This is a genomic window from Pseudomonas sp. NY15372, assembly GCF_048068215.1.
Lineage (GTDB): Bacteria > Pseudomonadota > Gammaproteobacteria > Pseudomonadales > Pseudomonadaceae > Aquipseudomonas > Aquipseudomonas guariconensis_A.
The window spans coordinates 1-114943 of record NZ_JBLUPY010000012.1; the positions used below are offsets into that span (position 1 = coordinate 1).

Annotated in this window: 100 protein-coding genes, 2 tRNA genes, 1 other RNA gene and 3 pseudogenes (1 of these 106 cut by a window edge); 61 read left to right on the top strand and 45 right to left on the bottom strand. The window is 61.5% G+C overall.

Annotated features, from left to right (window positions below; genetic code table 11):
- Positions 1-176: 176 nt before the first annotated feature.
- Positions 177-980 carry a DUF6515 family protein gene (locus tag ACNFG0_RS11470; protein ID WP_416764869.1) on the top strand — a complete coding sequence of 268 codons (804 nt, stop codon included), beginning with the start codon at positions 177-179 and terminating at the stop codon, positions 978-980.
- A gap of 8 nt (positions 981-988) precedes the next feature.
- On the opposite strand, the gene ACNFG0_RS11475 is transcribed toward ACNFG0_RS11470, so the two are convergent.
- Positions 989-1858, bottom strand: coding sequence for a cation diffusion facilitator family transporter (locus ACNFG0_RS11475; RefSeq protein ID WP_196166809.1), 870 nt, complete (start codon positions 1856-1858; stop codon positions 989-991).
- A 22-nt stretch (positions 1859-1880) separates the two neighbouring features.
- Positions 1881-2300 (bottom strand): polyribonucleotide nucleotidyltransferase, encoded by a 420-nt coding sequence (locus tag ACNFG0_RS11480; protein ID WP_196145607.1) that lies wholly within the window; start codon positions 2298-2300, stop codon positions 1881-1883.
- A 117-nt stretch (positions 2301-2417) separates the two neighbouring features.
- Between ACNFG0_RS11480 and ACNFG0_RS11485 the strand changes: the two are divergent.
- The 9 genes and pseudogenes from ACNFG0_RS11485 to hrpB form a co-directional block, all read left to right on the top strand.
- A pseudogene (locus ACNFG0_RS11485) lies at positions 2418-2810 on the top strand (DEAD/DEAH box helicase); the annotation flags it as partial.
- Positions 2811-3167: 357 nt separating this feature from the next.
- Positions 3168-4847, top strand: coding sequence for a hypothetical protein (locus ACNFG0_RS11490; protein WP_416764871.1), 1680 nt, complete (start codon positions 3168-3170; stop codon positions 4845-4847).
- Between the two features lie 175 nt (positions 4848-5022).
- The gene (locus tag ACNFG0_RS11495) at positions 5023-6894 is read left to right on the top strand and encodes a P-loop NTPase fold protein (protein ID WP_416764872.1); all 1872 of its coding nucleotides are present in this window, start codon (positions 5023-5025) and stop codon (positions 6892-6894) included.
- Entirely contained in the window at positions 6875-7792 is a 918-nt protein-coding gene (gene qatB / locus ACNFG0_RS11500) for a Qat anti-phage system associated protein QatB (protein WP_416764873.1), read from the top strand. The genes ACNFG0_RS11495 and qatB overlap by 20 nt, the downstream gene beginning before the upstream one ends.
- The gene (qatC, locus tag ACNFG0_RS11505) at positions 7789-9057 is read left to right on the top strand and encodes a Qat anti-phage system QueC-like protein QatC (protein WP_416764875.1); all 1269 of its coding nucleotides are present in this window, start codon (positions 7789-7791) and stop codon (positions 9055-9057) included. The genes qatB and qatC overlap by 4 nt, the downstream gene beginning before the upstream one ends.
- Positions 9058-9636: 579 nt before the next feature.
- Positions 9637-9891 carry a hypothetical protein gene (locus tag ACNFG0_RS11510; RefSeq protein WP_416467980.1) on the top strand — a complete coding sequence of 85 codons (255 nt, stop codon included), beginning with the start codon at positions 9637-9639 and terminating at the stop codon, positions 9889-9891.
- A 310-nt stretch (positions 9892-10201) separates the two neighbouring features.
- Entirely contained in the window at positions 10202-10489 is a 288-nt protein-coding gene (locus ACNFG0_RS11515; protein ID WP_416764878.1) for a hypothetical protein, read from the top strand.
- Between the two features lie 51 nt (positions 10490-10540).
- A complete protein-coding gene (locus tag ACNFG0_RS11520; protein WP_416764880.1) occupies positions 10541-10963 on the top strand; it encodes a hypothetical protein in 423 nt (140 codons plus the stop codon).
- Positions 10964-11061: 98 nt separating this feature from the next.
- On the top strand, positions 11062-13596 hold the full coding sequence (hrpB, locus tag ACNFG0_RS11525) for an ATP-dependent helicase HrpB (protein WP_416764882.1): 2535 nt from the start codon (positions 11062-11064) through the stop codon (positions 13594-13596).
- A 12-nt stretch (positions 13597-13608) separates the two neighbouring features.
- On the opposite strand, the gene ACNFG0_RS11530 is transcribed toward hrpB, so the two are convergent.
- Together ACNFG0_RS11530 and ACNFG0_RS11535 are read right to left on the bottom strand one after the other, a co-directional pair.
- Positions 13609-14112, bottom strand: coding sequence for a hypothetical protein (locus ACNFG0_RS11530; protein WP_416764884.1), 504 nt, complete (start codon positions 14110-14112; stop codon positions 13609-13611).
- 107 nt (positions 14113-14219) lie between these two features.
- Positions 14220-14876: a YciC family protein gene (locus ACNFG0_RS11535; protein WP_416764885.1), complete on the bottom strand. Its 657-nt coding sequence runs from the start codon at positions 14874-14876 to the stop codon at positions 14220-14222.
- 154 nt (positions 14877-15030) lie between these two features.
- Between ACNFG0_RS11535 and ACNFG0_RS11540 the strand changes: the two genes are divergently transcribed.
- Positions 15031-15765, top strand: coding sequence for a DUF2076 domain-containing protein (locus tag ACNFG0_RS11540; RefSeq protein WP_196145611.1), 735 nt, complete (start codon positions 15031-15033; stop codon positions 15763-15765).
- 72 nt (positions 15766-15837) lie between these two features.
- Positions 15838-16317 (top strand): NYN domain-containing protein, encoded by a 480-nt coding sequence (locus ACNFG0_RS11545; protein WP_196155464.1) that lies wholly within the window; start codon positions 15838-15840, stop codon positions 16315-16317.
- Between the two features lie 112 nt (positions 16318-16429).
- On the opposite strand, the gene ACNFG0_RS11550 is transcribed toward ACNFG0_RS11545, so the two are convergent.
- Entirely contained in the window at positions 16430-16888 is a 459-nt protein-coding gene (locus ACNFG0_RS11550; protein ID WP_196145613.1) for an Lrp/AsnC family transcriptional regulator, read from the bottom strand.
- A 154-nt stretch (positions 16889-17042) separates the two neighbouring features.
- On the opposite strand from ACNFG0_RS11550, the gene yedA reads away from it, so the two are divergent.
- Complete coding sequence (gene yedA / locus ACNFG0_RS11555) at positions 17043-17963, top strand: drug/metabolite exporter YedA (RefSeq protein ID WP_416764887.1); 921 nt, start codon at positions 17043-17045, stop codon at positions 17961-17963.
- Positions 17964-18099: 136 nt separating this feature from the next.
- Positions 18100-19431: a DEAD/DEAH box helicase gene (locus tag ACNFG0_RS11560; RefSeq protein ID WP_416764889.1), complete on the top strand. Its 1332-nt coding sequence runs from the start codon at positions 18100-18102 to the stop codon at positions 19429-19431.
- 100 nt (positions 19432-19531) lie between these two features.
- On the opposite strand, the gene ACNFG0_RS11565 is transcribed toward ACNFG0_RS11560, so the two are convergent.
- The 3 genes from ACNFG0_RS11565 to ACNFG0_RS11575 all read right to left on the bottom strand — a co-directional run bounded on the left by ACNFG0_RS11565 (position 19532) and on the right by ACNFG0_RS11575 (position 22780).
- On the bottom strand, positions 19532-20773 hold the full coding sequence (locus tag ACNFG0_RS11565) for a TIGR03862 family flavoprotein (RefSeq protein ID WP_416764891.1): 1242 nt from the start codon (positions 20771-20773) through the stop codon (positions 19532-19534).
- Between the two features lie 149 nt (positions 20774-20922).
- Positions 20923-21837, bottom strand: a complete 915-nt coding sequence (locus ACNFG0_RS11570) for a histone deacetylase (protein WP_196145617.1) — start codon at positions 21835-21837, stop codon at positions 20923-20925.
- Positions 21838-22090: 253 nt separating this feature from the next.
- Positions 22091-22780, bottom strand: coding sequence for a histidine phosphatase family protein (locus ACNFG0_RS11575; RefSeq protein ID WP_416764892.1), 690 nt, complete (start codon positions 22778-22780; stop codon positions 22091-22093).
- A 323-nt stretch (positions 22781-23103) separates the two neighbouring features.
- On the opposite strand from ACNFG0_RS11575, the gene ACNFG0_RS11580 reads away from it, so the two are divergent.
- The 7 genes from ACNFG0_RS11580 to ACNFG0_RS11610 all read left to right on the top strand — a co-directional run bounded on the left by ACNFG0_RS11580 (position 23104) and on the right by ACNFG0_RS11610 (position 29869).
- Positions 23104-23673, top strand: a complete 570-nt coding sequence (locus ACNFG0_RS11580) for a GNAT family N-acetyltransferase (protein WP_416764894.1) — start codon at positions 23104-23106, stop codon at positions 23671-23673.
- A 92-nt stretch (positions 23674-23765) separates the two neighbouring features.
- Positions 23766-24635, top strand: coding sequence for an acyl-CoA thioesterase II (tesB, locus tag ACNFG0_RS11585; protein ID WP_196145620.1), 870 nt, complete (start codon positions 23766-23768; stop codon positions 24633-24635).
- Positions 24632-25222 carry an HAD family hydrolase gene (locus tag ACNFG0_RS11590; protein WP_416764896.1) on the top strand — a complete coding sequence of 197 codons (591 nt, stop codon included), beginning with the start codon at positions 24632-24634 and terminating at the stop codon, positions 25220-25222. Before tesB ends, ACNFG0_RS11590 begins: the two co-directional genes overlap by 4 nt.
- A 76-nt stretch (positions 25223-25298) precedes the next feature.
- On the top strand, positions 25299-26309 hold the full coding sequence (locus ACNFG0_RS11595; RefSeq protein ID WP_196155459.1) for a zinc-dependent alcohol dehydrogenase family protein: 1011 nt from the start codon (positions 25299-25301) through the stop codon (positions 26307-26309).
- Positions 26310-26701: 392 nt separating this feature from the next.
- Complete coding sequence (gabP, locus tag ACNFG0_RS11600; RefSeq protein WP_416764899.1) at positions 26702-28096, top strand: GABA permease; 1395 nt, start codon at positions 26702-26704, stop codon at positions 28094-28096.
- 265 nt (positions 28097-28361) lie between these two features.
- Positions 28362-28805, top strand: coding sequence for a GFA family protein (locus ACNFG0_RS11605; protein WP_416764901.1), 444 nt, complete (start codon positions 28362-28364; stop codon positions 28803-28805).
- A 134-nt stretch (positions 28806-28939) separates the two neighbouring features.
- Positions 28940-29869, top strand: a complete 930-nt coding sequence (locus tag ACNFG0_RS11610; protein ID WP_416764903.1) for a malate dehydrogenase — start codon at positions 28940-28942, stop codon at positions 29867-29869.
- 60 nt (positions 29870-29929) lie between these two features.
- On the opposite strand, the pseudogene ACNFG0_RS11615 reads toward ACNFG0_RS11610, so the two are convergent.
- The 5 genes and pseudogenes from ACNFG0_RS11615 to ACNFG0_RS11635 all read right to left on the bottom strand — a co-directional run.
- Positions 29930-30150: pseudogene (locus tag ACNFG0_RS11615) on the bottom strand (arsenic resistance protein); the annotation flags it as partial.
- Between the two features lie 327 nt (positions 30151-30477).
- On the bottom strand, positions 30478-31620 hold the full coding sequence (locus tag ACNFG0_RS11620; protein ID WP_416764905.1) for a macro domain-containing protein: 1143 nt from the start codon (positions 31618-31620) through the stop codon (positions 30478-30480).
- Between the two features lie 5 nt (positions 31621-31625).
- On the bottom strand, positions 31626-32225 hold the full coding sequence (locus tag ACNFG0_RS11625; RefSeq protein WP_416764907.1) for a DUF4433 domain-containing protein: 600 nt from the start codon (positions 32223-32225) through the stop codon (positions 31626-31628).
- A gap of 41 nt (positions 32226-32266) precedes the next feature.
- Positions 32267-33463 carry a tyrosine-type recombinase/integrase gene (locus ACNFG0_RS11630; RefSeq protein WP_416764909.1) on the bottom strand — a complete coding sequence of 399 codons (1197 nt, stop codon included), beginning with the start codon at positions 33461-33463 and terminating at the stop codon, positions 32267-32269.
- 479 nt (positions 33464-33942) lie between these two features.
- Positions 33943-34308 (bottom strand): hypothetical protein, encoded by a 366-nt coding sequence (locus ACNFG0_RS11635; RefSeq protein ID WP_416764911.1) that lies wholly within the window; start codon positions 34306-34308, stop codon positions 33943-33945.
- A 142-nt stretch (positions 34309-34450) separates the two neighbouring features.
- Between ACNFG0_RS11635 and ACNFG0_RS11640 the strand changes: the two genes are divergently transcribed.
- Both ACNFG0_RS11640 and ACNFG0_RS11645 read left to right on the top strand, forming a co-directional pair.
- A complete protein-coding gene (locus tag ACNFG0_RS11640; protein ID WP_416764913.1) occupies positions 34451-35287 on the top strand; it encodes a hypothetical protein in 837 nt (278 codons plus the stop codon).
- Positions 35288-35453: 166 nt separating this feature from the next.
- Positions 35454-36068 carry a recombinase family protein gene (locus ACNFG0_RS11645; protein WP_060480019.1) on the top strand — a complete coding sequence of 205 codons (615 nt, stop codon included), beginning with the start codon at positions 35454-35456 and terminating at the stop codon, positions 36066-36068.
- On the opposite strand, the gene ACNFG0_RS11650 is transcribed toward ACNFG0_RS11645, so the two are convergent.
- The 4 genes and pseudogenes from ACNFG0_RS11650 to ACNFG0_RS11665 form a co-directional block, all read right to left on the bottom strand.
- Positions 36065-36928 carry a hypothetical protein gene (locus tag ACNFG0_RS11650; protein WP_416764974.1) on the bottom strand — a complete coding sequence of 288 codons (864 nt, stop codon included), beginning with the start codon at positions 36926-36928 and terminating at the stop codon, positions 36065-36067. The two genes, ACNFG0_RS11645 and ACNFG0_RS11650, sit on opposite strands and share 4 nt — an antisense overlap.
- A gap of 183 nt (positions 36929-37111) precedes the next feature.
- Positions 37112-37180 (bottom strand): annotated as a pseudogene (locus ACNFG0_RS11655) (SEC-C metal-binding domain-containing protein); the annotation flags it as partial.
- Positions 37181-37651: 471 nt separating this feature from the next.
- A complete protein-coding gene (locus tag ACNFG0_RS11660; protein WP_416764915.1) occupies positions 37652-37996 on the bottom strand; it encodes a hypothetical protein in 345 nt (114 codons plus the stop codon).
- A gap of 201 nt (positions 37997-38197) precedes the next feature.
- Entirely contained in the window at positions 38198-38374 is a 177-nt protein-coding gene (locus ACNFG0_RS11665) for a hypothetical protein (RefSeq protein ID WP_416764917.1), read from the bottom strand.
- A gap of 879 nt (positions 38375-39253) precedes the next feature.
- Here ACNFG0_RS11665 and ACNFG0_RS11670 point away from each other — a divergent pair.
- Both ACNFG0_RS11670 and ACNFG0_RS11675 read left to right on the top strand, forming a co-directional pair.
- The gene (locus ACNFG0_RS11670) at positions 39254-43378 is read left to right on the top strand and encodes an AAA domain-containing protein (protein ID WP_416764919.1); all 4125 of its coding nucleotides are present in this window, start codon (positions 39254-39256) and stop codon (positions 43376-43378) included.
- Positions 43371-44618 (top strand): DNA cytosine methyltransferase, encoded by a 1248-nt coding sequence (locus ACNFG0_RS11675; RefSeq protein ID WP_081016697.1) that lies wholly within the window; start codon positions 43371-43373, stop codon positions 44616-44618. The genes ACNFG0_RS11670 and ACNFG0_RS11675 overlap by 8 nt, the downstream gene beginning before the upstream one ends.
- A 242-nt stretch (positions 44619-44860) precedes the next feature.
- On the opposite strand, the gene ACNFG0_RS11680 is transcribed toward ACNFG0_RS11675, so the two are convergent.
- The 7 genes from ACNFG0_RS11680 to ACNFG0_RS11710 all read right to left on the bottom strand — a co-directional run bounded on the left by ACNFG0_RS11680 (position 44861) and on the right by ACNFG0_RS11710 (position 53621).
- The gene (locus tag ACNFG0_RS11680) at positions 44861-46366 is read right to left on the bottom strand and encodes a YfjI family protein (RefSeq protein WP_416764921.1); all 1506 of its coding nucleotides are present in this window, start codon (positions 46364-46366) and stop codon (positions 44861-44863) included.
- A complete protein-coding gene (locus ACNFG0_RS11685) occupies positions 46363-46611 on the bottom strand; it encodes a helix-turn-helix transcriptional regulator (protein WP_416764923.1) in 249 nt (82 codons plus the stop codon). The genes ACNFG0_RS11680 and ACNFG0_RS11685 overlap by 4 nt, the downstream gene beginning before the upstream one ends.
- Positions 46612-46855: 244 nt before the next feature.
- Positions 46856-47247, bottom strand: a transfer-messenger RNA (tmRNA) gene (ssrA, locus tag ACNFG0_RS11690).
- Positions 47248-47335: 88 nt separating this feature from the next.
- The gene (locus ACNFG0_RS11695) at positions 47336-47635 is read right to left on the bottom strand and encodes a hypothetical protein (protein ID WP_196145643.1); all 300 of its coding nucleotides are present in this window, start codon (positions 47633-47635) and stop codon (positions 47336-47338) included.
- 223 nt (positions 47636-47858) lie between these two features.
- The gene (locus tag ACNFG0_RS11700; RefSeq protein ID WP_416764925.1) at positions 47859-50669 is read right to left on the bottom strand and encodes an FAD-binding and (Fe-S)-binding domain-containing protein; all 2811 of its coding nucleotides are present in this window, start codon (positions 50667-50669) and stop codon (positions 47859-47861) included.
- Positions 50670-50743: 74 nt separating this feature from the next.
- Entirely contained in the window at positions 50744-51889 is a 1146-nt protein-coding gene (gene lldD / locus ACNFG0_RS11705) for an FMN-dependent L-lactate dehydrogenase LldD (RefSeq protein WP_196145645.1), read from the bottom strand.
- A 61-nt stretch (positions 51890-51950) separates the two neighbouring features.
- Entirely contained in the window at positions 51951-53621 is a 1671-nt protein-coding gene (locus ACNFG0_RS11710; protein ID WP_196155452.1) for a lactate permease LctP family transporter, read from the bottom strand.
- Positions 53622-53874: 253 nt separating this feature from the next.
- On the opposite strand from ACNFG0_RS11710, the gene ACNFG0_RS11715 reads away from it, so the two are divergent.
- Complete coding sequence (locus ACNFG0_RS11715; RefSeq protein WP_196145647.1) at positions 53875-54642, top strand: FCD domain-containing protein; 768 nt, start codon at positions 53875-53877, stop codon at positions 54640-54642.
- Positions 54643-54769: 127 nt separating this feature from the next.
- Here the strand turns inward: ACNFG0_RS11715 and smpB are convergent, their stop codons facing one another.
- The gene (smpB, locus tag ACNFG0_RS11720; protein WP_196145648.1) at positions 54770-55252 is read right to left on the bottom strand and encodes an SsrA-binding protein SmpB; all 483 of its coding nucleotides are present in this window, start codon (positions 55250-55252) and stop codon (positions 54770-54772) included.
- A 163-nt stretch (positions 55253-55415) separates the two neighbouring features.
- Between smpB and ACNFG0_RS11725 the strand changes: the two genes are divergently transcribed.
- Together ACNFG0_RS11725 and ACNFG0_RS11730 are read left to right on the top strand one after the other, a co-directional pair.
- Entirely contained in the window at positions 55416-55850 is a 435-nt protein-coding gene (locus ACNFG0_RS11725; RefSeq protein WP_084855495.1) for a type II toxin-antitoxin system RatA family toxin, read from the top strand.
- The gene (locus ACNFG0_RS11730) at positions 55843-56151 is read left to right on the top strand and encodes an RnfH family protein (RefSeq protein WP_416764929.1); all 309 of its coding nucleotides are present in this window, start codon (positions 55843-55845) and stop codon (positions 56149-56151) included. Before ACNFG0_RS11725 ends, ACNFG0_RS11730 begins: the two co-directional genes overlap by 8 nt.
- 208 nt (positions 56152-56359) lie before the next feature.
- On the opposite strand, the gene ACNFG0_RS11735 is transcribed toward ACNFG0_RS11730, so the two are convergent.
- On the bottom strand, positions 56360-56890 hold the full coding sequence (locus ACNFG0_RS11735; protein ID WP_416764931.1) for an outer membrane protein assembly factor BamE: 531 nt from the start codon (positions 56888-56890) through the stop codon (positions 56360-56362).
- Positions 56891-56987: 97 nt separating this feature from the next.
- On the opposite strand from ACNFG0_RS11735, the gene fur reads away from it, so the two are divergent.
- On the top strand, positions 56988-57392 hold the full coding sequence (fur, locus tag ACNFG0_RS11740) for a ferric iron uptake transcriptional regulator (protein WP_084855492.1): 405 nt from the start codon (positions 56988-56990) through the stop codon (positions 57390-57392).
- 161 nt (positions 57393-57553) lie between these two features.
- Here the strand turns inward: fur and recN are convergent, their stop codons facing one another.
- Positions 57554-59227, bottom strand: coding sequence for a DNA repair protein RecN (gene recN, locus ACNFG0_RS11745; RefSeq protein WP_196145651.1), 1674 nt, complete (start codon positions 59225-59227; stop codon positions 57554-57556).
- Between the two features lie 191 nt (positions 59228-59418).
- Between recN and grpE the strand changes: the two genes are divergently transcribed.
- From grpE to ACNFG0_RS11785, 8 genes are all read left to right on the top strand, one after another.
- Complete coding sequence (gene grpE, locus ACNFG0_RS11750; protein ID WP_084855490.1) at positions 59419-59973, top strand: nucleotide exchange factor GrpE; 555 nt, start codon at positions 59419-59421, stop codon at positions 59971-59973.
- A 101-nt stretch (positions 59974-60074) separates the two neighbouring features.
- Complete coding sequence (dnaK, locus tag ACNFG0_RS11755; RefSeq protein ID WP_196145652.1) at positions 60075-62000, top strand: molecular chaperone DnaK; 1926 nt, start codon at positions 60075-60077, stop codon at positions 61998-62000.
- 190 nt (positions 62001-62190) lie between these two features.
- On the top strand, positions 62191-63315 hold the full coding sequence (gene dnaJ, locus ACNFG0_RS11760) for a molecular chaperone DnaJ (protein WP_196145653.1): 1125 nt from the start codon (positions 62191-62193) through the stop codon (positions 63313-63315).
- Between the two features lie 13 nt (positions 63316-63328).
- Entirely contained in the window at positions 63329-64135 is an 807-nt protein-coding gene (dapB, locus tag ACNFG0_RS11765; RefSeq protein ID WP_196145654.1) for a 4-hydroxy-tetrahydrodipicolinate reductase, read from the top strand.
- A gap of 275 nt (positions 64136-64410) precedes the next feature.
- Positions 64411-65547 carry a glutamine-hydrolyzing carbamoyl-phosphate synthase small subunit gene (gene carA, locus ACNFG0_RS11770; RefSeq protein ID WP_196145655.1) on the top strand — a complete coding sequence of 379 codons (1137 nt, stop codon included), beginning with the start codon at positions 64411-64413 and terminating at the stop codon, positions 65545-65547.
- Between the two features lie 107 nt (positions 65548-65654).
- Positions 65655-68876: a carbamoyl-phosphate synthase large subunit gene (gene carB, locus ACNFG0_RS11775; RefSeq protein ID WP_196145656.1), complete on the top strand. Its 3222-nt coding sequence runs from the start codon at positions 65655-65657 to the stop codon at positions 68874-68876.
- A complete protein-coding gene (greA, locus tag ACNFG0_RS11780; protein WP_003258067.1) occupies positions 68873-69355 on the top strand; it encodes a transcription elongation factor GreA in 483 nt (160 codons plus the stop codon). The genes carB and greA overlap by 4 nt, the downstream gene beginning before the upstream one ends.
- The gene (locus ACNFG0_RS11785) at positions 69333-69773 is read left to right on the top strand and encodes an MFS transporter (protein ID WP_196145657.1); all 441 of its coding nucleotides are present in this window, start codon (positions 69333-69335) and stop codon (positions 69771-69773) included. The genes greA and ACNFG0_RS11785 overlap by 23 nt, the downstream gene beginning before the upstream one ends.
- A 141-nt stretch (positions 69774-69914) precedes the next feature.
- Here ACNFG0_RS11785 and yhbY read toward each other — a convergent pair whose 3' ends face one another.
- Positions 69915-70223 carry a ribosome assembly RNA-binding protein YhbY gene (yhbY, locus tag ACNFG0_RS11790; protein WP_084855483.1) on the bottom strand — a complete coding sequence of 103 codons (309 nt, stop codon included), beginning with the start codon at positions 70221-70223 and terminating at the stop codon, positions 69915-69917.
- Positions 70224-70325: 102 nt separating this feature from the next.
- On the opposite strand from yhbY, the gene rlmE reads away from it, so the two are divergent.
- The 16 genes from rlmE (at position 70326) to ACNFG0_RS11870 (ending at position 86291) form a co-directional block, all read left to right on the top strand.
- A complete protein-coding gene (gene rlmE / locus ACNFG0_RS11795) occupies positions 70326-70952 on the top strand; it encodes a 23S rRNA (uridine(2552)-2'-O)-methyltransferase RlmE (protein ID WP_084855482.1) in 627 nt (208 codons plus the stop codon).
- A gap of 203 nt (positions 70953-71155) precedes the next feature.
- Positions 71156-73063 carry an ATP-dependent zinc metalloprotease FtsH gene (gene ftsH, locus ACNFG0_RS11800; RefSeq protein ID WP_196145658.1) on the top strand — a complete coding sequence of 636 codons (1908 nt, stop codon included), beginning with the start codon at positions 71156-71158 and terminating at the stop codon, positions 73061-73063.
- Positions 73064-73071: 8 nt separating this feature from the next.
- On the top strand, positions 73072-73923 hold the full coding sequence (gene folP / locus ACNFG0_RS11805) for a dihydropteroate synthase (RefSeq protein WP_416764937.1): 852 nt from the start codon (positions 73072-73074) through the stop codon (positions 73921-73923).
- A gap of 16 nt (positions 73924-73939) precedes the next feature.
- On the top strand, positions 73940-75280 hold the full coding sequence (gene glmM / locus ACNFG0_RS11810) for a phosphoglucosamine mutase (RefSeq protein ID WP_196145660.1): 1341 nt from the start codon (positions 73940-73942) through the stop codon (positions 75278-75280).
- 66 nt (positions 75281-75346) lie between these two features.
- Positions 75347-76102 carry a triose-phosphate isomerase gene (tpiA, locus tag ACNFG0_RS11815; RefSeq protein WP_416764940.1) on the top strand — a complete coding sequence of 252 codons (756 nt, stop codon included), beginning with the start codon at positions 75347-75349 and terminating at the stop codon, positions 76100-76102.
- A 4-nt stretch (positions 76103-76106) separates the two neighbouring features.
- The gene (gene secG, locus ACNFG0_RS11820) at positions 76107-76499 is read left to right on the top strand and encodes a preprotein translocase subunit SecG (protein WP_196145662.1); all 393 of its coding nucleotides are present in this window, start codon (positions 76107-76109) and stop codon (positions 76497-76499) included.
- 21 nt (positions 76500-76520) lie between these two features.
- Positions 76521-76606, top strand: a tRNA-Leu gene (locus ACNFG0_RS11825).
- A gap of 98 nt (positions 76607-76704) precedes the next feature.
- A tRNA-Met gene (locus ACNFG0_RS11830) sits at positions 76705-76781 on the top strand.
- A gap of 130 nt (positions 76782-76911) precedes the next feature.
- Positions 76912-77370, top strand: a complete 459-nt coding sequence (rimP, locus tag ACNFG0_RS11835) for a ribosome maturation factor RimP (RefSeq protein ID WP_043210161.1) — start codon at positions 76912-76914, stop codon at positions 77368-77370.
- Positions 77371-77429: 59 nt separating this feature from the next.
- Positions 77430-78911, top strand: a complete 1482-nt coding sequence (gene nusA / locus ACNFG0_RS11840; RefSeq protein ID WP_196145663.1) for a transcription termination factor NusA — start codon at positions 77430-77432, stop codon at positions 78909-78911.
- Positions 78912-78938: 27 nt separating this feature from the next.
- Positions 78939-81476, top strand: coding sequence for a translation initiation factor IF-2 (gene infB, locus ACNFG0_RS11845; protein WP_196155446.1), 2538 nt, complete (start codon positions 78939-78941; stop codon positions 81474-81476).
- Positions 81477-81591: 115 nt separating this feature from the next.
- Entirely contained in the window at positions 81592-81990 is a 399-nt protein-coding gene (gene rbfA / locus ACNFG0_RS11850; protein ID WP_196145665.1) for a 30S ribosome-binding factor RbfA, read from the top strand.
- A 3-nt stretch (positions 81991-81993) separates the two neighbouring features.
- Positions 81994-82911: a tRNA pseudouridine(55) synthase TruB gene (gene truB, locus ACNFG0_RS11855; protein ID WP_196145666.1), complete on the top strand. Its 918-nt coding sequence runs from the start codon at positions 81994-81996 to the stop codon at positions 82909-82911.
- Positions 82912-83059: 148 nt separating this feature from the next.
- Positions 83060-83329 (top strand): 30S ribosomal protein S15, encoded by a 270-nt coding sequence (rpsO, locus tag ACNFG0_RS11860; protein ID WP_011532144.1) that lies wholly within the window; start codon positions 83060-83062, stop codon positions 83327-83329.
- A gap of 250 nt (positions 83330-83579) precedes the next feature.
- Entirely contained in the window at positions 83580-85685 is a 2106-nt protein-coding gene (gene pnp, locus ACNFG0_RS11865; protein WP_084855473.1) for a polyribonucleotide nucleotidyltransferase, read from the top strand.
- 255 nt (positions 85686-85940) lie between these two features.
- On the top strand, positions 85941-86291 hold the full coding sequence (locus ACNFG0_RS11870) for a BON domain-containing protein (protein WP_196145668.1): 351 nt from the start codon (positions 85941-85943) through the stop codon (positions 86289-86291).
- Positions 86292-86395: 104 nt separating this feature from the next.
- On the opposite strand, the gene ACNFG0_RS11875 is transcribed toward ACNFG0_RS11870, so the two are convergent.
- Positions 86396-86710 (bottom strand): putative quinol monooxygenase, encoded by a 315-nt coding sequence (locus ACNFG0_RS11875; protein WP_196145669.1) that lies wholly within the window; start codon positions 86708-86710, stop codon positions 86396-86398.
- Positions 86711-86770: 60 nt separating this feature from the next.
- Here ACNFG0_RS11875 and ACNFG0_RS11880 point away from each other — a divergent pair, with 60 nt between their 5' ends.
- A complete protein-coding gene (locus ACNFG0_RS11880) occupies positions 86771-87184 on the top strand; it encodes a VOC family protein (RefSeq protein WP_416764945.1) in 414 nt (137 codons plus the stop codon).
- A 129-nt stretch (positions 87185-87313) separates the two neighbouring features.
- Here the strand turns inward: ACNFG0_RS11880 and ACNFG0_RS11885 are convergent, their stop codons facing one another.
- The 13 genes from ACNFG0_RS11885 to dksA all read right to left on the bottom strand — a co-directional run bounded on the left by ACNFG0_RS11885 (position 87314) and on the right by dksA (position 106072).
- Positions 87314-90250: a DUF748 domain-containing protein gene (locus ACNFG0_RS11885; RefSeq protein WP_196155444.1), complete on the bottom strand. Its 2937-nt coding sequence runs from the start codon at positions 90248-90250 to the stop codon at positions 87314-87316.
- Between the two features lie 79 nt (positions 90251-90329).
- Positions 90330-91199, bottom strand: a complete 870-nt coding sequence (locus ACNFG0_RS11890) for an oxygenase MpaB family protein (RefSeq protein ID WP_416764947.1) — start codon at positions 91197-91199, stop codon at positions 90330-90332.
- Positions 91200-91229: 30 nt separating this feature from the next.
- Complete coding sequence (gene acs / locus ACNFG0_RS11895) at positions 91230-93164, bottom strand: acetate--CoA ligase (RefSeq protein ID WP_416764948.1); 1935 nt, start codon at positions 93162-93164, stop codon at positions 91230-91232.
- Positions 93165-93393: 229 nt separating this feature from the next.
- Positions 93394-95058, bottom strand: a complete 1665-nt coding sequence (gene pgi, locus ACNFG0_RS11900) for a glucose-6-phosphate isomerase (RefSeq protein ID WP_416764949.1) — start codon at positions 95056-95058, stop codon at positions 93394-93396.
- A gap of 161 nt (positions 95059-95219) precedes the next feature.
- Complete coding sequence (gene panC, locus ACNFG0_RS11905; RefSeq protein ID WP_196146773.1) at positions 95220-96083, bottom strand: pantoate--beta-alanine ligase; 864 nt, start codon at positions 96081-96083, stop codon at positions 95220-95222.
- Positions 96080-96880: a 3-methyl-2-oxobutanoate hydroxymethyltransferase gene (gene panB / locus ACNFG0_RS11910; protein ID WP_416764952.1), complete on the bottom strand. Its 801-nt coding sequence runs from the start codon at positions 96878-96880 to the stop codon at positions 96080-96082. The genes panC and panB overlap by 4 nt, the downstream gene beginning before the upstream one ends.
- 251 nt (positions 96881-97131) lie before the next feature.
- The gene (folK, locus tag ACNFG0_RS11915; protein WP_196146771.1) at positions 97132-97611 is read right to left on the bottom strand and encodes a 2-amino-4-hydroxy-6-hydroxymethyldihydropteridine diphosphokinase; all 480 of its coding nucleotides are present in this window, start codon (positions 97609-97611) and stop codon (positions 97132-97134) included.
- Between the two features lie 2 nt (positions 97612-97613).
- Entirely contained in the window at positions 97614-99002 is a 1389-nt protein-coding gene (locus ACNFG0_RS11920; RefSeq protein ID WP_196146770.1) for a polynucleotide adenylyltransferase PcnB, read from the bottom strand.
- Between the two features lie 821 nt (positions 99003-99823).
- Positions 99824-101281 carry a sigma-54-dependent transcriptional regulator gene (locus ACNFG0_RS11925; protein ID WP_416764955.1) on the bottom strand — a complete coding sequence of 486 codons (1458 nt, stop codon included), beginning with the start codon at positions 101279-101281 and terminating at the stop codon, positions 99824-99826.
- A gap of 4 nt (positions 101282-101285) precedes the next feature.
- A complete protein-coding gene (locus ACNFG0_RS11930; RefSeq protein WP_196146768.1) occupies positions 101286-104261 on the bottom strand; it encodes a sensor histidine kinase in 2976 nt (991 codons plus the stop codon).
- A complete protein-coding gene (locus ACNFG0_RS11935) occupies positions 104245-104421 on the bottom strand; it encodes a hypothetical protein (protein ID WP_003250005.1) in 177 nt (58 codons plus the stop codon). The genes ACNFG0_RS11930 and ACNFG0_RS11935 overlap by 17 nt, the downstream gene beginning before the upstream one ends.
- Before the next feature lie 258 nt (positions 104422-104679).
- Entirely contained in the window at positions 104680-105567 is an 888-nt protein-coding gene (gene gluQRS / locus ACNFG0_RS11940) for a tRNA glutamyl-Q(34) synthetase GluQRS (protein WP_416764957.1), read from the bottom strand.
- A 61-nt stretch (positions 105568-105628) separates the two neighbouring features.
- Entirely contained in the window at positions 105629-106072 is a 444-nt protein-coding gene (gene dksA / locus ACNFG0_RS11945; protein WP_137162443.1) for an RNA polymerase-binding protein DksA, read from the bottom strand.
- 211 nt (positions 106073-106283) lie between these two features.
- On the opposite strand from dksA, the gene ACNFG0_RS11950 reads away from it, so the two are divergent.
- Together ACNFG0_RS11950 and sfsA are read left to right on the top strand one after the other, a co-directional pair.
- Positions 106284-107456, top strand: coding sequence for a pyridoxal phosphate-dependent aminotransferase (locus ACNFG0_RS11950; RefSeq protein WP_416764959.1), 1173 nt, complete (start codon positions 106284-106286; stop codon positions 107454-107456).
- Positions 107456-108169, top strand: coding sequence for a DNA/RNA nuclease SfsA (gene sfsA, locus ACNFG0_RS11955; protein ID WP_416764961.1), 714 nt, complete (start codon positions 107456-107458; stop codon positions 108167-108169). Before ACNFG0_RS11950 ends, sfsA begins: the two co-directional genes overlap by 1 nt.
- On the opposite strand, the gene ACNFG0_RS11960 is transcribed toward sfsA, so the two are convergent.
- Positions 108159-108476, bottom strand: coding sequence for a Rieske (2Fe-2S) protein (locus tag ACNFG0_RS11960; protein ID WP_416764963.1), 318 nt, complete (start codon positions 108474-108476; stop codon positions 108159-108161). The genes sfsA and ACNFG0_RS11960 overlap by 11 nt on opposite strands.
- Positions 108477-108627: 151 nt before the next feature.
- Here ACNFG0_RS11960 and ACNFG0_RS11965 point away from each other — a divergent pair, with 151 nt between their 5' ends.
- The 4 genes from ACNFG0_RS11965 (at position 108628) to ACNFG0_RS11980 (ending at position 112286) form a co-directional block, all read left to right on the top strand.
- Complete coding sequence (locus ACNFG0_RS11965) at positions 108628-109497, top strand: heme/hemin ABC transporter substrate-binding protein (protein ID WP_416764964.1); 870 nt, start codon at positions 108628-108630, stop codon at positions 109495-109497.
- Between the two features lie 50 nt (positions 109498-109547).
- Entirely contained in the window at positions 109548-110531 is a 984-nt protein-coding gene (locus tag ACNFG0_RS11970) for a FecCD family ABC transporter permease (protein WP_416764973.1), read from the top strand.
- Positions 110531-111298 carry a heme ABC transporter ATP-binding protein gene (locus ACNFG0_RS11975; protein WP_416764966.1) on the top strand — a complete coding sequence of 256 codons (768 nt, stop codon included), beginning with the start codon at positions 110531-110533 and terminating at the stop codon, positions 111296-111298. The genes ACNFG0_RS11970 and ACNFG0_RS11975 overlap by 1 nt, the downstream gene beginning before the upstream one ends.
- A gap of 109 nt (positions 111299-111407) precedes the next feature.
- Positions 111408-112286 carry a ChaN family lipoprotein gene (locus tag ACNFG0_RS11980; protein WP_416764967.1) on the top strand — a complete coding sequence of 293 codons (879 nt, stop codon included), beginning with the start codon at positions 111408-111410 and terminating at the stop codon, positions 112284-112286.
- 246 nt (positions 112287-112532) lie between these two features.
- On the opposite strand, the gene ACNFG0_RS11985 is transcribed toward ACNFG0_RS11980, so the two are convergent.
- Both ACNFG0_RS11985 and ACNFG0_RS11990 read right to left on the bottom strand, forming a co-directional pair.
- Positions 112533-112811 carry a TfoX/Sxy family protein gene (locus ACNFG0_RS11985; protein ID WP_196146760.1) on the bottom strand — a complete coding sequence of 93 codons (279 nt, stop codon included), beginning with the start codon at positions 112809-112811 and terminating at the stop codon, positions 112533-112535.
- A gap of 205 nt (positions 112812-113016) precedes the next feature.
- Positions 113017-114579: an AAA family ATPase gene (locus ACNFG0_RS11990; protein ID WP_416764968.1), complete on the bottom strand. Its 1563-nt coding sequence runs from the start codon at positions 114577-114579 to the stop codon at positions 113017-113019.
- A gap of 153 nt (positions 114580-114732) precedes the next feature.
- On the opposite strand from ACNFG0_RS11990, the gene mrcB reads away from it, so the two are divergent.
- A protein-coding gene (gene mrcB / locus ACNFG0_RS11995) for a penicillin-binding protein 1B (RefSeq protein WP_196146758.1) crosses the window boundary here: on the top strand, positions 114733-114943 show its beginning. The gene runs 2108 nt beyond the window's last position; the window shows 211 of its 2319 coding nt (coding positions 1-211); its start codon is at positions 114733-114735; the stop codon falls past the right edge of the window.

Here is a 114943-nt window from a genome sequence, read left to right on the forward strand (position 1 = left end):
CGATACGATCAACAGGCTTAGCCGCATAACCTGAACCGCCGTGTACGGAACCGTACGCACGGTGGTGTGAGAGGACGACGGGTGAGAGCCCGTCTCCTACTCGATCCTGGATTTCATCCGCCCACCTGCGGGCGCGGTAGACTGCTGGCAGATCCAGCGGTTTTCGAGAGGGCATCATGACGTCGCGCATCTGGCAATTGGCCGGTATTGGTTTACTGGGGCTGGGTATCAGCCTGGGCGTATTGGCCCAGGAGCCTGGCCCGCAGGATCCCAATGGCGGCGCCATGGGCACCTCGCCACTCAATTCGCGGGACGAAGTGCGCCAGACTCAGCCGCCCCGCCAGGGCTATTACCAGGATATTCCTCGTCGCGGTGGGCATTGGGATGCAGGCGGGCACGGGCAGCGCCCGGGTGGCAATTGGGCCGGGCGCCCCGATGGCCATGGCGATGGCTGGGGCCCGGGGCCGCAGTATCGTCCGGGGCACAGGGTCGATCGTTTTCCGGACCGCTACTGGAAGGTGCCTTACCAGGGGCAGGACTATTTCTATTCCGGCGGCTATTGGTACAGGCCCAACGGTGGTGGCTATATCGTGGTGACGCCGCCATACGGCGTCCGGGTGAGCTCCCTGCCCACCTACGCCAGGGAAGTCTGGATCGGAGATTCACTGTTCTTCCTGGTGGCCGACAGCTATTACCAATACCTGGGCGGCGACCAGGGCTATGTGGTGGTCAACCCACCCAACATCCTGCCGCCACCGGGGCCGGCATTGGGCACTGGCTACGATGTGGTCGCCCACCCGCTGTCCGGTCAGACACCCGCACAACAGGACCGGGACCGCTACCAGTGTCACCGCTGGGCCGTGCAGCAATCGGGGTTCGACCCGGCTTCGGCGTCTTCCGCCCCGCCGGTCCATGTCGCGGATGCGTATCACCGAGCCCTGGGGGCGTGCCTGAGCGATCGGGGCTATAGCGTGAACTGAGGCGTTGGCTACACCGGATCGGCATGCACCATCACGTCCGCCTGTGGATAACGCTGGCGGATCGCCTCGGAGGCTTGTACGCACAGCGCATGGGCGTCATGCAGGGCCAGTTCGCCTGGCAGTTCCAGGTGCAACTGGACGAACCAGCGATTGCCCGAGATCCGCGTACGCAAGTCATGTGCCCCTTTCACCCCGGGAATGGCACACACCAGCTCGAGCATGCGCTCGCCGATGTCGGCAGGCAGTTCCTTGTCCATCAGGATCGCCGTGCTCTCGCGCGCGATCTGCAGCGCGCTCCACAAGATGTAGACGGCGATGCCCAGGCCGAACAGAGCATCGAGCTGTGGCCAGCCGAAGCGAGCGAGCAACAGGGCCAGCAGGATGCTGCCGTTGAGCAGCAGGTCGGAGCGATAGTGCAGCGAGTCGGCGCGCACCGCGGTGGAGCCGGTGGCGCGGATCACCTTGCGCTGGAACGCCAGCAGAGCCAGGGTTAGCACCAGCGACAGCACCATCACAACGATACCGGCGGCGGTGTCGCCCAACGGCTGTGGCGATTGCAGCCGCTCGACCGCCTGTACCCCGATCAATACCGCACTGACACCGATGAACAGCGCCTGGGCCATGCCGGCCAGAGCTTCGGCCTTGCCGTGGCCGAAGCGATGGTCGTCGTCAGCCGGGCGCAAGGCGTAATGCACCGCGAGTAGGTTGAGAAAGGAGGCGACCGCATCGAGCGCCGAGTCGGTCAGGCCGGCCAGCAAGCTGACCGAGCCGCTCAACCACCAGGCCACGGCCTTGCTCAGCACGAGCAGGCTGGCCACGGCCAGGGAGGCGCGCGTGGCCAGCCGCAGCAGGCGTTGGTGTTCGGCGCTGGAGGTCATGCCGGGCAGGTGTTCCCGTCTATCAGGCGGCCGGGGCCAGGCCGTAGGCGGCCAACTGCTCGACGCTGCCACGGTGCTGGATCAGCCGTGGGTCGTTCAGCGGCAGGCGCTGGCCCAGTTCGCTTTCGAGGATAGCCTGCAGCTTGGCGTTGTCGACCTGACCGTCGGCCTTGATGGCGGGTTTGAGCTTGGCCGGGTCGACATGGGCTGTGGTGCCGCCAGGGTAGTAGATGGCACCGGTGGCGAAGTCGACACCAAAGGCGATCAGGCCCGGGATGACATAGAACAGGATACCGATGGCGTCCAGGGCAGCGACCACCGGGTCGATCTTGCCTTCGATCTGGCCGCGGCGGTCTGGGTAGAAGATGGTGCCGCAGGCGGTGAGCTGGGCCAGCAAAGTGGCGATGAGGGCGCCACCGATGATGCGGGAGTGGATGCGCATGTGAATCTCCGAAACGGTAACCCGAAGGAGCAGGCCAAACGCCAGCTCCTGTTGTTCAGACCATGATAAGCCAGGCGTGGTTCGCCGTTATACTCGGACCACAGTTCGAGGACCACCATGATTTCATTACCAATCGATGCCGTATTGCCCGCCTTGCGCCAGGCCCTGACCGAGCGCGACGAGGCCGTGCTCGAGGCGCCGCCCGGCGCCGGCAAGACCACCCGCGTACCTCTGGCCCTGCTCGATGAGCCATGGTTGGCCGGGCAGACCATCCTGATGCTCGAGCCCCGCCGCCTGGCCGCCCGCGCAGCCGCCGAGCGCCTGGCCAGCGAGCTGGGTGAAAAGGTCGGCGAAACCGTGGGCTATCGCATCCGCCTGGACAGCAAAGTCGGCCCCAATACACGTATCGAAGTGGTCACCGAAGGCATCCTCACCCGCCGCTTGCAGGCCGACCCTGCGCTGGAGGGGGTAGGGCTGGTGATCTTCGATGAATTCCACGTTTTGTCACTTTCACTGAAAAAACCTACTTTCTTGTCAAAACGCAGGGCATTCCTCTCTTTCCACTGATCCACATCCAGGTCATCTCCCTAGCCCTTCCTTCCTGCATTTCCATCCCAAAGCAACCTCGGTGCGATCCCAAATCTCACCCTCGGTAGGTGCCACGATCGCAAACCCAGCCCACCAGCCCACGTCGACCAAGGTCACCCTTCAGACCATCCAACCCATCCCACCTCAGTCCCATCCAGACCACCCACTCGACCCTCACCTAAACCGCCCCGTCCAATCCGGCCAGCGCGTCGCCCTCATCGCAATCATCTCTATTTCCTAGCATCATCAGCACATCCAAATTCATCACCGGGGCAGTGCATGAGCGGGTCAAAAGCTAAGCCAAAAACTAGCGCTGAGAAGAACACCGAAGCCAAACCAAAGCGTGACGACTTCGTAGGATTAACACCGCAGAAGATTCGCGACAGTGCTGGAAATGTGTGTTCATACCCTGGCTGTCACGTACACACTCATGGTGCGAAATCAGATGGAGGAGGCACAGTAAGCGTTGGTGTTGCATGCCACATCAAAGCCGCTGCGCCAGGTGGCCCGAGGTACGACGAACAGCAAACCTCAGAACAGCGAAAGCACTTCGATAACGGCATCTGGATGTGCCAGACACATTCAAGGTTGATCGATGCAGACGACTCTGCCTTTAGTGTCGAAACCCTCCTTCAGTGGAAGCGCGATGCGGAAGCTAGATCCAACTCGTTACTGAATCAGAAAAGCTTCACCGAAAAGGAAGTGAAGGTAGCTGCAGAGCAAGGCTCAGTAGATCTGCTCCATCGCTTCGTGAATCGAGCTAACGACCCGCTTGAGACACCTGTAGCGGAAATAGTGAAGGGCTACGAATCTAACCTGGAAAACCTCGATTCGCGCTTCACTGTTGAAGTGAACAAAAGCGGAAATCACTACACGCATGTGATTCAGGCGGCTCAGGACAAGGTCAGCATCGACTTGGTTTTGCAGAACCTCGATAAGCTGGATGACTTCTGGGCGGCGCAAAAAGCGTTTGTTGAAGAAGGCAGGGAGCTCAGGATCCCCGGCAAGCATTTTGAGCTCAAGGGTTCCAAACTCTTTGACGCTATTCAGCAGAAAGCCAATGGTGGTGGCCAAGGGGTGCTGGTTATCGGCGGGGTCAAGAAGCCGATCGTAGCCAATCTCTACATCCGCACGGATAACGGGAGCGAAGTGTTCCTTGAGTCATTCACCTGCTACTACACCTCCGGCACTTTACGAACAGTCTTCGAGGGCTCGGCCTTCGAGGGCTTCATCGCGGTCAAAGCCCATTGCTCGCATGAGGGCCAGGATTATCAGTTTGATCTGTCATTCAACGTTGAGCCCTGGAAGGGGAAAAACATACTACTCGAGCTGCCTCGGTTTTCTCGACTGTTGAAAGCAGCCCAATTGATGGACAAGGGGAGGCTGGTTTTTGAGCTGGAGGTTGGCAGCAATGCTGCAGCGTTTGACTCAAAATCGAGCACGGTCTCCGATGAGTTCCACGCCCAGTTGCAGTGGGTGATTCTCTATTTAGACGTTGCACGCAAGATCGCTGAGCAGTGTGGTAGGCCTGTGTTGCTGAATGAGCTCGACTTCGACTATGAGCTTTATAAAGAGCTGAAGAAGTACGTGAAGCTTTTAGCTGGCCCCGTCCATACGCAGCAGACCTCTGGTTTTGTTTGCTCAGGTGTACTGAATGAGTACGAGCCTGGTGCAATGGAGCGCGCTCAGTCCAGAGGCTGTTCTTCTCAGATCAAGCTGGCGCAAGAAGACTCGTTGGTGTTCGGGCTGTTTGGGACGGTCATACGGGCGCCAAGGAGGGAATATATTTATACGGGCGTTGAAGCACTCTACTTCAGCGACATCGAAGAACGCGGTGAGCCAAGGGTTGAGATTCGCGCGACTTCAGAGACGAGTGTTGTGGTTCAACTGCAGCCTGGCGAAGCGTGGACTGTTTTGGACGACTGGGATGGATCAAAGCTACCGGCAGTAACTGACTGATCTCACCAGAGTCCCTTCAGCCTGGCTGACCCTTTAGGCGAGCGGGGCACATGCAAGCTCGCGACAGACGATCACCTCCCATGTAAGTCGTGCCGGTTGTAGTGGCCAGTTGCCAAGCGCGACGGCTACTATTGGCCGGAGTTGCTTCACACCAAGACTTCCAGGGAGGGTTGCCATGTGGGTTGATAACGAGACGGATACTGACTTCCTCAATTTCTCAGGGGTAGCAGACACTGTTGCTGAGATTATCTACTCAGCCAACGGCCGTCCGATTTCCATCGGCGTCTCTGGAGCCTGGGGCGCCGGCAAGTCGTCGATGATCAAGCTGATCCAGGCCTCTTTGAAAAACCCGCCCGAGCCGGGTAAAAAGCCGGCCAAAGACTTCGTGTTCGTTGAGTTCAATGCCTGGCTGTATCAAGGTTACGACGATGCACGCGCAGCGCTGATGGACGTGATCGCATCGCAGCTGGAAGCTGAGGCGAAGGCCCGTAGAAAAGGTTTAGAAAAAGTTGCTGATCTCGCCGCGCGTGTGAATTGGCTGCGTGTCGCCAAGCTTGCCGGTAATGGCATCGTATCCCTCGCAACAGGCATTCCAGCGCCTGGCTTGATAAACGATGTAGTAGGACTGTACGACCGAGTCCGTTCTGGTGGGGTCGATCAAGACGCGATTGAGGCGGTACACGAGGCCGCCGAAGAGGCGAAAGGTGAGGCGGAAAAGTTGTTCCGTAGCGCACCTCCCAGGAAATCCCCACCGAAAGAGATCCAAGCCCTCAGGGATAACTTTGAAGACATCCTCGACGAGCTGGGCGTCACGCTGGTGGTGCTTATCGACGACCTTGATCGTTGCCTTCCCGAGACCACGATCTCTACTCTCGAAGCTATCCGTCTCTTCCTGTTCCTGCGCAACACAGCGTTCGTGATTGCTGCCGATAACGAGATGATCAAGCACGCGGTGCGCAAGCACTTCAGCGGCGTACCGGATGATTTCCTGGTCACCAGCTACTTCGACAAGCTGATTCAGGTGCCCATTCGTGTTCCTCCACTGGGTACCCAGGAGGTGAGGGCGTACATGATGATGCTGTTCCTTGAGAACAGCGCGTTGCCGAAAGAGGTGCTAGAGGATATCCGGCTAAAAGTACGCGGCCAGCTCCGTACGACCTGGCAAGGCAGTCGCGTGGATCGAGCCTTCATGCAGGGCTTGTACAAAGAATACCCCTCCGAACTGATTGGCAAGTTCGACACTGCCGAGCGCTTGGCAGCAGTCATGACTTCTGCCTCAGGTATTCAAGGCAACCCGCGACTCATTAAGCGTTTCCTCAACGCGCTGGCCATCCGCATGAGCATCTCTCGTGCCCAAGGCGTAGGTGTTGATGAAGCGGTGCTTGTGAAGCTGATGCTGTTTGAGCGCAGCGGTAACCCGAAGGCCTACGAAGAACTGATGAAGGCAGTGGCTACCGACAAACACGGGAAGCCGGCCATGCTTCGAGACTGGGAAAACGATATAGACAAAGGCAAGACTCTAGCTCTATCCCAGCCTTGGGATCAGCCCTTTGTGAAAGAGTGGTTGGCTCTGCCTCCCGCGTTGGCAGACAAAGATCTTCGTGGTGCGATCTACGTGAGCCGCGAGCATGCGCCGATCATTACAGATGAGGATCGACTGTCCTCAGAAGCTGCAGAGCTGTTGACGGCCCTGCTGGAGATGCCTGAGATGGCGCCTCAACTGAAGGAGCGTTTGGGAGCCCTTGCACCTGTTGAGATCAACGTTGTTATGGATCGCTTGCTGGACAAGGCGGGTGGAGAACAGGAATGGGGCGTGCCAGACATTCTTGAAGCGATGCTGGTTGTTGCAAGGCTGGATGCGCAACAAGGGCTTAGGCTGGCTGCATTTTTGAAGGAGCGTCCACCAGCGCAGATTCAGGCCGGTATTGTGCCTAAATTGAGCGATGAAGCATGGGCGAAATCGGTCTGCGATTTCTGGCAGAACGCCGACGTCGGCATGCCGGTAAAAACTGCGATAAGGAAGTTGAATGGGAACGTCACAAAATAACGACGGGCCTGGGAAGGGCACGCCATACGTACCACCTTGGACGCCGCCATTGCCTCCGGTGCCGCCTCAACCGCCTACTCCTCCTGAGCCGTTAGATCCGACCGATCCGGAGTGTGGCCCTCCAGATGAAGGGCTTCCTGATCCAGATCAGGAGGCAGCTGACGATGGTGATGAGGGGACTGATGATCCAAGGCAGGTGCCGCAAGCACCGCAGCCAATAGCGCCACCTGGGCGTTTTGGTGGTGCACGCCGTGGTCTAGGTGAATATGCGAGCAACGGTGATCGGCGCAGTCTGCGCAAAAGCCTTCGCGACTATGTACGTCAGGGCTACGGTGGGTCTAAAACAACCACTGCGCGATTCGGCGGCACTGCTTCGGTCGCCGGCGCTCTGGGTGCTGCACTCGAATCCGTTGCTGATGCTGCCAACCAGGCCGCACCAGGTGTGCTCGATCCCGCTATGTGGCAAGGGCGTTCACCTTCTGAGGTGATGGATGCGCTAGTTGAGGCGGTGCGTCCAGTAGACGGTACTCAAGATGCAGAAGCTGAGCGAGCATCCATTCGCGGCTCCCTTTCTGACGTTCTCGTGCGCTATCCAGATGCTGACCTGCTCAACCTTTCGACGGAGCAGCGAGCATTTGTGATCGAGCGTTATACAGCGATGGATGTGTTCCATCGATATGAGCTCGACCTCGGTAAAACCATTCAAGAGAAGGCTAAGTCGGCAACCGTAGCTGTACGCCGCTTGAAGGAAATCAAGGACTACATCAAAGAGTGTGTCTCTGCGTCGTTCCGTAAGATTGCGGCAACTGGGGCGCGGCTTACAACGGGCCGGATATCGCAGGTGGTCAGCCAGGCATTGCAGGACACCTTTGAAGTGTTTGAGGGGTACGTAGAATGAAGTTCGTATGCGGCCCAGCCGACTTCAGGGTGCCGGGTGTCGATGATGCGATGCAGGTAGTGATCTACGGTAAGGCAGAGAAAGGGCAGGTGAGTGTCGGAGGGTATGCTCGCGAGCTTCTTGAGAAAGCCCACTTGGAGATCGATCCCCGAGCTTGGGATTTCCTGAGCATTGCGCTTGCGGTAGTCGCAGCAGACTTCACTGCTCTCCGTGCAAAAAGCGCTGATGCTTGGACGCGTGTGATTGATCTAGAGATTGCCGTTCAAGATCCGGTGTTCTGGAACACTCAAGCTCGAGCACTTGAAGGAGCTTTGCGCTTTCTCACCACGGATCGTTGGACGCTCACATTCCATGCGGGTGGATTCGGGCCACCTGCGCAACTGCAGGCTCTGCATCCTAGCGAAGACTCTGTCGTGCTTCTGTCGGGTGGCTTGGACAGCTTGATCGGTGCTATCGATTTGGTGGAGCAAGGTGTGAAGCCCTATGCGGTGAGTCAGATCGTCAGGGGTGATGGAGAAAAGCAGGATCGCTTCGCCAAGAGTTTGGGCTTGGAGCGACTTGGCCTTAACCATGTCACGAAATCACCCGGCCAGCAGGAGCCTTCGCAGCGTGCTCGTTCGATAATCTTCTTGGCGTTTGGCCTGGCGGTGGGGACGTCGCTTGACCGTTATCACCGGGGCCAGACTGTGCCGCTCTACATCTGTGAGAACGGCTTCATTGCAATCAACCCGCCATTGACGATGTCCAGGCTCGGTAGCCTGAGCACGCGTACAGCTCATCCTGAATACCTTGGGCGGCTTCAACAGATCCTCGATGCTGCTGGCATCAATGTGCAGATTCGCAATCCGTATGCCCTGATGACCAAGGGTGAAATGCTCGCTGCATGCCGAAACCAAGAGCTGCTCAAAGAGCATGCTGTGGCTTCAACAAGTTGCGGACGATTCCAGCGTTTCGGGTACAAGCACTGCGGTCGGTGTGTGCCTTGCCAAGTGCGGCGTGCCTCTTTCAAACGATGGTCTGCGATACGCGATGACACCCGGTACGTCTACGACAACCTGAGCCTGGATGATCTGCAGCACGGGAAGTTTGAGGACGTACGGTCTGTTGGCATGGCGTTAGCCAATGTTGCCCACGAGGGATTTGAGCACTGGCTGGGACATAGCCTGTTCTCGCCCTTTATCCAAGATCGAGCTGGTTACAGTGCAATGCTTGCCAGAGGATTGGACGAGCTTGGCCGGCTGCACCAAGCCTACAAGCTCAGCTAAATGTCTCATCGCTAAGCCCAGCAAAAAGCAATGCCAGTCGACGCCTCGCGGATGGGGTGTCGACTTGCCCGAGTGGGGGTGCCCACTAGAAATGCGCATGCTGCATCGGCGCAAATTCCTGCCGGATTGCGTCGTTCAGTACTGGGGAACAGGGCACGTTGATAAAGAAAAAAGTTATTTGTAACAAGATAAATCAAGATTGAAGCGCTGGAACCCTTGTTCCATGCGGGCTGTGCATGCGTACAGTACCCGGATGGGATCCAAGACACAGTTTGCGCACAAGTTATCCACACCCCATCAACTTGCGCGTCTCGAAATAGCCCCTTATCTTGTAGCTAAGTCGTAACGAGCCCACTATATCTTGGGTTTCGGCGGCTGAAGCGGAATCGAAAAAGCTAGCAGGCACATGCGCAACGTTTGCAGACACAACGCATGAACCTGCCACCCGATACCGCTCATGAAAGCGGTGGGATGCGCATTTAGAGATAACCAGGGGAGGGTGTCAACGCTCTACCAGAGGTTTCTGCTCAACGTGCTCCCGCCTGAATCTCGATTCAAGACTGTGGAGTACTCCCTGCTATGTCTAAAAACACGAAAGAAACGTCCCCGAAGGTTGCCACCCTGGCCTCTGAAACCCTGCGTGACTCGAACGCCTCTGCTATCCAGAAGCAGTTGGCAGCTTCTGCCATGTCCCAATCGTCATCTGGTAAGCAGACCAGTGCTGAGATGGAAGCGGTTGCTGGTCGCGTGCTGGAAAGCGACAAGTACAACGCGACCACTAAAACGTTGGCAGCCTCGGTGCTCGCTCAGTCCAACAAAGAGCGGGGTAACTGACCATGGCTCGTTATTACGTGAACAAAAGCGCGCAAGCTAACGGTGATCATGAAGTGCACACCGGTAGCTGCACCTTCCTCCCTTCGATCTACAACCGCCAAGATTTGGGCGAGCACACCTCGTGCTTGACTGCTGTTCGTCAGGCCCGGGTGACGTACCCGCAGTCCAATGGCTGCCGGTTCTGCTCCTCGCTCTGCCATACCAGCTAACCATTGGAGAGGGTCGACGCTCCTTGTTTTGGAGTGTCGACCTCTGGAATTTATGCAGCGGTTTGCTGCGCGTAGAAATCTCGAAGCCTAGGAGGCAGGACATGGCAGTAACGGTGAAGCATTCGGATCTGCAGCAGCAGAAGTACAAATACACCTGGAAGCGCGATAAAGGGGATGGGACGTACGCCGGCCCACTTGACCGAGCTAAGGTCGACAAGGACGAGGGCTATGAGGTCGCTGACTTCATCGAGAAGTTGATGAATGACCATGGCAAGTCCGGATCGGCGAATATCCGTGCCGCAGAGGAAGCTCTTAAGGCACCTCAACTCAGCACCATGACTTCTCGAGCGGATCTCTATAAGGCGGTCAAGGCTGATCTGCGCTGGTAGGTCTGCTAGCCAGTACCTTTCACGATAGTCATGAGATCTATGGGGAAGCGCATGTTGGATGCACCGTTTTTCGATCCGCGTATGCCTTGGTGGTTTGACCAGGTCGCGAAGGATTACAGCCAGAAGCTGGCCACGCTTGGAAAATGGCTTTTTGTAGGGAGTGGCGGGCTGTTTTTTGTTCCGCTAACTCAGTGGTTCGCTCTGGGGTTGGCCGGGGTGCTGCTTGTGACTGCGGTCATCCTGGGGCGTGCTTACAATAAGCATGTTGATGAATTCATCGAGCACACTTCGCTCGCAAACCTCATCAAAATTTTCGCTCCCACGTGGCGATTCGTGCTCATGACGAGCATTCTCCTCGGGGTTGGCTGTGGGCTGACTGAGTGGAGCTTCTTCGCCGAGTACAAGCAGATCATTATTGGTCTGTTCGTTTCGGGCGGGATTTTGGATCTGGCTAAAGGTCTCTTCAGCAACTGAAGAATGGCGGGTAGCGGCCCGGTTTGGCCAGCTATCCGCTACACAGATCCGTCACCTGACGAACCTTTGTATACTGCGCGTCTGTCGCAGGAGTACACATGAGTTCGTTGCCAATCAATGCCGCGCTGCCGGCCCTTCTTGAAGCCCTCCAAGAGCGAGATGAAGTGGTGCTTCAAGCACCGCCCGGCGCCGGTAAGACGACTCGCATCCCACTCGCCCTGCTCGATGAGCCCTGGCTGCAGGGCCAAACGATCATCATGCTCGAACCACGTCGTCTTGCTGCGCGCGCAGCTGCGGAGCGAATGGCCAGCGAGCTCGGTGAGAAGGTTGGCGAGACCGTGGGCTATCGCATCCGCCTGGACAGCAAGGTCGGGCCGAAGACGCGGGTCGAGGTAGTGACAGAAGGAATACTGACCCGCCGGCTGCAAAGCGATCCTTCGCTTGAAGGCGTCGGTTTAGTGATCTTCGATGAATTCCACCTGAGAAACTTGGATGCCGATCTCGCCCTGGCACTGACGTTGAATGGTCGGGAGCTTTTCCGTGACGACGCGCCCCTCAAGGTGCTGTTGATGTCGGCGACGCTCGAAGGGGAAAGGTTGTCCCGCCTGCTGGATGACGCACCGATCGTGACGAGCGAAGGACGCATGTTCCCGGTCTCTACTATCTGGAGCAAGCCGCAGCAGCCGGGTGAGTTTATCGAACCGCGCGTCATCACAGCGTGTCTTGAGGCGCTTGCCGATCAGACTGGAAGCGTGCTGGCATTCCTTCCAGGCCAAGCAGAGATTCGTCGGGTTGCGACGGGCTTGGAGGAAGCTCTTAGCAACTCTCCATCGCTGCAGCGTGACGTACTTCTTTGCCCGCTGCACGGCGAGCTCGATCTGAATCAGCAACGCGCTGCAATCGATCCGGCGCCGGTAGGAAAGCGGAAGGTTGTGCTGGCCACTAACATCGCCGAGACGAGTGTCACCATCGACGGTGTGCGGGTCGTAATCGATGCGGGGCTTGAGCGGGTTCCTCGTTTCGACCCTCGCAGCGGTATGACCCGCTTGGACACTCAACGGATATCCAAAGCCAGTGCCACCCAACGCGCCGGGCGTGCAGGACGACTCGAGCCAGGCGTCTGCTATCGGTTATGGTCTGAAGCGCAGCACGATCAAGTAGCCGCCTTCAGCGCCCCAGAAATTCAGCAAGCGGATCTCACAGGCCTTGCGCTGCAGCTCGCTAGGTGGGGTGTCCAGCCGGGTGACCTGAAGTGGCTTGATGCTCCGCCCACAGCTGCTTACTCCCAAGCCAACGACTTACTTCGGCGCCTTGGCGCATTACAACCTGATGGGCAACTGACAAAGCACGGCCAAGCCATGGCAGAGCTGCCAAGTCATCCACGAATTGCTCACCTCCTGCTGAGAGGTCACGAGCTGGGTCTGGCAGAGATGGCCTGCTACATCGCCGCCTTGCTCGGCGAGCGCGATATTCAGCGCGGTGGTGGTGCAGACCTTCATAGTCGCTTGGCCATTCTCTCTGGTGAGCAGAAGGCTCAACGAGGAGAGCAGAGCGGTGCTCAGCGCGCTAAGCAACTCGCCAAACAATATCGATCGTTTTTGCGCGGCACCGCATCGCAACCAGTCTCCGATCCCGACCACCCGAGGTGGACGGGCTGCTTGCTTGCCTTGGCGTATCCGGATCGTGTTGCACAACAGCGTCGCGAGGGCGGGGCCGAATATCGCCTGGCCAATGGCCGCGCCGCTTTGTTCGCCGAGGTCGATGGCTTGATGAAATGCCCTTGGCTGGTGATCGCTGACCTGGGCAGTCGCCAGGGCCAGCGGGAAGAGCGGATCTACCTGGCCGCTGAGCTCGACCCGACGCTGTTCGAGAATGTGCTCGCCGAGCAGCTCGAGCGGGTCGATATCCTCGAGTGGGATGAGCGTGAACAGGTCCTGCGTGCCGAGCGTCAAGCCAAGGTAGGTGAACTGGTGCTCAGCCGCGAGGCGCTGCCTGGCCTGGACGACGACGCTCGAGCCAAGGCATTGCTCGAACTGGTCCGGCGCAAGGGGCTCAACCTGCTGACCTGGACCCCGGAGCTGCGCCAGTGGCAGGCGCGGGTGGCGCTGCTGCGGCAGCTGGATATGGAAAAAGATGGCCACAGCGAATGGCCGGACCTGTCCGACGAGGCGCTGCTCGCGCGCCTGGAAGACTGGCTGCAGCCATTCTTGGGCAAGGTCTCGCGCCTGAGCCACTTCGCCCAGCTGGACCTGGCATCGATGTTGCGCAACCTGCTGCCCTGGCCATTGCCGCAGCGCTTGGATGAATGGGCGCCGGCGCACTTGGCCGTGCCCTCTGGCTCGAACATCCGCCTGGATTACAGCGAAACCCCGCCGATCCTCGCCGTGCGCCTGCAAGAGCTGTTCGGCCTGGCCGATACACCGCGCATCGCCCAGGGCCGCCAGCAGGTCAAGCTGCACCTGCTGTCGCCGGCACGGCGACCGGTACAGGTCACCCAGGACCTGGCCAACTTCTGGCGCACCACCTATACGGAAGTCAAGAAGGACCTCAAGGGGCGTTATCCCAAGCACTACTGGCCGGATGACCCGCTGGTGGCCGAAGCCACCGCACGGGCCAAGCCCAGGGGCACGTGAATCGGGGCCAAGTCAGCCCACGCGCTCGATCAGGAATTCGTGCGTCACGCCTTCTTCGACATTCAGGTAGTAATAGGTACCACGGTCGCGATGGGGTGTGTCCGCGATGGCCTTGACTTGATGCCCTCGGTGATCACGCCAGCGACAATGCAGGCCCTGTTCGGTCCAGCTCAGAGGCTCCAGCTTCCAGAAATCGGTGACATCGGCGACTTTGTAAAGCCCCAGGTAGCCGTTGCGGCTGGTGCCCAGCTTCTGGCTCGCTCGCCAACCCGTGCCGGTAATGACGAAGTGGTAGCGGCCTTCGGCATGGGAGTGGAAGGCGAAGTGGAACACCGGAGATTCCTTGGCTCCGCCTGCTTGTAGCCAGTCATCTTCAGGGGTCAGGCCCCAGTGGAACTTGTCATCGCTGCGGCTGAGCCGTAACGGGACGGACCGCCCATCGACCAGCATGTAGATTCGTCCCTGGAAGGCTTCGAGTGTCTCGCTGATCACCAGAGGGTCGTTGACGTCTGTCATGGAAATCTCCTTGTCCATTCAAGGGCAGCAGGGTGCTGCCCGCCGGTCGAGTCTGCGAGCTGGTACCGGTGAATGGAGGCGGGAAACAGTACGTCGGGCGGCAGGACTCACGCGCCGGCTTCGCCCTCCAGCAGCATGAACAGGCGGTACAGCACCACGCTGCTGAACAGCTGCAGGAAGCCGCTGAGGCTGTCCAGCGCCAGTTGCACGCCCGGCTGCGGCTCGGGGAAGGCCATCAACAGCAGGCCGTCGAGCAGCCACAGTGGGGCCAGTACGGCGAGCATGCAGATCAGGATGCGCATGAAGTGTCCGGTGGTCATCCGGGCGCTTTCGCGCATGGCCTGCACCACCGGCAGGCCGCGCAGCACCAGCAGGTACTCGGCGAACACCAGGTTGATCATGATCCACACGCCCGGGAAGATGAACAGCGCCAGGCCCGCCATGATCAGCAGCGAACTGATGAGGATCAGTAAAGCCAGCGCAGGCCACAACTGCACGGCGCGGGCGAACAGGTTGCGCTTGGCGATGGCCTGGCCATTGCTGCGTGTGTCCATGTAGAGGATCAGGGCGGCGCTGTACAGCGGGTAGAACAACAGGCTGACCAACATGCCGTAGGCCGGGGAGGCCTCGTCGCCCAGCTGACGGTACAGCAATTGGGTGCACAGGGCCTCGGCCGCCACCAAGGGCAGGCAGAGCTGGAGAATATTCACCAGGTGGCGGCGGAAAAAGTACAGGGAGTCGCGCAGGACGCTCAGCGGATTCATCGGGTCTATATCGCATGGCAGAAAAAGCAGGGCGTAACTTTAGCCCAGTCCGCTGCTCGCTGAAAAAAGTTTCACCCTTTGGCTGATTGAATCCGTCGCCCGCGAGCCCCATCTTTGACGCTATCCGATGTTCGCCCTGTGCACGAGGTAGCCCATGAACACTGAAGAGCAAACCCTGATCGACGGCCTGTTCGGCCGCATCAAGCAAGCCGAGGATGCAGGCCAGGCCCGCGACGCCCAGGCGCAGTCGCGCATCGAGGAACACCTGCGTCAGCAGCCTGCGGCGCCGTATTACATGGCCCAGGCGATCCTGGTTCAGGAGGCCGCGATCAAGCGTCTGGACGAGCAGAACAAGCAGCTCGAGGCCGAGCTCAAGCAGGCCCGGGCGCAAGCCGAGGCGAGCCGCAGCGGCAGTGGTGGCGGAGGGTTCCTGTCGGGGCTGTTCGGCGGCGGTGCGCGCGAGGCGGCGCCAGCTCCCCAACCCCAGCGCCCCGTCGCGCCTGCGGCCTCCGGTGGCGGTTGGCGTGAGCCGTCGGCCCCAGGTTTCGGCCAGCGCCAGCAGCCTGCGTTCAATGCCGCCCCGGCGCGCAGTGGCGCCAGCAGTTTCCTGGGCGGCGCCATGCAGACCGCTGCGGGTGTGGCCGGTGGTGTGCTGCTGGCGCAAGGCATCAGCAGCCTGTTCAACCATGGTTCCCAACCTGAGGAAGTGGTCGAGGTGATCAAGGAAGAACCGGCGCCGGCCAGCGACAACGGCGGCTGGAACGACCAGGGCAGCCAACCCCAGGTGGCCGACAACGGTGACTACGGCTACGACCAGGGCGGTTTCGCCGACAGCGACTACGGCAGCGATGGCGGCGGCTTCTTCTCCGACGACGACACCTTCGTCTGATGCCTCTGGCATACTGGCACGCATTGGGGGCTGCGGCCGTGCGGCCCCTTTCACGCAGCCAGAGAGGTCAGGGTGAAGAAGATCGCGTTGTTCGCCGATGTGCAGAACCTCTACTACACCGTACGCCAGGTGCATGGCTGCCACTTCGACTACGCCGCGCTCTGGGCCGATGTAAGCCGCCAGGGGCAGATCGTCGAGGCGGTGGCCTATGCCATCGACCGCGGTGACAGCAAGCAGCAACAGTTCCAGCAGATCTTGCGCAACCTGGGCTTCGAGGTGCGGCTCAAGCCGTTCATCCAGCGCAGCGACGGTTCGGCAAAAGGGGACTGGGACGTGGGCATCACCCTCGATGTGATCGATGCCGCCAGCCGGGTCGACCAGGTGGTGCTGGCCTCCGGCGATGGTGATTTCGATTTGCTGCTAGAGCGGGCACGCGAGCGTCACGGTGTCGAGGCAGTGGTGTATGGGGTGCCTGGGCTTACCGCGTTGTCATTGATCCGGGCGGCCAGCCGGTATGTGCCGATCGAGGGGCAGCTGTTGCTGCGCCATTGAGCCCATCCTCAGGGATAAAATCGCGGGACATGCCCGCTCCACAAGGTTCATGTTCACCAGACCGAGTGGAAGTGACCTTGTCCCGCGATTGGGCCGACATGGGCTATTAACATCAGGCCTTCCTGCTATTGCCCTCCAACTGCCCAAGCGGCACCCGTCGCTCCACGGCGCTGGAAAGAATGATCGAGGTCTTGCTGAAACCCAGCTGCGACACCTGGTTGATCAAAGCTTCCAGTTCACTCATCGACCCCACGGCCGCCTGCATGATCACGCAAGGGTCGCCCGTCACCCGATGGCATTCGGTGAGCTGCGGGATCCGCGACAGGGCGTCGTAGGCCTGCTGGTTGCCGTGGCTGGCCAGGCGCAGTTCGATCACGCATTGGATCGGCAGGCCGATCTTCTCCAGGTCGACCTTGGCGGTGTAGCCGGTGATCACGCCGCTGGCCTCCAGTTTGGCGACCCGCTCGGCCACTGCCGGGGCGGACAGATTCACCTGGCGAGCCAGTTGCGCGTAGGTGGCCCGCCCGTTTTCCAGCAGGGCGGCGAGTAGCATGCGGTCGTACTTGTCCATGGCGATTCCAGTCGACTTTGCAATCGATGGTAAAGGCATCGCATAACCATGCTTTGCAAAGTGTTACGGTCATTTAAAGTTGTTTTGTAACTTAAGTTTACGTGATGCGCTTTCTAAACTAAGTCACCCGTAAACGGATTTCGAGTGTTTTCCCATGTCTGCCTCCCGTCCTGTCCCGTTGTTGCTCATCGGCGCCTTCCTGGCCCTCTACCTGGTCTGGGGGTCCACCTACCTATTCATTCGTATCGGGGTCGAGTCCTGGCCGCCGATGCTCATGGCCGGGGTGCGTTTCGTCATTGCCGGCAGCCTGTTGTATGGCTTCCTGCGCTGGCGTGGCGTCCCCGCGCCGACCTGGCCCCAGTGGCGCGCGGCGGGCGCGATCGGCTTCTTGCTGCTCAGCTGCGGCAATGGTGGCGTGACCCTGGCCGAGCATGCCGGGGTGGCGTCGGGCGTTGCGGCGCTGGCGGTGGCGACGGTGCCGCTGTTCACCCTGGTGTTCGGCTTGCTGTTCGGGCACCGCAATTCGCGCTTGGAGTGGGCGGGCATCGTCCTTGGCCTGGTGGGTATCGGCATGCTCAACCTGGGCTCCAACCTGCAGGCCAGCCCCATGGGCGCGGCGCTGATCCTGTTCGCCGCAGCGGCCTGGGCCTTTGGCTCGGTGTGGAGCAAGAGCCTGCCGTTGCCCCAGGGGGCCATGGCCAGTGCTGCCGAGATGCTGGTCGGTGGGGCCGCGCTGCTGATCGGCAGTGCGGTCAGCGGTGAGCGCCTGGTGCAGATGCCTACCGCAGCGGGTTGGGGGGCGCTGGCGTACCTGGTGTTCTTCGGTTCGATCCTGGCGTTCAGCGCCTACATGTACCTGCTCAAGCATGTGCGCCCGGCGGCGGCCACCAGCTATGCGTACGTCAACCCGGCGGTGGCGGTGCTGTTGGGCATCGTTTTCGCAGGTGAGCAGATCGGTGTGGAGGAGTGCGTGGCGATGGCGGTGATCATCGGGGCGGTGGTGTTGATCGGCCTGCCGCAATGGCGCAAGGCACCTGAGCAGCCGGTGCCACTCAAGGGCGAGATGTGTAAGTAGGTTGGGTTTGCCGGGGCCGCTGTGCGGCCCCTTTCGCGGCACCAAGGCCGCTCCTACAGACAGGCCGACGTTGGCCCCAGGCAAGGCACCGGTTGCGGTAAACTGCCGCCTTCGCTGAACCCCTGACGGTATCTCCATGAATTTCGCCAAACTCGGCCTGATCGAACCCTTGTTGCGCACCCTGCAGCAGTTGGACTACACCACTCCCACCCCGGTCCAGGCCCAGGCCATTCCTGCCGTGCTGGCCGGCCGCGACCTGATGGCCGCCGCCCAGACCGGCACCGGCAAGACTGCCGGTTTCGCCTTGCCGGTTCTGCAGCGCTTGGCCCTGGAAGGGGAAAAGGTGCAGAGCAATTCCATTCGTGCCCTGGTGCTGGTGCCGACCCGCGAACTGGCCGAGCAGGTTCATGCCAACGTTCGCGAGTACGCCGAAAACCTGCCGGTGAGCACTTACGCGGTGTATGGCGGAGTCAGCATCAACCCCCAGATGATGCGCCTGCGTCGGGGCGTCGACCTGCTGGTGGCCACCCCCGGCCGCCTGCTCGACCTGTTCCGCCAGAACGCGGTCAAGTTCGGCCAGGTGCAGGTGCTGGTGCTCGACGAGGCCGACCGCATGCTCGACCTGGGCTTTGCCGAAGAGCTGCAGGCGGTGTATGCCGCCTTGCCGCGCAAACGCCAGACGCTGCTGTTCTCCGCGACCTTCTCCGACCAGATCCGTATGCTTGCGGGCCTGGCCTTGAACGATCCGCTGAGCATCGAGGTCAGCCCACGCAACACCACCGCCAGCACCGTGAAGCAGTGGTTGGTACCGGTGGACAAGAAGCGCAAGGCCGACCTGTTCTGCCATTTGCTGCGTAAGCAGCGCTGGAAGCAGGTGTTGGTGTTCGCCAAGACACGCAATGGCGTCGACCAGCTGGTGGAGCGGCTACTGGGCGAAGGCGTGAATGCCGATGGCATCCATGGCGACCGCCCGCAGGCCACCCGCCAGCGCGCCCTGGACAGCTTCAAGGCGCGTGAGATCCAAGTGCTGGTGGCCACCGATGTCGCCGCCCGGGGCCTGGATATCGACGACTTGCCGTTGGTGGTCAACCTCGACCTGCCGATCGTGGCCGAAGACTACGTGCACCGTATCGGCCGCACCGGCCGGGCGGGCAACAAGGGCGAGGCGATCTCGCTGGTGTGTGCCGATGAAGTGCAGCTGCTGGCGGCCATCGAGACGCTGATTCGCCAGACGCTGGCGCGCCATGAAGAGCCGGACTTCATTCCAGATCACCGGGTGCCGTTGACCGATGCCAACGGGCAGGTGCTGAAGAAGCCGAAAAAGCCCAAGAAGCCGAAGGAGACCAGCGCCAAGCGTGGGTTGGGGCGTTGGATGGACAGTGCCGAGGCGAGTTTTGCGGAGCCTGCGGTCAAACCGGTGCGCAAGGTGCCGAGTTTCAACAGCGGGCCGCGTAAGCGTAAGCCTTGAGCGCTTGGGGCCGCTGTGCGGCCCAATCGCGGGGCTAGCCCGCTCCCACACGGTCTTTGTGGGGCTTGTCCCGCGATTGGGCTGCGAAGCAGCCCCATTATCAGCGACGCCGCTCCAGCCACTGCACGGCCGCCTTGCCCGCTCGCAGCCCACTGGCAAAGCAGGCGGTCAGCAGGTAACCCCCGGTCGGCGCCTCCCAATCGAGCATTTCCCCCGCGCAAAATACGCCAGGCATTTGCTTGAGCATCAAGCCTTCGTCCACCCCTTCGAAACGCACGCCACCGGCGCTGCTGATCGCCTCGTCCAATGGCCGCGTGCGCACCAGTTCGATCGGCAGGGCCTTGATCGCCTTGGCCAGCGAAGCGGGGTCAGCGAAGGTCGCCGGGTCGGTCAGTTCACGCAGCAATGCCGCCTTGACCCCGTCGATCCCCAACTGGCTTTGCAAGTGTTTAGCCATGGAGCGGGACCCTCGCGGCTTGGCCAGGGCCTGAACGACTTTATCCACAGGCCGGTCCGGTAGCAGGTCAAGCAGTAAGGTGGCCCGGCCATCGCGGTGGATGGCCTCGCGCACCGCTGCAGACCACGCATAGACCAGGCTGCCTTCCACGCCTTGGGCGGTGAGGATGAATTCACCTTTGCGCGGTGTACTGCCCGGCACGCTCAGGGCGATGTTCTTCAGGGGCGCGCCCGCGAACTTCGCTTTGAGCAGCTCGCTCCATCCTTCCACTTCGAAGCCACAGTTGCTCGGTCGCAGCGGCGAGATATCCACACCCCGTTCGGCCAACAATGACTGCCAGCTGCCATCGGAACCCAGGCGCGCCCAACTGCCGCCCCCGAGCGCCAGGACGACGGCATCGGCGTGCAGATGCAGTTCGCCCTGTGGATAAGCGATTCGCAAGGCGCCGTCGTCGTTCCAGCCCAGCCAGCGGTGGCGGGTGTGGATAACCACACCGCTGTCGCGCAGGCGCTTGAGCCAGGCGCGCAGTAGCGGCGCGGCCTTCATGTCGCGGGGGAACACCCGACCGGACGTGCCGACGAAGGTCTCGATGCCCAGGCCGTGGATCCATTGGCGCAAGGCCTCGGCGTCCAGGTCGCGAAGCAGGGCGTCGATTTCGTCGTGACGTTCGGCGTAGCGCGCAACGAAGGCTGCGTAAGGTTCGGAATGGGTGATGTTCATGCCGCCCACGCCGGCCAGCAGGAACTTGCGGCCCACCGACGGCATGGCGTCGAACACCTGCACGGCCATGCCGGCGCCTGCCAGTGCCTCGGCAGCCATCAGGCCGGCGGGGCCGCCACCGATGACGGCGACAAGGGGAGGGGAGGCGGGGCGTTGGCTGGGCATGGAGGTTTTCAGGCTGTGGAAAAGAGCCGGCATTCTACCCCAGGCAGGCCTGGGGAAACACTGTGCAAAAAATAACCAGCGCTTTGTACATCAGGCGGTTAGGGGCCTGCAGCGGCTTTCTCGCAGGTTATCCACAGGCGGTTCCACAGTCATTGTGAACAACCGAGCACCCGCGCCGCGCTGTGATGAAGAATACCGTGGCGTTTGGCCAAGGCCTGGCGGTCCTTGCTGTAGCCACCGCCAATCACCCCGGCTACGGGAATGTCGCGTCCAAGGCAATGGCGCATGACATGTTCGTCACGGGCGGCCAGGCCCGCATCGGTCAGTTGCAGGTAGCCCAGGGCGTCGTCTTTGTGCACGTCCACGCCGGCGTCGTACAGCACCAGGTCCGGCTGATACAGCGGCAGCAGGTAGTTCAGGGCATCGTCCACCACCTTCAGGTAGGCATTGTCGCCCATGCCACGGGGCAAGGGGATGTCCCAATCGCTCTGGGCCTTGCGCGCGGGGAAGTTCTGCTCGCAATGCAGCGACACGGTGATGGCCTCTGGCGTGTCGTGGAGAATACGTGCGGTGCCGTCGCCCTGGTGGACATCGCAGTCGAAGATCAGCACCCGGTGCACGCGACCGGCTTCCAGCAGGTAGCGGCTGATCACCGCCAGGTCGTTGAAGATGCAGAACCCGGCCGGGTGGTCGTAATGAGCATGATGGGTGCCGCCGGCCAGGTGACAGGCGATGCCCTGTTCAAGGGCCATTTCGGCGGTCAGCAGCGAGCCGCCCACGGCGCGCACGGTACGCCGCGCCAAGGCCTCGCTCCAGGGCAGGCCGAGGCGGCGCTGGTCTTCACGGGACAGCTCGCCCTGCATGTAGCGTTCGATGTAGCCGCGGTCATGGGCCAGGGCGAGGATGTCGTTGGGGCAGATCTGCGGACGCAGCAGCTCGGTGTCCATGGCCAGGCCGCTGTCGACCAGGTGATCGCGTAGCAGGCGGAACTTGTCCATGGGGAAGCGGTGCTCGGGGGGGAATTCCGGGCTGTAGTCGTCGTGGTAGATCAGCGGCAACGGCATGGTGGTATCGCATCTAGGGGCAGGCGCTGATCTTGCCAGCAGTAGCCCGGGGATACCACCGAGGCGCGAGCAGGCCGGGCCCGATATCACCGTTGCCTGGCAAGGGCTTAGCCCTTGATCGCGGGACAAGCCCGCTCCAAGATCCCGCAAAATCAAATAGTTATGTGTGGCCGCGCAAAGAGCCAGTGACAAGCGCTGACCTCTGTGGGAGCGGGCTTGTCCCGCGATCGAGAACGAAGCCCTTGCGAAGGGGTTATCGACCGATTGTGGCCAACACGCGCTGCCAGTCAGGCTCGTTCAGGCGGCCGAGGATGCGTGCCTTGCCGTTACTGGCCACCGAGACGAACAACGCACTGGCATAGCCGCTTTCCCGCTCGCCGCCGGGTACGTTCAGCGAGCGTTGGAAATGGTCGATGCAACCGTTGTGGGTGACCAGCACCAGGTTATGACCCGGGCGTTTGCGGGCTATGGCCTCTTCGGCAAAGCGGCTGTCGCAGCGCTCCAGCCAGCTCGCGTTGGGCACGGGCTGGCCCAGAATGAAATGGGCCGTCTGCCGGGTGCGCAGCTTGGGGCTGCTGTACAGGTCGGCTGTGTCCAGGCTCAGTTCGTGCAAACCTTGGCCGACCCGGGTTGCAGCCTGGCTGCCGGAGACGGTGATTCCGCTTGGGTCGTCCAGGCAGGGGCCTGGGGCGCTGTCGCAGCGTTCGGCATGGCGGATCATGACGATGACCGCGCCCTCTGCCCAATCCTGCAGCAGGCCGCTGTCGCTCAGCTGTTGTTCAGTGGCAAGGTCCACGATGTGCGTCCTCGTCGATAGCCAAGTGGTCAGCGCGGCCAGCACCAGGAGCAGGCCGACGACTGCGATCTGGGCCTTGTATGAATGGCGACGTCGCTTGGGGGGTAGGTGAACAGCGGGGTTTTCCAGGGTATTGCTCGACTGCATGCTTCACTCCGGTGACCGATGACGCGGGCAGGCCGCGATCTATACGGGCATTGTGCGAAGTGCGCTGTCGGGGGCGGGTGAAGTGGGCGTGAAAAATACATTCACGCCTTGGGGGCTAGGCTCTGTCTGAAAAGTCTTGAGACGCCGGTCAGGCAAGGCGAAAACAGCCGAGGAAGCGGAGTTTACGGGTTGTAAATGGGCATTCCGAGGCTGTTTTCAACGCAGCATGACCAAGTATCAAGGCTTTTCAGACAGAGCCTAGGTGAAGGCCAGGCCTGCGCCTACGCTATAGAGTGCATGACTTTGAATGCGGAGCGGCCCTGATGACCTCCATCCTCGAACTGGAGAGCGCGCGCCTGATCCTGCGCCAGTGGCAGGACGACGACCTGCGCGAGTTCGCTGCGCTGTGCGCCGACCCCCAGGTGATGCGCTACTTCCCCGCGCCGATGACGCGCCTGGAGGCGGCAGCGCTGATCGGGCGCATTCGGGGGCATTTCAATGAGTACGGCTTCGGGCTGTGGGCGCTGGAGCGCAAGGACAGTGGTGCGTTCATCGGCATGACCGGCCTGCTCAATGTGAATTTCGAGGCCCCGTTCGCCCCGGCCGTGGAGATCGGTTGGCGGCTGGCCCGGCGGCACTGGGGGCTTGGCTTTGCCAGCGAGGCGGCCTGGACCTGCCTGCGTTGTGCTTTCGCCCAATTGCGCCTGGACGAAGTGGTGTCGTTCACGACCGAGAGCAACCTGCCGTCGCAGAAGGTCATGCAGGCCATCGGCATGGTCCAGGACCCCGTCGGCAGTTTCGAACACCCCCGCCTGGCTGCCGGCCACCCCTTGCGCCCCCATGTGCTGTACCGCATCGACCGGGCACGTTGGCAAGAAACCCTGCGTAGCTGAATGGCAGCTTATGCAGGGCGTCAATGACAAACCCTGTATCATTTGCTTCATAACTGCGCCGTAGAGCCGTGATGCCTTGCTAGGAGAACCCCATGAGCCATGTATTGGACGACCTGGTCGACCTGTTGAGCCTTGAATCCATCGAAGAGAACCTGTTCCGCGGGCGCAGCCAGGACCTGGGTTTCCGCCAGCTGTACGGTGGCCAGGTGCTGGGCCAGTCGCTGTCGGCCGCGAGCCAGACGGTCGAGGAAGCCCGCCATGTGCACTCGCTGCACGGCTACTTCCTGCGCCCAGGCGATGCCAGCATGCCGGTGGTGTACTCGGTGGACCGCGTGCGTGACGGCGGCAGCTTCAGCACCCGGCGGGTAACGGCGATCCAGAAGGGCCATGCCATCTTCACCTGCAGCGCGTCGTTCCAGTACGACGAGGGCGGCTTCGAGCACCAGGTGCAGATGCCTGACGTGGTCGGCCCGGAAAACCTGCCCACCGAGGTCGAGCTGGCCAGCGCCATGGCCGACCGGTTGCCCGAGCGCATTCGTGACAAGGTGCTGTGTGCCAAGCCGATCGAGATCCGCCCGGTCACCGAGCGTGACCCGTTCAACCCCAAGGCGGGTGAGCCGATCAAGTACGCCTGGTTCCGCGCAGACGGCAAGCTGCCGGACATGCCGGCCCTGCACAAATACCTGCTGGCCTACGCCTCGGACTTCGGTCTGCTGACCACCTCGCTGCTGCCCCATGGCAAGTCGGTGTGGCAGAAGGACATGCAGATCGCCAGCCTCGATCACGCCTTGTGGTTCCACCGCGACCTGCGCGCCGATGATTGGCTGCTCTACGCCACCGACAGCCCGTGGGCCGGCAACGCACGCGGGTTCAACCGCGGCAGCATCTTCAACCGCGCCGGCCAGTTGGTGGCATCGTCGTGCCAGGAAGGCCTGATCCGCCACCGCGAGGACTGGGCGTGAGCCTTGGTGCCATTCGCCATTGGGTGTTCGACATGGACGGCACCCTGACGGTGGCCGTGCATGATTTCGCCGCCATCCGCGAGGCGTTGGGCATCCCGCCGGAGCACGACATCCTCACCCACCTGGCGGCTTTGCCGGTGGAGGAGGCGACCACCAAGCACGCCTGGCTGCTGGAGCATGAACGGGACCTGGCGATTGCCTCGCGCCCGGCGGCCGGTGCCGTCGAGCTGGTGCGTGAACTGGCCGGGCGCGGCTGCCAGTTGGGCATTCTCACGCGTAACGCTCGAGAGCTGGCACATGTGACGCTGGAGGCGATCGGCCTGGCGGACTGTTTCCCGGTCGAGCATATCCTTGGCCGTGACGAAGCCGCGCCCAAGCCCAACCCCGACGGCTTGCTGAAGATCGCCCGTGCCTGGGACGTGGCGCCGAGCGAGCTGGTGATGGTCGGCGACTACCGTTTCGACCTGGACTGCGGGCGTGCCGCCGGTGCACGCACGGTATTGGTCAACCTGCCGGACAACCCCTGGCCGGAGCTTGTGGACTGGCACGCGGCGGACTGTCATGCGCTGCGAGGGTTGTTGGGCTGACCGGCTTCATCGCCGGGCAAGCGCGCCCCTACAATAAGCTGCACTGCAATTTTCGACTTACCAAGGAGACCCAGCCATGAGCAGCAAAGCGATCTACGTCCTACCCGGCGGCGGTTACGACAAGGTCCAGGTCGGCACTTGCGAGGCGCCTGCGCCCCAGGCTGGCGAGATCACCGTGCGCCTACACGCAAGCTCCCTCAACTACCATGACTTCGCCGTGGTCAGCGGCATGTGGGGCCCGAGCGAACGGCGCATTCCCATGGCCGACGGTGCGGGCGAGGTGGTTGCCGTGGGCCTGGGTGTAAGCGAGTTCAAGGTCGGGGATTCGGTGGTGAGCACGTTCTTCCCTGGCTGGCTCGACGGCCAGGCGAACGTGGAGGGTTTCGCCACCGTGCCAGGTGATGGCATCGACGGCTATGCCCGCGAGCAGGTAACCGCCCGCGCCACCGCCTTCACCCTGGCGCCCCAGGGCTACAGCCATGCCGAGGCGGCGACCCTCACCACCGCCGGCCTGACCGCCTGGCGCGCGCTGATGAGCGATGACCATCTCAAGCCAGGCGATACGGTACTGGTGCAGGGCACCGGTGGGGTATCGATCTTCGCCCTGCAGTTCGCCAAGCTGGCCGGCGCCACGGTGATCGCCACCTCTTCCAGCGATGCCAAGCTCGAGCGCCTCAAGGCCCTGGGCGCCGATCACCTGATCAACTACCGCAGCACCCCCGCGTGGGGCGAAAAGGTGCGTGAGCTTACGGGTAACCGTGGCGTGGACCATGTGATCGAGGTGGGCGGCCCGGCCACCCTGGAGCAGTCGATGATCGCTGCGCGCATTGGCGGGCATGTCTCGCTGATCGGCATCCTCACCGGCGTTGCCGGGCAACTGCCGCTGGTTCAGGCGCTGGTCCGGCAGATTCGCCTGCAAGGCGTGCTGGTGGGCAGCCGTGCCCAGCAGCAGGCGATGATCCGCGCGATCGATGCCAATGGCCTGCGGCCGGTGGTCGACAAGCACTTCGAGCTCGAGCAGATCGTCGAGGCCTTCCGCTACCAGGAAAGCAATCGCCATTTCGGCAAGATCTGCCTGACTTATTGATCCAGCCAGTGGGGCTGCCGGGAAGCCCATCGCCGCTTCCACAGGTACAGTGCTGTTTTCAGCATCAACGCGTTGCTTGTGGGCCGGCTTGCCGGCGATGGGGCATGCAGCGGCCCCGCGTCATTTTGCTGGAACGCTCGTCCCAGAGCGTCTGTCGATGGCAATTTGACAATATGACGTGCTTGGCAAAGCAGTGTCGTGATCGAACAGTTGCGCGGCGTTTTCGAGTATTTTGCCCTCGCCCACCCCGGCTTAAAGTGGACCCCGGTTTTTTTTATCGGTGCATCGCCCTGAGCGTGAGTGGTGTATCTGGTTACCGTTCTTTCAAAGGAGAAGCTTTTCGCCTACGTCTGCCCGTCCTTCCTTGTGTCAGCAAAAAGAGAACAAGATCAATGAACACCGTGGGATCTGATGGCAACCTTGCACAAGGTTTCAAGCCACGTCATGTAACGATGCTGTCCATTGCGGGCATCATCGGTGCCGGACTTTTCGTAGGTTCCGGGCACGCCATCGCGGCGGCCGGGCCAGCTACCATTCTTTCTTATTTCGTGGCCGGGACCCTGGTGGTTCTGGTCATGCGCATGCTCGGTGAGATGGCCGTCGCCCATCCAGACACCGGCTCCTTCTCTACCTACGCTGAACAAGCCATCGGCCGCTGGGCCGGCTACACCATCGGATGGTTGTACTGGTGGTTCTGGGTATTGGTGATCCCTATCGAAGCATTGGCCGCAGGCCACGTGCTGAACGCCTGGTTCCCCCAGGTGGACAGCTGGATCTTCGCCTTGTTGTCGGTCGTGCTGCTCGCGGGTACCAACCTGTTCAGTGTGGCCAAGTACGGCGAATTCGAATTCTGGTTCGCGATTCTCAAGGTCACGGCGATCCTTGGCTTCATCGGCCTGGGCTTCGCGGCCCTCATGGGCTGGCTGCCAAACCGCGAGGTCAGCGGCCTGAGCACCTTGATGGCCGAGCATGGCGGCTTCACGCCCAAGGGTTGGTCCGCAGTGGTCGGCGCCTTCATCACCGTGATGTTCAGCTTCATCGGCACCGAGGCGGTGACCATCGCTGCAGCCGAGTCCAGCGACCCATCGCGCAACATCGCCAAGGCTACCCGCTCGGTGATCTGGCGTATCAGCACGTTCTATATCCTGTCGATCTTCGTGATCATCTCCATCGTGCCGTGGAACGACCCGCAACTGGCAGTCGTGGGTTCCTACCAGCGCGCCCTGGAAATCATGAACATCCCCAATGCCGCATTCATGGTCGACCTGGTGGTACTGGTGGCAGTGACCAGCTGCATGAACTCGTCGATCTACATCGCCTCGCGGATGATGTACTCCCTGGCCAAGCGCGGCGACGCCCCGGCCGTCCTGAACCACACCAACAAAGCCGGCGTACCCTACGCAGCCGTGTTCGGCAGCACCCTGATCGGAGCGGGCATCGCCATCCTCAACTACTTCGCGCCCAAGGGCGTGTTCGAGTTCCTGCTGGCAAGTTCTGGCGCCATTGCTTTGCTGGTGTACATGGCCATCGCCATTTCCCAGCTGCGCATGCGCCGCCGCCTGGAGCGCGAAAGCACTGAGCTGAAGTTCCGCATGTGGTTGTTCCCGTACCTGACCTGGGCGGTGATCATCTTCATCGCTGGCGCCTTGGGCGTGATGATGTTCACCGAGGAGCATCGCGCGGAAGTGACTTCGACCCTGGGCTTGGCGTTGGTGATTTCCTTCTTGGGGATCATCACCAGCCGTGGGCAGGCGCGGGCGGCAGCGGTGGCTCGTTCGGTGGGCTGACGGTCGGTCGAGCTTGTTTAAGGGAAAAGGCATCTGGCGACAGATGCCTTTTTTCGTTGTGGGCGAGGTGTTTTGGTATGAGGGCGGTAGAGCTCTTGCCACGATGTCTGGGAGGCCGGGATGTTCGGCTGCCAGGCTGCGCGACGGCATGCCACCTCCTCGCGAAAGGGGTGAGTGTATGCTTTGAGGGAGATCACACAGCCCTGAGGAATTGCACCTGTGGCAAGCCCACGCTTCGCCTTCAGGAACCGACTAGAGGCCCGTCATGACCGATGCCAGCAACGATGACCGTCCACTCTACCAAGCGGCCTGCCATTGCGGGACTGTCCGCTTTACTGTGCGCCTGACCGATGGTTTACGTACCGCGCGCAGATGTAATTGCTCGCTCTGTCGTATGCGGGGTGCCGTAGCGGTATCGGCCAACCTGAACGACCTCACAGTGACCCAGGGGAAAGAGGCACTCACCCTCTATCAGTTCAATACACGCGAAGCAAAACATTACTTCTGCTCCAAGTGCGGCATCTACACGTTCCACCAACGCCGTTCTGCGCCGGACCAATACGGCGTCAACGTGGCGTGTATCGAGGGAATGAGCCCGTTCGACTTCCCGGAAGTGCCTGTCAATGAGGGCCGGAATCATCCCAAAGACCGCGTAGAAGGCGGCTCAGGCATTGCCGGGTGGCTGCGTTATGCGCGACATGTTGAGTGACTTCATGGCCCCAAAAGGTCACTCATAACAGGCCTGCGACGGCGCAAGTTTTCGGATGTGTTTTCGTCCCAGCGGACGATACTTCTCTATACGCAGGCGTGTTCCTGGTGGCGCACGCCGCTAGGAGGTGTCTGATGAACAAACTGACAATCGTGGGTGCCGGACTGGTCGGCGAGGCGGCAGCGCAAATCATCGCTCGGGATGAGTTATGCCGTGAGCTGGTGTTGATGGACGTTCAGGGTGAGCTGGCGCAGGGGAAGGCGCTCGATGTGTGGCAGGCTGCCGTAGAGTCCGGGTCTGATACCCGTGTCTACGGCGGGGCCAAAGCCGGGATGCTGGAGGGCTCCGAGCTGGTGGTCATCACTGCAGGCGTTCCGCGCAAGCCAGGCCAGTCGCGTCAGGATGTGCTGAGTACCAACTTGCCCATCCTCGACAGCATCATGGCCGATATCAAACAGCATGCACCTACGGCAACGGTGCTGGTGGTGTCCAACCCAGTCGACGTGCTCACTTACCGGGCCTGGAGTATCAGCGGCCTGGGGCGCGACAAGGTGTTCGGGCAGGCCGGCGTGTTGGACACTGCCCGCATGAAGTGCTTCATCGCCGAGCAAACAGGGTTTTCGGCCCGGGACATCACGGCGCTGGTGCTGGGCGGGCATGGTGACAGCATGGTGCCGCTGATGCGCTACTGCCAGATCGGCTCGGTGCCGTTGTCGCACTTCTTGAGCAATGAGCAGATCGAGCAAATTGTCGAGCGTACACGCAAAGGTGGGGGTGAGATCCTCGGCCTGAAGAAACTCGGCAGCGCCTGCGATGCGCCGGGTGTGGCCATTGCCCAGATGGTCGATGCGATCGCCAATCGACGAAACCGCATTTTGCCCGCGGTGGCCATTTTGCAGGGCGAGTACGGGCGTCACGACATCGCCATGGGCGTGCCTTGTGTACTGGCAGAGCAGGGACTGGCGCGGGTGATCGAGTTGCCGCTGGATGTGCAGGAGCAGGTGATGTTTGACCACTCTGCAGATCAGGTGGCGCGGGATATTGCTGAGATGAAAGCGTTGTGAGCAGGGTAGGGGTTGGTGCTGATGAACAAGATCCGGGCAGGAATAGGCACGGGGAGCGAGTCAATGTATCAGCCGGGGTGCTGTTCGAATGTAGATTAGTTCGGGCAATGACTGGGTAATGGGCTGCTGCCGCTGTCAGCCTGCGGATGTTTTCAGGTAAGGCCAGCGGTAGCGGCAATACCACCAGTGAGTTGCGCGTGGAGGCGCTGAAGATTTACCGCGTGTGGCTCGCTGGGCTGTAGGTGCCGCGGGCGCGCCGAGAGCAAACCGAGCAGCGGCGCCGCGGGTCGAATCCAGCTGACTGCCGTGCCCGCGCTCATGCAGCTTCTGGGCGTTGCTCAGGGTACGCTCGTTGGAAGGGGGTGGTTTTATGCTAGGCACCTGATGATGCCCCACGGGAATAAATCGTCAGTGGCATACCGGTAAAAAATGCTAGTTCTGGGTATCGCAAAGCCCCAAAAAAGAGACGTCCGTGGACGTTTAAATGGGCCGGGGGGATTTGAACCCCCGTCTATCCCTTTGTGCATGCGGCTTTCAGGTGAAATGCTGGCATTAAGCTGTCATTAGGCATCCTGTTGTGTCTCGCCGGGTACCCATGAAGCTATATATCAGCAGGACATGGCTTCATACTCTTCGCTCAAAGGCAGGCATTCGCTCACACTGACGCGTATCCAGCCTAAGAGGGCCAAGTTACGAATTGCCGAAGCAATCGCTTCACGCTTGGCTTCATTGTCCCAAGTTTTTTTCCAGGCCAGCACAAAATCAAACACTTCGCGCTCAGGCACCGTCGTGAGATTCTGAGCTTCTTTCAATTTCCTCACAGCATAAAACACCGTAGCAACCTCTTCGGCCTGTTCTGTGTTCTTGATTCGGCTGAACAAGTCTACAGTCTTGGATATTTTACTGTTATTCGAGGTCAAGACGTCTTTGAATTTTTCACGCGCGTTAGAGTATTCAGGCCCCGTCTTCAACGCGTTCATTCTGCCAAGCTGCGCTTCGATGATGAGGTTCGCGTTTGCCAAGGTTCCAAGGAGTCTTTGTACTTGCTCGGAAAATGGTCCGTAGCTGGCTTTTTTGAACTCGAGTTCTGTGTCAACTCCGAGCGCTGTCACTGCGTGACATATTTTTTGAAAAATAGTACGTCCGACTTTGGCAGCGTAAGGTTGCGATTCAAGCTGATAAAGAACCTCCAAAAGCACAATCCAGTTGGGATTAAGTTTTTGATTTTTCGTTCCTTTGTGTTCGCTTTCCCCGAAGAGTCGCGGCTGTTGAGGGCTAAGGAAAGCAGCAGTGAGCTGACTAGCTGGCGTCCCGAAAGGAGCGAATATTTCAACTGGTATGTCTATTTTAGATAGCGATTTATACATTATTGGCCCCACTAGCTCCCACTCCAGTCCGCCATTTCCACAGCCAAGTGGTGGGAATGCGACTGACGTGATGTTCCATGCTTTATAGTGTTCGAGAAAAATGTCTAGTCCTTTCTCGATGTCGGATAATCTTGACGCCGATCTCCAATGCCCCTTTGTAGGGAAGTTGACAATCGATGTTCCGAGAATGTCGGTATATATATACGGGACACCGGGCTCAACTAGCTTTTGGGCGCATCGTTTCTCATAGTCTAGCATGAGGCCAGGCCAGCGCTTTTTGAACTCTAGCGCAACACCTTTGCCCATCACGCCGACACAGTTCACAGTGTTCACCAGCGTCTGCGCTTCACTCTGAAACATGTCACCTATAAGAACTCTAATCACGCTGTTCACCTGAAGAAAAGATGAGGGTTCGACGTCACGGGTACCTGCCAGTTCAATCCCGCTAACACACGCTCAACCTTCTGCTTAGTTTGGGTATCGCATGCGTAAAAGCCAGTTATGTAGCCTGGTGCCACGGCGTCAGGGATAAGGGCCTCAGCGCATTTGACTGCCTTTTTTCGGTAACCGGTAGCCAGGTCTTCATCGTGCCACCAGTCGGCAAAAACATAATCGAAATGGATTTTGCCCATTCCGTCTGGGTAAGAGTGAAAGCGTACCCAGTCGGAGGCCGCATTCTGATCACTGACGACAGCGTTCGGGCGCTTCAGCACATCCAGACTGATACGAATCACACACAGATCCTGATGAACGTCCTTCCTTCGGTACATCATCGGGTTTCGCGCGTTAAAGTATAGGTTGGCGTACTGATGCAAGCGCAGTCCGTTAGGAACAGTTTTACCTACCCTGCGGTCTTGAATCTCCTGTAGGGCAACCGATTTGTGAGGAATTTTTTCTGCCCGGTCATGACACAGAATTCCATGCTGCATAACAGACGGAAGATTCTCGATCGGCATAATGCAATGTAGCTCTACTACGCGATGGCTCATGGGCGTCCCTTCCATACGTCAGGCTGCGCACTATACCTCAGCTATGGCATTTCGCCTCTAGCCGTTGGGAAGATTCCCGTCTCAAGCGTACCTCGTTCCGAGAATTTTTGAACTGCTTTATCACCCGCTGAGTCTGTCGTTGAGGGCATCCATCTGCCATACACGCGAGCAATCATCGTCCAGTCGGTATGTCCCATCTGTTTTGCCACCCACATCGGATGCTCGCCAGCTGACAGCATCATCGACGCATAGGTGTGCCGCGTTTGGTAGGGGCGGCGATACCGAACCCCGGCCTGTTTCATTGCTGGGTGCCACATTGATTTTCGGATTGGCTGATCACCAGCCCAGCGTTCTAGCGTCCGTGGGTTCTGAAACACCTCTTTATCGGCCAAGAAGGTATGTTCCTTCTGAGCTTTGAGCGCTTCCAATGCAGGTCGTAGCAGTTTGATCGAACGCCGGCCCGCAGCAGTCTTCGTCACCTCAGCTTCGCCACCGGCAGCCTGGGTCATTGCTCGGTTGATTATGACCTCCCCGCGCTCCCAATCCACATCACGCCACTCCAGGGCCACCAGCTCGCTCGTCCGCAGCCCCGTCCATAAAGCGAACTGCACCATGTTCTTGGCTTGGCCATTGAGTGCACCCAAAATCGCCAGCTGCTCTTCTGGAGTGAACGGGTCCACATCATCTTCCCTGGGCGGTGCCGCCTTGCGGGCGTAGGTCCAGCCGGCAAGAGGGTTGTTATCCAACAGCTCCTCGTCGACGGCATCATTTAGCGCGGATCGCAGACAGCTTTGGATGTTGCTCAAGGTCTTGTTGCTTACCTGCAAGCCGTCCAGCCAGTCTCGGATTGCCTTGCGCTTGAAGTCAACGATGAGGTGGTGGCCCAGGGCAGGGATCAGCCGAAGCTCAACGATTTTCCGGTACCCCTCGAAGGTGCTGCTAGAAATGTGCTTCTTCTTGGCCTCCAGCCACCTGGTCAAGAACCCGCCTACGGTTTCCTGGCTGGTCTCGGGTGCAAACTTGGCAGCGCGGAGGGAGCCTGGAAAGGTGACAGCGTAGTCAAACGTGCCATTGGCAATCGCGTGCTCAACCGCTGCCTTGTGCTGCTGGGCCTTCTTCAGGTTAGTGGCGGTGGGCTTGAGTGGGATGCGCTCACGACACCGAATGCCCCGGTACATGAACGTGATTTCGATACTCGAGTCGGAGACTGCCCGAACTCCCCGCCCATCTCTACCCATGTTTCATATCCCTCCACATCAATTAGTACTCGGCCATCTGGTGCCTTGATCCATATTTCTCCGAGCCGCCAAATTCCGTCGCGAAGCTTCGAGCGGATAGCGTCTTCGGAGTAGCCAGACTCGCTGGCGAATTTCCTGACGGTCACGTAGCGCATGTGTCGTTACTCCTGACTGATCAGGGTTTTCGATTGCGCGCACGGGGGCGTGACTGCTCGTCGACTCCGGCTTGCTGGAAAAGCGTTGTCTTTCGATTTCTCGGTGATTTCCTGCTTGTGCAGGCAGCGGTTAACTTCGTTTTTGGTCATTTCCCGAGTCCCTTTCAACTACACGGATAGCCTACGTGCGGCTGTCCAGCGTGTGTTTCGCTTTCACGCAACAAAAGCGACGGAAATCAAAAGGCGGAAAATTCCCTGCCAGGGCGATGAGCCCAGCCCCAACGTGATGTGAGTCCGGTGGTCCTGTAAAACTCAAGGGCCACCTCAGGTCTGCTGCAGTTTTTTCTGCTCGTATGCGATGCGGTTCATTACGCAAACTGGAATTGCAAATCCTTGGATATTTGTTTTTAGGGTTTCGCAACCGTCTTCGACGATTACGCAGGGCACACCCCGACGGAAACGCATTCCCCTTCCGGTGTAATTGCGCAGGATGATTTCCCAGGACTCGTCGTCGTAATAGAAGCCCGTGATCTCAGCCCAGCTGGCCGCAACGCCGCTTCCAACAATGCCTGCTGGGGTGAGGCGGAAAATTTCTACTTGGATTTCCTGTGTCACAGGTACGGCGTGAATCCGGCCATTCGGTGCTACTGGTGGGAAAGTCTGTCCATTGCCTAAGTGACGAAATTCCATGGTGGTGCTCCGCATGCATGAGGTTGCATGACACCGTATGCCAGGCTCTGGAAATCCCAAGCTTACGGAGCTCAAAGGTTTATGCCATTGGGTTTCCTGGACGCGATCGTAAGCTGCGGCAATCAAAACAGGGAGTGGCGCCATGGGTAACAAATCAACAACGATCCGAATCGGTTTGCTGGCAGCGACAATAGCTCTTCTGGTTGGGTGCTCTGGCACCCAGGGGGCTAGGACTGTGCAGCTTCCTGAGCCGAAGGATGTGCCGAGGGAAAAATGGTCGGATGCTATGCATGTTCTGACCGCCATGGGGATTTCCGGGCAGCGTGACGTTCCAATCGAGCTGGCAGGGGCAGTTGATGGAGCTAGCCCTGTTGGCGGCTCTGGGGCAGTGATTGGGGATGCTGGATTAAGCGGGTTTAGCTCTGCGTCTCCACCTAAAGGCCTGAGTGGCGGCGCAGCAGCGGGAATTGGTTTGGGTTTGATGCTATTGGGTGGGTCGAGCGATCCGGCGCGCACAACGCAGATTATCGCGTGGGTGCCCGCTGACCAGGCAAGTTCGCCGGACGTTGCATCTTCTCTTGCATTGCGTAAGGTCGAAGACGCTCGTAAGAAGGTTTTTGCCAATGGCCTATCGAAGCTGTCAATGCAGACAGGTAAATATCCTGATGGCCATGCCCGCAGCTATGCATCCCTGATAGATAGCTACGCGGAGCGGCCGATTCCATACAGTGATGGGGTTGCTAAATCGCCGAGCTTTCTAAGATCGCCACTCAGCTACGGGCCGATCTTCATCCGTGACAACCAGTTCACGCTTGATGCCTACAAGAACGACATGACAATGTCGGAAGCCATGCTGCTTGCATCGCAACACCTCCCTGAATGGATTTACATCTACCACCCTGGCCTGCGGCTGAGGAAAAACTCGATCCCTGCGGCAATCTTCAATCAGGGCAGAGCGCTCTACTTCGTAGGGAAGTAATTCTGCTGAGCTGTATCGCCGTGGGGGGTCGCAAGCCTGCGGCGATTTTTTGGGTATGCCTAGGCTGATACGGGAAATTTTCGGCTTTGTCAGCCTTTTATATTGAAAAGTAACACCTAAAGTGCAACAGCTTTAGAACAACACCCTAACTGATACAGGTTGTACTATGTTCATTCGTGCTTATCTCCGTGCATCTACCGACAAGCAAGACGCTGGCCGCGCGCGGGTCTCCCTGGAGAAGTTCGCCAGCGACCACAACAAGGTGATCGCCTGCGAGTACCTGGAGAACGCCAGCGGTGCAGCCGCGGATCGGCCTGAATTACTCCGCCTGCTCAAGGATGCTCGCACGGGTGACGTGCTGCTGGTCGAATCCATCGACCGCCTATCCCGGCTCCCCGCCGATGACTGGGCCAAGCTCAGGGGGGCGATCGACTCCAAGGGCTTGCGCATCGTCGCCCTGGATCTGCCCACCAGTCATCAAGGTATGCGCGATACGCAGGGCGACGAGTTCACCCACCGGATGCTGGCCGCCATCAACTCGATGCTAGTAGAGATGATGGCGGCGATCGCCCGGAAGGACTACGAGCAGCGCCGCGAGCGCCAGGCCCAGGGTATCCAGAAGGCAAAACTGGCCGGCAAATATCAGGGCCGCCCAATCGACGAGAATCTACACAATCGCATAAAAGAGCTCCTGGCTGCGGGCCTGGGTATTCGAGCCACCGCGAGGCACGCCAATTGCTCGTCTACCACAGTACTGCGCATCCGAGATTCCAACCTCTAGAAGCCGACTCGATAGCGCCTGGATATGATCCACGGTGCTATTTTGAAAGGCGACTTGCTAGGTGGCACGAGCCCGAATGCGACACCTATTTCACCGATCATTCGTTGGATCAAGGCATCTTGATTCGACTGCCCTAATCCATCCCACCAAGACGGAGAGGCAAAAACATTTTCAAAATGGTCAAAGAAATACGCTACAAGCGTGGAGGACAGATCATCGTCATTGATTTGCTCCAAGCTTTTGATCAGAGCCGTGCAACACCTGTCGTCCTCAGCCATCCATGAAAAAACTATCTGCCCCTTTTCTCCGCCAAAGAAAGAGGTCACGCTCATTAGTTCTGGGACCAGCGCTAGATCAGCCATATCCTGCAGCTGCCTCCCCCAAAAATCGACATTAGGCGCATAGGTACCACTACACATTACTGGTGGTGCACCTTCTAGCTCGATGATGTAGGAGCGCACCGATGAGTAGTCTCCACTCGTCAAACATCTGTCAAAGCGCGCTTTATGAATCTTTATGTCACGCAACGCAGCATCAATTCCTGCGCCGTGGAGGTGGGCGAACGCCTGGATTTCAATCTGTCGATCTGGCGAACGCCCCCTATCTAGGTCCTTGTAAAGCTTGGCCTGCTCCGACGCCGCACGTTTAGTGTAAATCTCTCGTGCATAAGCACGGTACGCCAGGAGGAAGCACTGCTCCTGGCTCCCTACGAATGCATCCTTCTCAATTGGCGCAAAAAGCCCATCATCATGCGTGGAGCAGAAACCGCTGAATGTAGAAGCTCGTCGCACACCCACCCTTTCAGGTTTTAAAACACCATTGTGCTTGATCAGCCCCTCTAGAGACGGCATGAAAGACATAACGTGTCCATCATCTGCGATCTGGTTCAAGCTTCCCGAGCGGGGCACAGTATGCGCAGCAATGATTGACCCCGAGCATTGCGAATGGAAAGAGTCGGGGGCTGAACACAGCTTCTTCGAGAAATGTTTCCTATGGGCAGCGCTAAGATCCCAAGGTTTATGTGGCTGAGCCGACTCGCGACCAAGGTGACATTTCTTAAATTTTTTGCCCGAGCCACACCAGCATTCGTCGTTTCTCCCTAGCTTGTTCATATCCCTTCCCCTGCCGTGCCAGCGAAATTGAGCGCATAAAATAACCCACCGCTTCTTCGCACGTGAGGCCTATGAACCTGCAATCATTTTTTGCACCCACCTGACATCCATGGAAGGCAGCGTGAATCGTTAGCAATGGCTGCAGGCCTTTTAAAAATATGGCGTCCCAGACAGGAATTGAACCTGAAACCTTCACCCTTGGAGGGGCAAACCTTCGGTGCTTAAAAGGGCAGCCTGGAAGGGGGGCTGCGTCAGCGCGTTGGTGAACTGCTCGGAGAGGCATGGGGATTCGGGCTACCGCTCGCCATATAGGGGCCAGTAACACCATAGTACTTATAATCCGTGAGCAAATGACCCAGTAACGACGCAGTTTTACATGCTGTCGGGCAGTAGCGACGTTCGTGCGAATTCTACCCCGGCGGTATTCTCAGCTTAGGTAGCATTCCGGTCGCCTGTGGAGAACTGGCTCGTTTAACGGCCCAGGCGACGGCGCAAGGCTCGAATCATCATGGGGCGCATGAAAACGGTTGCGACTGACACCGCAAGCGCTATACCGCCCGCCAGTTCGCCGAAACGGACGAAGGCAACGATGTTTACTAGGGCGAGAACCATGATGCCGTAGAACTCTACGTTGGCCCTTCCCGCGGCCAAAGCCTGGCGCTCAGTAAGCATCCACTTTGGCGAAAGGCAGAAGGGGCATACAGATGACTCAGGATCACCACCCCCTAGGGGAACTCCACTCACGTAAAGCGGAGCGCTGGTGATCACTTTCGGAACCATCATCCTCTTACAGCACTGGCATTCTACTTTGCTCACGATGTCATCCTCCTTGACCTGGGCGCATCCTTCGTGACCTGATGGCACCCTTGATTCAATTAATCAGCAGTCGAGTTCGGGCGTGTTTCGCTATGTTTGCTGTTGACGTGCTGCTTGTCCAAGTAAGCGGCGATCCTGTAACCAATCGCGGCTGTTACCCCCAAGGCGCAGAGCACGCCGAACACTGAATAGATTAGTAGCTCAAACCGGTCCATGTTCTTCTCCCGTGCTGATGGGCATGCGCTCACTGTGGATGTTGAGACCGTCATGCAGCACGACTGCTTTCCCCTGGGTGGGATATACCACCGTGGAGTACAGCGGTTTTGGCGGCTGGACGATTGAGGACATCAGGTTGGCAATGGTGGCGAGCAGATCCATGGTAGTGCTCCTCGATATAGGTGAGCACAGTCTCCGCTCGATCTCGCAAAACCCAAATCTCTGACCAGGCGCTTTTGGGTAGCCCTGACATCCGCTTCGCGACACATCATAAAAACCGGGCTCACCTCACATCTATTGCTTATGGGAGTCTGACGCTTCACCTCCCATAGAGAAACTTACCGATTTGCTGGATAGGGTTTCGTGAAGGGGTGTCGTGGCTGCAGCCCGCATGGTTGCTGGGTTTATGGCTTTTAACGGGTGTCGCCCCGGCAATTGGCGTTGCGAAGGGGTGTCGCTAAGAGGTGTCGTGAAGGGGTGTTGTGGCCGCAAGCCGCATGAATACTGGGTTTGAGCGTTTTCATGGGCTTTAGCCGGGCAATTGGCGTTGCGAAGAGGTGTCGTGAAGGGGTGTTGTGGCTGCAAGCCTCATGAATACTGGGCTTCAGCGTTTTTACGAGGTTTTTCCAGACAATTAGCGTTGTGAAGGGGTGATCCCAGTATGATGTCGTCCCTGAGGGGTTAATCTGTTCGCGGGGAAGACCCAGTGGTAGCGACAAACCAGCGTCAGACGACGATCTGGCATCAAATATATAAATGCTAGGCTCCGGCTGCGACGAGAAACGGACGGCAGATGACGGTGTGTTTTCCTGAGCGCAGGGCCAGTACGGTGAACGGGCAGCAAATGACGACGGTGACGTGCTCAGGATAGTCAGATAGTGATCGGTAGACCGAGCCGGTCGAGAATGGCCGCCGAAGGTGGCTGCTTGCGGCCAAAAGTAGCCATTAAAAAGTGTCTTGGAAAGCTGGGGCGATTCAAGCTTGTGTCCAGAAGGGGCAATACGCAAATCTGCCCAAGGAAATTTTAATAAGGATAACGACATGCCAGATGCCGACCACGTATCCCTAAAGGTCACGGATATCGGGGAGTATATTCGACACCATTCTTGTGCTCGTCGCCTGAAACTCGGAAAGGATGAGCAACAGTTGCGGCGCGATCTGCCCTTCTATAACCGTCTATTTAACCCACTCGATCCAGTCTTGCGTACTGCGGGCGCCGATCGTGAGGACGAAGTTGATGATGGCTTGGTCGGTGAGGGTTTTGTTGACCTGACTCGGTTTCGCGCCCGGCGAGATGCTGGAGAAGACACCAAAACGACTTGGCAGGCGTTTACAGAGATGCTACGAGCGCTGGAGCCGGGGGAGCTGGTGTTTGGACGCGAGCTGGATGTACACGGAATCGTGGGCACCTTCGCGGTACTCGGTCGGATCGATTTCGTAATCGTTGAATGGGACAACCTAGTCCCGCGGATTCGCCTGGTTGAATGTAAAGCGTCGCGGAAGGACAGGACGTACCAGCGAATTCAGGCGGCCGTATACAGATTGCTGGTCCGAAAGCTCGTAGAGGAACATGGGCTTGAGATCGCCGGGGCTGGTGTCGACGCAAACTCGATCGAAGCCGTTGTCGCAAGAATTGACGAAGGCACTGAAGAGGTTCAGGCAGTCCGCGGGTTGCCTGCGCTTGATTTGGAAGTCGAAACCTCCGATGTCATCCGGCTCCTCGAAGAGGGAGGGCAGATGGATGCCGTTCTTTCTAAGGATTTACAGGATCTGCCATATTCGATTGAGTCCAAGTGCGATCACTGCAAGTTCAATGTAGTCTGCCTACCCGAAGCTGGCCGCTCGCGCGCTATGCAGCTGGTCGCAATCGACTCATCTGCAGCTCGGGTCCTCCAGAGCAATGGTATCGAGAATATCGATCATCTAGCGGAGCTGGATCTTGACTCGCAAGCAGCGCATGGATGCCGAACTTCTCCAGGGTTCTCAGGCAATCTGTCCATGCTTAAGGCACTCGCGCGAACTCGCAGGACAACTCTGCCGAACGGAGAGCATGATCCAGAAGACTACCCCGTTGCCCGACTTCCGTGGCGCGTTCAGAGCCAACTGCCGCCATTCGAGGCGCAAGGACGTCCGGTAGTTCGTATCTATCTTGGCGTTCATTATGACTACGTTGAGAACCGGATCGGTTCTTTAGCTGCTCACATCACAACGAGCCGGTGGCAGCTTCATACACCGTTCCGCAACGAGAATGGGCGTTGGGCTCCGGAAGCAACGATAGTCGAACGGCTCAAGACGGGTGCTGTTGGAGAAGATGGAAGGCCCATCTACCAGCAAAGAGACCTTGCTGAGTTCCGAGATGTCATTAGAACACGCGCTGCCCCCTGGTCTAGCAACCATGACGTAGCTACAGGACAAGAAGCAGAGCTACTACAAGGCTTCTTTGATGAAATGATCAACGCGATTACGGACATTGCTCCGGAAAGGCAAGCTTCCATCCATTTCTACGTGTGGTCTCGGGCCGAGATGTCGCAGCTGATTGAGGCGTGCCTCCGGTCAGACACGCGACTCCTGCGGAGTCTTCAGGAGCTGATGGGGTGCAGAGAACCTCTTGATCAGTTGATCTTCTCTTGTGTTGGCGAAGAGGCTGACAAACAGCTCGCATTGGGTTGGACTGGTCGTGGCCTGTCGGTCCTGACTTCATTGAGATGGTACGGCGAGAGGTTTCATTGGACTCGGACAATAAATCGTGCTCCCGTGAAGCTGGACTGGGTTTTCCGCCAAGACCTCTTTGACTTCAAAACTCAGCTCGAGCTTCGGCCCGACAATGAGTGGGCGCGTGATCGCGATCCGGACAAGGTTGCGTATCATTTCGAAATCAGGAGTCGCTTCTTTGATTCTCTAAGCGCTCCATACTGGAGGGCATACTGGCGCACCCTTCCCCGGCCAGAAACTGCAGAAGATGCTCAGCAACGCGGCCAGCTTGAGCGCTACTACGAAGCCGCTCAACCCAATTTTCTACAGGGGCTTCTGCAAGCACGCCTGCATGCCATGCGGTGGGTAGAGTGGTTCCTTCCTCACAACGACGAAATTTCTAAGCCGCGGCTCGATGTCGTTGCACTGAGGCAATTCAACCTAGGCATCGCAACGCCGGCAGAAGCTGCGTTGGACTTCTTGCGGTTGGATCACCATGTAAAGGTTGCCGAATGGTTGTCAACGCACATGGTTCCGGCCTCAAATCGCGTGGCTAAAGGAATCACTCTCCCCCTGCGAAACTTGCAGGAGTCTGCTGGAGGAAACGAGTTAACAGCCGAGATTGACATTGCAACTTATGGAACTGATCTGGCCACGCTGCGGAACATTTATAGCGGATCAGAGTTCGCGCGACTGAGTCCTCATTCTGGAGACCCGGAAGTCGGCCAGACAATGAGGCAGTTACTTTTTGGTGGTTCGACCTGCGTAGTGGAAGATATTGATTGGGTGAACGGCATAGTTCGACTTTCCCCACTATATTCGCAAGCTGGCCGGTACATCGCTGCTAGCCAATCGGCCAACAGGGTTGATTTTGCGTTCGCTACGCTGGACGAAAGCATTAGTGATTTCGTGGCGCCAAAGGCCGATGCCAGACTTACCACGATTCCTGCTCATCACACGTACCAGTGGCTGGATACCGCAAATCCCCGCGTACCGACACAGGAAGCTCTAGCAGAGTTATCAACTCAACGCCTACTTTCTGCGCTGGACGGCTTCCGCACTTTGCAAGGCCACCAATTGATGCGTGACCAGCAGCGGGCTGTTGTTGAGGGGATTTCTGCACGAATTCAACTCTTGCAGGGGCCTCCAGGTACTGGCAAAACTCAAACTACTGCAGCTAGCGTTTTATCGCGCTGCTGGACCAGCCTTGGTGCTGGCGCTATCGTCTTGATTGGTGCGCAGACGCATACAGCCGTTGATGAACTCATGCTCCGCATTTCGGCAACCATCGACCCTTTGAAACGCGCATTTGATGCAGCGGGTCTAGCGACATTGCCGGTTCACCTGTTCCGGGTTGACCCAAGAGCAGACTTGGTAGGCATCGCTGAACTCCGCAGCAATGCAGCAGTACGGACACTGAGAGATGCTCAGGCGAATGGCATTGCCATCATCGGTGGAACGACCACTGCACTATTGAAGTTGGCAACAAGTTTAGACGCCTCAGCTGCGTTCGGACGACGAGCCGCGGGATTCCAGAGCAATCTGCTTATCGTCGACGAGGCCAGCATGATGGTGCTCGCTCACTTCCTCGCGCTGACGACCCTTCTCGCTGAAGACGGCCAAATAATGCTCGCGGGAGATCATAGGCAGCTTGCACCAATCGTTGCGCACAATTGGGAGGAGGAGGACAGATATCCAGTTACTGTGTATCAGCCGTATGTCAGTGCTTATGAGGCCGTGCGCGGTATCAAGGTCCGCCGCCGAGTTGCAGACGATCAGGTTGTATTATCTTCACTTACGTTCACCTTCCGACTTCCAGAGGTCGTCCGCCATCTCATCAATCCTGTTTACCAACGTGACGACATTCGATTGGAAGGTAGGGGGCGAGAGGAAGAACTCGCGCACGAAGTCGTTACTGGGTCTCCATGGAGCGCAATCTGGACAGACTCTGAGCGTCTGCATCTTGTCGTGCATGACGATCAAAGTTCGGTAAAGGCAAACCCGCTGGAAGTTGAGATAATCGACGGTATTCTTCAGAGCAAGAATGAGCATCATCCACGTAGTGTGGTGGTGATGACGCCGCACCGCGCGCAGCGCAGCCTTTTGACACAGCAACTCGGTATGCGCGATGAAATTCTTCGCATTGATACCGTGGAGAAGATGCAAGGTGGTGAGTGCCCGGTCGTAATCGTGTCGGCCACCGCAAGTGATACGGCCGCCATCACGAAGAATGCTGCTTTCATTTTGGATTTGAATCGCGCCAACGTTGCGTTCTCTCGAACGCAGGAGCGACTCATTGTGGTATGCGCGAAATCTCTTCTGGATAACGTGCCGGCAGATCTAGAAAACTATGAGTCAGCGATGCTTTGGAAAGCTATTAGAGAGTTGTGCAAACGCGTAGTAGGAGAGGTGGACATTGGGGGCTCGCATGCAGTCATTTACTCCCCAGAGGCGCGAGATGAATTCAATGCATAACGGGGGGGCCGCAAAATCGAGAGTGCCGTCCATCCCAGCGCTCTCGTTCTTCACCGGTGCGGGCGGTCTTGACCTCGGAGTGCGAGAAGCTGGATTCGATCCAGCACTGAGCATTGAGGCTGACCCTTACGCGCGACTGACTCTTGCTGCAAATTGGCCTGATCACAAGCTTGCTGAGCCGGGTGATGTTCATGACCTCTCTGTTGAACAGATTGAGGAACAATCTGGTTTGAAGAGAGGAGACGTTGGCTTACTTTTTGGTGGGCCGCCGTGCCAGCCATTTTCTAAGGCCGCTCTGTGGCACGCAGGTAAGGTTTCGCGGCTGAAGGATCCTCGCGCAAAGACGCTCACGGCAATGTTAGATGCTGTAGCGCACTTCTTGCCAGATGCGGTGCTAATCGAGAACGTAAGCGGGTTGGCTGCAGGACGGAGTTCAGGGGCATCTTACGTTAGTCGTAGATTTGCTGCGATTAACCGCGCTCACGGGACGAAATACCGTCCAGTGATGTGCGTGCTGAACGCTTTAGATTTTGGTGTGCCGCAAGCTCGCGAGAGGCTATTTATCGTTGCAGCCCGGTCTGGGGAGCGATTCGTCCCTCCGAGCGCATCTCACTTTGAGGTGGGGTTGGCCGGAGATGAGCGCCCAAGATGGCGGACTAGCTGGGATGCTATTGGCCATCTGAGCGTTGGTCAGGAAGAGCTGGAATATTTGCAACCAAGCGGCAAATGGGCAGGCCTCTTACCTTCGATTCCCGAAGGCCATAACTATCTATGGCACACGGACAGGGGGGGGGGGCATCCAATCTTCGGTTGGCGCCGTCGTTACTGGTCTTTCCTTTTGAAGCTGGCAAAGAACAAACCTGCTTGGACTGTGGCTGCCAGCCCTGGCCCTGCAACCGGGCCGTTTCATTGGGATAGCCGTAGGCTTTCTGTGGCGGAGTTGGCTGCACTCCAGACTTTTCCAGCTAATTATCAATGGCCCGTTGCCTACAGGCTTGCTCAGGGGCAAATAGGAAACGCTGTACCTCCGGCTCTCGCTGCATCAGTTGCAGTGGCGTTGCGTGCTCAATGCTTCGACGGACTGCTACTGGACGCTACGAGATATGTCCCGAAGGAGGGTCTCAATTGCCCTGAGGCTGAGCCGGTTCGGGAAGTCCCGGGCGCTTTCAAAGGAGTTCTATTAGACAACACTCCTCATCCTGGTGCGGGAAAAGGACCAGGCGCCAAAATTAGGCGCTAATGGAGGTAGAGTTCGGATGGCACGCTCCATATTTCCGCTTTCAGCCGATACCGGCCTGATTCGACAGGTTCAGAGCGGCCGGTTCGCAAGCACTGGCAGCTGCCCCAAGCGCTCAGGTACGTCCATTTGGGCGCTGGTTACTTCTCCCTACCAGGAAAAGAGTGCCTACAAAACCTACAGAACTTAGTTTCGTAGGTTCTGTAGGTTGCCCTACCGGCCTTTAGTAACCGGTTGGGTCGAGGCTACGTTTTTCGCCAAATGTAGCGTGTTGATGGGCGGCCACCTTTTTCTCCGGCCACCTCGTAGCCAATGATCAAGTCGTGCTCAGCCAGAACAGCGAGTGCTTTGCTCACAGCGTCCTGAGATCCCAATCCCATCCAGTCTTTCTGGCGCACCTCGCGTGCGGTAAACGGTTCGGGTAATTTCTGTATACGTTCCAGGATCAACCTGGCACCGAGTAGTGGGGCGTTTATTGCTGCGCCGTACAGCCGCAGGGCATGGCTCGTCAGGTAGATCGCCCAGTTAATGGCACGGGACGTGGACTCTGTACCCACGGCTCCCTGTCCACCTTCGACCAGTTCGAACAGTAGGGCCAATCCCGCAATGGTCTGTGGCATCTTCAGATAATGTGATTGCAACGCTGGGTGAAGTTCTTCGCTCCGGCTTTGTTGCATATGACGTGTATACCAGGCGTTAAATATTTCCTGTGCTTCTGGGCTGAACCTGAGCGCAGTACGAGGCTCGGATGGGAGCTGGTCGAGGTGGTCGATAATCTGTTCTACGTTCTTAGCGGCAGCTTGGTTCGGCCAGCGATCGACCAGACGCCACTCACGGATGTCGTCGGGATAGACGGCGAGCTGTAGGCGCTGAATCAGGCCGTCATCCACTTCGCCGCTGATCGCGGCGTTCACGAGGGATGCGATTCGTGAGGGTTGAATTCCGCCAATCAGCGATAAACAACATGACTCGATGAACAGGGTGCCTCGTCCAATACGATCGTAGGTAAATGAGCCGTTGCCATCGAAGCACTCCAAGTAGAAAGCGCGTGCCACTGAGCCGTCCTCACTCTGTATTGTTGCGAGCCAGCCCCCGAGCTCGTCGCGTACTAGCAGCAGGCCGTTTGGATTTTCGTTGAGCAGCTCACCGAGCTTTTCTACCGTTGAGTCGTTGACGGTGTAACGACGCTGCACTGGAGGCAGCACATCACTCGAAACCTTGGTGAGTTCCTCCCGCGCTCCAAGTTTGTCGCCGCTGCCTACAAGTTTCGTGGCCTTGCTCTTAGCAGCCTTGCGTTCGATGTCGAGCAGCTCACTGTTGGTCCTGTAGTCCTCCAACGCCATGGAGTGCTGATTTCGCTCTCTTGTCTCCAATGCGTCCAAAGGACGAAGCGCTTGCTTGAGCGCTGGTGTTTTCATCGCAGACGGCCGTCCAATGATGACTCCCCATTGGTTGGGAACGACAGTCCAATCATCATGCTGTTTCGGGTGGATGGTGAATTTGCGCCCGACCACGGCGCTGACAGCAACTACAAGCGCGACCCCAACAAAATCCGGCGGGCACTGGGTGCGCTCAGCGACATCCTGAACGTATTCTTGAAGAACAGCAGGCAGTAGCTCTCCACGCCAGGGCATAACCCTGGCCAACCCACTCGGCAGCGGCTTTGGCAAAATGCTTGGATTCAGATATGAGGCACGTGCTGCCTCGGGCATTTCCGCCAAGAACGACGGTATCTGCTCGTGAGTGGTCATTGCTCATCTCTCTCAGAGAGAGCCCGAGTGACTCCATCACGCTCGCTGATCTTGCTCTCCAGCCAGGCTTCCATCTCCGCGACGACGAAGTAAACGCCAGCCTGTTTGCTCGGGCCAAACTTGATGGGGCGAGGGAAGCTGGGGTCGCTTTTGCGCAGCTTCTCGAGGCCAGAGCGGCTCTTGTCAAAGCAGTGCTGCAGCGAGGCGTGACTGATCAGGTACTTCTTGGGGGCATGTGTCGGCATGTGTGGGTCTCTGTGTGTAAGCCGACACAGATTTAATACCCCTGCCAGACCGCTGTGGCTCGATTTCAAACCGAAAAATCGTCGGAAAACGCAATGACGGTTGATGCGATGGGGGCTTAGCCGCAGATGTGGAATGGGCTAGAAAGGCTGTCATAAAGCTGGCATTACCGAGCCAAAACAACCCATTTAGGCACAAAAAAGGCACTTGCGAAATTCGCTAAGTGCCTGATTTGTAAGGATGATTTGGTGGAGCCGGGGGGATTTGAACCCCCGTCCGCCAGTACTCCGCTGTCGGTACTACATGCTTAGCCGTGTCTACTGAGTTAATCCGCAGCCGCCCGACGGGCAGGGTGCTTTGGACGAGTTGTGTAAGTTTTAGTCGCTTTGCCCACAACGTGCTACACGACGATCCTGTTCTGTATGACAATCACTTCGGGTTTACAGGCATCCCCTGGTGATTGCTGGAGCCGAAGCTACCAGGAGAGCGGGCTCAGCTGCTTACGCAGCGAGAGCGTAGCCCTCGTAGGTTTCGTCATTGGCAACTATAGAAAGTTGCAACAGTGGATTTACGAGTTCTGTTACCAACTCGGCATGCACCTAGAGTTTCGCTACCGGCGTCGAATCCTGATCGGCCCCACACTCAGCTCTAGCTGACGTGCCTTTCGACACGTGATCGCAGTATACGCCTTTGCATGGGCTGCGTCGACTGCTGTAGTCCGGGGCTTCAGGTGCCGCTGCCGGTGCCTCCGGTCGAGCCGCTGCCTTTCTCGGTTTTTTCCATGCGTTCGAGGACCTTGGTGGTGACGGCGATGCATTCCTTGGTATCGCCGGCGGCCTGGGCTGCCTTGGCCTTGTCGACTTGCTCGGTGATGGCTTTGTCGAGGCCTTCGGAGGTGGCGCCGACGGTGGCCATGTTGTCATCGATTTTCTGCAGGTTGATGGTGCAGAGGTCCTCGGCGGCGAACACCGGCGAGGCCAGCAGGGTCGCGGCCGCGAACAGGGCGGAAAGCGCAGTACCTTTCATGGGTGTCTCCTCGTGATGGCCTCTGGTAGGTGGGCCTGTAAGGGTGGACTCCCAGGGTTTGGCGAGGGTTCAATCGAGGTGCAGGGGAGGGCTGCGCCCTCGAATCGCCGGCGAGCCGGCTCCCACCTGTCCTGCGTTGTTTTTAGAGGCTGTGGGAGCCGGTTTGCCGGCGATTGGGCCGGGCCCGGTATGGAAAAAGTCCGGGCAGGGCCGTCGGGAGGGATTACAGAGGACGCGGTCGGGTAACGCGATCCACCAGGTACACCAGCCCGTGATAGTCGATGCCGCTGTGGCTCGACAGGCCGATTTCGCAGGTGCGGCTGGTGGAAATGCCTTCGCTGCACTGCTGCACCGCATCCTTGAGGGTGCGTAGGGAATGGGCGTTGAGCTCCGGTGTGGTGAAGCCTTTGTCGCCGGCGAAACCGCAGCAATGGATGCCTTCCGGGATCACCACTTGCTGGCTGCACAACCTGGCCAGGTCGATCAGTGCCTGGCTTTCCCCTAGGTGCTGGGTGCTGCAGGTGACGTGTACGGCCACCGGTTCGGGCTGTGGGGTGAACTCCAGTTTGTCGACCAGGTGAGTGCGGATGAAGCGCACTGGGTCGTACAGGTCCAGGCGGGTGTCGCCCAGGTCCTGGACCAGGCGCAGGGTGCAGGGGCTGGTGTCGCAGTAGATGGGGTCGAGACCGCCGCGGCTGGCATGCAGCAGGGCGTTGATCAGTTCCTGGCGCTTGTGTTCGGCCTGCTCGGGGTAGCCCTTGGAGGCGAATGGCTGGCCGCAGCACAGGTTGTCGGGATTGTCCGGGAATACCACCTGGTAGCCGGCCTTTTCCAGCAGGGCGCGGGTCTTGTCCAGCAGCGAGCTTTGCTCCCTGTCGCCGGCAGCCGGGCCCATGACCCGGGAGACGCAGGCAGCGAGGTACACCACTCGCGGTCGGGCATCGTTGATCGCCGGAGGCGGGGTGACGGTGCGCAGCGGCTGGGGCATGGCCGGGGTCCACTGGGGCAGGCGGCCCTTGCTGGCCTTGCTCAAGGTGGCGCTCAGGCGGCCCAGGCGCGGGGCGCCGAGCAGCTTGCGCGCGCCGTTGGCGGCGGCCAGCGTCAGGCGGGCGCCGCGCAGGGCGGTGTGGAAGTTCTCCGCCAGCCAGTCGGCAGTCTTGCCGTGTTCGGCAGCCTGGCTGCGCAGTTTCTTCACCAGCTCGCCGGTGTTGATGCCCACCGGGCAGCGCTGGGCGCACAGGCCGGTGGCTGCGCAGGTGTCGATGCCCTGGTATTGATAGGTGCGCATCAGCTCGCGGGTATCGATGCCGGCGCGTTGCTTCGCCTGGATGTCGCGCCACATGACGATCCGTTGGCGTGGGCTCAGGGTCAGCCCCTTGGACGGGCACACTGGCTCGCAGAAGCCGCACTCGATGCACTTGTCGACGATTTCATCGGCAGCCGGCAGGGGCTTGAGGTGCTTGAGGTGGATATCCCGGTCCTGACTGAGCACTACGTCAGGGTTGAGGATGCCGTTGGGGTCGAGCAGGCGCTTGAGCGTCCACATCAGTTGATAGGCCTCATGCCCCCACTCCAGCTCGACGAAGGGCGCCATGTTACGCCCGGTGCCGTGCTCGGCCTTGAGTGAGCCGCCGAACTCCACGGCCACCAACTGCGCCACGTCGTCCATGAAGGCTTGGTAGCGCGCCACTTCCTCGGCAGTGTTGAAGCCTTGGGTGAACACGAAGTGCAGGTTGCCCTCCAGGGCATGGCCGAAAATGATCGCTTCGTCGTAGTGGTGCTTGTCGAACAGCTGGATCAGGCGGTTGACGCCTTCGGCCAACTGTTCGATGGGGAAGGTCACATCCTCGATGATCACCGTGGTGCCGGTCTGGCGCACGGCACCGACGGCGGGGAAGGTGTCCTTGCGGATTTTCCATAGCTGGTTGTACACCGCTGGGTCTTCGCTGAAGTCGACCCGCTGCTCCAGCGGGAATTCGGCGATGGCGGCCATCACCTGATCAAGCTGCTCGTGCAGCAGGTTCCGGCTGGCGGCGCGGGACTCGATCAGCAGGGCGCAGGCATTGGCCGACAGGCCTTTCACCCAGCTTGGCATGCCGGGCATGTCCTGCACCGAGCGCAGGCTGCGGCGGTCGAGTAGCTCGACGGCGGAAACCGGCTGCGGCTTGAGTACGGTCACGGCACGGCAGCAGCTTTCCACGGTAGGGAAGACCAGCAGTGCGCTGGCCTTGTGCGGGTGGTCGGGCACGGTGTCGTAGGTGACCGCACTGATGAAGCCGAGGGTGCCTTCGGAGCCGACCAGCAGGTGCTGGAGAATGTCCAGCGGCTGGTCGTAGTCGATAAGCGAATTGAGGGACAGCCCGGTGGTGTTCTTCAGGCGGTACTTGTGTCGGATCTTGTCGGCCAGGGCCGTGTTGGCGCGGGTTTCGCGGCCCAGGCGGGCCAGCTCGTCCAGCAAGGTGGCATGGCTCTGCTCGAAGGCGGCGACGCTGGCCGGGTCTTCGGTATCCAGGCGCGTGCCGTCGGCCAGCACCAGGCGCATGCCGGCTAGGGTGTGGTAGGTGTTCTGTGCTGTGCCGCAGCACATGCCGCTGGCGTTGTTGGCGACGATGCCGCCGATCTTGCAGGCGTTGATCGAGGCTGGGTCCGGGCCGATCTTGCGCCCGAAGGGCGCTAGCCAGGCGTTGGCCTGGGCGCCGATTACGCCGGGTTGCAGGCGGATCTGCTCGCCCTGGCCGCGGATCTGGCGACCGTTCCAGTTGTCGCCCAGCACGATCAGCACCGAGTCGCTGATGGCCTGGCCCGAGAGGCTGGTGCCGGCGGCGCGGAAGGTCACCGGCACGCGGTCGCGCTGGGCCAGGCGCAGCAGGCCGACCACTTCATCCTCGGACTCGACCCGCACCACCAGCTTGGGGACAAGCCGGTAGAAGCTGGCATCGGTGCCGAAGGCCAGGGTCGAGGTCGGGTCGTCGAACCGGCGCTCGGCGGGAATCAGGTGCTGGGCATCTCGCAGGAACGCGGCGGGCAAGCTCATGCAATCTCCTCGCGGGGCCGCAGCGTCTGGCGCGCTGCGTGCCCCGGTCAATCAGGCGGTGTTCGGACGGGCGCTCAGGCGCCCAGTTCGCGGACCAGCGAGTCGCGGCTGATCTCGCTGATGGACTTGGCGCCGGTCAGCACCATGGCAACGCGCATTTCCTTCTCGAACAGCTCGAGCAGGTTCTTCACGCCGGCTTCGCCGTGGGTGGCCAGGGCGTAGAGGAAGGCGCGGCCGATCAGCACGGTGTCGGCGCCCAGGGCGATCATGCGCACCACGTCCAGGCCGTTGCGGATGCCGGAGTCGGCGAGGATCTTTAGGTCGCCCTTGACCGCATCGGCGATCGCCGGCAAAGCGCGGGCACTGGACAGCACGCCGTCGAGCTGGCGGCCGCCGTGGTTGGACACCACGATGCCGTCGGCGCCGAATTTCACTGCGTCCCGGGCGTCGTCGGGGTCGAGGATGCCTTTGATGATCATCGGCCCGTCCCAGAACTCGCGGATCCACTCCAGGTCCTTCCAGGAAATGGACGGGTCGAAGTTGGCGCCCAGCCAGCCGATGTAGTCGGCAAGGCCGGTGGGGTTGCCGCGGTAGGTGGAGATGTTGCCCAGATCATGTGGGCGGCCCATCACCCCGACGTCCCATGCCCACTGTGGGTGGGTCATGGCTTGCAGCACACGGCGCAGAGGGCCGTTCTTGCCGCTCATGCCGGAGTGTGCGTCGCGGTAGCGGGCGCCAGGTACTGGCATGTCCACGGTGAACACCAGGGTCTTGACCCCGGCGGCCTTGGCCCGCTCCAGGGCATTGCGCATGAAGCCGCGGTCCTTGAGTACGTACAGCTGGAACCACATCGGGCGGTCGATGGCCGGGGCCACTTCCTCGATCGGGCACACCGACACGGTCGACATCGTGAAGGGGATGCCATGGGCCGCCGCCGCGCGGGCGGCTTGTACTTCACCACGACGGGCATACATGCCGGTGAGGCCGACCGGGGCCAAGGCCACCGGCATGCTCAGGGTTTCGTCGAACAGCTGCGTTTGCAGGCTCAGCTCGGACATGTTCCTCAGCACGCGCTGGCGCAAGGCGATGCTGGCCAGGTCCTCGACGTTGTGGCGCAGGGTGTATTCGGCGTAGGCGCCGCCGTCGGCGTAATGGAAGAGGAAAGGAGGCAGCTTGCGTTGGGCCGCGGCGCGATAGTCGGTGGAGGCGGAAATGATCATGGATTCTCGCAGCGTGGGTGGGTGGTTGCCGGGCGCGCCAGGGCGCCCGACCCCTTTCACTTTAGTGATGAACCAGCATGCCAGTGAGCCAGTAGGCCTGGACCAGGGTGATCAGGCCGACGATGGTGGCGAAGAACAGGCTGTGCTTGACGGTGAAGCGGAACAGGTCGGATTCCTTGCCGACCAGGCCGGTGGCGGCGCAGGCCACGGCGATCGATTGCGGCGAGATCATCTTGCCGGTCACGCCGCCGCTGGTGTTGGCCGCTACCAGCAGGGTGTCGTTGACCCCGATCTGGTGCGCGGTGGTGGCCTGCAGGGAGCTGAACAGGGCGTTGGATGAGGTGTCGGAGCCGGTCAGGAACACGCCCAGCCAGCCGAGGAACGGCGAGAAGAACGGGAAGGCCGCGCCCGTACCGGCCAGCACCAGCGCCATGGTCGAAGACATGCCCGAATAGTTGGTGACGAAGGCGAAGGCCAGGACCATGCCGATCGACAGGATCGGCCAGCGCAGTTCCCAGAAGGTCTCCTTCAAAGTGGTCAGACCTGTTTTGAAGTTGATCTTCAACACCATCATCGACAGCAGCGCCGAGAGGAAAATCGCGGTGCCGGTGGCGGAAATCGGGTCGAGCTTGAAGATCGCTGGCATGGCGGTTGGCGTGGCGGCGATCGGCGCGCCTTTGATCACCAATTGGTCCAGGTGCGGGATGGCGAAGTTGAACACGAAGTCGTACATCGAGCCACCCGCGGCGAACGCGGCCTTGAACGGCTTCAGCGTCCAGATGGTCACCAGCACGGTGAGGATCAGGAACGGCGACCAGGCCTTGAAGATCTCGCCCAGGCTGTACGGGGAAGGCTGGCTGCCACCGCTGCTGACCACGGCAGCACCCACGCTGCCCTTGGCCTCGGCGAAGGCGCGTTTGGGCTGCCAGACTTTCAGGAACAGGGTCAGGGCGATCAGGCTGGCCAGGGCCGAGGTGATGTCCGGCAGTTCCGGGCCGATGAAGTTCGAGGTGAAGTACTGGGTGACGGCGAAGCTCAGGCCGGCGACCAGGGCGGCGGGCCAGGTTTCCTTCACGCCGCGCAGGCCGTCCATCATGAACACCAGCCAGAACGGTACGAACAGCGACAGCAAGGGCAGCTGGCGGCCCGTCATGGCGCCGATGTGGAAGGCGTCGATGCCCGTCACTTGGCCGGCGACGATGATCGGGATGCCCAGGGCACCGAAGGCCACGGGGGCGGTGTTGGCGATCAGGCACAGGCCGGCGGCGTACAGTGGGTTGAAGCCCAGGCCCACCAGCAGCGCGGCGGTGATGGCCACCGGGGCGCCGAAACCGGCCGCGCCTTCGAGGAAGGCGCCGAAGCAGAAGCCGATCAGCAGCACTTGCAGGCGTTGGTCGTCGGTGATCGACAGGACCGAGCTGCGGATCACTTCGAACTGGCCGCTCTTGACCGTGAGTTTGTACAGGAACACCGCCGCGACGATGATCCAGGCGATTGGCCACAGGCCGTAGAGGAAGCCATAGCCTGCAGCGGCCAGGGCCATGTCGACGGGCATCTGGAAGGCGAAGATCGCCACCAGGATCGACAAGGCAAGGGTAATGCTACCGGCGACGTGGCCTTTGAGGCGGAACACGGCCAGGGCAAGGAAGAAGAACACGATGGGAATGACTGCCGCTAGCGCGGACAGGCCAAGACTACCAAGCGGACTATAGAGCTGTTGCCAGGTTTGCATATGGGGTGGCCCCTAATTGTTGTTGGTCAGGCACTGGCATTGGATAATTGGTAAGACCAATTTACAATGGCTGGTCGCTAGGTTAAAAGCGTCGTTGCGGCTGTGTCAATTTGTCTCGGGGAAAACTTTGGTCGGATGTCGATGAATGGGCATCTGCCGGGTAGGGAAAATCGTCAACTGATGAGTGTCGTCGTCGCCGGTATCGGCGAGAATAGGCGGCCCCGGTGTTCGCGGGGTTTGTGGAGAACATGTGATGGTTTTTGATCAGGTCCGCCAACGGCGCCTGTCCGACGATATCGTCGACCGGTTGGAAGGGATGATTCTCGAGGGCACGCTGACCTCGGGGCAGCGCCTGCCGGCCGAGCGAGTCCTGGCCGAGCAGTTCGGTGTGTCCCGGCCGTCGTTGCGCGAGGCGATCCAGAAGCTGGTGGCCAAGGGGTTGCTGGTCAGCCGCCAGGGAGGTGGCAACTACGTCGCCGATACGCTGGGTTCGACCTTCAGCGACCCGCTGATGCAGTTGTTCGAGCGCAACCCCGATGCGCAGCGTGACCTGCTGGAGTTTCGCCACACCCTTGAGGCTTCATGCGCCTTCTACGCAGCCCAGCGCGCCACTGAGCCTGATCGTGAGCGGCTCAAGGCGGCCTTCGATGCGCTGCAGGACTGCTACTCCCGGGCCAGCGAGGTCAGTCGGGCGGAGGAGGGGGCGGCCGATGCGCGCTTTCACCTGGCGATCGCCGAGGCCAGCCATAACGCGGTGCTGCTGCACACCATCCGCGGCCTGTTCGACCTGCTCAAGCGCAACGTAGTGACCAACATCGGTGGCATGTACCAGCAACGCGCAGAAACGCGGGACATGCTGATCAGCCAGCACCGGGAGCTGTACCAGGCGATTGTCGAGGGCCGGGCGGAGGATGCGCGGGAGGTGTCGAGCCGCCATATCCTGTATGTGCAGGAGGTGCTCGAAGAAGCGCAGGAAGAGGCCCAGCGGGTGGCGCGGGCGGAGCGGCGCAGCGGGCGCTGATTGTGTTGCTGCGGGTCCAATCGCCGGCAAGCCGGCTCCCACATGTATGGCGGTGTTTCTGAAAACAGCGCTGTGACAGGTGGGAGCCGGCTCGCCGGCGATGAGGCCCATGCAGGCTGAAAGAGCGTTACTCGTCCTTGCCCTTGTTGCGCACAGCCCGCTGCAGCTCGCGGTTGGAATCGCGTTCGCGCATGGTGTCGCGCTTGTCGTATTCCTTCTTGCCCTTGCCGAGCGCGATTTCGCACTTGATCAGGTGCTTGCTCCAGTACAGCGACAAGGCCACGCAGGTGTAGCCCTTCTGTGCCACGGACGCTTCCACGCGCTCGAGCTCGCGCTTGTTCAGCAGCAGCTTGCGGGTGCGCGTGGGGTCGGCGATGACATGGGTGCTGGCAGTGGTCAGCGGAGTGATGTGGCTGCCGAACAGCCAGGCTTCGCCGTCCTTGAGCAGCACGTAGCTGTCGGTCAGGTGCGCCTTGCCGGCCCGCAGGCTTTTTACTTCCCAGCCGGACAGGACCAGCCCGGCCTCGAACTTGTGTTCGATGAAGTAATCGTGTCGCGCTTTCTTGTTCTGCGCGATGGTCCCGGTCGGATGTTTCTTTTGCTTAGCCATAGGGGCCGCATTATAGGGAGTCGCCGCGTTGTCGGCTACGGGGTTTAGGTGTGCTTGAGCCTGTAGGATGAATCCCGGACAATGCAGGGCCTGTTTCTGTGAAACGGAACTGTTTTCGAAGCGCTGAGAAGCGCTGCCGCCCTGTCTTGGAAGTGACGCCTGGATGACTACCCATATTCAACGCTCTGCCCTGCTGCCATACCCTGCCCAGGCGCTCTACGATCTGGTCAACGATGTGGCCAGCTATCCGAAGTTCCTGCCGTGGTGCTCGGCCGCGACCGTGATCGAGGCCAGCGAGACGCACATGCGGGCGAAGCTGGAAGTGGCCAAGGGCGGCATGAGCCAGCAGTTCGTCACCCGCAACGTCCTGGTGCCCGGGCAGTCGATCGAGATGAACCTGGAGGAGGGGCCGTTCACCCAGTTGCATGGGCTGTGGGTGTTCAAGCCATTGGGCGAGAAGGCCTGCAAGATCAGCTTGGATCTTTCCTTCGACTACGCCGGGCCGCTGGTGCGCGCCACCCTGGGGCCGCTGTTCAACCAGGCGGCCAATACCCTGGTCGATGCCTTTTGCCAGCGGGCCAAGCAGCTCAATGGCTGACGCGGGCCTGAATATAGAGGTCGTGTATGCCACGGCCGAGCGCCAGTGGTTACTGGCGTGCGTGGTGCCTGAAGGGACGTGCGTGCGTGAGGCGCTACGCCTGTCTCGGCTTGCCGAGCAGGTGCCTGGGCTGGACCTGGAAGCGTGCCCTGTGGGGATCTTTGGCAAGGTGGTCGCCGACCCTGCGCAGCGCAGGGTGGAAGAGGGCGACCGGCTGGAGGTCTACCGCCCTTTGCTGGCAGACCCCAAGGAGGTGCGCAAGCAGCGGGCAGCCAAGGCGCGGGCGGCGCGGCACAGCTGAGCGATAGCGCAACGGCCTTGTGAAAAAAAGCCCGGGCTTTGCCCTAATGCCTGTCAGTTAACGGCGTGGGGCGCTGCCCGCCCATCGCCGACAAGCCGGCTCCCACAGGGACAGTGCTGTCCTCAAGGCTGACACGTTACTTGTGGGAGCCGACTTGCCGGCGATGGGCTGCGTAGCAGCCCCAAGTGCAGCCGATAAGGCTTTGTCGTTACTGCGGGGAGGTTTCCAGCGGTGCTGGTGTCGGGACCGGCGTGGTCTCGATGGTGTCGATCTCTTTCTGGATCGACTCTTCAAGCGAACCTGGCTTGGCGGGTTTCTCTTCCGGCTGGCTCGGCTGGCCTTGTGCGGTGGCTGGGTTGACGGTGGTGTCGCCGCTGCCGCCGAGGATTTCCTGGTCGCGGCTCACGCCTGGCATGAAGTCGCCGGACAGGCTGACCAGCTGGTCGCTGTCGTTGAAGAAGATGCTCATGCGCTCTTGCTGGCGCTGGCCACCACCGGGCTGGAGGCTGTAGAGGTAATCCCAGCGGTTGGTGTTGAAGGTGTCCTGAATCAGTGGGTTGCCCATGATAAACCTTACTTGCCGGCGGGTCATTCCGGGGCGCAATTGGTCTATCATGTCCTGCGTGACGACATTGCCCTGCTGGATGTCGATTTTGTAAACCCCGGGAAACGAGCAACCGGCGAGTGCGAGCAGTCCCACTAGGGTGAGGCTGGTTAGCAAGAGCTTGGTGTTTTGCATCGGTGGGCGACTTCCACTATCTTGGCTGGACAACGTAAACCCCGATCATACCCGTATTAAGAGAAGCTGCGAAGCAGCATCGGCGAGAAAGCTGACCATGGTTGAAAATAGCGAATTGCGCAAAGCCGGTCTCAAGGTGACCCTGCCTCGAGTCAAGATCCTACAGATGCTCGACTCCACCGAGCAGCGTCACATGAGTGCCGAGGATGTCTACAAGGCGCTCATGGAGGCTGGCGAGGACGTCGGCCTGGCGACCGTGTATCGCGTACTGACCCAGTTCGAAGCGGCGGGTCTGGTGGTTCGCCACAACTTCGACGGCGGTCATGCGGTATTCGAGCTGGCTGACGGCGGCCACCACGACCACATGGTCAACGTGGACTCCGGCGAGGTCATCGAATTCATGGATGCCGAGATCGAGAGACGTCAGAAAGAGATCGTTGCTCAACACGGCTACGAGCTGGTGGATCACAATCTGGTCCTGTACGTGCGCAAGAAAAAGTAACGATTTTCTCGTTACCCAAAGCAAAGGCGACCTTCGAGTCGCCTTTGTGCTTTCTGGTCCTGCCCCGTTTTGGTACCGGCCCAATCGCCGGCAAGCCGGCTCCCACCGGTATAACGCCAGCCTCATGAGCAGCGCCGAACAGGTTTGCCGGCGATGGGGTATCAGGACTTACTGGTTACCACCATCTTGCGCGCATGGGCCAACGACTCTTTGGTCAGGTCGATGCCTCCCAGCATTCGCGCCACTTCTTCCACCCGCTCGCGCTTGCCCAGGTTGGCAACTGCTGTGTGGGTGGTATCGCTGTTGCGCACCTTGTGCACGAACAGGTGGTGGTGCCCTTGTGCGGCGACCTGGGGCAGGTGGGTGACCGTCAGTACCTGGCCGCGCTCGCCCAGGCGGCGCAACAGCTGGCCGACGATCTCCGCGGTAGGGCCGCCAATGCCGACGTCCACTTCGTCGAATACCAGGGTAGGAATGCGCGAGGTCTGTGCGGTGATGACCTGGATCGCCAGGCTGATCCGTGACAGTTCGCCGCCCGACGCCACCTTGGCCAGGCCCTTGAGCGGTTGCCCGGGGTTGGCGCTGACCAGCAGTTCGACCACCTCCAGGCCATGGGGCGACAGCTCGTCACCTGCATAGGGCGTCAATTCGATGCAAAAACGCCCGCCAGGCATGCCCAGGCGCTGGATTTCCTGTTCGACGGCAGTCGCCAGCTGTTTGGCAGCCTGTTGGCGCAGGCCGCTAAGTTCGGTGGCCTTTTCGCGGTAGTGCTGGGCATAGGCCGCGAGCTCCTCGCCCAGGCGCTCGATCGACTCGTCGCTGGCATTGAGCCCTTCCAGTTCCTCCATCAGGCGTTGCTGTAGATGCGAAAGCTCCGAAGGGTGCACGCGGTGTTTGCGTGCGAGGGTATAGATGGTGTCGAGCCGCTCCTCCAGCGCTTGCAGGCGCATGGGGTCGGCATCGAAATGATCGAGGAAGCGGTTGAGTTCGCCCACGGCCTCTTCGACCTGGATCTGTGCGCTGGCGATCAGGTTGGCTGCTTCACCGAGCGCCTTGGGCGCGTTGGCCACGGCGCTCAGGCGGTTGAGGCTGGCCGTCAGGGCGCTGAGCACATTGCCAGAGTCGCTTTCGCTGCATTGGTCGATAACCTGGCGGCAGATGCCGAACAACGCCTCGGCGTTGGTCAGGCTCTTGTGTTCCTGTTCCAGCTGCTCCAGCTCGTTCTCGCCCAGGCCGAGGTTGTCCAGTTCCTCCAACTGGTAGCTGAGCAGCTGGTGGCGGGCACGTTGCTCGTCGCCGGAATTGGACAGGCGCTCGAGCTCCAGGCGGGTCTGGCGCCAGCGCTGGGCGGCCAGGTGCACCTGGCGGGCCAGGTCGATGGCTCCGGCATATTCGTCCACCAGGCGGCGATGGGTGTCGGTCTTGAGCAGGGACTGGTGCTCGTGCTGGCTGTGGATGTCGATCAGCAGTTCACCGAGTGCCTTGAGGTCGCCCAGCGGGCAGGGCGTGCCATTTATATAGCCACGGCTGCGGCCTTCACCGGTGATCACCCGGCGCAGGATGCACGGGCCGGCGCTGTCCAGGTCGCGCTCGGCGAGCCAGTTGCGCGCCTCCGGGATCTCGTCCAGGTCGAAGGTGGCGAGGATGTCCGCCTTGTCCGCGCCTGGGCGCACCACGCCGCTGTCGGCGCGATCGCCCAGGGCCAGGCCGAGGGCGTCGAGCATGATCGACTTGCCTGCGCCGGTCTCGCCGGTGATCACGCTCATGCCGCGGGCAAGCTCGAGGTCAAGGTGTTCGACGATGGCGTAGTTGTGAATGGACAGGTGCACCAGCATGGGGCGGCTCCCGAAGGGTTTTGTCTGGTTATTTATACAGTACTTTTTTCAGGCCTGCCAATCCCCGCAGAGCGAACAGGCCTGGCCACGAAAAGCAGCGTGCCCCTTGAACCCGGTTTTTCCGACCCCATATAGCCGGCAAGACAAGACGAGCTCGGCTCGCCCATCAGAAATTGCGGAGGAGAAACCTAATGGCTGACGAACAGCTGGATGAGAAGAACCTTAACGCCGAAGAGGCTGGTGCAGAGGATCTCGGTGCCCGCGTCCAAGTGCTCGAGGAGCAGCTGGCCGCCGCCAAGGACCAGTCCCTGCGTACCGCCGCCGAATTGCAGAACATCCGCCGTCGCGCCGAACAGGACGTCGAGAAGGCCCACAAGTTCGCCCTGGAGAAGTTCGCCGGCGACCTGTTGCCGGTGGTCGACAGCCTGGAGCGTGGCCTGGAGCTGTCCAGCGCCGACGACGAGACCATCAAGCCGATGCGCGAAGGCATCGAGCTGACCCTGAAGATGTTCCACGACACCCTCAAGCGCTACAACCTCGAGGCGGTCGACCCGCACGGCGAACCATTCAACGCCGAACACCACCAGGCCATGGCCATGCAGGAAAGCGCCGAGGTCGAGCCCAACAGCGTGCTCAAGGTGTTCCAGAAGGGTTACCTGCTCAATGGTCGCCTGCTGCGCCCCGCCATGGTGGTGGTCAGCAAGGCGCCGGCAGCGCCCCAGCCATCGATCGACGAAAAGGCTTGAAATCCTTCCGGGCATCCCCATCTAGGTGTCAAGCATTCAAGTATTACCGCAGTTGGCCAAAGTAGTCGCTGCTACCAAATTCAAGTTTCGGGAGAGTAAACATGGGCAAAATCATCGGTATCGACCTGGGGACCACCAACTCGTGCGTCTCCATCCTGGAAAACGGTAACGTCAAGGTCATCGAGAACGCCGAAGGCGCGCGTACCACCCCTTCGATCGTGGCCTACGCCAACGATGGCGAAATCCTGGTCGGCCAGTCGGCCAAGCGCCAGGCCGTCACCAACCCGCACAACACCCTGTTCGCAGTGAAGCGCCTGATCGGCCGCCGCTTCGAAGAAGACGTCGTGCAGAAAGACATCAAGCTGGTGCCGTACAAGATCGTCAAGGCCAGCAATGGCGACGCCTGGGTCGAAGCCAGCGGCAAGGAAATGGCGCCTCCGCAGATCAGCGCCGAAGTCCTGAAGAAAATGAAGAAAACCGCCGAAGACTACCTCGGCGAGCCGGTCACCGAAGCGGTCATCACCGTTCCGGCCTACTTCAACGACAGCCAGCGCCAGGCCACCAAGGACGCAGGTCGCATCGCCGGCCTGGACGTCAAGCGCATCATCAACGAGCCGACCGCCGCTGCGCTGGCCTACGGCATGGACAAGGCCAAGGGCGACCACACCGTCATCGTCTATGACCTCGGTGGTGGTACCTTCGACGTCTCGGTCATCGAAATCGCCGAAGTCGACGGTGAGCACCAGTTCGAAGTACTGGCCACCAACGGCGACACCTTCCTGGGTGGCGAAGACTTCGACATGCGCCTGATCGACTACCTCGTCGACGAGTTCAAGAAAGAGTCCGGCATGGACCTGAAGAACGACCCGCTGGCCCTGCAGCGCCTGAAGGAAGCCGCTGAAAAGGCCAAGATCGAGCTGTCGTCCGCTCAGTCGACCGACGTCAACCTGCCGTACATCACTGCAGACGCGACCGGTCCTAAGCACCTGAACGTGAAGATCTCCCGTGCCAAGCTGGAGTCGCTGGTCGAAGACCTGGTCAAGCGCACCATCGAGCCTTGCCGCATCGCCCTGAAGGACGCCGGTATCGACGTCAGCAAGATCGACGACGTGATCCTGGTCGGTGGCCAGACCCGTATGCCGCTGGTACAGAAAGCCGTTGCCGACTTCTTCGGCAAGGAAGCGCGCAAGGACGTCAACCCGGACGAAGCCGTGGCCATGGGTGCTGCCATCCAGGGCGCCGTACTGGCCGGCGACGTCAAGGACGTACTGCTGCTGGACGTCAGCCCGCTGACCCTGGGTATCGAAACCATGGGTGGCGTGATGACCGCGCTGATCGAGAAGAACACCACCATCCCGACCAAGAAGTCGCAGGTGTTCTCGACTGCCGACGACAACCAGAGCGCCGTGACCATCCACGTGCTGCAGGGTGAGCGTAAGCAGGCTGCGCAGAACAAGTCGCTGGGCAAGTTCGACCTGGCCGACATTCCGCCGGCTCCGCGTGGCGTGCCGCAGATCGAAGTGACCTTCGACATCGACGCCAACGGCATCCTGCACGTCGGTGCGAAGGACAAGGCCACCGGCAAGACCCAGTCGATCGTGATCAAGGCCAACTCCGGCCTGTCGGACGAAGAAATCGAGCGCATGGTGCGTGACGCCGAAGCCAACGCCGAGGAAGACCGCAAGTTCGAAGAGCTGGCCGCTGCCCGTAACCAGGGTGACGCGCTGGTTCACTCGACCCGCAAGATGGTTGCCGACGCTGGTGACAAGGTCACCGCCGAAGAGAAGGCTGCCATCGAGGCTGCCGTCGTTGCCCTGGAAGCCGCTGTCAAAGGCGACGACAAGGCCGCGATCGAAGCCAAGGTCGAGGAGCTGTCCAAGGTGTCCGCCCCGGTTGCCCAGAAGATGTACGCCGAGCAGCAGGCCGAACAGCCTCAGGGCGGCGCGCAGCAGGCCGAGCCGGAAGCCAAGCACGACGACGTGGTCGACGCCGAGTTCGAAGAAGTGAAAGACAACAACAAGCAGTAATCCCTGCATGTTGTCGGCCGGCTCACCGTCGATTGTCGGTGAGCTGGTAGGATGTCGCCGCGCGGGGGCTTGCTCCCGCGTTGGCGTATCTGGAATTCGAGATTTTTTACAGCATCTGTCAGCGCCGAGGGGCGGCAGGTGTTGATGGCGCGGCGCAGATGCCAGACGCCCAACAAGGTGCAAATGACCTATGTCCAAGCGTGATTATTATGAGGTACTGGGTGTCGAGCGCGGCGCCAGCGAAGCAGACCTCAAGAAGGCTTATCGCCGCCTGGCGATGAAGTACCACCCGGACCGCAACCCGGGCGATAAAGAGTCGGAAGACAAGTTCAAGGAGGCCAATGAGGCCTACGAAGTGCTGTCTGACGCGAGCAAGCGCGCGGCGTTCGACCAGTATGGCCATGCCGGCGTCGACCCGAGCATGGGTGGCGGTGGTGCCGGCTTCGGTGGCGCCAACTTCTCCGACATCTTCGGCGATGTGTTCAGTGATTTCTTCGGTGGCGGTCGCGGCGGTGGACGTGGCGGCGCCCAGCGCGGCAGCGACCTGCGCTACACCCTGGAGCTGAACCTTGAGGAAGCGGTGCGCGGTACCACGGTCAGCATCCGTGTACCGACGCTGGTCAACTGCAAGCCGTGCGACGGCTCCGGCGCCAAGAAGGGCTCGGCCCCGGCGACTTGCCCGACCTGCGGCGGTATCGGCCAGGTGCGCATGCAGCAGGGCTTCTTCTCTGTGCAGCAGACCTGCCCGCGCTGCCATGGCCAGGGCAAGATCATCACCGATCCGTGCGCTTCCTGCCATGGCGAAGGCCGTGTCGAGGAATACAAGACCTTGTCGGTCAAGGTGCCGGCCGGTGTCGATACCGGCGATCGCATCCGTCTGTCCGGCGAGGGCGAGGCGGGTACCCATGGCGGCCCGACCGGCGACCTGTACGTGGTCATCAATGTGCGTGAGCACGCGATCTTCCAGCGTGACGGCAAGCACCTGTACTGCGAAGTGCCGATCAGCTACACCGATGCCGCCCTTGGTGGCGAACTGGAAGTGCCGACCCTCGATGGCAGGGTCAAGCTCAAGATCCCGGAAGGCACCCAGACCGGCAAGCAGTTCCGCCTGCGCGGCAAGGGCGTGGCCCCGGTGCGTGGTGGTGCGGCGGGCGACCTGCTGTGCCGCGTGGCGGTGGAAACGCCGGTCAACCTGAGCCGCCGCCAGCGCGAGCTGCTCGAGGAGCTGCGTGACTCGCTGGAAGGCGACAGCTCCCATTCGCCCAAGGCCAGCGGCTGGTTCGAGGGTGTGAAGCGCTTCTTCGGCGATCTCTGACAAGGAACAGGCTATGCGACGTATTGCAGTGATGGGCGCGGCGGGGCGGATGGGCAAGACCCTCGTCGAAGCCGTGCAGCAACAGGCGCCCCAGGCGGGCCTGACGGCGGCAATCGACCGCCCTGACAGCACCCTGGTCGGTGCCGATGCAGGCGAGCTCGCGGCGTTGGGGCGCATCGGCGTGGAAATCTGTGGTGACCTGGCCAAGGTCGCTGACGAATTCGACGTGCTGATCGATTTCACCCACCCGTCGGTGACCCTGAAGAATCTCGCGTTCTGCCGCAAGGCGGGCAAGGCCATGGTGATCGGCACCACCGGCTTCACGCCGGAGGAAAAGGAGCAGCTGGCCGAGGCGGGCAAGGAGATCCCGATCGTCTTCGCCGCCAACTTCAGCGTTGGCGTCAACCTGTGCCTGAAGCTGCTCGATACTGCGGCGCGGGTGCTGGGTGACGAGGTGGACATTGAAATCATCGAAGCGCACCACCGGCACAAGGTCGATGCGCCGTCCGGTACCGCGCTGCGCATGGGTGAGGTCGTGGCCCAGGCGCTGGGTCGTGACCTGGGCGAGGTGGCGGTCTATGGTCGCGAAGGCCAGACCGGTGCTCGTGATCGCCAGACCATCGGTTTCGCCACGGTGCGTGCTGGTGACGTGGTAGGTGATCACACCGTGCTGTTCGCCGCGGAAGGCGAGCGCGTCGAGATCACCCACAAGGCCTCCAGCCGCATGACTTTCGCCAAGGGCGCGGTGCGTGCTGCGCTGTGGCTGGATGGGCGCGAACCGGGGCTGTACGACATGCAAGACGTGCTCGAGCTGCGCTGATCGTAATGGGGTCGCTTCGCGACCCTTTCGCGGCACAAGGCCGCTCCTGCGGGTTTGCTGCGTTTGTGGGGCGGAGTCATCTGTCGCATTCCTGTGTCTCAGAGACACATACGCGGTAGACCTAAAACGTAATTTTCTGTAAGCTACAGCTTTAGTGTGTCCACTAAAAGCGCGCAGACAAATTCAGCATAAAAGCGGGGTGACGTGTCCATACGTCATTCCGCTTTTTTGCAACCTGCGATCGCCCTTTCAGGCTTGATTTACGGGAGGTCTTCTTGACTAAGCCAGCCATACTCGCCCTTGCCGATGGCAGCATTTTTCGCGGTGAAGCCATCGGAGCCGACGGTCAAACCGTTGGTGAGGTGGTGTTCAACACCGCTATGACCGGCTACCAGGAAATCCTTACAGACCCTTCCTACGCCCAGCAAATCGTCACCCTGACTTACCCACACATCGGCAACACCGGCACCACCCCTGAAGACGCCGAGTCCAATCGCGTCTGGTCCGCCGGCCTGGTCATCCGTGACCTGCCGCTGCTGGCCAGCAACTGGCGCAACACCCAGTCGCTGCCTGACTACCTGAAAGCCAACAACGTCGTGGCCATCGCCGGCATCGATACCCGCCGCCTGACCCGTATCCTGCGCGAAAAAGGCGCTCAGAACGGCTGCATCCTGGCCGGTGACGACATCAGCGAAGAAGCCGCCATCGCCGCTGCCCGCGCCTTCCCAGGCCTCAAGGGCATGGACCTGGCCAAGGAAGTGTCCACCAAGGACCGCTACGAGTGGCGCTCCAGTGTGTGGAACCTGGAAAGCGACAGCCACCCGACCCTGGAAGCGGCGGACCTGCCCTACCACGTGGTGGCCTACGACTACGGCGTCAAGCTGAACATCCTGCGCATGCTGGTCGCCCGTGGCTGCCGCCTGACCGTGGTGCCGGCCCAGACCCCAGCCAGCGAAGTCCTCGCCCTGAACCCTGATGGCGTGTTCCTCTCCAACGGCCCTGGCGACCCCGAGCCGTGCGACTACGCAATCCAGGCGATCAAGGACATCCTCGAGACCGATATCCCAGTCTTCGGCATCTGCCTCGGCCACCAGCTGCTGGCCCTGGCTTCCGGCGCCAAGACCGTGAAGATGGGCCACGGCCACCACGGTGCCAACCACCCGGTCCAGGACCTGGACAGCGGCGTGGTCATGATCACCAGCCAGAACCACGGTTTCGCCGTCGACGAAGCCACCCTGCCGGGCAATGTCCGCGCCATCCACAAGTCGCTGTTCGACGGCACCCTGCAGGGTATCGAGCGTACCGACAAGAGCGCGTTCAGCTTCCAGGGCCACCCTGAAGCGAGCCCAGGCCCGACCGACGTCGCGCCACTGTTCGATCGTTTCATCGATGCCATGGCCAAGCGCCGCTGAGCATCCTGCATCAAGGCCCCGGGGCGGCAAACGCCGCGCCCGGAAGCGCCTGACCCAGATTGTTCAAGACGGCTTGCCGACTGACCCGCGGATTTGAGTGACAACCCATGCCAAAACGTACAGATATCAAAAGCATCCTGATTCTCGGCGCTGGCCCGATCGTGATCGGCCAGGCCTGCGAATTCGACTATTCCGGCGCCCAGGCCTGCAAAGCCCTGCGCGAGGAAGGCTTCCGCGTCATCCTGGTGAACTCCAACCCAGCCACCATCATGACCGACCCGGCCATGGCCGACGCCACCTACATCGAGCCGATCAAATGGCAATCGGTGGCCAAGATCATCGAAAAGGAGCGTCCTGACGCGCTGCTGCCGACCATGGGCGGCCAGACCGCTCTGAACTGCGCCCTGGACCTCGAGCGCCACGGCGTGCTGGAGAAGTTCGGCGTGGAAATGATCGGCGCCAACGCCGACACCATCGACAAGGCCGAAGACCGTTCGCGCTTCGACCAGGCAATGAAGGCCATCGGCCTGGAGTGCCCGCGCTCCGGTATCGCCCACAGCATGGAAGAAGCCAATGCGGTGCTCGAGCGCCTGGGCTTCCCGTGCATCATCCGCCCATCGTTCACCATGGGTGGCACCGGCGGCGGCATCGCCTACAACCGTGAAGAATTCGAAGAAATCTGCGCCCGCGGCCTGGACCTGTCGCCGACCAAGGAGCTGCTGATCGACGAGTCGCTGATCGGCTGGAAGGAATACGAGATGGAGGTTGTCCGCGACAAGAAGGACAACTGCATCATCGTCTGCTCCATCGAGAACTTCGACCCGATGGGCGTGCACACCGGCGACTCGATCACCGTCGCCCCGGCGCAGACCCTCACCGACAAGGAATACCAGATCATGCGCAACGCCTCCCTGGCGGTGCTGCGCGAGATCGGCGTCGAAACCGGCGGTTCCAACGTCCAGTTCGGTATCTGCCCGAACACCGGCCGCATGGTCGTGATCGAGATGAACCCGCGGGTGTCGCGCTCCTCGGCCCTGGCTTCGAAAGCCACCGGCTTCCCGATCGCCAAGATCGCCGCCAAGCTGGCGGTCGGCTACACCCTCGACGAGCTGCAGAACGACATCACCGGCGGCCGCACCCCGGCGTCCTTCGAGCCCTCCATCGACTACGTGGTCACCAAGCTGCCGCGCTTCGCCTTCGAGAAGTTCCCGAAAGCCGACGCCCGCCTGACCACCCAGATGAAGTCCGTGGGTGAGGTCATGGCCATCGGCCGTACCTTCCAGGAGTCCATGCAGAAAGCCCTGCGCGGCCTGGAAGTCGGCGCCTGCGGCCTGGACCCGAAAGTCGACCTGGCCAACCCGGAAACCCCGAGCATCCTCAAGCGCGAGCTGACCGTGCCGGGCGCCGAGCGTATCTGGTACGTTGCCGATGCCTTCCGTGCCGGCATGAGCCGTGACGAAATCTTCGCCCTGACCAAGATCGACCACTGGTTCCTGGTGCAGATCGAAGACCTGATCCAGGAAGAAGAGAAGGTCAAGACCCTGGGCCTGGCCGCCATCGACAAGGCGCTGATGCTGCGTCTCAAGCGCAAGGGCTTCTCCGACCAGCGTCTGGCCAAGCTGCTGGGCGTGACCGACAAGAACCTGCGTCGTCACCGCCACAAGCTGGAAGTACTGCCGGTCTACAAGCGCGTCGACACCTGCGCCGCCGAATTCGCTACCGACACCGCCTACCTGTACTCCACCTATGAGGAAGAGTGCGAGGCCAACCCGTCGACCCGCGACAAGATCATGATCCTTGGCGGTGGCCCGAACCGTATCGGCCAAGGCATCGAGTTCGACTACTGCTGCGTGCACGCGGCCCTGGCGCTGCGTGAAGACGGTTACGAGACCATCATGGTCAACTGCAACCCGGAAACCGTCTCCACCGACTACGACACCTCCGACCGCCTGTACTTCGAGCCGCTGACCCTGGAAGACGTGCTGGAAATCTGCCGCGTCGAGAAGCCAAAAGGCGTCATCGTCCACTACGGCGGCCAGACCCCGCTGAAGCTGGCGCGCGCCCTGGAAGAAGCCGGCGTGCCAATCATCGGTACCAGCCCGGACGCCATCGACCGTGCCGAAGACCGTGAGCGCTTCCAGCAGATGGTCCAGCGCCTGAACCTGCGCCAGCCGCCAAACGCCACCGTGCGCAGCGAAGACGAAGCCATTCGCGCCGCTGGCGACATCGGTTACCCGCTGGTGGTCCGCCCGTCCTACGTACTGGGCGGCCGTGCCATGGAAATCGTCTACGAACTGGACGAGCTCAAGCGCTACCTGCGTGAAGCGGTCCAGGTGTCCAACGACAGCCCGGTACTGCTCGACCACTTCCTCAACTGCGCCATCGAGATGGATGTGGATGCGGTCTGCGACGGCACCGACGTGGTGATCGGCGCGATCATGCAGCACATCGAGCAGGCCGGCGTGCACTCCGGTGACTCCGCGTGCTCGCTGCCGCCGTACTCGCTGCCGGCCAATGTCCAGGACGAAGTCCGCGAGCAGGTACGCAAGATGGCCCTGGAGCTGGGCGTCGTCGGTCTGATGAACGTGCAGCTGGCCCTGCAGGGCGACAAGATCTACGTGATCGAGGTCAACCCGCGCGCTTCGCGTACCGTGCCGTTCGTCTCCAAGTGCATCGGCACCTCCCTGGCGATGATCGCGGCCCGTGTCATGGCCGGCAAGACCCTGAAAGAGCTGGGCTTCACCAAGGAAATCATCCCGAACTTCTACAGCGTCAAGGAAGCCGTCTTCCCGTTCGCCAAGTTCCCGGGTGTTGACCCGATCCTCGGCCCTGAGATGAAATCCACCGGTGAAGTCATGGGTGTCGGCGACAGCTTCGGTGAAGCCTTCGCCAAGGCCCAGATGGGCGCCAGCGAAATCCTGCCAAGCAGCGGTACCGCGTTCATCAGCGTACGTGACGACGACAAGCCACAAGTGGCTGGCGTCGCCCGCGACCTGATCGCCCTGGGCTTCGAAGTGGTCGCTACCGCGGGCACCGCCAAGGTCATCGAGGCGGCAGGCCTGAAGGTGCGCCGCGTGAACAAGGTGACCGAAGGTCGCCCGCACGTGGTCGACATGATCAAGAACGATGAAGTGTCGCTGATCATCAACACCACCGAAGGCCGCCAGTCGATCGCCGATTCCTACTCGATTCGTCGCAATGCGCTGCAGCACAAGATCTACTGCACCACGACCATTGCGGCGGGTGAAGCCATCTGCGAAGCGCTGAAGTTCGGTCCCGAGAAGACCGTCCGTCGCTTGCAGGATCTGCACGCAGGATTGAACGCATGAGCATTACCAAGTACCCGATGACCGTCCAGGGCGCTCGCGCCCTGGAAGAGGAACTGCTCTTCTTGAGCAAGACCGAGCGCCCGCGCCTGAGCCAGGCGATCGGCGAGGCCCGTGAGCTGGGTGACCTCAAGGAAAACGCCGAATACCATGCCGCCCGCGAGGAGCAAGGCATGGTCGAGGCGCGTATCCGTGACATCGAGGGGCGCCTGCAGAACTCGGTGGTGATCGACGTCACCACCATTGCTCATACCGGGAAAGTGATCTTCGGGACCACCGTGGACCTGGAGAACACCGAGACCGGCGATCAGGTTACCTACCAGATCGTGGGCGAGGACGAGGCGGACGTGAAGAAAGGCAAGCTCTCGAACAGTGCGCCGATTGCCCGTGCCATCATCGGCAAGGAAGAGGGTGACACCGTTGTCGTCAAGACACCAAACGGCACGGTCGAGTACGAGATTGTCGAAGTCAAGCACATCTGACCGTCATCCACGGGCGCCATCGCTCGAAGGGATCCTCTGGCAGCTGGCCCAGGTCTTCTGGGTCGGCGGCCTGTGGGTCTTTCACGTGGGGCTGGTGCCGGCGCTCAAGGTCACCGGCCTTGCGCCGTTGCTCGTGCAGGACGTGGCTGCGCAGATCGATCGCTGGTTGATCGGCGTCGCGTTGCTCGGGTTGATTACCCAGCTGGCGGTATTGGCGAGGGTGGACGGCCTGGCGGCCTGGTGGCGGCAGTTCCGTGGCCAGATGCTGTTGCTTGGCTTCGGAGCCTGTGTCGGCTACTACACGCTGCGCTATGGGATTTCCGTGGGCGAGCGGTGGCAGATGTTCTGTTTCCTGGTGCTGGGGTTTTCCGGCATCGTACTGGTGGCCCAGCCGGTCCCGGTCAAGGCGCGCCGCTAAACGGTTCGAGATTGCTGGGGCCGCTTTGTGGCCCATCGCCGGCAAGCCGGCTCCCACACCGACCGCATCGAATTCAAGCCATGCGCCGTACCTGTGGGGGCTGGCTTGCCGGCGATGGGCTGCGTAGCAGCCCCTTTGCCGTTACTTGTAACGGTGGATATTGGACAGCTGCTTGTTCGGCTGCGGGTTCTTGCGGTAGATCAGCGCCTTCTTGCCGATGGTCTGCACCAGCTCGGCGCGGCCGGCCTTGCACAGTTCGGCGATGGCGGCGGCACGCTCTTCGCGGTCTTCCGAGCGGATCTCGACCTTGATCAGCTCGTGATCGGTCAGGGCGCGCTCCAGTTCGGCGACCACGCCTTCGTTCAAACCATTACCAGCGACGATCAAGACCGGCTTCAGGTCGTGACCAATCGATTTGTATTGTTTCTTCTGCTCGTTATTGAGCGGCATAATCTGACCCTTTTCGTCTGATTCTGTAAAATTGGTGGCCATTTTACCCGAGGGCCACTGGCTCCGCCCAGTCAATCACGACGCATATCATCGAGGTGCCCTGTGGCGCAACGTTCCAAAAGCAGCCATAACTGGCTGAGAGAGCATTTCAACGATCCTTTCGTCAAACAGGCGCAGAAGGACGGCTACCGCTCGCGCGCGAGCTACAAACTGCTGGAGATCCAGGAAAAGGACAAATTGATCCGCCCAGGCATGAGCGTGATCGACCTGGGCGCGGCCCCGGGTGGCTGGTCCCAAGTGACCAGTCGTCTGATCGGCGGGCAAGGGCGCCTGATCGCCTCGGACATCCTGGAAATGGACTCGATCCCCGACGTTACCTTCATTCAGGGCGATTTTACCCAGGACGAAGTGCTCCAGCGTATCCTCGAGGCGGTGGGTGATTCGCACGTGGACCTTGTGATTTCCGACATGGCCCCCAATATGAGTGGGACGCCCGCCGTGGACATGCCGCGTGCCATGTTCCTCTGCGAACTGGCCCTGGACCTTGCGACCCGCGTGTTGCGCCCTGGTGGGGACTTCCTGATCAAGATCTTCCAGGGTGAAGGTTTCGACCAGTACCTCAAGGACGTGCGCAGCAAGTTCGACAAGGTGCAGATGCGCAAGCCTTCGTCCTCGCGGGATCGATCCCGCGAGCAGTACCTGTTGGGCCGCGGCTTCAAAGGGGCGTGAGTAGCGTTTTGCGGGGCCTCCGATAGTTATTTCCAATCGGCGGTTCCGTCAGGATCGTCCGAACTTCGTGTAGTCTAGCTTTCACAAAGGGTTACAGACGGCGCCTGCGGATGCGTGGGTAATGTAGTAAGTTAGGGCGGTGAATATCATGCGAGGCACGGCTGCGTCGTGCGCCGGCCTCAGAGGGTAGCTAATTGAACGACATGGCAAAGAATCTGATCCTGTGGTTGATCATCGCGGCGGTCCTCGTGACGGTGATGAACAACTTCTCCAGCCCGAACGAGCCGCAGACCCTCAACTACTCCGACTTCATCCAGCAGGTCAAGGACGGTAAGGTCGAGCGCGTCACCGTCGATGGCTACGTCATTACCGGTAAGCGCACCGATGGCGACAACTTCAAGACCATCCGTCCGGCCATCACCGACAACGGCCTGATCGGCGACCTGGTCGACAATCATGTCACCGTCGAAGGCAAGCAGCCTGAGCAACAGAGCATCTGGACCCAGTTGCTGGTGGCCAGCTTCCCGATTCTGGTGATCATCGCCGTATTCATGTTCTTCATGCGCCAGATGCAGGGCGGTGCGGGCGGCAAGGGCGGCCCGATGAGCTTCGGCAAGAGCAAGGCGCGCCTGTTGTCCGAAGACCAGGTCAAGACCACCCTGGCTGACGTCGCCGGCTGCGACGAGGCCAAGGAAGAGGTTGGCGAGCTGGTCGAGTTCCTGCGCGACCCTGGCAAGTTCCAGCGCCTGGGTGGCCGTATCCCGCGTGGCGTGCTGATGGTCGGCCCGCCCGGTACCGGTAAGACCCTGCTGGCCAAGGCCATCGCAGGCGAGGCCAAGGTGCCGTTCTTCACCATTTCCGGTTCCGATTTCGTCGAAATGTTCGTCGGCGTCGGTGCCAGCCGTGTCCGTGACATGTTCGAGCAGGCGAAGAAGCACGCGCCGTGCATCATCTTCATCGACGAGATCGACGCCGTCGGTCGCCATCGTGGTGCCGGCATGGGTGGCGGTCACGACGAGCGCGAACAGACCCTCAACCAGTTGCTGGTGGAGATGGACGGCTTCGAGATGAACGACGGTATCATCGTGATCGCCGCCACCAACCGTCCGGACGTCCTGGACCCGGCGCTGCTGCGTCCTGGCCGTTTCGACCGCCAGGTGGTGGTCGGCCTGCCGGATATCCGCGGCCGTGAGCAGATTCTCAAGGTGCATATGCGCAAGGTGCCGGTCGGCGAAAACGTCAATGCCGCCGTCATTGCCCGCGGTACCCCCGGCTTCTCCGGTGCCGACCTCGCCAACTTGGTCAACGAGGCGTCGCTGTTCGCCGCCCGCGCCAGCAAGCGCCTGGTCGAGATGAAGGAGTTCGAGCTGGCCAAGGACAAGATCATGATGGGCGCCGAGCGCAAGACCATGGTCATGTCCGAGAAGGAAAAACAGAACACGGCCTACCACGAGGCAGGGCATGCCATCGTCGGTCGCATCGTTCCCGAGCACGACCCGGTCTACAAGGTCTCGATCATCCCGCGCGGTCGCGCGCTGGGCGTGACCATGTTCCTCCCCGAGGAAGACCGCTACAGCCTGTCCAAGCGTGCGCTGGTCAGCCAGATCTGCTCGTTGTATGGCGGCCGTATCGCCGAGGAAATGACCCTGGGCTTCGATGGCGTCACTACCGGTGCCTCCAACGACATCATGCGTGCCAGCCAGATCGCGCGAAACATGGTCACCAAGTGGGGGCTGTCCGAGAAGCTCGGCCCACTGATGTATGCCGAAGAGGAGGGCGAGGTGTTCCTCGGCCGCAGCGCGGCGAGCCAGCATGCCAGCGTGTCGGGCGAGACGGCCAAGCTGATCGACTCCGAAGTGCGTAGCATCATCGATCACTGCTACGCCACGGCCAAGCAGATCCTGACCGACAACCGCGACAAGCTCGATGCCATGGCCGAGGCCTTGATGAAATACGAGACCATCGATGCCGACCAGATCGACGACATCATGGCTGGTCGCACGCCGCGCGAGCCTCGCGACTGGGACAACGATGCCGGCACCTCCGGCAACCAGGCCTCCCAGGGTGATCGTCCGGAGTCGCCGATCGGCGGTCCAGCGGCTCAACACTAAGGGCACCTATGAGCTCACAGCAGTACCCGACCCGGTTGCCTTGCGGCAACCGGGTTCTTGATTTGTCCCGTACCCATGTCATGGGTATCCTCAATGTCACCCCCGATTCCTTCTCCGACGGCGGGCGCTTCAGCCAGCGCGACGAAGCCTTGCGCCATGCCGAGGCAATGGTGGCGGCCGGCGCGACCCTGATCGACATCGGTGGCGAGTCCACTCGTCCCGGGGCGCGCGCGGTCTCGCCCACTGAAGAGCTGGAGCGGGTGGCGCCCATGGTCGAGGCGATCAACAGTCGCCTCGATGTGATCATCTCGGTCGATACCTCCACGCCTGCCGTCATGCGTGAGTCGGCCCGCCTGGGTGCTGGCCTGATCAACGATGTGCGCGCCCTGGAGCGCGACGGAGCGCTCGATGCCGCGGCGGACACCGGCCTACCGGTGTGCCTGATGCACATGCGCGGCGAGCCGGGCAACATGCAGGACAATCCACACTACGACAATGTGTCCGTGGATGTGGCGCGCTATCTTGAAGAGCGAATGGCGGCGTGCGCGGCCGCTGGGATCGATGCCGGGCGGATCATCCTCGATCCGGGCTTCGGTTTCGCCAAGACGCTCGAACACAACCTCAGCCTGTTCAAACACATGGAAGTGCTCTACCGCCTGGGGCGGCCGCTGTTGGTTGGCGTCTCGCGCAAGAGCATGATCGGCCTCACGCTGGATCGTCCTGTCGGTGAGCGGCTATACGGCAGCTTGGCACTGGCGGCGTTGGCCATGACCAAGGGTGCGAGCATCCTGCGCGTGCACGATGTGGCCGAGACCGTCGACGTGGTACGCATGATTGCCGCGGTGCAGAACGCCGAATAAGAACATTGGAGTCCCTATGAGCAGAAAATACTTTGGTACCGACGGCATCCGTGGCCGCGTCGGCGAATACCCGATCACGCCTGACTTCATGCTGAAGCTGGGCTGGGCGGCGGGCATGGCCTTCCGCAAGCAGGGCAATTGCCGCGTGCTGGTGGGCAAGGACACCCGTATCTCCGGTTACATGTTCGAGTCGGCCCTCGAGGCCGGGCTGTCCGCGGCCGGTGCCGACGTGTTGCTGCTCGGGCCGATGCCGACGCCAGCGATCGCCTACCTGACCCGTACCTTCCACGCCGAAGCCGGTATCGTCATCAGCGCGTCGCACAACCCGCACGACGACAACGGCATCAAGTTCTTCTCCGGCCAGGGCACCAAGTTGCCCGACGAGGTCGAGCTGATGATCGAGGAACTGCTCGACCAGCCCATGACCGTGGTCGAATCGAGCAAGCTGGGCAAGGTGTCGCGTATCAACGACGCTGCTGGCCGCTACATCGAGTTCTGCAAGAGCAGCGTGCCGAGCAGCACCAGCTTCGACGGGCTGAAACTGGTGGTCGACTGCGCCCATGGCGCGACCTACAAGGTAGCGCCAAGCGTCTTCCGCGAACTCGGGGCAGAAGTGACCGTGCTGCATGCCCAGCCTGACGGGCTCAACATCAACGAAGGCTGTGGCTCGACCCATATCGAATCGCTGCAGGCTGCCGTGCTGGTCGGCCATGCCGACCTGGGCATCGCCTTCGACGGTGACGGCGACCGCGTGCTGATGGTCGACCATACCGGTGCCATCGTCGACGGTGACGAGCTGCTATACATCATTGCCCGCGACGCCAAGGAGCGTGGCCGGCTGCAAGGCGGGGTGGTGGGCACTCTGATGAGCAACTTGGGCCTGGAGCTCGCGCTCAAGGACCTGGATATCCCGTTCGCCCGGGCCAAGGTCGGCGACCGCTACGTAATGGCCGAACTGCTCGAGCGTGACTGGCAGCTCGGTGGCGAGAACTCTGGGCATGTGGTGTGCGGCAACCACACCACCACCGGCGATGCGATCATCGCGGCCTTGCAGGTGTTGATGGCGCTCAAACGTCGCGGCGAGACCCTGGCCCAGGCCCGTCAGGGCCTGCGCAAGTGCCCGCAGGTGTTGATCAATGTGCGCTTCGGTGCGAGCAAGGTCGACCCGCTGGAAAACCCTGCCGTACAGGAGGCCAGTGCCAAGGTCACCGAGGCCATGGCCGGTCGTGGTCGAGTGCTGCTGCGCAAGTCCGGCACCGAGCCGTTGGTGCGGGTAATGGTCGAGGGCGACGACGAAAATCAGGTCCGTGGCCATGCCGAGGCGCTGGCCAAGCTGGTTAGCGAAGTTTGTGCCTGAAAGACGCTTGCCAGCACAGTTCGGGTTGGGTAAGATCTGCGCCCACTTTGACCGACGAGGTAAAGCATGCGTCGCCCCATGGTAGCTGGTAACTGGAAGATGCACGGTACCCGCGCCAGCGTCGCTGAGCTGACCGAGGGCTTGAGCAATCTGGCCCTGCCGAGCGGTGTGGAAGTCGCGGTGTTTCCACCGGCCCTGTTCATCAACCAAGTGGTTGATGGGCTGAAAGGGAAGGGGATCATCGTCGGAGCCCAGAATTCTGCTGTACAGCCCGAGCAGGGCGCGCTGACCGGCGAAATTGCACCGGCTCAGCTGGCTGAAGTGGGTTGCAAGCTTGTGTTGATCGGGCATTCGGAGCGTCGCCAAGTCATTGGCGAGCACGAAGAAGTGCTCAACCGCAAGTTCGCAGCCGCCCAGGCAAGTGGTTTGAAGCCCGTGCTCTGCGTAGGGGAAACCCTCGAGGAGCGCGAGGCAGGCAAGACGCTCGAAGTCGTTGGGCGTCAACTGAGCAGTATCATCGACGCGTTCGGTGTTGCCGCTTTTGCCAATGCGGTAATCGCCTATGAGCCTGTTTGGGCCATCGGCACAGGTCTGACGGCCTCGCCCCAGCAAGCCCAGGATGTGCATGCAGCCATTCGGGCGCAGTTGGCGGCGCTGGACGCTGAAGTTGCCCAGAACGTGCAGCTTCTCTACGGCGGCAGCGTGAAGGCGGCCAATGCGGCCGAACTGTTCGGCATGCCGGATATCGATGGGGGGCTCATTGGTGGAGCGTCCCTGAACGCAGACGAATTCGGTGCAATTTGTCGCGCCGCAGGAAACTGAACAAATGCTGGAAACAGTCGTAGTTGTTTTTCATCTGTTGGCGGCCGTGGCACTCGTAGTGTTCGTGTTGCTGCAACAGGGTAAAGGTGCGGAAGCAGGTGCATCTTTCGGCGCAGGTGCTTCAAATACTGTGTTCGGAAGCCAAGGTTCCGCTACCTTTTTGAGTAAAGTTACTGCTATACTTGCTGCCACTTTCTTTTTGACTGCTCTTGGGTTAGGATACTTCGCTAAAGAGAAAGCTCATCAGCTGACTCAAGCAGGTCTGCCAGATCCAGCAGTGTTGGAAGTCAAAGAGCAGAAGCCGGCAGTAAATGATGATGTACCGGTGCTCCAGGAGAAGAAGAGCGAAACCACCAACGCTGGTGACGTACCTCCTCCAACCGAAGAGCAGAAGTAACGGGTTTCAAGAAGTAGTATTGCCGAGGTGGTGGAATTGGTAGACACGCAACCTTGAGGTGGTTGTGCCCATAGGGTGTAGGGGTTCGAGTCCCCTTCTCGGTACCAATTGAAGCATGAGAGCCCGCTTTAGCGGGCTTTCTTGCAGGTGGAGGTCGGATTGACCCTGTAACGGGTTCGGTCTTATACTTTCGCCCCAGCTTTGTCGCGGGGTGGAGCAGCTTGGTAGCTCGTCGGGCTCATAACCCGAAGGTCGTTGGTTCAAATCCAGCCCCCGCAACCAGCTTCAGCGGAGCCCCTTTTCAGGGGCTTTTTGCTAGCTGAACAGTTCTTCGCGTCGTTGTCCAACGGCGCTTTCAGGGATGGGCGCTTTGCCCATTTTTTATTTGCACAGCATGCACGAGGGGGTTCAGGTGTCGAGCAAGCTAGAACAGTTGCAGGCCTTGTTGGCCCCGGTGGTCGAGGGTCTGGGCTATCAATGCTGGGGGATCGAGTACGTTTCCCAGGGTAAGCATTCGGTGCTGCGTATCTATATCGACAAGGAAGGCGGGATCCTGGTGGACGACTGCGAAGCGGTCAGCCGTCAAGCCAGTGCCATCCTCGATGTGGAAGACCCGATCACCAACGAATATACCCTTGAGGTGTCCTCTCCTGGCATGGACCGCCCGCTGTTCACTCTGGAACAGTTTGCCTCGCATGCCGGCGAACAAGTGAAGATCAAGCTGCGTACGCCCTTCGAAGGTCGTCGTAACTTCCAGGGCCTTCTCCGCGGCGTGGAGGACCAGGATGTGGTGGTCCAGGTGGACAACCATGAATTCCTGCTGCCGATCGACTCGATCGACAAGGCCAATATTATTCCCAGTTTTGACTGAGACGTGCCGGGCCCGGCGGACTATCCGGGCCCAATGGCTTGCGCAAGGCGAGGCGTACGATGAGCAAAGAAGTACTGCTGGTTGTTGAATCGGTATCCAACGAAAAAGGTGTACCGCCCGGCGTCATTTTCGAAGCGCTGGAAGTGGCTCTGGCCACTGCAACCAAAAAACGTTTTGAGGACGAAGTCGATCTGCGTGTGGAAATCAACCGCCACACCGGTAGCTACGAGACCTTCCGTCGCTGGACCGTGGTCGATGAAGCCGATCTTGATGACCCGGCGATCGAGACCTGGCTGGACAAGATCAAGGACACCCACCCTGAAGCCAAGGTAGGTGACGTGATCGAAGAGAAGATCGAGTCGATCGAGTTCGGCCGCATCGCCGCCCAGACCGCCAAGCAGGTGATCGTGCAGAAGGTTCGCGAAGCCGAGCGCGCCCAGGTGGTCGACGCCTACCGCGAACGTGTCGGCGAGATCATCTCCGGCACCGTCAAGAAGGTGACCCGCGACAACGTCATCGTTGACCTGGGCAACAACGCCGAGGCGTTGCTGGCCCGCGAAGACATCATTCCACGTGAGACCTTCCGTGTCGGCGTGCGCCTGCGCGCACTGCTCAAGGAAATCCGCACCGAGAACCGCGGCCCACAGCTGATCCTGTCGCGCACTGCGCCGCAGATGCTGATCGAGCTGTTCCGCATCGAAGTGCCGGAAATCGCCGAAGGCCTCATCGAAGTCATGGCCGCCTCCCGTGATCCGGGCTCGCGTGCCAAGATCGCCGTCCGCTCCAAGGACAAGCGCATCGACCCGCAAGGTGCCTGCATCGGCATGCGTGGTTCGCGCGTCCAGGCCGTATCCGGCGAGTTGGGTGGTGAGCGTGTGGATATCGTCCTGTGGGACGAGAACCCGGCGCAGTTCGTCATCAACGCCATGTCGCCTGCCGAGGTTGCAGCGATCATCGTTGACGAGGACGCCCATGCGATGGACATCGCCGTCGCCGAAGACAACCTGGCCCAGGCCATTGGCCGGGGCGGTCAGAACGTTCGCCTGGCCAGTCAGCTGACCGGCTGGACCCTTAACGTGATGACCGAAAAGGATATCCAGGCCAAGCAACAAGCAGAAACCGGCGACATCCTGCGCAACTTCATCGAGGAACTGGAAGTCGACGAGGAGCTGGCCCAAGTGCTGGTCGACGAAGGCTTCACCAGCCTCGAGGAAATTGCCTACGTACCGTTGGAAGAAATGCTCAACATCGATGGCTTTGACGAGGACATCGTCAATGAGCTACGCGCTCGTGCCAAGGACCGTTTGTTGACCAAGGCCATCGCTACCGAAGAAAAACTGGCAGACGCCCACCCGGCCGACGACCTGCTCTCCCTCGAGGGTATGGACAAGGACTTGGCGGCGGAACTGGCGGTGCGCGGCGTGGTTAACCGCGAAGACCTGGCCGAGCAGTCGATTGACGATCTGCTCGACATCGACGGCATCGACGAAGAGCGTGCCGGCAAGTTGATCATGGCCGCCCGAGCCCACTGGTTCGAGTAATTAGGCGTGGCCTGAGGAGAGAAGTGCATGACGCAAGTCACGGTGAAAGAACTGGCCCAAGAGGTCGAGGCACCGGTAGAGCGCCTGCTGCAGCAGATGCGTGAGGCAGGTCTGCCGCACACCGACGCCGGTCAGGTAGTGACCGACAATGAAAAGCAGGTTCTGCTGACTCATTTGAAAAGCAGCCACAAGAGCAAGGCGGAAGAGCCGCGCAAGATCACCTTGCAGCGCAAGACCACCAGCACCCTGCGTGTCGCCGGTAGCAAGAGCATCAGCGTAGAAGTACGCAAGAAGAAAGTATTCGTGCAGCGCAGCCCGGAAGAAATCCAGGCTGAGCAGAAGCGTGAGCTGGAAGAGCGCCGTGCAGCGGAGAACGCTGCCCGCGAGAAAGCCGACGCCGAAGCACGCCAGCGCGCTGAAGAGCAGGCTCGTCGCCAGGCCGCCGAAACCGCTTCGGCGGCACCTGCGGCCAAGGCCGAACCGGCTCCGGCGCCTGTCGCCGCACCGGTAGTGGCCGAGGCCCCGGTCTCCGAAGACGCAGCGGCCCGTGCCGCCGAGCGCAAGAAGGACGAGACCCGCCGCAACGAAAGCCGTACCCGCGACGACGACCGTCGTGGTGGTGGCGAGCGCCGTGGCGAAGCCCCGCGCGTTTCCATCAAGGTCAAGGTCAAGGAAAAGGAAAAAGCGCCTACGCCTCGCGCAGCGCCTCGTACCACCGATGAAGAGAGCGATGGTTTCCGTCGCGGCCGCGGTGGCAAGGGCAAGCCGAAGAAGCGCAACCAGCACGGCTTCCAGAACCCGACCGGTCCAGTCATCCGTGACGTGACCATCGGCGAGACCATCACGGTCTCGGAACTGGCGCAGCAGATGTCGATCAAGGCTGCCGAAGTCGTCAAGTTCATGTTCAAGTTGGGTACCCCGGTCACCATCAACCAGGTGCTCGACCAGGAAACCGCCCAGCTGGTAGCCGAGGAACTGGGCCACAAGGTGACCCTGATCAGCGACACCGCCTTGGAAGACTCCCTGGCCGAATCGCTGAAGTTCGAAGGTGAAGTCGAGCCGCGTGCACCGGTTGTGACCGTCATGGGCCACGTCGACCACGGTAAGACCTCGCTGCTCGACTACATCCGTCGTGCCAAGGTTGCCGCTGGCGAGGCCGGTGGTATCACCCAGCACATCGGTGCCTACCACGTGGAAACCGACCGCGGCATGGTCACCTTCCTCGACACCCCTGGCCACGCCGCGTTCACCGCGATGCGTGCCCGTGGTGCCAAGGCCACCGACATCGTCATCCTGGTGGTGGCGGCTGACGACGGTGTGATGCCGCAGACCCGCGAAGCCGTCCAGCACGCCAAGGCTGCCGGCGTACCGCTGGTGGTTGCGGTGAACAAGATCGACAAGCCGGGTGCCGACATCGATCGCATCCGCAACGAGCTGGCCGTCGAAGGCGTGACTTCCGAGGACTGGGGTGGCGATACCCCGTTCGTCAAGGTATCGGCGAAGATGGGTACCGGCGTCGACGAACTGCTCGAAGCCGTGCTGCTGCAGGCCGAGATCCTCGAGCTCACCGCGACCCCGACCGCTCCAGGTCGTGGCGTCGTGGTCGAATCGCGCCTGGACAAGGGCCGTGGTCCGGTGGCGACCATCCTGGTTCAGGACGGTACCCTGCGTCAGGGCGACATGGTCCTGGTCGGCTCGAACTATGGCCGCGTGCGTGCCATGCTCGACGAGAACGGCAAGCCTGTGAAGGAAGCCGGCCCGGCGATCCCGGTCGAGATCCTCGGCCTGGATGGCACGCCTGAAGCTGGTGACGAGATGTCCGTGGTCGCGGACGAGAAGAAGGCCCGCGAAGTTGCCCTGTTCCGTCAAGGCAAGTACCGCGAGGTCAAGCTGGCCCGTGCTCACGCCGGCAAGCTGGAAAACATCTTCGAGACCATGGGTCAGGAAGAGAAGAAGACCCTCAACATCGTCCTCAAAACCGATGTTCGCGGCTCCCTCGAGGCGCTGCAGGGCTCGCTCGGCGGCCTGGGCAACGACGAAGTGCAGGTGCGCGTGGTCGGCGGCGGTGTCGGTGGTATCACCGAGAGCGATGCCAACCTGGCCCTGGCGTCCAACGCGGTGCTGTTCGGCTTCAACGTGCGTGCCGATGCCGGTGCGCGCAAGATCGTCGAGCAGGAAGGTCTGGATATGCGTTACTACAACGTGATCTACGACATCATCGAAGACGTCAAGAAGGCCCTGACCGGCATGCTCGGCAGCGATGTTCGCGAGAACATCCTGGGTGTCGCCGAAGTGCGTGACGTGTTCCGCTCGCCGAAGTTCGGCGCCATCGCTGGCTGCATGGTCATCGAAGGTACCGTGTACCGCAACCGTCCGATCCGCGTACTGCGCGAGGACGTGGTGATCTTCGAAGGCGAACTGGAATCGCTGCGTCGCTTCAAGGACGACGCCTCCGAAGTGCGTAATGGCATGGAGTGCGGTATTGGCGTCAAGAGCTACAACGACGTCAAGGTCGGCGACAAGATCGAGGTCTTCGAGAAAGTCCAGGTGGCTCGTACCCTGTAAGGGGCGAGCGTGGCGCAGGCCCCGCCCCAGGGCGGCTGGCAGCGCCTCTGAAGGTAGCGCCCGGTCAGGCTTGTGCCTGTCCGGGCGTTTGCCGCTTTAGTTACAGGTAGCAAGAATGGCAAAAGAATATAGCCGTACCCAACGCATCGGCGACCAGATGCAGCGCGAGCTGGCCGAGCTGATCCGTCGTGAAGTCAAAGACCCGCGTGTCGGCCTGGTGACCATCACCGCCGTGGATGTCAGCCGCGACCTGGGCCATGCCAAGGTCTTCATCACCGTCATGGGCCAGGACGGCGCCGATGCCGTGCCGCAGACGCTCAAGGCGCTCAACAGCGCCGCGAGCTTCCTGCGCCTGCACCTGGGCCGTGTCATGCAACTGCGCAGCGTGCCGCAGCTGCATTTCCACTTCGACGAAAGTGTCAGCCGTGGTGCCCACCTGTCGGCACTGATCGAGCGGGCCGTGGCCGAAGATCGCCTGCACAAGGATGCCGACAAAGCGGACGCCGAGGAGTAACCGGTGGCCCAGGTCAAACGAATCCGCCGCAATGTCAGCGGCATCATCCTGCTCGACAAGCCGCTGGGGTTCACCTCCAACGCCGCACTGCAGAAAGTTCGCTGGCTGCTCAATGCCGAGAAGGCCGGCCATACCGGCAGCCTCGACCCGCTGGCCACCGGCGTGTTGCCACTGTGCTTCGGCGAGGCCACCAAGTTCTCCCAGTACCTGCTCGATTCCGACAAGGGCTATGAGACGGTCATGCAACTGGGGCAGACGACCAGCACCGGCGATGCCGAAGGCGAAGTCCTGCAGACCCGCGAGGTGACCGTTGGTCGTGCCGATATCGAGGCTGTGCTGCCGCGCTTTCGCGGTCAAATCAGCCAGGTACCGCCGATGTACTCGGCGCTCAAGCGCGACGGCCAGCCGCTGTACAAGCTGGCGCGTGCAGGAGAGGTAGTGGAGCGCGAGGCGCGTTCTGTTACTATTAGCCGCTTGGAGTTGCTCGAGTGCGAAGGCACGCGGGTTCGCCTGTCGGTTGGTTGCAGCAAAGGCACCTATATCCGCACCCTGGTGGAGGATATTGGTGAGGTGCTGGGCTGTGGTGCCTATGTCGCCGAGTTGCGTCGTACCCAGGCTGGCCCGTTCGAGCTGGCCCAGACCGTGACCCTCGAGGCTCTCGAGCAGGCCCACGCAGACGGCGGCAACGAAGCGCTCGATCGCTTCCTGATGCCGTCCGACAGTGGGCTGCAGGACTGGCCGCTGGTGCGCCTCTCCGAGCACAGTGCGTTCTACTGGCTGCATGGCCAGGCGGTTCGCGCCCCGGATGCGCCGCAGTTCGGCATGGTCCGGGTACAGGATCACAATGAACGCTTCATCGGTATCGGTGAAGTGAGCGAAGACGGGCGAATTGCGCCGCGTCGACTGATTCGGTCGGAATGATCGAAACCGCAGGCCGAGGCTCTGGCCGAAACCTGCGCAACCGAGGGTGGCTGTTAATAGGCACGGTCACTCCTTTCTCATTAATACAGGGACTTGTCCCTGGCCTATTGGAGACCGTTCGCGGGATCCGTTTATCAGGAGAAGCCAAATGGCCCTCAGCGTCGAAGAAAAAGCTCAGATCGTTGCCGAATACCAGCAAGCCGCCGGCGATACCGGTAGCCCGGAAGTGCAGGTTGCTCTGCTGACCGCCAACATCAACAAGCTGCAAGGCCACTTCAAGGCCAACGAGAAAGACCACCACTCCCGTCGTGGCCTGATCCGTATGGTCAACCAGCGTCGTAAGCTGCTGGACTACCTGAAGGGCAAAGACACCACTCGTTACAGCGCCCTGATCGGTCGCCTGGGCCTGCGTCGCTAATAGCGTCCTGGCCAGTGGTGTGCATGGCGTGTCGCATGTTTCGGGAATGCTACCTGGTAGCATTCCCGTCAGGCACGCCACGCGTATCTCCGAGGTTGGCAGCCTGGCTGTGCTGAGCGGATTTTCCGCGCGGCGGCCAGGCTCCCAGCCTCGTGTTGTATCTGGACGGTCAATGGGGCCGATTCCCCGTTCTGCCCAAGAATTCGCAAGAACAAGTTCCCCCCAGAGCCACTGAAAAAGGTAGGAAACCGTGAACCCGGTAATCAAGACGTTCCAGTTCGGTCAGTCGACCGTTACTCTCGAGACAGGCCGTATCGCCCGTCAGGCCACCGGTGCCGTACTGGTCACCGTCGACAACGATGTCACCGTGCTGGTGACCGTGGTCGGTGCCAAGCAGGCCGATCCAGGCAAGGGCTTCTTCCCGCTGTCTGTTCACTACCAGGAAAAGACCTACGCCGCCGGCAAGATCCCGGGTGGTTTCTTCAAGCGTGAAGGCCGTCCTTCCGAGAAAGAGACCCTGACCTCGCGCCTGATCGACCGTCCGATCCGCCCGCTGTTCCCAGAAGGGTTCATGAACGAAGTGCAGGTCGTCTGCACCGTGGTTTCCACCAGCAAGAAGACCGACCCGGACATCGCTGCGATGATCGGTACCTCGGCTGCCCTGGCAATCTCCGGTATTCCGTTCGAAGGCCCGATCGGCGCCGCCCGCGTTGCCTTCCATGAAAGCACCGGCTACCTGCTGAACCCGACCTACGAGCAACTGCAGGCGTCCAGCCTGGACATGGTCGTCGCCGGTACCGAATCCGCCGTGCTGATGGTCGAGTCCGAAGCCAAGGAACTGACCGAAGACCAGATGCTGGGCGCCGTACTGTTCGCCCACGACGAGTTCCAGGCCGTGATCCAGGCCGTCAAGGAACTGGCTGCCGAAGCCGGCAAGCCGACCTGGGACTGGCAGGCACCTGCTGCCAATACCGAGCTGCTGAACCTGGTGCGCGCCGAGTTCGGCGAGGCTATCTCCCAGGCCTACACCATCACCCTGAAGGCCGATCGCTACAACCGTCTGGGCGAGCTGCGCGACCAGGCCGTCGCCCGCCTGTCCAACGAAGAAACCGGCCCGACCGCTGGCCAGATCAAGGACATCTTCGGCGAGCTGGAATACCGCACCGTCCGCGAAAACATCGTCAACGGCAAGCCGCGTATCGATGGCCGTGACACCCGCACCGTTCGCCCGCTGAACATCGAAGTCGGTGTTCTGCCCAAGACCCACGGTTCGGCCCTGTTCACCCGTGGCGAAACCCAGGCCCTGGTTGTCGCGACCCTGGGTACTGCCCGTGACGCCCAGCTGCTGGACACCCTCGAAGGCGAGAAGAAGGACGCCTTCATGCTGCACTACAACTTCCCACCGTTCTCGGTCGGTGAGTGCGGCCGCATGGGCGGCGCCGGCCGTCGCGAGATCGGCCACGGCCGTCTGGCCCGTCGTGGCGTCCAGGCCATGCTGCCGAGCGACGACGAGTTCCCGTACACCATCCGCGTGGTTTCGGAAATCACCGAGTCCAACGGCTCCAGCTCCATGGCGTCGGTGTGCGGTGCATCCCTGGCCCTGATGGACGCTGGTGTGCCGATGAAGGCGCCGGTTGCCGGTATCGCCATGGGCCTGGTCAAGGAAGGCGACAAGTTCGCGGTCCTGACCGACATCCTGGGTGACGAAGACCACCTGGGCGACATGGACTTCAAGGTTGCCGGTACCGCCAAAGGCGTCACCGCGCTGCAGATGGACATCAAGATCAACGGCATCACCGAAGAGATCATGGAAATCGCCCTGGGCCAGGCCCTGGAAGCGCGCCTGAACATCCTCGGCCAGATGAACCAGATCATCGCCCAGTCGCGCAGCGAGCTGTCGGCCAACGCTCCGACCATGCTGGCCATGAAGATCGACACCGACAAGATCCGTGACGTCATCGGCAAGGGCGGCGCCACCATCCGCGCCATCTGCGAGGAAACCAAGGCTTCGATCGACATCGAAGACGACGGCTCGATCAAGATCTTCGGCGAAACCAAGGAAGCCGCAGAAGCTGCCAAGCAGCGCATTCTGGGCATCACTGCCGAGGCCGAAATCGGCAAGATCTATGTGGGCAAGGTCGAGCGTATCGTCGACTTCGGCGCCTTCGTCAACATCCTGCCGGGCAAAGACGGCCTGGTGCACATCTCCATGCTCAGCAACGAGCGTGTGGAGAAAGTCACCGACGTACTGAAGGAAGGCCAGGAAGTCGAAGTGCTGGTACTGGACGTGGACAACCGCGGCCGTATCAAGCTGTCGATCAAGGACGTGGCGGCGGCTAAAGCCTCCGGCGTCTAAGCGCCGAATGAAAAAAAAGGACTCTTCGGAGTCCTTTTTTTTCGCCTCGATTTTTACTTTGCCCGCTTGCATCTTGCATGCAGGAATTTGCCCAGGCTTGCAAATTGCACGATGGCAATTGCTTACCACTGTTTTTAACTAATTGATTTTAAAGGGTTTTATGAACTGGAAAAGCTGGCACAGCGCGTGCAACGGTATTCATACCTGCCGCCAGGACTGACGGCGCAGGCCTTTCGAACAACAGGAGTGACTCACATGAAGAAATTCGCCATTGCTGCCGCTACTGCCACCGCCCTGACCCTGACCATGGCAAACGCGGCATTCGCCCAGCAACCCGCCCAGTCTCCAATGACCCTGGCGGCCGGTGAAATGACCAAGGCCAAGGAAGAGACCAAAGACACTTGGATCACCACCAAAGTGAAGGCCGACCTGATGACAGAGAAAGGCATCCCTGGCAGCGATATCAAGGTCGAGACCAACAAAGGCGTGGTCTCCCTGTCGTCCGATGTGGCCATTACCCAGTCGCAGAAAGAGCAGGCGATCGCCATCACCAAGAAGATCAAAGGTGTGCAGGACGTATCCGCTGATGGCCTGAAAACCGAATAAGGGATGTCCCGTCGGCCAAAAGGAATTGGCCACCTCTTCTCACAGGCCGCTCCTCTTCGTAGGAGCGGCCTTGTGCTGCGACAAGGCCGCAACGCGTCCCCCGTTCACTCCCCGCCCAGGCGCACCGGGTTGAAGGCGATTACATCGCTTTCGAAGCAATCCTGCTCCAGGATCAATGGCTCGACCAGCGGCCTGCTGTCGCGGAAATGAGCCGTCTGGGTATGCGCCTCGTACGCCGCGTCGTCGCGATAGATCTCATAGAGATAGATCACATCCGGGTCGACCCTGTCCTGGGACACATCGAATACCAAGCAACCCGGCTCGTTGGCGACCGAGGCGGCGGCATTGACCTTGATGGCAGAAAGGAAAGCTTCGGCGCTGCCGGGTTTGACGCGGGTCTTGATGAACAAACTGTACACAGGGCGATCCTTTTGTTTTAAATTCTGCTTTAAATTGTATACATAACAGGAGCCGAATTCATGTCCGATCTATCCGTCCGCCCTGGCCGCTTGAATGGCTTGCGCCATCTTGCCCTGCTGGTCCCGAACCTGGAGGAGTGCGAGCGTTTCTACGTCGACCTGCTCGGCATGGAGGTGCTGCACCGTGCCCATGAAGATCTGGTGTACCTGACCTGCGGTAACGACAACCTGTCCCTGGGGCGTGCCGCAGGGGCGGCCAATGGGTTGCAGACCATGGACCACTACGGGTTCATCGTCGACAGCGTGGAGGAGCTGGATGCCTGGTATGCCTATTTCAAGGCCCATGGCGTGACGCTGCTGGATCGCCCATTCGACCATGGCGATGGGGCTCGCAGCTTCCATGTGCTCGACCCGGCGGGGAACAAGGTTCAGCCGCTGTATCACCCGGCGGTATCCGGGCAACGGCTGGTCTGATTCATTCAGGTATCCACCATCGCGGGGCCCTTCGGGCTGCGCTGGCGTGCAAATCGAATCGCCGCCGCTCCCACGGAACCTCGCACAATGGTTCTATAGGAGCGGATTTGTCCGGCGATGGTCTACCCGTTACTCGGCATCCAGGTGCATCGGCGTAATGACTTGGCCATCGCTTTCAGCCTGCCCCAGGGTGGTATCGAGGAAATACACCCGGTCATCCTCCAGCTGGCCCTTGTCCACCAGGTAATCCTTGATGCTGCTCGCGCGTTCCTGGCCGAGGGTACGCAGCAGCGCCGCGCTTTCGGCCCAGGACTTGATCACCGCATCGCGCAACTTGATGGTGCGCTCGTCGCGGCTGAGCTCCTGCCATTCGGCCGGTGGCTGCTGCTTGAGGCGGTTGCGATAGATACCCTCGAGCATGGCCGGCTTGTCGCTGTCGTCGACCACCAGCATCGAGGCGTTGGCCGGCACCTTGTCACCGCGGCGCTGGAGCATCTTGTACCAGGTGGCCTGGTATTCGCGCTCCAGGCGTTGCTGGGCAATCAATGGGCCATCGCTGCTCTGGGCGCTGGTGCCTTCGATTTCCAGGCGCAGTTCCGGGCGTTCCTTGAGGGCCGCTGCCAGTTTGTCCAGGGCCGACTGAGCATCGCTGCTCAGTTCGCTGGAGCCAGGGGCGAACTTCACGGTGCCAAGGTCTTGCGAGCCGCCGCCGGCAATGAGCCCACCGATGAACTTGAACGGCGCCTGGGCCGCGCGCAGCACTAGGTTGCGCAGGGTCTGCCAGACGATCGGCATGACACTGAACTGAGGGTTGTTCAGGTCGCCTGAAACCGGCAGCTCGATGGAGATCTTGCCCTCGGTATCCTTGAGCAGCGCGACCGCCAGGCGGATCGGCAAGTCCACGGCATCCGGGCTGTCCACCTTCTCACCCAGCTGCAACTGCTCGACCACCACCTTGTTCTCGGCCTTGAGCTGACCGTTGGTGATCAGGTAGTGCAGGTCGAGGTTGAGCCGGCCCTTGCGGATGCGGAAGCCCGCGAACTTGCCGGAGTAGGGCGTCAGGGTGGTCAGCTCGACCCGTTTGAAGCTGGTGGCGATGTCCAGGCTCGCCAGGGGGTTGAACGGGTTCAGCGCGCCCTTGATGGTGACCGGGGCGTAACGGTCGACCTTGCCCTTGACGTCCACCTTGGCCGGCGCCGGCTTACGGTTGTCGATGGTGCCGATCTGGCCGTTGAGTTGCTGCACCGCCGTGGCGAAGTTGGGCGTGAGGGTCAGGTCAGCGAAGTTGGCCGAACCATCGTTGATGTCGATCTGGCCGATGTGGATGCCCAGCGGCTTTTCAGTGCTCGTATTGGCTGGCTTGGCCTGGCCGCTGCTCGGCGCACCCGCCGGTTGAGGGATCAGCAGGTCGTCGACGTTGGTGGTGCGGTCTTCGTTGATGATGAAGCGTGCATAGGGCTGCAGCAGGCTCACCTTGTCGATCGACAGGGCGTCGCCATGGACATAGGACAGGCCGTTCAGGTCCAGTTGCTGCCATTTGACGAAGTCCCGGTCCTTGATGGTGTCCAGGGTATGCAACTGGCTGACCTGGGCCTTGCCGCCCACGGTGAAGGCCAGCGGCTCGGTACTCTTGAGTTCGACCTTGAGGTCGCTGGCGAGCATGCCGCTGCGCAGTTCCAGGCGGATATACGGGCTGATATAGGCCTGGGCCACGCGCAGGTCGATGTCACGGGTGCTGACGTCGAGCTTGGCCGTGACCGGGGCCAGGTTGACCTGGCCTGCCGCCTGCAGTTTGCCTTGCTTGCCCACGCCGGTATCCAGCTTGAGGGTGAAAGGCGACTGGTTGAGGCTGTCGAAATTCTGCAGGTCTACGTTGAGCGGGCCGACATCCAGCGCCACCGGCTCCTTCTGGCTACGGTCGGCCAGATGCACCAGATAATTGCGCAGTTGTACGTCCTTGAGCAGCACCTGCCAGGGCTTGCTCGGTTCCTCGGCTGCTTTTTCCTTATCGCTCGGTTCGGCGGCGGCGGGCTCGGCCTTTTCCTGCGGGGTGGCCTTGGCCGGCTGGCTGGCGAACAGCTTCTGCCAATCGAGCTGGCCATCCTGCTCCACGGCGGCCCAGGTTTCCAGCTTTTCACTGCGGACCTTGCCTACGATCACCTGTTGCTTGGCCAGGTCGATGGACGTCTCGCTGACATCCAGGCTGGCCAGGCGAGCCAGCTGGCGGCCATCCGGGGCCTTGATGGCGAACGGTGCGATGCGCAGCGACGTCTTGTCCAACAGCAGCTCGGTTTCCTTGGCGAGGTTGAGCTTGTAATGAGTGTCGAGGCTCACCACGCCATCTTCCAGCACCAGCGGGACGGCATCGCGTACGTAGGGCCAGAAGGATTTCATCCGGCTTTCGGTGACCTTGAGGGTGCCTTCGGACGCGATGGGGGCCAGGCTCAGGGTGCCCTTCCAGTCGATGCGCCCGCCGTTGGGGCCGTTGGCCACCAAGGTCATATCGGCGTTGTCGTCGGGCAGCGTGCTGAGGTTCTTCAGCTCCAGGTTCATGGAGTCGTAGAGGAACTCGATGGGCTCGCTGGGGCGCAGATCTTCGAAATGCAGGTAGCCTTCATTGAGCTTGATGCTACCGATGCGCAGTGGGAAGGGGTCGCTGGGCGGCTCGTCGGGCTTGGCCTCGCTGGCCGGCAGCTTGAACAGCTGGGTCAGGTTGAGGGTGCCGTCCTTGGCGAACAGCACTTCGTTGCGTGGCTTGTCCAGCTCCACGGCATCCAGGTGCAGGGCCTTGGTCCACAGGCTGTCCAGCGAGAGGTTGGCGTACAGGCGTTCGAAGCCGACCTGCTCCTTGCCGGGCTCGCCGATCTGCAGGCCCCAGAGCGTCAGCTCCAGGCTGAAGGGGTTGAATTCGATGCGCTGCAAGTGCGCCGGCACCGTGGCGTATTGCGCCAGTTGCTGGTTGGCGATACGCAGGCCGACACCGGGAAGAATGAGAAAGCCGAGCAGGCTGTAAGAGGCAACGATGGCCAGCAAGGCGCCGAGGGCGCGAGTCAATCCTTTGGGCATGTAAGGCGTCATCTGTCTGAAGCGAGGTGCCTTGGAGTATGGCACGTTAAAACGGTTCCGACGAAACGACCAAAATACCCTATTCGATACCCATGCGTCGCCGTGCGCGGTGCGCGGACCCGTCGCGCATGGCCCAGCGCAGCACGGGGGCGGTGCCTTTGATGCCCAGGCGGATCAGGCGCTGCTGCAACGGCCCCTGGTGCAGGCCTAACAGGCTGCGGCCCCAGTCGGGCAGCAGGTCGATGCCGGCATGGAGCATCAGCTTGCCCACCGGCTCGGCCATGCGGCTGGGGGCGGGGGCGTCGAGCAGGATCTTCATCACTTCATGGCTGCGCGCATCGCATTGGAGCTGCGGGCGCATGCGCTGCAGGTAGTGCTCGACCTGCTGGCAGGAGCGTGGCACCTCTCGGGCGCCGAGGCGTTCGGCAATGAGGGCGATCTCGTCGTAGTAGGCATCCTGGTCGGCACGTGGCAGGTCAGGGTTGCGGTAACGCAGGTGGGCGGCGAGGAAGCTGCTGACCTCGGCGACGTGCACCCAGGTCAGCAAGTCCGGGTCGCTGGCTGCATAAGGGCGGCCATCGGGCGCGGTGCCGACCACCTGTAGGTGAATGGTGCGGACCTTGTCGATCAGCCATTGGGCGTCGCGGGTCGAACCGAAGGTGGTGCCGGAAATGAACTGGCTGGTGCGGCGCAGGCGGCCGAGCAGGTCGTGGCGGAAGTTGGAATGGTCCCACACGCCGGCTAGCGCCAAGGGGTGCAGCAATTGCAGCATCAGCGCACTGATGCCGCCGACCAGCATGCTGGGAAAATCGCCATGCACCTGCCAGCTGACGCTCTGCGGGCCGAACAGCCCCGGGTCGCCCTTGGGCGATTCCAGGTCGAGCTGGCCGAGGGCGAGCCCGGTTAGGCTCATGACCTGGGTTTCGATGCGGCGGCGTAGGGTTTCCATGGCGGTCCTGCAGGCCGCCATGGCGGCCATCTACTGGTTGAGGCGTTTGTCGATCAGCCCCTGGACCACGCTTGGGTCGGCCAGGGTCGAGGTATCGCCCAGGTTGTCCAGCTCGTTGCAGGCGATCTTGCGCAGTATACGCCGCATGATCTTGCCCGAGCGGGTCTTGGGCAGGGCCGGGGCCCATTGGATCAGTTCCGGTTTGGCGAAACTGCCGATCTCCTTGCTCACCAGGGCGAGCAGCTCGGCCTTGAGCGCGTCGTCCGGGGCAACACCGTTCATGGGCGTGATGAAGGCGTAGATGCCTTGGCCCTTGAGGTCGTGAGGGTACCCCACCACAGCGGCCTCGGCGATGCTGTCGTGCAGCACCAGCGCGCTTTCCACCTCGGCTGTGCCGATGCGGTGGCCGGAGACGTTGATCACATCGTCCACGCGCCCGGTGATCCAGTAGTCGCCGTCGGCATCGCGGCGGGCGCCGTCACCTGTGAAGTAATAGCCGGGCATGGGTTTGAAGTAAGTATCGACCATGCGCTGGTGATCGCCATAGACGCTGCGGATCTGCCCAGGCCAGCTGGCCTTGATCGCCAGCAGGCCGGCACCTGGCCCTTCGATCAGCTTGCCTTTCTCGTCCAGCAGTACCGGTTGCACGCCGAACATCGGCTGAGTGGCACACCCTGGCTTGAGGTGCGTGTTGCCGGGCAAGGGGCTGAGCATGATGCCGCCGGTCTCGGTCTGCCACCAGGTATCGACGATGGGGCAGCGTTTCTGCCCGACTGCCTCGAAGTACCACTCCCAGGCTTCCGGGTTGATCGGCTCGCCGACGCTGCCCAGCAGGCGCAGGCTTTGTCGTGACGTACCCTGTAGGGGGGCTTGGCCTTCGCGCATCAGGGCGCGCAAGGCCGTGGGGGCGGTATAGAAGATGTTCACCTTGTGCTTGTCCACCACCTGCCAGAAGCGCGAGCTGTCCGGGTAATTGGGCACGCCTTCGAACATCAGCGAGATCGCGCCGTTGGCCAGGGGGCCGTAGACGATATAGCTGTGCCCGGTGACCCAGCCGACATCGGCGGTGCACCAGAACACCTCGTCGTCACGGTAGTCGAACACCACCTCGAAGGTGAGCGCGGCCTGCAGCAAGTAGCCTGCGGTGGTGTGCAGCACACCCTTGGGCTTGCCGGTGCTGCCGGAGGTGTAGAGGATGAACAACGGGTCTTCCGCGTCCATGGGCTCGGGCGGACAATCGTCACCGGCTTTTTCCGTGGCGTCGTGGTACCACAGGTCGCGCCCTTCGCTCCAGGCCACATCGGCACCGGTGCGGCGCACGACCAGCACGGTGGACACGTTGGGGCAGTTGGCCAGGGCCTTGTCGACGTTCTGCTTGAGTGGGATGCGCTTGCCGCCGCGCACACCTTCGTCGGCGGTGATCACCGTGCGGCAGTCGGCATCGAGGATACGGTCACGCAGGGCGTCGGGCGAGAAGCCGCCGAACACGACCGAATGGATGGCGCCGATACGTGCGCAGGCGAACATGGCATAGGCCGCCTCGGGAATCATCGGCATGTAGATGCACACCCGATCGCCTTTCTTCACGCCCCGGGCCTTGAGCGCATTGGCCAGCCGGCAGACCTGGCGATGCAGCTCGCGGTAGCTGATCGCCTTGGCGTCCTTAGGATCGTCGCCTTCCCAGAGCAGCGCGGTCTGCTCGCCTCGGGTGGGCAGGTGGCGGTCGATGCAGTTGTAGCTGACATTGAGTTGGCCGCCGTCGAACCAGCGCGCCGCGCCGGTATTAAGGTCGCATTGCTGCACCTGGCGCCAGGGTTTGATCCAGTCCAGGCGCTTGGCCTGTTCAGCCCAGAAGCTGTCGGGGTCTTCGACCGACTGGCGGTAGAGGCGGCGATATTGGTCGGGGGAAAGGCGAGCAGACTGGCTGACGGCCAGGGCTTGGGGGTAGTCGCGGATATCGAACATGGCGGGTGGTCCTGCTCTTGTCGGGCGATGGACTGCACGACATCCCGATACGCAAGGCAATGACATGATCGCCGGCAGGATGAGGTGCAACGGCTATTCGATTGGACAGTGTAGCCTGCGAAGGTGTTCCGGGGTGCTGTGGCCCAATCGCCGGCAAGCCGGCTCCCACAGGTGCGAGTCTGCACCGGGGCGGGTGGGAGCCGGCTTGCCGGCGATTGGGCCTATTGGTTCAGCCGCGGTGACGGCCGCGGAAGTAATTGATCAGGCCTTGGGTGGAACCGTCTTCGGCGTTGTCTTCCAGGCTACCGACCAGGCGCTGGTACACGCCCTTGCCCAGTTCCTTGCCCAGCTCCACGCCCCATTGGTCGAAGGCGTTGATGCCCCAGACGACGCTCTGCACGAACACCTTGTGCTCATACATGGCCACCAGCGCTCCGAGGCGACGTGGGCTGATGCGCTCGACCACCAAGGTGTTGCTCGGGCGGTTGCCCGGGATCACCTTGTGCGGTGCGAGTTTCTCGATGTCCGCCTCGTTCAGGCCCTTGGTCCGCAGTTCGGCCTCGGCTTCCTCGCGGGTCTTGCCGAGCATCAGTGCCTGGCTTTGCGATAGGCAATTGGCGTACAGCCATTGGTGGTGGTCGGCCACCGGGTTGAAGCTCACCACCGGCACGATGAAGTCCGCCGGGATCAGCTGGGTGCCTTGGTGCAGCAACTGGTGGTAGGCATGCTGGCCGTTGCAGCCGACACCGCCCCAGATCACCGGTCCGGTTTCGGTCTTCACTGGGGTGCCGTTCTGCAGCACGCTCTTGCCGTTGGATTCCATGTCCAACTGCTGCAAGTGTTTGGTGATGTTGCGCAGGTAGTGGTCGTACGGCAGGATCGCATGGCTCTGGGCGCCCCAGAAGTTGCCGTACCACACGCCCAGCAAGGCCAGTAGCACCGGCATGTTCTTCTCGAACGGAGTGTTCTGGAAGTGCTGGTCCATGGTGTAGGCACCGGACAGCAGCTCCTTGAAGTTGGCGGTGCCGATGGCCAGGGCGATCGGCAGGCCGATGGCTGACCACAGCGAGTAGCGCCCACCCACCCAGTCCCACATGGGGAAGATGTTCTCTTCGCGGATACCGAAGGCCACGGCGGCGGTCTTGTTGCTTGACACGGCGATGAAGTGGCGGTAGAGCTCGGCCTCGGAGCCGCCCTGAGCCAGGTACCAGGTGCGCGCGGCAGTGGCGTTCTTCAGGGTTTCGAGGGTGTTGAACGACTTCGACGAGACGATGAACAGCGTGGTCTCGGCGCGCAGGTTGGCCGACAGCTCGTGGAATTCGCTGCCATCGATGTTCGCCAGGTAGTGGCAGCGCACGCCGCGCTGGGCATAGGGCAGCAGGGCTTCGGACACCAGCTCGGGGCCGAGGAACGAGCCGCCGATGCCGATGTTCACCACGTCGGTGATCGGCTTTTCGCTGTAGCCACGCCACAGGCCGTCATGGATGCGCCCCACCAGCTCGGTGATCTGATTGAGCACCTTGTGCACTTCGGGCATCACGTTGACGCCATTCACGCTCAGCTTGTCGCCCACCGGGCGGCGCAGGGCGGTATGCAGTACCGGGCGGCCTTCGGAGGCGTTGATGATCTCGCCGCTGAACATCGATTTGATCGCGTCCGCCAGGCCCACTTCATTGGCCAGGTTCACCAGCAGATCGCGGGTCTGCTCGGTGATCAGATTCTTCGAGTAGTCGAGGAACAGGCCGCAGCTGCTGAGGGAAAACTGGTCGAAGCGCTTGGGGTCGGCTGCGAAGGCTTCGCGCATGCTGAAACCTTGCATGGCGTCGCGGTGTTGCTGGAGCGCCTGCCAGGCGGGCAGCGCCGTCACATCGTGGGGAGTACGGTAATACGCCATTGCGGATGCTTTCCTTGGTGCGTGGTCTGGCCTTGGACATCAGGCCGTGGCTGCCAGTTGCAGGCCGGCCATCATTATAGGCATTGGCGGCGCGGGGGGAATGGGGAGCGGGGCGACGTGCGCCCCTTTTGAATTTCACTTAAAGCGCTTCGGACTACGCATCAAGCGGTCTTTTCGTCCAGGTGCACGTACAGGTTGTCGATCAACCGTGTCGTGCCCATGTACGCGGCGGCCAGCACCACTACATCGCGGTCATCGACCATCGCTGGGCGCAAGGTCAGGGCGTGGCGTACTTCCAGGTAGTCCGGGCGGAACCCTGCAGCCACCAGCTGAGCCTGGCCGTCGGCGATCAATGCGGGGAAATCACGCTGGCCCTTGCGAATGGCTTCGGCCATGGCGCTCAAGGTGCGGTACAGCGCAGGCGCGGCGGCACGCTGCTCCGGGCTCAGGTAACCATTGCGCGACGACAGCGCCAGGCCGTCTTCGGCGCGCACGGTAGGCTCGCCGATGATCTGGATCGGCATGTTCAGGTCACGCACCATGGCGCGGATCACCGCCAGTTGCTGGTAGTCCTTTTCGCCGAACACGGCGAGGTCCGGTTGGACCATGTTGAACAACTTGCTGACCACCGTAGCCACGCCTTCGAAGTGCCCGGGACGGCTGGCGCCGCACAGGCCTTCGGACAGTTGCGGCACGCTGACGCGGGTCTGTACCGCCATGCCGTCGGGGTACATTTCTTCCACTCCCGGGGCGAACAGCAAGTGGCAGCCGGCCTGGAGCAGGCGCTCCTGGTCGGCGGCCAGGGTGCGCGGGTATTTATCCAGGTCTTCGCCGGCACCGAACTGCAGCGGGTTGACGAAGATACTGGCGACCACGAAATCGGCGCGCTGGGCCGCCTTGGTCACCAGCGCCGCATGGCCGCTGTGCAGGTTGCCCATGGTCGGCACGAAGCCGATCCGCTTGCCTTCGCCGCGGGCACGCGCCACGGCGGCGCGCAGTTCTCGGACGGTCTTGACTGTATTCATGCGCTGAACCCGTGTTCGCTGCCTGGGAAGCTGACATCCTTGACCGCAGTGACGTAAGCGGCAAGGGCACTGTGGATGTCCGGCTGGCCGATCATGAAGTTCTTCACGAACTTCGGCACGCGGCCGCTCAGGGAAAGGCCGAGCATGTCGTGCAAGACCAGCACCTGCCCGTCAGTGGCGCTGCCAGCGCCGATGCCGATGACCGGAATGCTCACCGCTTGGGTGATTTCCGCTGCCAGTTCGCTGGGCACGCATTCGAGCAGCAGCATGGCCGCGCCGGCCTGTTCCAGGGCGATGGCGTCGGCGCGCATCTGCCGCGCCTGGGCTTCCTGGCGGCCCTGGACCTTGTAGCCCCCCAGGACATTGACCGACTGTGGCGTCAGGCCCATGTGCGCGCACACCGGCACGCCGCGCTCGGCCAGCATGCGGATGGTCTCGGCCAGCCAGGCGGCGCCCTCGAGCTTGATCATATGGGCGCCGGCCTGCATCAGGGTGGCGCAGTTGGCGAAGGCCTGTTCGGGCGTGGCATGGGCCATGAAGGGCAGGTCGGCGAGGATCAGCGCGCCGCTGTTGCCGCGCTTCACGCAGGCGGTGTGGTAGGCCATCTCGGCGGTCGTCACCGGCAGGGTGCTGTCATGGCCCTGCAGGACCATGCCCAGGGAGTCACCCACCAACAGTATTTCCACGCCGGCCTCGCTGGCGGCCTTGGCGAAGGTCGCGTCGTAGCAGGTCAGCATGGCGATTTTCTCACCCTTGGCCTTGAGGCCGTGCAGGGTGGTCAGGGTTACTTCAGGCATGTAGGAAATCCTCGTTCAGGCGCTGTGAAAAACGACTGCGTACAACGCGTGTAATCATCTTTCGGAGCGGCACATCATCGCGCGTGATGTTTGGGCACAGGTCCGTCCGAGCCTAAATCGGTCAATGAGGCGGCACTTTGGTGCCACGGGACGCCTATAGTCGTGAGCGAGGGGGGGGAAGTCAATCACCCTGTTACCGCATTGTTACGATCAGGGTGTTACTGGCGTTACCGTTGGCAGGAACGCCCGATTTACAGGCGTTCCAGGCCCACGAAGGGGCAGGCCTCGAGCAGTTGCGCCAGGCTGCGGCCGTCGGCAAGGCGGAAGTCGGCGGGCACCAGTTCGGCCAAAGGGTAGAGCACGAACGGGCGGGCCTGCATGTGATAGTGCGGCACTTTCAGGCGCGGCACGTCGATCACTGCTTCGCCGAACAACAGGATGTCCAGGTCGAGGGTGCGCGGGCCCCAGCGCTCCTTGCGCACCCGGCCCTGGTCGTTCTCGATGCCTTGCAGGGCATCGAGCAGGTCCAATGGCGCGAGGCCGGTGTCGAGGGCCGCTACTGCATTGGTGTAACGCGGCTGGCCAGGCAGCAGCGAATCGCTGGTGTACAGCGCCGAGGCCGCGGCCAGGCGGGTATCGGCGATCTGGTCCAGCGCCTGCAGGGCGCTGCGCAACTGTTCGGTGGGGGCATCCAGGTTGCTACCCAGGCCGATATAGGCGCGCACCGTCATGCTCAGTCCCAGGCTTCGTCGTTGCTGCGCTTGCGTTTGCTGCCACTGCGCTTGCGCTTGCGCGGTGCGGCGCCGGAGGCGTCGTCACGGCTGCCCAGTTCGCGGATCATGTCGCGCCGCTCGCTGTCGTTGGCGTCCTGGTAGTCGGTCCACCATTGGCCCAGTTCATCGGTTTCCTCGCCAGCGCTTTCGCGCAGCAGCAGGAAGTCGTAGCCGGCGCGGAAGCGCGGGTTATCGAGCATCAGATCGGCACGCTTGCCGCTGCGGCGCGGCAGGCGTTCCTGCATGTCCCAGATCTCGCGGATCGGCAAGGTGAAGCGCTTGGGAATGGCGATGCGCTGGCATTGCTCGGCGATCAGGTCGTGGGCTGCACCGTTCATGGCCGGAATCGGCGGCACGCCTTGGCTTTGCAGGTACAGCGCGCGACCTGGCAGTGCTGGCCAGAGCAGGGCGGCGAACAGGAACGCCGGGGTGACCGGCTTGCCCTGCTTGACGCGCAGGTCGGTATTGGCCAGGGCCTGGCTGATCAGGGTATGGGTGTAGGTCGGGCGCTCTTCCAGCGCATGGGCACTGGCCGGGAACAGCGGGTCGAACAGTTGCAGGTCGACCAGCATCTCGAAGGTGATGGCGCCCTGGCCGGACAGGAACAGCTTGAGGCTTTCCTCGAACAGGCGCGCGGGCGGGATTTCGCGCAGCAGCGGCGCCAGCTCGCGAATTGGCTGCACGGTGTGCTTTTCGATGCCGAAGTCGAGCTTGGCGGCGAAACGCACGGCGCGCAGCATGCGCACGGGGTCTTCCTGGTAGCGCTGGGTCGGGTCGCCGATCAGGCGCAGCAGGCGATTGCGGATGTCATGCACGCCATTGGCGTAGTCGAGGATGCGCTCGCTGACCGGGTCGTAGTACAGGGCATTGATGGTGAAGTCACGGCGCTGTGCGTCGTCCTCCAGCGTGCCGTACACGTTGTCGCGCAGGATTCGCCCGCTGGCGTTGTGCGACGAACGGTGGCTGTCGCCCTGGTCTTCTTCGGAATGGTGGGCACGGAAGGTCGCGACTTCGATGATCTCGCGGCCGAAATGCACATGGACCAGCTTGAAGCGCCGGCCGATGATCCTGGCATTGCGAAACTCGGCACGTACCTGTTCAGGGGTAGCGCTGGTGGCGACGTCGAAGTCCTTGGGGTTGATACCCAAAAGCAGGTCGCGCACGCAGCCACCGACCAGATAGGCCTGGTAACCGGCGCCTTGCAGGCGCTCGACGATGCTCACCGCGTGGCGGCTGAACTGGCTGCGCTGCAGCGAGTGCTGGCTCTTGTTGATCACTTCAGGCGTGGTGCGCCTGTGGTGTTGACCACGGAGGGGAGGGCGGAACGACTGGAACAGCTTCTTCAGCATGGGATGCACTGTTTGAAGGAATGTTCGGCCAAGAATAGGAGAATGGCCGCATGATGGGCGGGGATTCTAGCATTTACTCTGGGAATGGTGTAGGCGGTACGCCTGGTGTCGCTGGCGGGCGGGAGAAACGACATGGGGAGCCGAAGCTCCCCAGGAAAGTCGTTGCGTGCTCTTATTGTTTTTCTGCCGGGCTTCTTGTTTTTGTTGAATGCCCTGCCCACAAATCTCGAAGCTTGTGGACGACCCCCAACCCGGGGGTGAAGAGCAAACGGATTGCTTTGGTCGCTGATGTTATGCTGATCAACCGATCCAACCAGTTCAGGCGCTGCTTTTTAGTGCAGTTTTTGTTGTTCTCTGCCTGGCTGTGGGGCAAGCCCCAAACACAACTCCTCTCCAAAAGAATCAGTTAGCTGCGCCTCCGCCGTCTTGTTTTTATTGTGCGTGAGCCGTTTCGTCTTGTTCTTATTCTGGATTGCAGTGCTTGTTATTGTTCTTGTACCAAAGATATAGCAGGTGCCGTGCCAACTTTTCGAAACCCAGCAAAATCAGGGGCTTGGGCGGTTTTGGCAGAGCCTGTAAGGCTGGAAATGTGGAAATTTCGTTACCGTACGCCTCGGTGGATGTTACGGCTGGGCAGGCTGGGTAACAGATTTCGGGGCGCGATGCCTTTGCCATGCCGCTGTGGTGGCAGGGCAGGCCCAATCGCGGGACAAGCCCGCTCCCACAGGGGGGCGCCTGTGGGAGCGGGCTTGCCCCGCGATTACGGTATTTGAGATAGCGCAGAGAAAGAGGCGGGAACCGGCGTCCCCGCCTGGAGCACATCAGTTGTCGCTGGTGGCGTTGCTCTTGCGCCGTGGAATGCCGAGGCGCTGACGGCGTTCCCACAGGCACTTGCGGCTGACGCCGAGCTTGCGGGCCAACTCGGTCTCGGTCATGTGGTCCTGGTGCTCGAGGACGAAGTGCTGGAAGTAGTCCTCCAGGGAAAGGTCCTCGGTCGGCTCATGGCTCGCGTTGTTGGCGCTGGCGCCCGGGGCGGACGGCACGATATCGAAGGCTTCTTCATCTTCCAGGCCGCTCAGCTCGATATCGATGCCCAGCAGGTCGGCAGAAATTTCCGAGCTCTCACTGAGAATCACCGCACGCTCCACGGCGTTCTCCAGCTCGCGCACGTTACCCGGCCAGCTGTAATGGCGGATGGCTTGCTCGGCTTCGCTGGAAAAGTGCAGGTCGTCACGACCGATACGGGCCCTCTGCCGGGCCAGGAAGGCATCGGCGATTTCGTTGACGTCGCTGCCGCGTTCGCGCAGGGCCGGCAGCTTCAGCGCGATGACATGCAGGCGGTAATAAAGGTCTTCGCGGAACTGGCCGGCCTTGGCCAGGTTCTTCAGGTCTCGGTGGGTCGCGGCGATCAGGCGCACGTCGACCTTCTGCGACTGCACCGAACCGACCCGGCGAATCTCACCTTCCTGCAGCACGCGCAGCAGACGGGCCTGGGCTTCCAGCGGCAGTTCGCCGATTTCGTCGAGGAACAGCGTGCCGCCGTCAGCCGCTTCGACGAGGCCCGCACGGCCGGCGCTGGCGCCGGTGAACGCGCCTTTTTCGTGGCCGAACAGTTCCGATTCGATCAGGGTTTCCGGAATGGCCGCGCAGTTCACCGAAATCATCGGAGCCTTGGCCCGGCGCGACAGGTTGTGCAGGGCACGGGCGACCAGCTCCTTGCCGGTGCCGGATTCGCCCTGGATCAGCACATTGGAGTCGGTGGGCGCGACCTTGCGGATCTTGCTGAACATGTCCTGCATGGGCGGGCACGAGCCAATGATGCCGATCTCGCCGGTGGCAGGGGCAGGGCTGCCCTTGTCTGCCACGACGGGCTTGCCGTTGGCCCGCGGCTCGGCACCGCCGACGGCCGCGACGGGGGCCGGGGCGTTCTGCCGGTCGCGCAGGATGCGCGCCACGGCCTGGAGCATCTCGTCATGATCGAAAGGCTTGGCGATGTAGTCCACCGCGCCCATTTTCATCGAGTCCACCGCCGAGCGCAGGCTGGCGTAGCTGGTCATGATCAGCACCGGCGTGCCCTGGCCGAGTTTGATCAACTCGGTGCCCGGGGCGCCGGGCAGGCGCAGGTCGCTGACGATCAGGTCGAAGGTGGCAATGCTGAAGCGTTCCTGGGCTTCCTGCACCGAGCCGGCTTCGCTGACCTGGTACTGGTTCCGCTCGAGCAGCCGACGCAAGGCCGAGCGGATGATGGTTTCGTCTTCGACGATCAGAATGTGCGGCATTGATTCAATTCTCTCGACGGTCTCGAATTTCAGGGGACGTCGCTACGACATGCCGGGGCAGGGTCACGCGGATCCGGGTGCCACGCTGCCGTTCGATATCGGCGGGGCTGTCGATGGTGATTTGCCCATAATGCTCTTCCACGATGGAATAGACCAGAGCAAGCCCAAGTCCGGTGCCTTCGCCCGGGTCCTTGGTGGTGAAGAAGGGTTCGAACAGGCGGTCCATGATGCTTTTCGGGATCCCGCTGCCTTCATCTTCGACGACCAGGTCGACGGTGTGCTCGTTGACCTCGCTGCGCACTCGCACGGCGCTGCCGGGCGGGGACGCGTCGCGGGCGTTGGAAAGCAGATTGATCAGCACCTGGGCCAGGCGCTGCGGGTCACCTTCGACCCAATGGTCCGGGTCGCAGAGGTTGAAGAACTGTACTTCGAAATTGCGCCGGTTCAATGCCAGCAGACCAATGGCATCCTGCGCCACCTCGGCCAGGCATACCGGCTCCTCGCTGTTCTGGTGGCTGCCACCGGCATGGGCGAAGCTCATCAGCGACTGCACGATGCGCGAGACGCGCTTGGTCTGCTCGATGATCTGGCTGGACAGCTCGATGATCTCGCCGTCGCCGTCGCGTTCTTCGCGCAGGTTCTGCGCCAGGCAGGCGATGCCGGTGATCGGGTTGCCGATCTCGTGGGCCACGCCCGCGGCCAGGCGGCCAATGCTCGCCAGGCGCTCGGAGTGCACCAGTTTGTCTTCCAGGGCCTGGGTCTCGGTGAGGTCCTCGACCAGCAGTACCAGGCCGCTGTTGCCCGGCGCCAGTGGCTCGGCGATGGCGGCCTTGTGCAGGTTCAGCCAGCGGGTCTGGCCGTCCAGTGCCAGGCGCTGCTTGTGCAAATGTTCGTCCGGGACATTGATGAAGTTCTGCAGCAGGCCACGCCAGGGCTCGGAAACGGTGACCAGGCGCGAGCCGACCACATGCTTGGCGGCAATGCCGGTCAATTCCTCCATGGCCTTGTTCCACATCAGGATCTCTTGGTCCTTGGCCAGGGAGCAGACGCCCATCGGCAGTTCCTGCAGGGTCTGGCGATGGTAGCGACGCAGGGCGTCGAGCTCGGCGGCAAGGCCGGTCAGGCGCGAGTGGTAGTCTTCCAGGCGGCTTTCGATGAAGTGGATGTCTTCGGTGACGTAGTTCTCGTTGCCCGACTTGTACGGCAGGAAGGTCTCGACCATGTCCTGGGCCACGCTTGGCCCCATCAAGCCGGACAGGTTGGCCTCGATGCGGTCGCGCAGGCGGCGCAAGGCGTAGGGGCGGCGCTCGTCGAAGGGCAGGTAGAGGTCGCGCAGGGCCTGTTCGACCTCCTTCTGCGCGGCCTTGGCGCCCAGCGGCTTGGCTAGCTGGGTGGCGAATTCCTGGGGCGAGGCGGCGTGCAGCTCCCGGCGCTGCGGGCGACGGACGTTGTCGACGGCACAGGCCTCGGCGGCACTGACCTCTTCGCTGCTGGCGTTGGTGAACAGCGAGATCAGGGTGAACAGCAGCACGTTCGCCGCCAGCGAGCCGATGGCCGCCATGTGCCAGCTGGTGTCGTCCAGCACATAGATCATGTCCAGCAAGGGAATATAGAAACCCTGCAGGTTACCCAGCAGCGGTAGCAGCATGGTCACCATCCATACCGCGATCCCGGCCATCAGGCCAGCGATGAAGCCACGGCGGTTGGCGGTCGGCCAATACAGCACCGACAGCACGCCGGGCAGGAACTGCAAGGTCGCGACGAAGGCGACGATGCCGAGGTTGGCCAGGCTCTGGTGGTTGTTCTGGGTCAGGTAGAACACGAAGCCGGCGGCAATGATGGCGACGATCAGGGCGCGGCGGGTCCACTTCAGCCAGCGGTAGATGTTGCCTTCGGCCGGCGGCTGGTAGAGCGGCAGCACCAGGTGGTTCAGCGCCATGCCCGACAGCGCCAGGGTGGTGACGATGATCAGCCCGCTGGCGGCCGACAACCCGCCCACGTAGGCGAGCAGCGCCAGCGCCGGGTTGTCGGCGGCGATGCCCAGGCCCAGGGTGAAATACTCGGGGTTGGTGCTCGCACCCAGGCGCAGGCCGGCCCAGAGCACCAGCGGCACGGCCAGGCTCATCAGCAGCAAGAACAGCGGCAGGCCCCAGCTGGCACTGACCAGCGAGCGTGGGTTGAGGTTCTCGGTGAAGGCCATGTGGTACATGTGCGGCATGACGATCGCCGAGGCGAAGAACACCAGCAGCAGGGTCCGCCAGGGGCCTTCCTGTAGCGGGGTATGCAGCGCGGCCAGGGCGGTCTGGTTCTGCAGCAGCCAGACCTCCAGCTGGTGCGGGCCGCCGAACACGCCATACAGCGCGTACAGCCCGATGCCGCCCAGGGCCAGGAGCTTGATCACCGATTCGAAGGCAATGGCGAATACCAGGCCTTCATGCTTCTCGCGTGTGGCGATGTGGCGTGAGCCGAAGAAAATGGTGAACAGGATGATCAGCACGCAAAAGGCAAACGCCACCCGCGCCTTGACCGGCTCGCCGGTGAGGATGCTGATCGAATCGGCGACCGCCTGGATCTGCAAGGCCAGCAGCGGCAGCACGCCGATCAGCATGAAGATGGTGGTCAGCGCGCCGGCCCAGGTGCTGCGAAAGCGAAACGCCAGCAGGTCGGCCAGTGACGACAGCTGGTAGGTGCGGGTGATCTTCAGGATCGGGTAAAGCAGCACCGGGGCCAGCAGGAAGGCGCCGGACACGCCCAGGTAGCAAGCCAGGAAGCCATAACCGTACTGGTAGGCCAGGCCCACCGAGCCATAGAAGGCCCAGGCGCTGGCATAGACGCCCAGAGACAAGGTGTAGGTCAACGGGTGGCGGATGATCGAACGCGGAATCAGCCCGCGCTCGCTGATCCAGGCCACGCCAAACAGCACCAGCAGGTAGGCGGCGCTGATCAGGATCATCTGGGTCAGGCTAAAGCTCATCGGCATCTCGTTGGCTCTGCAAAATGAAGGTGACGACGATGAGGATCAGCCAGAGCAGGTAAGGGCGGTACCAGGCACCGGTCGGCTCGATCCACCAGTCCATGATGGCGGGGGAGAACAGGTAGATTCCCACGACCAGAAGCAGGACCAAACGATAGATGTACATGCTGGCCTCGTTGGTTGGGCGCTGCGGCTTGGACTTATTATTGGCGCAAATGGCTGGGGCGATGCTAGCGGGAATCGATAGGGTTCGCCAAGGTTTTGAATTTATTGGCCTTTTGTTTTTCAGCGGCCCGCCCCCCTATAGGAGCGGCCTTGTGCCGCGAAAGGGGCGCGAAGCGCCCCCAGGTCATCGATATCATGGGCTGCTCTGCAAGCCCGTTCGCGGCACGAGGCCGCTCCTACATTGATCGCGCCGGCCGTATCAGCGCAGATCAGCCTCAGGCACGGTCAGTTGCCGTGCAATCGCCTCCGGTCGCCAGCGTTGCCGGGCGATGGCCAGTACCTCGGCGGGGCTTGCGCTCTCCATGGCAGGCTCCGTAGCCTGCCCCAACGCGCGCAAGGCCCGCAACAGCAAGGGCGTCGCCTGGTCGGCCTCGAGTGGCGGCGAACGGTATGACTTGCCCAGCTTGTGACCGTCCGGCTGCACGATCAGCGGAATGTGTAGGTAGCGCGGCTGGGAGAAGCCCAGCAGCTCTTGCAGGTACAGCTGGCGCGGGGTGTTGTCGAGCAAGTCGGCGCCGCGCACGATGTCGGTAACACCCTGCCAGGCATCGTCCAGCACCACCGCCAACTGGTACGCATACAACCCGTCGCGGCGCTGGATGACGAAATCGCCCACCTCGCGCCCCAGGTGTTGCTGGAAATCGCCCTGCACCCGATCGGTGAAGCGGTAGATCAGCTCCGGCACTCGCAAGCGGATCGCTGCACCCGCTCGGGCATGCCCGGCGTTGCGGCACAAGCCCGGGTAGATGCCGTTGTACTTCTCCAGCTGCTTGCGCGAGCAGGTGCAGGCATAGGCCAGGCCCATGTTGAACAGGCGGTCGACCACGGCGGCGTAGGCGTCGTGCCGCTGGCTTTGGAATACCACCTCGCCATCCCATTCCAGGCCGTAGCGCTCCAAGGTCTGCAGGATGGCATCGCGAGCGCCGGGCATTTCCCGTGGTGGGTCGGTGTCCTCCATGCGCAGCAACCAGCGACCACCGACCGCGCGGGCATCGAGCCAGGAGGCGAGGGCGGCGACCAGAGAGCCGAAATGCAGGAAACCGCTGGGGGTGGGGGCGAAGCGTCCGATGTAGCGGGAGTCGTTCATGGGTACAAGCTATATAAATGAAACGGGGCGCATGATGCGCCCCGTTCAGGTGGAAGAAAGATCAGCCTTTGCCGACCGTTTTTTCCTTTTTCTCGGCAATTTCCTTGCAATCGAAGCACAGGTCGGCGGTAGGACGGGCTTCCAGACGGCGCAGGCCGATCTCGATGCCGCAAGACTCGCACCAGCCGTACTCATCGGCCTTGATCTTGTCGAGCGTCTTGTCGATCTTCTTGATCAGCTTGCGCTCGCGGTCGCGGTTGCGCAGCTCCAGGGCGAACTCTTCTTCCTGGCTGGCGCGGTCGGCCGGGTCAGGGAAGTTGGCTGCTTCGTCCTTCATGTGGTCCACGGTACGGTCGACACTGTTCATCAGCTCTTGCTTCCAGGCGCCGAGCAGCTTGGTGAAGTGCTGTTTCATGGGCTCGCCCATGTACTCTTCACCCTTGGTTTCGACGTAGGGTTCGACACCGTACATGGTCTGGGCTTTTTGCTTTTCTACGGTGGACATGAATAGACCGCCTCTTACTCATCTGATCCAATGCGCAGGCTGCTCCATCTCCGGCACCCGCCGGCCCTGCGACTGCGAGCCGCCGAACTTACCAGATAGATCGGGGGTGCGCTAGCCCGCCCGATCCTAGGTGTTGACAGCGACGCAAGCCGCACGTTCGATGCCGCGCAGAGGTAGAATCACCAGTTTAGACCCAATTGAGAGAAGGCCCATGGCCCAGCCACACAGTGCGCGCAGTCGCGCCATCGAACCCTTCCACGTCATGGCCTTGCTGGCGCGCGCCAACGAGCTGCAGGCGGCCGGCCATGATGTCATCCACCTGGAGATCGGCGAGCCGGACTTCACCACCGCCGAACCCATCGTGGCCGCAGGCCAGGCGGCATTGGCCGCAGGCCACACCCGCTACACCGCGGCGCGTGGCCTGCCGGCGCTGCGCGAGGCGATCGCCGGCTTCTATGGCCAGCGTTATGGCGTGAGCGTGGACCCGGAGCGCATCCTCGTCACGCCGGGCGGCTCGGGTGCACTGCTGTTGGCCAGCAGCCTACTGGTCGACCCAGGCAAGCATTGGCTGCTGGCCGATCCTGGTTATCCTTGCAATCGGCACTTCCTGCGCCTGGTCGAAGGCGGAGCACAGCTGGTGCCGGTAGGGCCGGAGGTCAACTACCAGCTCACCGCCGACCTGGTCGAGCGCCATTGGGACAAAGACACCGTCGGCGCACTGGTGGCTTCGCCGGCCAACCCCACCGGTACGGTGCTCGACCGCGACGAGCTGGCCAGTCTGTCCAGGGCCATTCGTGAGCGCCACGGCCACCTGGTGGTCGACGAAATCTACCACGGTCTGACCTATGGCATGGATGCGCCCAGCGTGCTGGAAGTGGACGACCAGGCATTTGTCCTGAATAGTTTTTCCAAGTATTTCGGCATGACGGGCTGGCGCCTCGGTTGGCTGGTCGCGCCTCCCAGCGCCGTGGGGGACCTGGAAAAGCTCGCACAGAACCTCTACATCAGTGCACCCAGCATGGCCCAGCACGCGGCACTGGCGTGCTTCGAACCTGCGACCCTGGCCATCCTTGAGGAACGCCGGGCCGAATTCGCCCGGCGGCGCGACTACCTGCTGCCGGCCCTGCGCGAGCTGGGCTTCGGCATTGCCGTCGAGCCCCAGGGCGCCTTCTACCTGTACGCCGATATCAGTGCCTTCGGCGGGGATGCCTTCGCCTTCTGCCGGCATTTCCTGGAAACCGAGCACCTGGCGTTCACCCCTGGCCTGGACTTCGGCCGCCACCAGGCCGGCCACCATGTACGTTTCGCCTATACCCAGAGCCTGCCGCGCCTGGAAGAGGCGGTGCAACGCATTGCCCGTGGCCTGAAGAGCTGGCAAGGCTGATGCTGTTCTTTCCCGCACTCGAACAGGCACGCCTGTTGCGTCGCTACAAACGCTTCCTGGCCGATATCGAGCTGGCCAGTGGTGAACAACTGACCATTCATTGCCCGAATACCGGCTCCATGCTCAATTGCATGCGCGAAGGCGGGCAGGTCTGGTTCAGCCGCTCCAACGACCCCAAGCGCAAGCTGCCAGGTACCTGGGAAATCAGTGAGACGCCCCAGGGGCGCCTGGCCTGCGTCAATACCGGCCGGGCCAACGCCTTGGTGGAGGAGGCCCTGCGCGCCGGGCAGATCACTGAGCTGGCCGGCTTCACCGCGCTCAAGCGTGAGGTGGCCTATGGCGAGGAAGGCAGCCGGGTGGATTTTCGCCTGGAATTCCCGGACGGGCCGGCCTACGTGGAGGTCAAAAGCGTGACCCTGGGCTACCCGGATACACCGGTCGCCGCATTTCCCGATGCGGTGACCCAGCGCGGGGCCAAGCACTTGCGCGAGTTGGCGGCGCTGGCGCGCCAGGGCATCCGCGCGGTGCAGCTCTACTGCGTCAACCTCACCGGCGTGGAAGCGGTTCGCCCAGCCGAGGAGATCGACGCGGCCTACGCCCAGGCCTTGCGGACTGCAGTGGCGGATGGCGTCGAGGTGCTGGCCTATGGCACCCGGTTGGACGCCGAACAGATCATCATCGATCGGCCATTGCCGGTACTGCTCACGCCTTGAGCCAGATGCCCTGGCTGTCTTCCAGGCACGCCAGGGCGTCCAGCTGCTCGCCTTCGCAAGGGCCGGCCACGCATTCGCCGTTTTCGATTAGGAACAGCGCGCCATGGTGGGCGCAGTGGATCAGGCTGGCGCTGTCGTCGAGAAAGGCATCGGCGTCCCAGTTCAACGGGATGCCACGGTGCGGGCAGCGATTGCGGTAGAGGTAGACCCGGCCCTGGCGGCGCACACCGAACAGGTGCTCGCCAGCTACGCTGAAAGCGCGGCTGGCACCTTCGGCCAGGTCGGTTGAGGCACAGAGAAAATGCATCGATGCAGACGACTCGTGTAACAAAGGGATGGCTTGACGCCTCAATGCGAACAATTATCAAATTGCTCGCATTCGCTGCGTCCGGCTGTCTATGGTGCGCAGTTCCGCCGCCTGCGACAAGCGCGTGGCCCGCCTTCTGCAAAGGAATACGATGATGCGTCGTCCTGCTGCTCTGATCGCCCTGTGTGCCGGTCTCTTTTTATCCACTCAGGCCCTGAGCGACGAGCTGCCGCAGCGCTGGGTCAGTGCCGGCGGTGCCTTGAGTGAGTGGATAAGTGCCTTGGGGGGCGAGCCGCGCTTGGTCGGGGTCGATACCACCAGCCAGCACCCGGCATCGCTCAAGGCGCTGCCCAGCATCGGCTACCAGCGCCAGCTGTCTGCTGAAGGCATCCTCAGTTTGCGCCCTGACGTGCTGGTGGGAACCGAAGAAATGGGGCCACCGCCGGTGCTGGCGCAGATCCGCAAGGCGGGGGTGCGGGTCGAACTGTTTTCCAGCAAGGCCGACCTGGGCGCCGTGGACGGCAACCTCAAGCAATTGGGCAGCCTACTCGGTGCCGAGCGCAAGGCCGCCGAGCTGAGCGCCGGTTACCACCAGCAACTGCAGGCCGTGCAGGCAAAGGTCAAGCAGGCCCAGGCCAGCCAAAACGCCCCGGGTGTGCTGTTGCTGGTCGGCCATGCTGGCGCCAAGCCCCTGATAGCAGGGCAGGGCACGTCGGGCGACTGGCTGCTGCGCCAGGCCGGCGCCCGCAACTTGGCCGCTCATCAGGGTTACAAGAATTTTTCGGTCGAAGCGTTGGCCGCTCTGGGCCCGGATGTTGTTGTGATCTCCGACCGTGCCCTGGAGGGGGAACAGGCCCTGCGGGCGATGCTCAAGGAAAACCCGGGCCTGGCTGCCTCCCGCGCTGCACGTGACAACCGCCTGGTTTACCTCGACCCGACCTTGCTGGTCGGTGGCCTCGGCCCGCGCCTGCCGGCGACCTTGAATGGGCTGGTCGAGGCCTTCTACCCGGCGGCCCAATGAAACAACGTGTGCAACCCCGTACGCTGTTCATCGCCCTGACCTTGCTATGCCTGTTGGCGACCTGGTTGTCGCTGGCGTTGGGCCCGGTCAGCCTGCCGCTTTTCGATACGTTGCGTGCCGGGTTGCGCCTGTTGGGGTTGCCCGTCGCCGCCGATGGCTTGGAACAGGCCGAGATGATCCTCGCCCAGATCCGCCTGCCGCGCACTCTGCTGGGGTTGGCGGTGGGCGCGGTGCTGGCGCTGTCGGGTGTGGCGATGCAGGGTTTGTTCCGCAATCCACTGGCTGATCCCGGGCTTGTCGGCGTTGCCAGCGGGGCGGCCCTGGGCGCGGCGGTGGCGATCGTCGGTGGCAACTGGTTGGGCGAGATCCCGGAGCGGTTCGCCCCTTATCTGTTGTCGGCTTGCGCGTTTGTCGGCGGCCTTGGTGTCACTGCGCTGGTCTATCGCCTGGGGCGCCGTGACGGTCAGACCAACGTCGCCACCATGCTGCTGGCGGGCATCGCCCTGACTGCACTGGCCGGTTCGGCGGTGGGGTTGTTCACCTACCTGGCCGACGATGCCACCTTGCGCACGCTGACCTTCTGGAACCTGGGCAGCCTCAACGGCGCCAGCTACGAGCGCCTGTGGCCCTTGCTGCTGGTGGCGACGGCGGTTGCATTGTGGTTGCCACGCCGAGCCCAGGCGCTCAATGCCATGCTGTTGGGGGAGTCGGAGGCACGGCACCTGGGTATCGAAGTGGAAGCGCTCAAGCGCGAATTGGTGTTTTGTACCGCGTTGGGTGTGGGGGCCGCCGTTGCCGCCGCGGGGCTGATCGGCTTCATCGGCCTGGTGGTACCGCACCTGGTGCGCCTGCTTTGTGGGCCGGACCATCGGGTGCTGCTGCCGGCGTCCTTGCTGGCCGGCGGTGCGCTGTTGCTGTTCGCCGACCTGGTGGCGCGCCTGGCGTTGGCACCGGCGGAATTGCCGATCGGTATCGTGACCGCATTCATCGGCGCGCCGTTCTTCCTGTTCCTGCTGATTCGAGGGCGCGCCTGATGCTGGAAGTCGACGGCCTGCACTTGCGGCGTGGCAGCAACGATGTGCTGCACGGGATCGACTTGCACGTGCGGCCCGGGCAGGTCCTGGGTGTGCTAGGGCCCAATGGCGCCGGCAAGAGCAGCCTGTTGGGCGTCTTGTGTGGCGAATTGGCGCCTAGCCAAGGGCAGGTGCGGTTGCAGGGGCGTCCGCTGGCAGACTGGCCGGGTCAGGCGCGTGCCCGTCGCCTGGCGGTGTTGCCACAAGTCTCCAGCCTGGGCTTTGCCTTTGGCGTCGAGGAGGTGGTGGGCCTTGGCCGGTTGCCCCATGCCAGCGGTCGCCAGCGTGACCGGGAAATCGTCGAGGCCGCTCTGCGCGCGGCAGACGCCTGGCACCTGGTGGCGCGCAACTACCTTGCGTTGTCTGGCGGTGAGCGCCAGAGGGTACACCTGGCACGGGTATTGGCGCAGTTATGGCCAGGCGAGCAGGGCAGCACGTTGTTGCTGGACGAACCCACTTCGATGCTCGACCCGCTGCACCAGCACACCACCTTGCAGGCGGTACGGCGTTTCGCCGACCAGGGGGCGGCGGTCCTGGTCATATTGCATGACCTCAACCTGGCGGCGCGCTACTGTGACCGTATCCTGCTGCTGGAACAGGGGCGCAGTCATGCCCTGGGCACGCCGCAGCAGGTCCTTACGCCCGAAGCGCTCAAGGCCGTATTTGGCATCGATGTGCTGGTGCAGACACACCCGGAGCGTGGACATCCGCTGATCATCATCCGCTAGGCTCATTTACTCCGATAATCTCGGACTCCACCCCGGCCGTTCCTCGACTGTTTTCGCCTTGCCTGGCCGGCGTCCCAAGACTTTTCACACAAGCCTAGGAGGTTCAGCCATGCGCCATGGAGTGTTGTCCGGCTTGCTGGTCTTGATATTGACTGGTTGCCAGGCCAGCCTGCCGCCCTTGCCCACCTGGCAGGGCAGCGTGGGGCGTGATAACGCGCAGTTGGGCGAAATTCGCGACCTGGCCGATGGCCAGCCGCTCACCCCCGAGCAGCTCGTGGCCGAGCTGGCCTGGGCCCCTCGGGTATTGGTGGGTGAGAAGCATGACAACCCTGACCACCATGCGTTGCAGGTGTGGTTGTTGCGCGCCTTGGAAACCCGGCGTGCGCAGGGCAGCCTGCTGCTGGAAATGTTGCAGCCGTCGCAGCAACCCTTGATCGATGCGCTGCAAGGGCAGGCGATGCTACCCGCGAAATTGCCTCAGGCCCTTGCCTGGCAGGAAGGGTGGGACTGGCCACTGTACGGGCCTATCGTGCGCGAGGCATTGCAGCGGCAGATCCCTCTGCTGGCGGCCAATCTGACACCCGATGAAATGCGCCAGGCCTATCGCAACCCGGCGGTGCTGAGCGGGCCGCATTCGAATGCGCCGGCGGTGAAGGCTGCGTTGCTCGAGCAAGTCCGTGCGAGCCATTGTGGATTGCTGCCGGAGCAGCAATTGCCGGCCATGCTTGCCGTCCAGCAGCAGCGCGACCGGCGTATCGCCGAGCGGATACTGGCCGCGCCGGCCCCGGCCTTGCTGTTCGCTGGCAGCTACCATGTGCGCAAGGACCTGGGGGTTCCGTTGCATTTGGCTGACTTGGGAGCAACGGGCGAAACGAAGGTGTTATTGCTGGTGGAGGTCGGGGAGAAGGTCGAGCCAGGCATGGCGGACTATGTGTGGTACACGGCGGCATTGCCTGCCCAGGACTATTGCGCTCAGTTGCGTCGATGAAATGTGTGTTCAGTCTATACAGGCCCAATCGCGGGGCAAGCCCCCACAAGAGCTCAACCTTAGTGCTGCCAAATGTCGACCAAAAAAAAGACCCGGCAAAACTGCCGGGTCAATAACCGTGATTAGCCTGATGAGGAGATAATCTGAGCGTCCGAACCAGGGACCTTTCAGCTTATCCAACCAGTCTCGCGACCAGTTGTGGTAATCATAACGATTCTCATTTCGTCGTCAATCCCTCCACTACGATTATTTTGATTTTTTTTGCGCAGGGTTCTTGGCGTCCAGTTGATCGTCGAGCGCCTGTTTGCGCTCGGCGGGCAAATCGTTCCAGTGCATGTCCAGCAATGCTGCCTCGATGGAGTACAACAACACCTTCGATGCCCGGAACCCTCGCGACTTCACGGCCTGATAGGCACCCACCGCGCCCAGACGGCGCAGGTCCGATGCACTATGGATACCGACAGCGTGAAGCCATTGTGCGGAGGTCTTGCCAAGATTTCTCAGATGCTGCAATTCATCGTTCATCTGGCCTCCTGGCGATGGCTGAACGAGGTCTGTGGAATAAATCGCGAGCAGGTCAGAGAGGAGTGTAGCGGGGGTTGGGAAATGCGCGGCCTTTTGCCATCGACGGCCGACAGGGTGCGAAACGCTCGATGAATCTGGCGACACAAGGCCGCCGGTTGTGGGAGCGGCCTTGTATCGCGAGGGCTGCAGCGCAGCCCTTTTATCATCAGAAACCAGGCAGGCGCTGGCGAATCTGCTCGATCAACTGGTCCATGCTGGTGCTTTCATGGGTGTCTACCCGCTTGCTGTGGGGCAGCTCGTCGCCGGCCAGGGGTTCGCGGCTGGCCTGTTGGGCCTTGATCACTTCCAGCGTGGCATCGGACGGGTCTACATTCTGTGCCTGGCGTTGTTCCAGCCAGCTGGCGATGACTGCGTCAGGTGCTTGGCAATCGAGGATCAGGAACGGCACGCCGGTTTCGCTGGCGATCTGCGCCGCCGCCTGGCGCTGCGCCTGCTTGAGGTAGGTAGCATCGAGCACCACCGGGAACCCGGCGTGCAGGATGGCTGCCGCCACTTCATGCAAGCGCTGATAGGTAGCGCGGCCAGCGTCCTGGTCGTAGATGCCGGCCTGCAACTGGCCCGCGCTTTCCGGCTGCTGTTCACCGAACAGGCGCTTGCGTTCCACATCCGAACGCACCCGGATCGCGCCCAGGGCCTCGACCAGGCGCATGGCCACGTGGCTCTTGCCCACGGCCGACACGCCATGGGTAATGGCCAACAGGCGCGATGGAATGGCGCTGTAGCTTTCAGCCAGGTTGGCATAGTTGCGGTAGGTGCGCAGGGTGGTGGCGCGCTGCACGCCATCGGCCTCGGGCGGCATGCTGAACAGGGCGACCTTGGCGCGTACCAGGGCACGGTAGGCTTTGTAGAAGTTCAGCAGCTCCAGGCCTGCGTAGTCGCCGGTCAGTTCCAGGTATTGGCTGATGAAGCGGCGGGCCAGGCATTTCAGGCCGCGGTCCTCGAGGTCCATGGCCAGGAAGGCGATGTCGGCATAGACATCGGTGAGGCGGAAGGGCTCGTTGAACTCGATGCAGTCGAAGATCACCACCTTGCCGTCGATCAGCGTGGCATTGCCCAGGTGGATGTCGCCGTGGCACTCGCGGATGAAGCCGTTGGCCTTGCGTGCTTCGAGCAGGCCGTGCAGGCGCTCGAAGCTGCTACGGGCCCAGGCCTGAAGGTTGTCGAGCTGTTGCAGGTCGGCCTTGTCGCTGAGGAACGGGCGGATCTGCTCGAAGTTCTGCTCTACCGGAGCCATGACGCTTTCCGGCGTTCCCAAAGGGTGATCGACCGCGACCTTGGGCGCTTGCAGATGGAACTCGGCGATCTGTCGGGCCATCTGGTCGATGTGCCCGGCGTTCAGCTCGCCATTGGCCTGCAAGGTATTGAGCATCTGCCCTTGGGGGAACTGGCGCATCTTCAGGGCGTATTCGATCGGCTCGCCGTCGCCGCCCAGTTGCGGGGCCTCGGCGCTGCCGGTGATCGGCAGGACTTCAAGATAAAGACCGTCGGTCAGGCGCTGGTTCAGGCGCAGCTCTTCGTTGCAAAAATGCTGGCGCTGATCCAGGCCGGTGAAGTCGAGGAAGCCGAAGTTCATCGGTTTCTTGATCTTGTAGGCATACTCGCCGGTCAGCAGCACCCAGGAGATATGCGTCTCGATGAGTTGGAACCCGTCCACCGGATGGGAATAGAGGGTGGGGTTCTGCAGCGCGCTGATCAGGGCTTGGCTCACGGGCAATCCTTCTGGGGGCAGGGAATTCGAAAGCGCCATTATGGTCAATGGTGCCGTCCCTGCAAACCGCTGGAATTCCAGGCGGACGAAGCGACCATTCTGAATCGCCCCGCAGCCCACCAGCCTTGACCAAAGTGCGTATAATCCGCTGCCATGACTCGTACCCGAAACTCCCGCACCCCCAAAAAACGCCCGACCGGCCGCTCCCGCGCCTGGCTGGGCTGGGCCCTGAAGCTCAGCCTGGTCGGCCTGGTGCTGATCGCCGGCTTCGCGGTCTACCTCGATGCTGTCGTCCAGGAGAAGTTCTCCGGCAAGCGCTGGACCATCCCGGCCAAGGTGTATGCTCGGCCGCTGGAGCTGTTCG

Coding starts and splice junctions, on each gene's coding strand:
- ACNFG0_RS11470 (WP_416764869.1), top strand. CDS start 177: ATGACGTCGCGCATCTGGCAATTGGCCGGTATTGGTTTACTGGGGCTG.
- ACNFG0_RS11475 (WP_196166809.1), bottom strand. CDS start 1,858: ATGACCTCCAGCGCCGAACACCAACGCCTGCTGCGGCTGGCCACGCGC.
- ACNFG0_RS11480 (WP_196145607.1), bottom strand. CDS start 2,300: ATGCGCATCCACTCCCGCATCATCGGTGGCGCCCTCATCGCCACTTTG.
- ACNFG0_RS11490 (WP_416764871.1), top strand. CDS start 3,168: ATGAGCGGGTCAAAAGCTAAGCCAAAAACTAGCGCTGAGAAGAACACC.
- ACNFG0_RS11495 (WP_416764872.1), top strand. CDS start 5,023: ATGTGGGTTGATAACGAGACGGATACTGACTTCCTCAATTTCTCAGGG.
- qatB (WP_416764873.1), top strand. CDS start 6,875: ATGGGAACGTCACAAAATAACGACGGGCCTGGGAAGGGCACGCCATAC.
- qatC (WP_416764875.1), top strand. CDS start 7,789: ATGAAGTTCGTATGCGGCCCAGCCGACTTCAGGGTGCCGGGTGTCGAT.
- ACNFG0_RS11510 (WP_416467980.1), top strand. CDS start 9,637: ATGTCTAAAAACACGAAAGAAACGTCCCCGAAGGTTGCCACCCTGGCC.
- ACNFG0_RS11515 (WP_416764878.1), top strand. CDS start 10,202: ATGGCAGTAACGGTGAAGCATTCGGATCTGCAGCAGCAGAAGTACAAA.
- ACNFG0_RS11520 (WP_416764880.1), top strand. CDS start 10,541: ATGTTGGATGCACCGTTTTTCGATCCGCGTATGCCTTGGTGGTTTGAC.
- hrpB (WP_416764882.1), top strand. CDS start 11,062: ATGAGTTCGTTGCCAATCAATGCCGCGCTGCCGGCCCTTCTTGAAGCC.
- ACNFG0_RS11530 (WP_416764884.1), bottom strand. CDS start 14,112: ATGACAGACGTCAACGACCCTCTGGTGATCAGCGAGACACTCGAAGCC.
- ACNFG0_RS11535 (WP_416764885.1), bottom strand. CDS start 14,876: ATGAATCCGCTGAGCGTCCTGCGCGACTCCCTGTACTTTTTCCGCCGC.
- ACNFG0_RS11540 (WP_196145611.1), top strand. CDS start 15,031: ATGAACACTGAAGAGCAAACCCTGATCGACGGCCTGTTCGGCCGCATC.
- ACNFG0_RS11550 (WP_196145613.1), bottom strand. CDS start 16,888: ATGGACAAGTACGACCGCATGCTACTCGCCGCCCTGCTGGAAAACGGG.
- yedA (WP_416764887.1), top strand. CDS start 17,043: ATGTCTGCCTCCCGTCCTGTCCCGTTGTTGCTCATCGGCGCCTTCCTG.
- ACNFG0_RS11560 (WP_416764889.1), top strand. CDS start 18,100: ATGAATTTCGCCAAACTCGGCCTGATCGAACCCTTGTTGCGCACCCTG.
- ACNFG0_RS11565 (WP_416764891.1), bottom strand. CDS start 20,773: ATGCCCAGCCAACGCCCCGCCTCCCCTCCCCTTGTCGCCGTCATCGGT.
- ACNFG0_RS11570 (WP_196145617.1), bottom strand. CDS start 21,837: ATGCCGTTGCCGCTGATCTACCACGACGACTACAGCCCGGAATTCCCC.
- ACNFG0_RS11575 (WP_416764892.1), bottom strand. CDS start 22,780: ATGCAGTCGAGCAATACCCTGGAAAACCCCGCTGTTCACCTACCCCCC.
- ACNFG0_RS11580 (WP_416764894.1), top strand. CDS start 23,104: ATGACCTCCATCCTCGAACTGGAGAGCGCGCGCCTGATCCTGCGCCAG.
- tesB (WP_196145620.1), top strand. CDS start 23,766: ATGAGCCATGTATTGGACGACCTGGTCGACCTGTTGAGCCTTGAATCC.
- ACNFG0_RS11595 (WP_196155459.1), top strand. CDS start 25,299: ATGAGCAGCAAAGCGATCTACGTCCTACCCGGCGGCGGTTACGACAAG.
- gabP (WP_416764899.1), top strand. CDS start 26,702: ATGAACACCGTGGGATCTGATGGCAACCTTGCACAAGGTTTCAAGCCA.
- ACNFG0_RS11605 (WP_416764901.1), top strand. CDS start 28,362: ATGACCGATGCCAGCAACGATGACCGTCCACTCTACCAAGCGGCCTGC.
- ACNFG0_RS11610 (WP_416764903.1), top strand. CDS start 28,940: ATGAACAAACTGACAATCGTGGGTGCCGGACTGGTCGGCGAGGCGGCA.
- ACNFG0_RS11625 (WP_416764907.1), bottom strand. CDS start 32,225: ATGAGCCATCGCGTAGTAGAGCTACATTGCATTATGCCGATCGAGAAT.
- ACNFG0_RS11630 (WP_416764909.1), bottom strand. CDS start 33,463: ATGGGTAGAGATGGGCGGGGAGTTCGGGCAGTCTCCGACTCGAGTATC.
- ACNFG0_RS11635 (WP_416764911.1), bottom strand. CDS start 34,308: ATGGAATTTCGTCACTTAGGCAATGGACAGACTTTCCCACCAGTAGCA.
- ACNFG0_RS11640 (WP_416764913.1), top strand. CDS start 34,451: ATGGGTAACAAATCAACAACGATCCGAATCGGTTTGCTGGCAGCGACA.
- ACNFG0_RS11645 (WP_060480019.1), top strand. CDS start 35,454: ATGTTCATTCGTGCTTATCTCCGTGCATCTACCGACAAGCAAGACGCT.
- ACNFG0_RS11650 (WP_416764974.1), bottom strand. CDS start 36,928: ATGTCTTTCATGCCGTCTCTAGAGGGGCTGATCAAGCACAATGGTGTT.
- ACNFG0_RS11665 (WP_416764917.1), bottom strand. CDS start 38,374: ATGGATCTGCTCGCCACCATTGCCAACCTGATGTCCTCAATCGTCCAG.
- ACNFG0_RS11670 (WP_416764919.1), top strand. CDS start 39,254: ATGCCAGATGCCGACCACGTATCCCTAAAGGTCACGGATATCGGGGAG.
- ACNFG0_RS11675 (WP_081016697.1), top strand. CDS start 43,371: ATGCATAACGGGGGGGCCGCAAAATCGAGAGTGCCGTCCATCCCAGCG.
- ACNFG0_RS11680 (WP_416764921.1), bottom strand. CDS start 46,366: ATGACCACTCACGAGCAGATACCGTCGTTCTTGGCGGAAATGCCCGAG.
- ACNFG0_RS11685 (WP_416764923.1), bottom strand. CDS start 46,611: ATGCCGACACATGCCCCCAAGAAGTACCTGATCAGTCACGCCTCGCTG.
- ACNFG0_RS11695 (WP_196145643.1), bottom strand. CDS start 47,635: ATGAAAGGTACTGCGCTTTCCGCCCTGTTCGCGGCCGCGACCCTGCTG.
- ACNFG0_RS11700 (WP_416764925.1), bottom strand. CDS start 50,669: ATGAGCTTGCCCGCCGCGTTCCTGCGAGATGCCCAGCACCTGATTCCC.
- lldD (WP_196145645.1), bottom strand. CDS start 51,889: ATGATCATTTCCGCCTCCACCGACTATCGCGCCGCGGCCCAACGCAAG.
- ACNFG0_RS11710 (WP_196155452.1), bottom strand. CDS start 53,621: ATGCAAACCTGGCAACAGCTCTATAGTCCGCTTGGTAGTCTTGGCCTG.
- ACNFG0_RS11715 (WP_196145647.1), top strand. CDS start 53,875: ATGGTTTTTGATCAGGTCCGCCAACGGCGCCTGTCCGACGATATCGTC.
- smpB (WP_196145648.1), bottom strand. CDS start 55,252: ATGGCTAAGCAAAAGAAACATCCGACCGGGACCATCGCGCAGAACAAG.
- ACNFG0_RS11725 (WP_084855495.1), top strand. CDS start 55,416: ATGACTACCCATATTCAACGCTCTGCCCTGCTGCCATACCCTGCCCAG.
- ACNFG0_RS11730 (WP_416764929.1), top strand. CDS start 55,843: ATGGCTGACGCGGGCCTGAATATAGAGGTCGTGTATGCCACGGCCGAG.
- ACNFG0_RS11735 (WP_416764931.1), bottom strand. CDS start 56,890: ATGCAAAACACCAAGCTCTTGCTAACCAGCCTCACCCTAGTGGGACTG.
- fur (WP_084855492.1), top strand. CDS start 56,988: ATGGTTGAAAATAGCGAATTGCGCAAAGCCGGTCTCAAGGTGACCCTG.
- recN (WP_196145651.1), bottom strand. CDS start 59,227: ATGCTGGTGCACCTGTCCATTCACAACTACGCCATCGTCGAACACCTT.
- grpE (WP_084855490.1), top strand. CDS start 59,419: ATGGCTGACGAACAGCTGGATGAGAAGAACCTTAACGCCGAAGAGGCT.
- dnaK (WP_196145652.1), top strand. CDS start 60,075: ATGGGCAAAATCATCGGTATCGACCTGGGGACCACCAACTCGTGCGTC.
- dnaJ (WP_196145653.1), top strand. CDS start 62,191: ATGTCCAAGCGTGATTATTATGAGGTACTGGGTGTCGAGCGCGGCGCC.
- dapB (WP_196145654.1), top strand. CDS start 63,329: ATGCGACGTATTGCAGTGATGGGCGCGGCGGGGCGGATGGGCAAGACC.
- carB (WP_196145656.1), top strand. CDS start 65,655: ATGCCAAAACGTACAGATATCAAAAGCATCCTGATTCTCGGCGCTGGC.
- greA (WP_003258067.1), top strand. CDS start 68,873: ATGAGCATTACCAAGTACCCGATGACCGTCCAGGGCGCTCGCGCCCTG.
- yhbY (WP_084855483.1), bottom strand. CDS start 70,223: ATGCCGCTCAATAACGAGCAGAAGAAACAATACAAATCGATTGGTCAC.
- ftsH (WP_196145658.1), top strand. CDS start 71,156: ATGGCAAAGAATCTGATCCTGTGGTTGATCATCGCGGCGGTCCTCGTG.
- folP (WP_416764937.1), top strand. CDS start 73,072: ATGAGCTCACAGCAGTACCCGACCCGGTTGCCTTGCGGCAACCGGGTT.
- glmM (WP_196145660.1), top strand. CDS start 73,940: ATGAGCAGAAAATACTTTGGTACCGACGGCATCCGTGGCCGCGTCGGC.
- tpiA (WP_416764940.1), top strand. CDS start 75,347: ATGCGTCGCCCCATGGTAGCTGGTAACTGGAAGATGCACGGTACCCGC.
- secG (WP_196145662.1), top strand. CDS start 76,107: ATGCTGGAAACAGTCGTAGTTGTTTTTCATCTGTTGGCGGCCGTGGCA.
- nusA (WP_196145663.1), top strand. CDS start 77,430: ATGAGCAAAGAAGTACTGCTGGTTGTTGAATCGGTATCCAACGAAAAA.
- infB (WP_196155446.1), top strand. CDS start 78,939: ATGACGCAAGTCACGGTGAAAGAACTGGCCCAAGAGGTCGAGGCACCG.
- rbfA (WP_196145665.1), top strand. CDS start 81,592: ATGGCAAAAGAATATAGCCGTACCCAACGCATCGGCGACCAGATGCAG.
- rpsO (WP_011532144.1), top strand. CDS start 83,060: ATGGCCCTCAGCGTCGAAGAAAAAGCTCAGATCGTTGCCGAATACCAG.
- ACNFG0_RS11870 (WP_196145668.1), top strand. CDS start 85,941: ATGAAGAAATTCGCCATTGCTGCCGCTACTGCCACCGCCCTGACCCTG.
- ACNFG0_RS11880 (WP_416764945.1), top strand. CDS start 86,771: ATGTCCGATCTATCCGTCCGCCCTGGCCGCTTGAATGGCTTGCGCCAT.
- ACNFG0_RS11885 (WP_196155444.1), bottom strand. CDS start 90,250: ATGCCCAAAGGATTGACTCGCGCCCTCGGCGCCTTGCTGGCCATCGTT.
- ACNFG0_RS11890 (WP_416764947.1), bottom strand. CDS start 91,199: ATGGAAACCCTACGCCGCCGCATCGAAACCCAGGTCATGAGCCTAACC.
- acs (WP_416764948.1), bottom strand. CDS start 93,164: ATGTTCGATATCCGCGACTACCCCCAAGCCCTGGCCGTCAGCCAGTCT.
- pgi (WP_416764949.1), bottom strand. CDS start 95,058: ATGGCGTATTACCGTACTCCCCACGATGTGACGGCGCTGCCCGCCTGG.
- panC (WP_196146773.1), bottom strand. CDS start 96,083: ATGAATACAGTCAAGACCGTCCGAGAACTGCGCGCCGCCGTGGCGCGT.
- panB (WP_416764952.1), bottom strand. CDS start 96,880: ATGCCTGAAGTAACCCTGACCACCCTGCACGGCCTCAAGGCCAAGGGT.
- folK (WP_196146771.1), bottom strand. CDS start 97,611: ATGACGGTGCGCGCCTATATCGGCCTGGGTAGCAACCTGGATGCCCCC.
- ACNFG0_RS11920 (WP_196146770.1), bottom strand. CDS start 99,002: ATGCTGAAGAAGCTGTTCCAGTCGTTCCGCCCTCCCCTCCGTGGTCAA.
- ACNFG0_RS11925 (WP_416764955.1), bottom strand. CDS start 101,281: ATGCCGCACATTCTGATCGTCGAAGACGAAACCATCATCCGCTCGGCC.
- ACNFG0_RS11930 (WP_196146768.1), bottom strand. CDS start 104,261: ATGCCGATGAGCTTTAGCCTGACCCAGATGATCCTGATCAGCGCCGCC.
- ACNFG0_RS11935 (WP_003250005.1), bottom strand. CDS start 104,421: ATGTACATCTATCGTTTGGTCCTGCTTCTGGTCGTGGGAATCTACCTG.
- gluQRS (WP_416764957.1), bottom strand. CDS start 105,567: ATGAACGACTCCCGCTACATCGGACGCTTCGCCCCCACCCCCAGCGGT.
- dksA (WP_137162443.1), bottom strand. CDS start 106,072: ATGTCCACCGTAGAAAAGCAAAAAGCCCAGACCATGTACGGTGTCGAA.
- ACNFG0_RS11950 (WP_416764959.1), top strand. CDS start 106,284: ATGGCCCAGCCACACAGTGCGCGCAGTCGCGCCATCGAACCCTTCCAC.
- sfsA (WP_416764961.1), top strand. CDS start 107,456: ATGCTGTTCTTTCCCGCACTCGAACAGGCACGCCTGTTGCGTCGCTAC.
- ACNFG0_RS11960 (WP_416764963.1), bottom strand. CDS start 108,476: ATGCATTTTCTCTGTGCCTCAACCGACCTGGCCGAAGGTGCCAGCCGC.
- ACNFG0_RS11965 (WP_416764964.1), top strand. CDS start 108,628: ATGATGCGTCGTCCTGCTGCTCTGATCGCCCTGTGTGCCGGTCTCTTT.
- ACNFG0_RS11975 (WP_416764966.1), top strand. CDS start 110,531: ATGCTGGAAGTCGACGGCCTGCACTTGCGGCGTGGCAGCAACGATGTG.
- ACNFG0_RS11980 (WP_416764967.1), top strand. CDS start 111,408: ATGCGCCATGGAGTGTTGTCCGGCTTGCTGGTCTTGATATTGACTGGT.
- ACNFG0_RS11985 (WP_196146760.1), bottom strand. CDS start 112,811: ATGAACGATGAATTGCAGCATCTGAGAAATCTTGGCAAGACCTCCGCA.